The 113661-nt window shown below is 56.7% G+C and carries 110 protein-coding genes, 1 tRNA gene, 1 pseudogene and 1 riboswitch (1 of these 113 only partly in view); of the genes and pseudogenes, 72 read left to right on the top strand and 40 right to left on the bottom strand.

The genetic code is table 11. The annotated features are described in order from the left end of the window. From murB to AAC060_RS14255, 13 genes are all read left to right on the top strand, one after another. Positions 1-872, top strand: partial view of a UDP-N-acetylmuramate dehydrogenase gene (gene murB, locus AAC060_RS14315; RefSeq protein ID WP_339827375.1) — the 3' portion only. It extends 25 nt beyond the left edge of the window; 872 of the gene's 897 nt are visible here — the last part of the coding sequence; its start codon lies beyond the left edge, outside the window; it ends in the stop codon at positions 870-872. Next, on the top strand, positions 869-1801 hold the full coding sequence (locus AAC060_RS14310; protein ID WP_339827373.1) for a D-alanine--D-alanine ligase: 933 nt from the start codon (positions 869-871) through the stop codon (positions 1799-1801). Before murB ends, AAC060_RS14310 begins: the two co-directional genes overlap by 4 nt. After that, positions 1798-2679, top strand: a complete 882-nt coding sequence (locus AAC060_RS14305) for an FtsQ-type POTRA domain-containing protein (protein WP_339827370.1) — start codon at positions 1798-1800, stop codon at positions 2677-2679. The genes AAC060_RS14310 and AAC060_RS14305 overlap by 4 nt, the downstream gene beginning before the upstream one ends. 57 nt (positions 2680-2736) lie before the next feature. Continuing rightward, on the top strand, positions 2737-3996 hold the full coding sequence (gene ftsA, locus AAC060_RS14300) for a cell division protein FtsA (protein WP_339827367.1): 1260 nt from the start codon (positions 2737-2739) through the stop codon (positions 3994-3996). Between the two features lie 105 nt (positions 3997-4101). Next, on the top strand, positions 4102-5649 hold the full coding sequence (ftsZ, locus tag AAC060_RS14295; protein ID WP_339827365.1) for a cell division protein FtsZ: 1548 nt from the start codon (positions 4102-4104) through the stop codon (positions 5647-5649). A gap of 134 nt (positions 5650-5783) precedes the next feature. Continuing rightward, positions 5784-7598 carry an SPOR domain-containing protein gene (locus tag AAC060_RS14290; protein ID WP_339827363.1) on the top strand — a complete coding sequence of 605 codons (1815 nt, stop codon included), beginning with the start codon at positions 5784-5786 and terminating at the stop codon, positions 7596-7598. Then, on the top strand, positions 7595-8755 hold the full coding sequence (locus AAC060_RS14285) for a deoxyguanosinetriphosphate triphosphohydrolase (RefSeq protein ID WP_339827361.1): 1161 nt from the start codon (positions 7595-7597) through the stop codon (positions 8753-8755). Before AAC060_RS14290 ends, AAC060_RS14285 begins: the two co-directional genes overlap by 4 nt. Positions 8756-8878: 123 nt before the next feature. Beyond that, positions 8879-9538: an NAD(P)H-binding protein gene (locus tag AAC060_RS14280; RefSeq protein ID WP_339827359.1), complete on the top strand. Its 660-nt coding sequence runs from the start codon at positions 8879-8881 to the stop codon at positions 9536-9538. Positions 9539-9765: 227 nt separating this feature from the next. After that, positions 9766-9867, top strand: a riboswitch (glycine riboswitch). 161 nt (positions 9868-10028) lie between these two features. Then, on the top strand, positions 10029-11171 hold the full coding sequence (gcvT, locus tag AAC060_RS14275) for a glycine cleavage system aminomethyltransferase GcvT (protein WP_339827357.1): 1143 nt from the start codon (positions 10029-10031) through the stop codon (positions 11169-11171). A gap of 23 nt (positions 11172-11194) precedes the next feature. Continuing rightward, complete coding sequence (gcvH, locus tag AAC060_RS14270) at positions 11195-11566, top strand: glycine cleavage system protein GcvH (RefSeq protein ID WP_339694272.1); 372 nt, start codon at positions 11195-11197, stop codon at positions 11564-11566. 146 nt (positions 11567-11712) lie between these two features. After that, positions 11713-13071: an aminomethyl-transferring glycine dehydrogenase subunit GcvPA gene (gene gcvPA, locus AAC060_RS14265; protein ID WP_339827355.1), complete on the top strand. Its 1359-nt coding sequence runs from the start codon at positions 11713-11715 to the stop codon at positions 13069-13071. Beyond that, positions 13068-14651: an aminomethyl-transferring glycine dehydrogenase subunit GcvPB gene (gene gcvPB, locus AAC060_RS14260; protein ID WP_339827354.1), complete on the top strand. Its 1584-nt coding sequence runs from the start codon at positions 13068-13070 to the stop codon at positions 14649-14651. The genes gcvPA and gcvPB overlap by 4 nt, the downstream gene beginning before the upstream one ends. Positions 14652-14776: 125 nt before the next feature. After that, on the top strand, positions 14777-15754 hold the full coding sequence (locus AAC060_RS14255) for a bile acid:sodium symporter family protein (protein WP_339827352.1): 978 nt from the start codon (positions 14777-14779) through the stop codon (positions 15752-15754). Here AAC060_RS14255 and AAC060_RS14250 read toward each other — a convergent pair. Beyond that, a complete protein-coding gene (locus AAC060_RS14250) occupies positions 15751-16239 on the bottom strand; it encodes an isoprenylcysteine carboxylmethyltransferase family protein (RefSeq protein WP_339827350.1) in 489 nt (162 codons plus the stop codon). The two genes, AAC060_RS14255 and AAC060_RS14250, sit on opposite strands and share 4 nt — an antisense overlap. A gap of 209 nt (positions 16240-16448) precedes the next feature. Here AAC060_RS14250 and AAC060_RS14245 point away from each other — a divergent pair, with 209 nt between their 5' ends. The 4 genes from AAC060_RS14245 to AAC060_RS14230 all read left to right on the top strand — a co-directional run bounded on the left by AAC060_RS14245 (position 16449) and on the right by AAC060_RS14230 (position 20152). Then, on the top strand, positions 16449-17264 hold the full coding sequence (locus AAC060_RS14245; RefSeq protein ID WP_339827348.1) for an SDR family NAD(P)-dependent oxidoreductase: 816 nt from the start codon (positions 16449-16451) through the stop codon (positions 17262-17264). 22 nt (positions 17265-17286) lie between these two features. Then, positions 17287-17928 (top strand): DUF938 domain-containing protein, encoded by a 642-nt coding sequence (locus AAC060_RS14240; protein ID WP_339827346.1) that lies wholly within the window; start codon positions 17287-17289, stop codon positions 17926-17928. Positions 17929-18021: 93 nt separating this feature from the next. Continuing rightward, the gene (locus tag AAC060_RS14235; protein WP_339827344.1) at positions 18022-19596 is read left to right on the top strand and encodes a long-chain-fatty-acid--CoA ligase; all 1575 of its coding nucleotides are present in this window, start codon (positions 18022-18024) and stop codon (positions 19594-19596) included. A gap of 130 nt (positions 19597-19726) precedes the next feature. Then, a complete protein-coding gene (locus AAC060_RS14230) occupies positions 19727-20152 on the top strand; it encodes a PaaI family thioesterase (RefSeq protein ID WP_339827341.1) in 426 nt (141 codons plus the stop codon). Between the two features lie 102 nt (positions 20153-20254). Here AAC060_RS14230 and AAC060_RS14225 read toward each other — a convergent pair whose 3' ends face one another. Both AAC060_RS14225 and AAC060_RS14220 read right to left on the bottom strand, forming a co-directional pair. Next, positions 20255-21595: an alkyl sulfatase dimerization domain-containing protein gene (locus AAC060_RS14225; RefSeq protein ID WP_339827338.1), complete on the bottom strand. Its 1341-nt coding sequence runs from the start codon at positions 21593-21595 to the stop codon at positions 20255-20257. A 171-nt stretch (positions 21596-21766) separates the two neighbouring features. Continuing rightward, positions 21767-22678, bottom strand: coding sequence for a LysR family transcriptional regulator (locus AAC060_RS14220; protein ID WP_339827336.1), 912 nt, complete (start codon positions 22676-22678; stop codon positions 21767-21769). Between the two features lie 655 nt (positions 22679-23333). On the opposite strand from AAC060_RS14220, the gene AAC060_RS14215 reads away from it, so the two are divergent. Then, complete coding sequence (locus tag AAC060_RS14215; RefSeq protein ID WP_339827333.1) at positions 23334-23696, top strand: teicoplanin resistance protein VanZ; 363 nt, start codon at positions 23334-23336, stop codon at positions 23694-23696. 33 nt (positions 23697-23729) lie between these two features. Here AAC060_RS14215 and AAC060_RS14210 read toward each other — a convergent pair whose 3' ends face one another. From AAC060_RS14210 to AAC060_RS14200, 3 genes are all read right to left on the bottom strand, one after another. Next, positions 23730-25088 (bottom strand): MBL fold metallo-hydrolase, encoded by a 1359-nt coding sequence (locus AAC060_RS14210; protein WP_339827331.1) that lies wholly within the window; start codon positions 25086-25088, stop codon positions 23730-23732. A gap of 108 nt (positions 25089-25196) precedes the next feature. Beyond that, positions 25197-26117 (bottom strand): copper resistance protein B, encoded by a 921-nt coding sequence (locus AAC060_RS14205; protein ID WP_339827329.1) that lies wholly within the window; start codon positions 26115-26117, stop codon positions 25197-25199. Then, positions 26114-27925 (bottom strand): copper resistance system multicopper oxidase, encoded by a 1812-nt coding sequence (locus AAC060_RS14200; protein ID WP_339827326.1) that lies wholly within the window; start codon positions 27923-27925, stop codon positions 26114-26116. Before AAC060_RS14200 ends, AAC060_RS14205 begins: the two co-directional genes overlap by 4 nt. A 60-nt stretch (positions 27926-27985) precedes the next feature. Between AAC060_RS14200 and AAC060_RS14195 the strand changes: the two genes are divergently transcribed. The 4 genes from AAC060_RS14195 to AAC060_RS14180 all read left to right on the top strand — a co-directional run bounded on the left by AAC060_RS14195 (position 27986) and on the right by AAC060_RS14180 (position 31863). Continuing rightward, complete coding sequence (locus AAC060_RS14195; RefSeq protein WP_339827324.1) at positions 27986-28261, top strand: metal-sensitive transcriptional regulator; 276 nt, start codon at positions 27986-27988, stop codon at positions 28259-28261. Positions 28262-28313: 52 nt separating this feature from the next. Beyond that, positions 28314-28778: a DUF411 domain-containing protein gene (locus tag AAC060_RS14190; protein WP_339827321.1), complete on the top strand. Its 465-nt coding sequence runs from the start codon at positions 28314-28316 to the stop codon at positions 28776-28778. 134 nt (positions 28779-28912) lie between these two features. Next, a complete protein-coding gene (locus AAC060_RS14185; RefSeq protein ID WP_339827319.1) occupies positions 28913-31255 on the top strand; it encodes a heavy metal translocating P-type ATPase in 2343 nt (780 codons plus the stop codon). Positions 31256-31350: 95 nt separating this feature from the next. Next, positions 31351-31863 carry a DUF305 domain-containing protein gene (locus AAC060_RS14180; protein ID WP_339827317.1) on the top strand — a complete coding sequence of 171 codons (513 nt, stop codon included), beginning with the start codon at positions 31351-31353 and terminating at the stop codon, positions 31861-31863. A gap of 242 nt (positions 31864-32105) precedes the next feature. Here AAC060_RS14180 and hmpA read toward each other — a convergent pair whose 3' ends face one another. The 3 genes from hmpA to AAC060_RS14165 all read right to left on the bottom strand — a co-directional run bounded on the left by hmpA (position 32106) and on the right by AAC060_RS14165 (position 36437). Next, a complete protein-coding gene (gene hmpA / locus AAC060_RS14175; RefSeq protein WP_339827315.1) occupies positions 32106-33368 on the bottom strand; it encodes an NO-inducible flavohemoprotein in 1263 nt (420 codons plus the stop codon). Between the two features lie 380 nt (positions 33369-33748). After that, positions 33749-35488 carry an amidohydrolase family protein gene (locus AAC060_RS14170; RefSeq protein WP_339827312.1) on the bottom strand — a complete coding sequence of 580 codons (1740 nt, stop codon included), beginning with the start codon at positions 35486-35488 and terminating at the stop codon, positions 33749-33751. A 25-nt stretch (positions 35489-35513) separates the two neighbouring features. Then, the gene (locus AAC060_RS14165; RefSeq protein WP_339827310.1) at positions 35514-36437 is read right to left on the bottom strand and encodes a DMT family transporter; all 924 of its coding nucleotides are present in this window, start codon (positions 36435-36437) and stop codon (positions 35514-35516) included. A 90-nt stretch (positions 36438-36527) separates the two neighbouring features. On the opposite strand from AAC060_RS14165, the gene AAC060_RS14160 reads away from it, so the two are divergent. The 8 genes from AAC060_RS14160 to AAC060_RS14125 all read left to right on the top strand — a co-directional run bounded on the left by AAC060_RS14160 (position 36528) and on the right by AAC060_RS14125 (position 44517). Next, positions 36528-38030, top strand: a complete 1503-nt coding sequence (locus tag AAC060_RS14160) for a CoA-acylating methylmalonate-semialdehyde dehydrogenase (protein ID WP_339827308.1) — start codon at positions 36528-36530, stop codon at positions 38028-38030. Positions 38031-38180: 150 nt separating this feature from the next. Further along, a complete protein-coding gene (locus AAC060_RS14155) occupies positions 38181-39140 on the top strand; it encodes a polysaccharide deacetylase family protein (protein ID WP_339827306.1) in 960 nt (319 codons plus the stop codon). 10 nt (positions 39141-39150) lie between these two features. Further along, complete coding sequence (locus tag AAC060_RS14150) at positions 39151-40392, top strand: dipeptidase (protein WP_339827304.1); 1242 nt, start codon at positions 39151-39153, stop codon at positions 40390-40392. Between the two features lie 2 nt (positions 40393-40394). Continuing rightward, positions 40395-41537 (top strand): acyl-CoA dehydrogenase family protein, encoded by a 1143-nt coding sequence (locus AAC060_RS14145; protein WP_339827302.1) that lies wholly within the window; start codon positions 40395-40397, stop codon positions 41535-41537. A gap of 7 nt (positions 41538-41544) precedes the next feature. After that, entirely contained in the window at positions 41545-42588 is a 1044-nt protein-coding gene (locus AAC060_RS14140; RefSeq protein WP_339827300.1) for an enoyl-CoA hydratase/isomerase family protein, read from the top strand. Further along, on the top strand, positions 42585-43367 hold the full coding sequence (locus AAC060_RS14135) for an enoyl-CoA hydratase-related protein (protein ID WP_339827298.1): 783 nt from the start codon (positions 42585-42587) through the stop codon (positions 43365-43367). The genes AAC060_RS14140 and AAC060_RS14135 overlap by 4 nt, the downstream gene beginning before the upstream one ends. Positions 43368-43428: 61 nt before the next feature. After that, entirely contained in the window at positions 43429-44313 is an 885-nt protein-coding gene (gene mmsB, locus AAC060_RS14130) for a 3-hydroxyisobutyrate dehydrogenase (RefSeq protein ID WP_339827427.1), read from the top strand. A gap of 54 nt (positions 44314-44367) precedes the next feature. Next, entirely contained in the window at positions 44368-44517 is a 150-nt protein-coding gene (locus tag AAC060_RS14125) for a hypothetical protein (protein WP_339827296.1), read from the top strand. Positions 44518-44525: 8 nt separating this feature from the next. Here AAC060_RS14125 and AAC060_RS14120 read toward each other — a convergent pair whose 3' ends face one another. Continuing rightward, on the bottom strand, positions 44526-46058 hold the full coding sequence (locus tag AAC060_RS14120) for a CpaF family protein (protein ID WP_339827293.1): 1533 nt from the start codon (positions 46056-46058) through the stop codon (positions 44526-44528). 117 nt (positions 46059-46175) lie between these two features. On the opposite strand from AAC060_RS14120, the gene AAC060_RS14115 reads away from it, so the two are divergent. Next, a complete protein-coding gene (locus tag AAC060_RS14115) occupies positions 46176-46349 on the top strand; it encodes a hypothetical protein (RefSeq protein ID WP_339827291.1) in 174 nt (57 codons plus the stop codon). Positions 46350-46524: 175 nt separating this feature from the next. Here the strand turns inward: AAC060_RS14115 and AAC060_RS14110 are convergent, their stop codons facing one another. From AAC060_RS14110 to AAC060_RS14090, 5 genes are all read right to left on the bottom strand, one after another. Beyond that, positions 46525-46782 carry an ATP synthase F1 subunit epsilon gene (locus AAC060_RS14110; protein ID WP_339827289.1) on the bottom strand — a complete coding sequence of 86 codons (258 nt, stop codon included), beginning with the start codon at positions 46780-46782 and terminating at the stop codon, positions 46525-46527. Positions 46783-46874: 92 nt separating this feature from the next. Then, positions 46875-48320 carry a F0F1 ATP synthase subunit beta gene (gene atpD / locus AAC060_RS14105; protein WP_339827287.1) on the bottom strand — a complete coding sequence of 482 codons (1446 nt, stop codon included), beginning with the start codon at positions 48318-48320 and terminating at the stop codon, positions 46875-46877. A 25-nt stretch (positions 48321-48345) separates the two neighbouring features. Continuing rightward, positions 48346-49221 carry a F0F1 ATP synthase subunit gamma gene (locus tag AAC060_RS14100; protein WP_339827284.1) on the bottom strand — a complete coding sequence of 292 codons (876 nt, stop codon included), beginning with the start codon at positions 49219-49221 and terminating at the stop codon, positions 48346-48348. 115 nt (positions 49222-49336) lie between these two features. Further along, entirely contained in the window at positions 49337-50866 is a 1530-nt protein-coding gene (atpA, locus tag AAC060_RS14095; protein WP_339827282.1) for a F0F1 ATP synthase subunit alpha, read from the bottom strand. Positions 50867-50878: 12 nt separating this feature from the next. Then, positions 50879-51433 (bottom strand): F0F1 ATP synthase subunit delta, encoded by a 555-nt coding sequence (locus tag AAC060_RS14090; protein ID WP_339827280.1) that lies wholly within the window; start codon positions 51431-51433, stop codon positions 50879-50881. A gap of 289 nt (positions 51434-51722) precedes the next feature. Here AAC060_RS14090 and AAC060_RS14085 point away from each other — a divergent pair, with 289 nt between their 5' ends. Genes AAC060_RS14085 through AAC060_RS14075 form a run of 3 tightly spaced genes read left to right on the top strand, consistent with a single transcriptional unit; the run spans position 51723 to position 53985 of the window. Further along, positions 51723-52196: a DUF1203 domain-containing protein gene (locus AAC060_RS14085; RefSeq protein ID WP_339827278.1), complete on the top strand. Its 474-nt coding sequence runs from the start codon at positions 51723-51725 to the stop codon at positions 52194-52196. After that, positions 52193-53230: a bifunctional DNA-binding transcriptional regulator/O6-methylguanine-DNA methyltransferase Ada gene (gene ada / locus AAC060_RS14080; RefSeq protein WP_339827276.1), complete on the top strand. Its 1038-nt coding sequence runs from the start codon at positions 52193-52195 to the stop codon at positions 53228-53230. The genes AAC060_RS14085 and ada overlap by 4 nt, the downstream gene beginning before the upstream one ends. After that, positions 53227-53985, top strand: a complete 759-nt coding sequence (locus AAC060_RS14075) for an isocitrate lyase/phosphoenolpyruvate mutase family protein (protein ID WP_339827274.1) — start codon at positions 53227-53229, stop codon at positions 53983-53985. Before ada ends, AAC060_RS14075 begins: the two co-directional genes overlap by 4 nt. On the opposite strand, the gene AAC060_RS14070 is transcribed toward AAC060_RS14075, so the two are convergent. Further along, entirely contained in the window at positions 53979-55523 is a 1545-nt protein-coding gene (locus tag AAC060_RS14070) for a trypsin-like peptidase domain-containing protein (RefSeq protein ID WP_339827272.1), read from the bottom strand. The two genes, AAC060_RS14075 and AAC060_RS14070, sit on opposite strands and share 7 nt — an antisense overlap. 185 nt (positions 55524-55708) lie before the next feature. Then, positions 55709-57874 (bottom strand): primosomal protein N', encoded by a 2166-nt coding sequence (locus AAC060_RS14065; protein WP_339827426.1) that lies wholly within the window; start codon positions 57872-57874, stop codon positions 55709-55711. A 64-nt stretch (positions 57875-57938) separates the two neighbouring features. Here AAC060_RS14065 and AAC060_RS14060 point away from each other — a divergent pair, with 64 nt between their 5' ends. Together AAC060_RS14060 and fsa are read left to right on the top strand one after the other, a co-directional pair. Then, complete coding sequence (locus AAC060_RS14060) at positions 57939-58619, top strand: DUF4197 domain-containing protein (RefSeq protein ID WP_339827270.1); 681 nt, start codon at positions 57939-57941, stop codon at positions 58617-58619. 139 nt (positions 58620-58758) lie between these two features. Beyond that, a complete protein-coding gene (fsa, locus tag AAC060_RS14055) occupies positions 58759-59412 on the top strand; it encodes a fructose-6-phosphate aldolase (protein WP_339693087.1) in 654 nt (217 codons plus the stop codon). Between the two features lie 156 nt (positions 59413-59568). On the opposite strand, the gene AAC060_RS14050 is transcribed toward fsa, so the two are convergent. After that, positions 59569-60702 (bottom strand): penicillin-binding protein activator, encoded by a 1134-nt coding sequence (locus tag AAC060_RS14050; RefSeq protein WP_339827268.1) that lies wholly within the window; start codon positions 60700-60702, stop codon positions 59569-59571. Positions 60703-60762: 60 nt separating this feature from the next. Here AAC060_RS14050 and rsmI point away from each other — a divergent pair, with 60 nt between their 5' ends. From rsmI to AAC060_RS14030, 4 genes are all read left to right on the top strand, one after another. After that, a complete protein-coding gene (gene rsmI, locus AAC060_RS14045) occupies positions 60763-61602 on the top strand; it encodes a 16S rRNA (cytidine(1402)-2'-O)-methyltransferase (RefSeq protein ID WP_339827265.1) in 840 nt (279 codons plus the stop codon). A 136-nt stretch (positions 61603-61738) separates the two neighbouring features. Then, positions 61739-62092: a YraN family protein gene (locus AAC060_RS14040; RefSeq protein ID WP_339827263.1), complete on the top strand. Its 354-nt coding sequence runs from the start codon at positions 61739-61741 to the stop codon at positions 62090-62092. 136 nt (positions 62093-62228) lie between these two features. Further along, positions 62229-63185, top strand: a complete 957-nt coding sequence (gshB, locus tag AAC060_RS14035; RefSeq protein WP_339827424.1) for a glutathione synthase — start codon at positions 62229-62231, stop codon at positions 63183-63185. Between the two features lie 21 nt (positions 63186-63206). After that, on the top strand, positions 63207-63809 hold the full coding sequence (locus AAC060_RS14030; RefSeq protein WP_339827261.1) for a DedA family protein: 603 nt from the start codon (positions 63207-63209) through the stop codon (positions 63807-63809). A gap of 90 nt (positions 63810-63899) precedes the next feature. Here AAC060_RS14030 and AAC060_RS14025 read toward each other — a convergent pair whose 3' ends face one another. Both AAC060_RS14025 and AAC060_RS14020 read right to left on the bottom strand, forming a co-directional pair. Next, a complete protein-coding gene (locus tag AAC060_RS14025) occupies positions 63900-65099 on the bottom strand; it encodes a GGDEF domain-containing protein (protein WP_339827259.1) in 1200 nt (399 codons plus the stop codon). Between the two features lie 347 nt (positions 65100-65446). Further along, positions 65447-65845 carry a helix-turn-helix domain-containing protein gene (locus AAC060_RS14020; RefSeq protein ID WP_339827256.1) on the bottom strand — a complete coding sequence of 133 codons (399 nt, stop codon included), beginning with the start codon at positions 65843-65845 and terminating at the stop codon, positions 65447-65449. Between the two features lie 79 nt (positions 65846-65924). Here AAC060_RS14020 and AAC060_RS14015 point away from each other — a divergent pair, with 79 nt between their 5' ends. From AAC060_RS14015 to AAC060_RS14005, 3 genes are read left to right on the top strand one after another with little or no spacing between them, the layout of a single operon-like run. Continuing rightward, positions 65925-66308 carry a mercuric transporter MerT family protein gene (locus AAC060_RS14015; protein ID WP_339827254.1) on the top strand — a complete coding sequence of 128 codons (384 nt, stop codon included), beginning with the start codon at positions 65925-65927 and terminating at the stop codon, positions 66306-66308. Positions 66309-66318: 10 nt separating this feature from the next. Then, entirely contained in the window at positions 66319-66672 is a 354-nt protein-coding gene (locus tag AAC060_RS14010; RefSeq protein WP_339827252.1) for a cation transporter, read from the top strand. Continuing rightward, the gene (locus tag AAC060_RS14005; RefSeq protein ID WP_339827250.1) at positions 66672-66890 is read left to right on the top strand and encodes a GDCCVxC domain-containing (seleno)protein; all 219 of its coding nucleotides are present in this window, start codon (positions 66672-66674) and stop codon (positions 66888-66890) included. Before AAC060_RS14010 ends, AAC060_RS14005 begins: the two co-directional genes overlap by 1 nt. Positions 66891-67095: 205 nt before the next feature. Here AAC060_RS14005 and AAC060_RS14000 read toward each other — a convergent pair whose 3' ends face one another. Further along, positions 67096-67998, bottom strand: a complete 903-nt coding sequence (locus AAC060_RS14000) for a tyrosine recombinase XerC (RefSeq protein WP_339827248.1) — start codon at positions 67996-67998, stop codon at positions 67096-67098. A gap of 265 nt (positions 67999-68263) precedes the next feature. Beyond that, positions 68264-69403, bottom strand: a complete 1140-nt coding sequence (gene hemW / locus AAC060_RS13995; protein WP_339827246.1) for a radical SAM family heme chaperone HemW — start codon at positions 69401-69403, stop codon at positions 68264-68266. A gap of 39 nt (positions 69404-69442) precedes the next feature. Between hemW and AAC060_RS13990 the strand changes: the two genes are divergently transcribed. Next, positions 69443-70030 carry a CAP domain-containing protein gene (locus AAC060_RS13990; protein ID WP_339827244.1) on the top strand — a complete coding sequence of 196 codons (588 nt, stop codon included), beginning with the start codon at positions 69443-69445 and terminating at the stop codon, positions 70028-70030. Positions 70031-70120: 90 nt separating this feature from the next. Here the strand turns inward: AAC060_RS13990 and rdgB are convergent, their stop codons facing one another. Both rdgB and rph read right to left on the bottom strand, forming a co-directional pair. Then, positions 70121-70759 (bottom strand): RdgB/HAM1 family non-canonical purine NTP pyrophosphatase, encoded by a 639-nt coding sequence (gene rdgB, locus AAC060_RS13985; RefSeq protein WP_339827242.1) that lies wholly within the window; start codon positions 70757-70759, stop codon positions 70121-70123. Positions 70760-70882: 123 nt separating this feature from the next. Further along, a complete protein-coding gene (gene rph / locus AAC060_RS13980) occupies positions 70883-71596 on the bottom strand; it encodes a ribonuclease PH (RefSeq protein ID WP_339693106.1) in 714 nt (237 codons plus the stop codon). Between the two features lie 126 nt (positions 71597-71722). Here rph and hrcA point away from each other — a divergent pair, with 126 nt between their 5' ends. Both hrcA and grpE read left to right on the top strand, forming a co-directional pair. After that, entirely contained in the window at positions 71723-72772 is a 1050-nt protein-coding gene (hrcA, locus tag AAC060_RS13975; RefSeq protein WP_339827240.1) for a heat-inducible transcriptional repressor HrcA, read from the top strand. Positions 72773-72794: 22 nt separating this feature from the next. After that, complete coding sequence (gene grpE / locus AAC060_RS13970; RefSeq protein WP_339827238.1) at positions 72795-73391, top strand: nucleotide exchange factor GrpE; 597 nt, start codon at positions 72795-72797, stop codon at positions 73389-73391. A 143-nt stretch (positions 73392-73534) separates the two neighbouring features. Here the strand turns inward: grpE and AAC060_RS13965 are convergent, their stop codons facing one another. Continuing rightward, complete coding sequence (locus tag AAC060_RS13965) at positions 73535-74077, bottom strand: hypothetical protein (RefSeq protein ID WP_339827236.1); 543 nt, start codon at positions 74075-74077, stop codon at positions 73535-73537. A gap of 201 nt (positions 74078-74278) precedes the next feature. Beyond that, on the bottom strand, positions 74279-75409 hold the full coding sequence (locus AAC060_RS13960; RefSeq protein WP_339827234.1) for a serine hydrolase domain-containing protein: 1131 nt from the start codon (positions 75407-75409) through the stop codon (positions 74279-74281). 226 nt (positions 75410-75635) lie between these two features. On the opposite strand from AAC060_RS13960, the gene AAC060_RS13955 reads away from it, so the two are divergent. Further along, positions 75636-76247 carry a PadR family transcriptional regulator gene (locus AAC060_RS13955; RefSeq protein WP_339827232.1) on the top strand — a complete coding sequence of 204 codons (612 nt, stop codon included), beginning with the start codon at positions 75636-75638 and terminating at the stop codon, positions 76245-76247. A gap of 177 nt (positions 76248-76424) precedes the next feature. Here the strand turns inward: AAC060_RS13955 and AAC060_RS13950 are convergent, their stop codons facing one another. Then, the gene (locus tag AAC060_RS13950; protein WP_339827230.1) at positions 76425-77783 is read right to left on the bottom strand and encodes a GntP family permease; all 1359 of its coding nucleotides are present in this window, start codon (positions 77781-77783) and stop codon (positions 76425-76427) included. Between the two features lie 98 nt (positions 77784-77881). Further along, the gene (locus tag AAC060_RS13945; RefSeq protein ID WP_339827228.1) at positions 77882-79042 is read right to left on the bottom strand and encodes an indoleamine 2,3-dioxygenase; all 1161 of its coding nucleotides are present in this window, start codon (positions 79040-79042) and stop codon (positions 77882-77884) included. 212 nt (positions 79043-79254) lie between these two features. On the opposite strand from AAC060_RS13945, the gene AAC060_RS13940 reads away from it, so the two are divergent. The 3 genes from AAC060_RS13940 (at position 79255) to AAC060_RS13930 (ending at position 81824) form a co-directional block, all read left to right on the top strand. Continuing rightward, a complete protein-coding gene (locus tag AAC060_RS13940) occupies positions 79255-79548 on the top strand; it encodes a YMGG-like glycine zipper-containing protein (RefSeq protein WP_339827225.1) in 294 nt (97 codons plus the stop codon). 69 nt (positions 79549-79617) lie between these two features. Beyond that, the gene (locus tag AAC060_RS13935; RefSeq protein ID WP_339827223.1) at positions 79618-81006 is read left to right on the top strand and encodes an MATE family efflux transporter; all 1389 of its coding nucleotides are present in this window, start codon (positions 79618-79620) and stop codon (positions 81004-81006) included. 143 nt (positions 81007-81149) lie between these two features. Beyond that, on the top strand, positions 81150-81824 hold the full coding sequence (locus AAC060_RS13930; RefSeq protein WP_339827221.1) for an OmpW family outer membrane protein: 675 nt from the start codon (positions 81150-81152) through the stop codon (positions 81822-81824). Positions 81825-81903: 79 nt separating this feature from the next. Here the strand turns inward: AAC060_RS13930 and AAC060_RS13925 are convergent, their stop codons facing one another. After that, a complete protein-coding gene (locus tag AAC060_RS13925) occupies positions 81904-82353 on the bottom strand; it encodes a vgr related protein (RefSeq protein WP_339827220.1) in 450 nt (149 codons plus the stop codon). 12 nt (positions 82354-82365) lie between these two features. Continuing rightward, positions 82366-82815 (bottom strand): copper chaperone PCu(A)C, encoded by a 450-nt coding sequence (locus AAC060_RS13920; protein ID WP_339827218.1) that lies wholly within the window; start codon positions 82813-82815, stop codon positions 82366-82368. 191 nt (positions 82816-83006) lie between these two features. On the opposite strand from AAC060_RS13920, the gene dnaK reads away from it, so the two are divergent. Beyond that, complete coding sequence (gene dnaK, locus AAC060_RS13915) at positions 83007-84956, top strand: molecular chaperone DnaK (RefSeq protein WP_339827215.1); 1950 nt, start codon at positions 83007-83009, stop codon at positions 84954-84956. Positions 84957-85061: 105 nt separating this feature from the next. Next, positions 85062-86216: a molecular chaperone DnaJ gene (dnaJ, locus tag AAC060_RS13910; RefSeq protein WP_339827422.1), complete on the top strand. Its 1155-nt coding sequence runs from the start codon at positions 85062-85064 to the stop codon at positions 86214-86216. Between the two features lie 43 nt (positions 86217-86259). Here the strand turns inward: dnaJ and AAC060_RS13905 are convergent, their stop codons facing one another. Then, the gene (locus tag AAC060_RS13905; protein WP_339827213.1) at positions 86260-86679 is read right to left on the bottom strand and encodes a hypothetical protein; all 420 of its coding nucleotides are present in this window, start codon (positions 86677-86679) and stop codon (positions 86260-86262) included. 378 nt (positions 86680-87057) lie between these two features. Here AAC060_RS13905 and AAC060_RS13900 point away from each other — a divergent pair, with 378 nt between their 5' ends. Then, positions 87058-87699, top strand: a complete 642-nt coding sequence (locus AAC060_RS13900; protein WP_339827210.1) for a LuxR C-terminal-related transcriptional regulator — start codon at positions 87058-87060, stop codon at positions 87697-87699. A gap of 434 nt (positions 87700-88133) precedes the next feature. On the opposite strand, the gene AAC060_RS13895 is transcribed toward AAC060_RS13900, so the two are convergent. From AAC060_RS13895 to AAC060_RS13885, 3 genes are read right to left on the bottom strand one after another with little or no spacing between them, the layout of a single operon-like run. After that, entirely contained in the window at positions 88134-88529 is a 396-nt protein-coding gene (locus AAC060_RS13895) for a nuclear transport factor 2 family protein (RefSeq protein WP_339827208.1), read from the bottom strand. Between the two features lie 34 nt (positions 88530-88563). Then, positions 88564-90975 (bottom strand): TonB-dependent receptor, encoded by a 2412-nt coding sequence (locus AAC060_RS13890; protein ID WP_339827205.1) that lies wholly within the window; start codon positions 90973-90975, stop codon positions 88564-88566. 57 nt (positions 90976-91032) lie between these two features. After that, positions 91033-92262, bottom strand: coding sequence for a cytochrome P450 (locus tag AAC060_RS13885; RefSeq protein ID WP_339827203.1), 1230 nt, complete (start codon positions 92260-92262; stop codon positions 91033-91035). A gap of 315 nt (positions 92263-92577) precedes the next feature. Here AAC060_RS13885 and AAC060_RS13880 point away from each other — a divergent pair, with 315 nt between their 5' ends. The 3 genes from AAC060_RS13880 to AAC060_RS13870 all read left to right on the top strand — a co-directional run bounded on the left by AAC060_RS13880 (position 92578) and on the right by AAC060_RS13870 (position 95102). Further along, complete coding sequence (locus tag AAC060_RS13880) at positions 92578-93096, top strand: winged helix DNA-binding protein (protein WP_339827201.1); 519 nt, start codon at positions 92578-92580, stop codon at positions 93094-93096. 314 nt (positions 93097-93410) lie between these two features. Further along, complete coding sequence (locus AAC060_RS13875) at positions 93411-94016, top strand: DUF6445 family protein (RefSeq protein ID WP_339827199.1); 606 nt, start codon at positions 93411-93413, stop codon at positions 94014-94016. Between the two features lie 138 nt (positions 94017-94154). Continuing rightward, positions 94155-95102 carry an MBL fold metallo-hydrolase gene (locus tag AAC060_RS13870; RefSeq protein ID WP_339827197.1) on the top strand — a complete coding sequence of 316 codons (948 nt, stop codon included), beginning with the start codon at positions 94155-94157 and terminating at the stop codon, positions 95100-95102. Here the strand turns inward: AAC060_RS13870 and AAC060_RS13865 are convergent, their stop codons facing one another. Then, a complete protein-coding gene (locus tag AAC060_RS13865; RefSeq protein WP_339827195.1) occupies positions 95103-97454 on the bottom strand; it encodes a patatin-like protein in 2352 nt (783 codons plus the stop codon). 302 nt (positions 97455-97756) lie between these two features. On the opposite strand from AAC060_RS13865, the gene radA reads away from it, so the two are divergent. From radA to AAC060_RS13845, 4 genes are read left to right on the top strand one after another with little or no spacing between them, the layout of a single operon-like run. Continuing rightward, a complete protein-coding gene (gene radA, locus AAC060_RS13860) occupies positions 97757-99121 on the top strand; it encodes a DNA repair protein RadA (RefSeq protein ID WP_339827193.1) in 1365 nt (454 codons plus the stop codon). A gap of 9 nt (positions 99122-99130) precedes the next feature. Next, on the top strand, positions 99131-99655 hold the full coding sequence (locus AAC060_RS13855; RefSeq protein ID WP_339827191.1) for a CvpA family protein: 525 nt from the start codon (positions 99131-99133) through the stop codon (positions 99653-99655). Then, positions 99652-100089: an iron-sulfur cluster assembly scaffold protein gene (locus tag AAC060_RS13850; protein WP_339827189.1), complete on the top strand. Its 438-nt coding sequence runs from the start codon at positions 99652-99654 to the stop codon at positions 100087-100089. The genes AAC060_RS13855 and AAC060_RS13850 overlap by 4 nt, the downstream gene beginning before the upstream one ends. Before the next feature lie 3 nt (positions 100090-100092). Beyond that, entirely contained in the window at positions 100093-101859 is a 1767-nt protein-coding gene (locus AAC060_RS13845) for a monovalent cation:proton antiporter-2 (CPA2) family protein (protein ID WP_339827187.1), read from the top strand. Between the two features lie 21 nt (positions 101860-101880). On the opposite strand, the gene aroB is transcribed toward AAC060_RS13845, so the two are convergent. Then, on the bottom strand, positions 101881-102981 hold the full coding sequence (gene aroB, locus AAC060_RS13840; RefSeq protein WP_339827185.1) for a 3-dehydroquinate synthase: 1101 nt from the start codon (positions 102979-102981) through the stop codon (positions 101881-101883). Continuing rightward, the gene (locus AAC060_RS13835) at positions 102978-103598 is read right to left on the bottom strand and encodes a shikimate kinase (protein ID WP_339827183.1); all 621 of its coding nucleotides are present in this window, start codon (positions 103596-103598) and stop codon (positions 102978-102980) included. The genes aroB and AAC060_RS13835 overlap by 4 nt, the downstream gene beginning before the upstream one ends. A 48-nt stretch (positions 103599-103646) precedes the next feature. On the opposite strand from AAC060_RS13835, the gene AAC060_RS13830 reads away from it, so the two are divergent. The 5 genes from AAC060_RS13830 (at position 103647) to AAC060_RS13810 (ending at position 109172) form a co-directional block, all read left to right on the top strand. Beyond that, positions 103647-103781: a hypothetical protein gene (locus tag AAC060_RS13830; RefSeq protein WP_339827181.1), complete on the top strand. Its 135-nt coding sequence runs from the start codon at positions 103647-103649 to the stop codon at positions 103779-103781. Positions 103782-104085: 304 nt separating this feature from the next. After that, positions 104086-105633: a hypothetical protein gene (locus AAC060_RS13825; protein ID WP_339827179.1), complete on the top strand. Its 1548-nt coding sequence runs from the start codon at positions 104086-104088 to the stop codon at positions 105631-105633. Between the two features lie 39 nt (positions 105634-105672). After that, positions 105673-106569 (top strand): tyrosine recombinase, encoded by an 897-nt coding sequence (locus AAC060_RS13820; RefSeq protein WP_339827177.1) that lies wholly within the window; start codon positions 105673-105675, stop codon positions 106567-106569. Between the two features lie 31 nt (positions 106570-106600). Next, positions 106601-107548, top strand: a complete 948-nt coding sequence (locus tag AAC060_RS13815; protein WP_339827174.1) for an acetyl-CoA carboxylase carboxyltransferase subunit alpha — start codon at positions 106601-106603, stop codon at positions 107546-107548. Positions 107549-107660: 112 nt separating this feature from the next. After that, positions 107661-109172: a M48 family metalloprotease gene (locus AAC060_RS13810; protein ID WP_339827173.1), complete on the top strand. Its 1512-nt coding sequence runs from the start codon at positions 107661-107663 to the stop codon at positions 109170-109172. 80 nt (positions 109173-109252) lie between these two features. Here AAC060_RS13810 and AAC060_RS13805 read toward each other — a convergent pair whose 3' ends face one another. Next, positions 109253-109420, bottom strand: coding sequence for a Flp family type IVb pilin (locus tag AAC060_RS13805; protein ID WP_339827172.1), 168 nt, complete (start codon positions 109418-109420; stop codon positions 109253-109255). Positions 109421-109531: 111 nt separating this feature from the next. Next, the gene (locus AAC060_RS13800; RefSeq protein ID WP_339827171.1) at positions 109532-109705 is read right to left on the bottom strand and encodes a Flp family type IVb pilin; all 174 of its coding nucleotides are present in this window, start codon (positions 109703-109705) and stop codon (positions 109532-109534) included. A gap of 92 nt (positions 109706-109797) precedes the next feature. Here AAC060_RS13800 and AAC060_RS13795 point away from each other — a divergent pair, with 92 nt between their 5' ends. Beyond that, the gene (locus tag AAC060_RS13795; RefSeq protein WP_339827169.1) at positions 109798-110220 is read left to right on the top strand and encodes a (deoxy)nucleoside triphosphate pyrophosphohydrolase; all 423 of its coding nucleotides are present in this window, start codon (positions 109798-109800) and stop codon (positions 110218-110220) included. Positions 110221-110228: 8 nt separating this feature from the next. Here AAC060_RS13795 and AAC060_RS13790 read toward each other — a convergent pair whose 3' ends face one another. Next, positions 110229-111095 carry a methyltransferase domain-containing protein gene (locus AAC060_RS13790; RefSeq protein WP_339827167.1) on the bottom strand — a complete coding sequence of 289 codons (867 nt, stop codon included), beginning with the start codon at positions 111093-111095 and terminating at the stop codon, positions 110229-110231. A gap of 40 nt (positions 111096-111135) precedes the next feature. Between AAC060_RS13790 and AAC060_RS13785 the strand changes: the two are divergent. The 6 genes and pseudogenes from AAC060_RS13785 to AAC060_RS13760 form a co-directional block, all read left to right on the top strand. Next, a pseudogene (locus AAC060_RS13785) lies at positions 111136-111330 on the top strand (double zinc ribbon domain-containing protein); the annotation flags it as partial. A gap of 24 nt (positions 111331-111354) precedes the next feature. Beyond that, complete coding sequence (locus AAC060_RS13780) at positions 111355-111873, top strand: ComF family protein (RefSeq protein ID WP_339827419.1); 519 nt, start codon at positions 111355-111357, stop codon at positions 111871-111873. Positions 111874-111951: 78 nt separating this feature from the next. Further along, the gene (grxC, locus tag AAC060_RS13775; protein WP_339827165.1) at positions 111952-112209 is read left to right on the top strand and encodes a glutaredoxin 3; all 258 of its coding nucleotides are present in this window, start codon (positions 111952-111954) and stop codon (positions 112207-112209) included. A 6-nt stretch (positions 112210-112215) separates the two neighbouring features. Then, entirely contained in the window at positions 112216-113049 is an 834-nt protein-coding gene (locus AAC060_RS13770; RefSeq protein WP_339827162.1) for a carbon-nitrogen hydrolase family protein, read from the top strand. Next, a complete protein-coding gene (locus AAC060_RS13765) occupies positions 113046-113540 on the top strand; it encodes a DUF1178 family protein (RefSeq protein ID WP_339827160.1) in 495 nt (164 codons plus the stop codon). Before AAC060_RS13770 ends, AAC060_RS13765 begins: the two co-directional genes overlap by 4 nt. Before the next feature lie 44 nt (positions 113541-113584). Next, positions 113585-113661: transfer RNA gene (locus tag AAC060_RS13760), tRNA-Arg, on the top strand.

The raw sequence follows: 113661 nt of genomic DNA, 5'->3' as shown, positions 1-113661 counted from the left end.
TTACCCGCGGCAAGCTGACCGAAGGCGCTGCTCTGGCCCCGCTTGTCTGGTTCAAGAGCGGTGGCGCGGCAGAATGGCTGTTCGAGCCGAAAGATATTGACGATCTGCAACAGTTCCTCCGCGACCTTGATCCGGCGATAACGGTCTGGCCGCTCGGGCTGGGATCCAACCTGATCATCCGCGACGGCGGCATTGACGGCGTCGTGATCCGGCTGGGCAAGGCTTTCGCTGGCATCGAAGCGGACGGGATGACCTTGCGCTGCGGCGCAGGCGCGCCCGGCATTTCGGCAGCGAGCAAGGCCCGTGACACTGGCATCGCCGGGATGGAATTTCTGCGCGGGATACCGGGCACAATTGGCGGCGCGGTGCGGATGAACGCCGGCGCTTATGGCCGCGAAGTCTGTGACATATTGGTGAGCGCGGATGTGATCCTGCGCAACGGCGATCTGGTCACGCTCCCTCTGGCCGATATGGGCTATACCTATCGCCATTCCGCTTTGCCGGAGGGAGCGATCGTTGTGAGCGCGACCTTCCAGGGTGAAAGCGGTGACCCCGAAATTATCGGCGCTGAAATGAAGCGTATAGCCGAAGAGCGCGAAGCCTCGCAGCCGCTGCGCTCAAAGACCGGCGGCTCGACGTTTAAAAATCCCGAGGGGCACAAGGCCTGGCAGCTGGTCGATGAAGCCGGTTGCCGTGGCTTGCAAATCGGGCAGGCGCAGGTTTCGGAAAAACACTGCAACTTTTTGATAAACCTCGGCGGCGCAACTTCTGCCGATATCGAAGCGCTCGGCGATGAAGTCCGCAAGCGTGTCAAAGCCCATTCGGGCGTAGAATTACAATGGGAAATCCAGCGCGTGGGGGATGAAGCATGAGCGGCAATGACAAAAAGAACCTCCACGTAGCCGTTCTGATGGGTGGCTGGTCCGCCGAACGCGAGGTGTCGCTGAGCAGCGGTAATGGTGTCGCGGACGCGCTGGAGAAAAACGGCCATCAGGTAACCCGCGTCGATATGGACCGCAATGTTGCGCAGGTGTTGGCTGCCATCCGGCCCGATGTTGTGTTCAACGCTTTGCACGGCGTGCCGGGGGAAGACGGCAGCGTTCAGGGGATGCTCGATCTGATGCAGATTCCCTATACCCATAGCGGGCTAGCGACCTCGGTCATCGCGATCGACAAGGAATTGACCAAGCAGCAGCTGGTCCCCGCCGGCATCCCGATGCCCGCCGGTACCGTCGTTTCCAGTGCCAGCCTTTACGAAGCCGACCCGCTGCCTCGCCCCTATGTTCTGAAACCGGTCAACGAAGGCTCCTCCGTCGGCGTAGCGATCGTCACCGATGACAGCAATTACGGCAATCCGATCGGCCGCGATGTCTCCGGTCCGTGGCAGGAATTTGACGAGCTGCTGGCCGAGCCTTTCATCAAGGGCCGCGAACTGACCACGGCGGTGGTTGGTGGCAAGGCGCTTTGCGTGACCGAGTTGAAAACCGCGCAGGGCTTCTACGATTATGCCGCGAAATATACAGAGGGGCTGACCCAGCACGTCTGTCCCGCCGAAATTCCGGCAGATATCGAGAAATTGTGCCTCGACTATGCCCTGCGCGCCCATCAGGTCCTGGGCTGCAAGGGAACCTCGCGCACCGATTTTCGCTGGGATGACGAGCAGGGCGCGGCCGGCCTGTTCGTGCTGGAAACCAACACCCAGCCCGGCATGACCCCGCTCAGCCTCGTCCCCGAGCAGGCAAAGCAGATGGGGATCAGCTATGAGCAACTGGTCGAATTGATTGTGAGAGAAGCGTTATGACAGCAACCCGGAAACGCACCAATCGGCAGGTCAAGGGCAAGCCGCGCAAACAGGCGAAACGCAAGGTCCGGCAGGTCTCGATCTTCGACAAGATTTTGCGTGCGATGCCGGTGACCGAAGAACAGGTACAAAAGGGTCTGACCTGGGGGCTGGTGGCGGTGTTCATTCTCGGCGCCTATAGCGTTGCCCATTATTCCGGCATCAACGAACGGATCAAGACCGAGGTCGCCGCTGCGGTCGGCAACGCCGGCTTTGAAGTGAAGCGGGTCGAAGTCAGCGGCGTCAACCGGATCGACGAACTGAAAGTCTATGAAATCACCCTGGCGCAGAAAGACCGGTCGATGATGCTGGTCGATATCGACGCGGTGCGCGAAGACCTGTTATCCAATGGCTGGATCAAGGACGCCCGGATTTCCCGCCGACTGCCCGATACTTTGGTTGTGGATATAGTCGAACGCGAACCGGTTGCGGTCTGGCAAAATCAGGGCCAGCTCTCGCTGATCGACAATACCGGCTATCCGCTGGCAGAGATCAGCAAGGAAGAAATCCCCAACCTGCCGGTGATTGTCGGCAAGAAAGCCAATCTGAAATTTACCCAGCTGGACTCGCTGCTCGATGTAGCGCCTGCGCTGCGCCCGATGGTGACGGGCGCGACCTGGATCGGGAATCGGCGCTGGGATCTGGAATTTGACAGCGGCGAGACGCTGGCTCTGCCGGAAGGCGAAGAAACTGCCTCGGCCGCGTTGTTGAATTTTGCGCGGATGGACGGCGTCAATCGGTTGCTTGGGCGCGGGGTCGTACATTTTGACTTGCGCGATGCCGAACGCGCCTATTTGCGGATGCCGCCGAAATTGGCTGCGGCTGATCCGGACAGTTGATCGGTTGCATTATTGATGGCGTGGTGACGATATTAATCGGGGTGAAGGATTAGACAAATGGCAGCACGGGTAGAGAAAATCTTCACAGCACTGGATATCGGTTCGTCCAAGATATCCGCGATGATTGCCGGGCGGATGGACAATGGCGAACTGACGGTTCTTGGCACTGGCCAGCGCGCCAGCAAGGGCGTGAAGCGTGGCTATATCGCCGATACCGAGACGACCGAACTGGATGTCCGGGACGCCGTCGAACAGGCAGAGCGTATCGCCGGGACCAATATTGACGACGTCTGGGTCAGCTTCTCCGCCGGCGGCCTGCAGAGCATGCTGACCTCGGTCGAAACCGAACTGGGCGGTCACCGGATCGAGCAGGAAGATATCGATCTGCTGCTCGACGCCGGGCGCGCCAGCATCGATCCCAAGGGCAAGATGGTGCTGCACGCTCAGCCGGCTCTCTACACGCTCGATGGCCTGAACGGTGTCAAGAAACCGAAAGGCCTGCACGCCGATCGTCTTGGCGTGGATATCCATGTCATTCTCGCGGAAGGTTCACCGGTCCGCAATATCGATATGAGCGTCCGCGGCGCGCATCTGAACGTGAAATCGATCGTCGCTTCGCCGATCGCCGCCGGAACCGCCTGTCTTTCGAAGGAAGAGCGCGAGCTTGGCGTTGCGCTGGTCGAACTGGGCGCGGAGGTGACCAATGTCTCGCTGTTCGCTGGCGGGATGCTGGTCGGTTTGATGACGCTACCCTATGGCGCCGCCGATATCACCGACGATATTGCTTCCTCCTTTGGTTTGCGGCGTGCGCAGGCCGAGCGGATCAAATGTTTCTATGGTTCGGCAACCACCAGTCCTCGGGACAATCACGATGTTATCAATCTTGATCTGGAGAAAGGCGCTGAACATAGCGACGAGGACGGACGGATCACCCGCGCGCAGCTGATTTCGGTCATCCGGCAGCGGCTGGATCATCTGATCGGAGAAATCGGGCGGTCGCTGAAGGAACTCGGCTTTACCGGTCCGGTTGGCCGGCAGGTTGTGCTGACGGGTGGCGGGGCTGAACTCAAGGGCATCGCCGATTATGCCCAGTCCGCTTTGGGTCGCACTGTGCGCATCGGCCGACCGACCGGATTGAGCGCTCTTCCCGAAGCACATAGCGGGCCTGCTTTCGCCGGACTCGCGGGGCTGGCGCTCTATGCATCGCAGGACCCGGTTGATCTGCGCTCCATGTCGGGAAGCCATCAAAAAGTTTACAAATATGGCGGATCGGCGGTGATCGGGCGTTTGATGTCGGCGATCCGTGGAAATTTTTAGTAAACCGACAAAATAAATTAAGTTTTCGGGTGATTCTCACAGAAAATTTGTGCAAAGCGTTAACGAAATGTGACAGCATGACAATATGTCGCGGGAGACAATAAGATGAGTATCAATATTGGCCCACCGGAAGTCGAAGAACTGAAACCGAAAATTGCGGTTATCGGAGTCGGCGGAGCCGGGGGCAACGCCATTGCCAACATGATTGCGGCGCAGGTCGAGGGTGTCGATTTCATCGTCACCAACACCGACGCGCAATCGCTAAACAGTTCGACTGCCGAACGGCGTATCCAGCTTGGCCCTGATATCACACAGGGCCTGGGTGCGGGATCGCGCCCCGAGGTTGGCCGTGCAGCTGCCGAAGAAACCATCGATCTGGTCGAACAGGCGCTGGAAGGCACGCATATGTGCTTCATCGCAGCTGGCATGGGCGGCGGTACCGGTACCGGTGCTGCTCCGGTGATTGCCAAAGCGGCACGCGACCGCGGCATATTGACCGTCGGCGTGGTGACCAAGCCGTTTACGTTTGAAGGCACACGCCGGATGAAGTCGGCTGAAGCCGGCATCGAGGAATTGCAGAAGAACGTCGATACATTGATCGTCATTCCGAACCAGAACCTGTTTCTGGTCGCAAACCCGAACACGACCTTCAAGGAAGCGTTTCTGCTTGCTGACGAAGTCCTGCAACAGGGTGTTCGCGGTATCACCGATTTGATGGTCATGCCTGGCCTGATCAACCTCGACTTTGCCGACGTGCGCAGCGTGATGCACGAAATGGGCAAGGCGATGATGGGGACTGGCGAAGCCGAAGGCGACGGACGTGCGCTCGAAGCAGCCGAAAAAGCCATCGCCAACCCTCTGCTTGACGGCGTCTCGATGCAGGGTGCCAAGGGCGTTATTGTTTCGATCACTGGTGGCGAAGATATGCGTCTGATGGAAGTCGACGAGGCAGCCAATCATATTCGCGAACTGGTCGACCCGGATGCGAATATCATCTGGGGCAGTGCATTTAACCCGAATCTGGACGGACGTATCCGTGTTTCGGTTGTCGCCACCGGAATCGATAGTGAGGGCAGCAGGTCTTCCTCCGCGCCGGTTGCGTCCTTCGCTATGGGCAATCCAGCGCCCAAATCGGAAGATATTCCAGTGTCGCCCAGCTTCGCTTCGTCGATTGCTAGCGCCGATGACGCAGAAGAGGCCGCTCAGGAAGCCGAAATCGCCTCCATGCCGGTGCCCGACTCAGATGCCGAGCCGGAAATTGAACAGGAAGTCGAGCCAGCAACATCCCATCGCCCTGTCGCGACATATGGCGATGATGACGAGGAAGAATTTGCAGAAGACACGGGCGCAACGCCATCTTTTGCTTCGCTCACACCAGGTATGGCTGCCGCAAAGCAGGTACCGGATGACGAGGATGAACTGGTGCTCGGTGATGACGCCATCCAGGTCTACGATGATGAAGAAGTCAGTTCGTCCACCCCTCCACCGCCGCCGGCACCACGGGTTGCTTCGGGTGGCGGTACGTTGTTCGAACGGATGTCCAATCTGACAAGAGGTGGATCAAAGGCGGATGAAGACGACGGTGGCGACGATGATAAAGCTTCCGATCCACTCGACATTCCGCGGTTTTTGAACCGGCAGAATAACCAATAAATTCGCGTTCGGTTGACGCCGATTTATATGCTGATGGGGTGGCATGAGGGAGTTTGTCTTTCGCGTGCCACCATTGGTCTTGCTAGGCTTCGGGAGCGATTGATTTCATGCACAATCGTTCCTTTATGCGTCCTGTGAAACATAAATTTAAAATCTTGCTGGCGATGTCGGCTGCGCTGGTCGCAACGAGCGTTCCACTGCTGCCGGCGGTCGCGCAATATAGCAACCAGGCCGATTCCGATGACCTTCAGGACGCGTTGCGCCGTATCGCGAGTGATTCCAACGATTCCTCTGCTCTGGCAGACGCCGGGCTGGCGGCGCTCAAGCTGGGCGACATGCGCGCGGCGATCGGTTTCCTCGCCAAAGCGGATCAGATCTATTCCTCAAGCGGCAGGGTTAAGGCCGGTCTCGGCAGAGCGTTGCTGGCCGAGGAAAATCCACTGGGTGCGATCCGTTATTTCAACCAGGCAGTGGACAATGGTATTCCGGCGCGCGAAATCGCTGCCGATCGTGGCCTCGCCTATGATCTTGTTGGCCGGAACCGCGATGCCCAGAAAGACTATGAACTGGCGATGCGCTATGGAGCCACCGAAGAGCTGACCGAGCGCTATGCCGTATCGCTGGGGATCAGCGGTGATGTTGAAGGGGCGGACGCGCAGCTCAGCCCTCTGCTTCAGAAAAGCGACCGTGAAGCATGGCGCAACCGGGCGTTTATCTATGCCATGAACGGCAAGAAAAAAGACGCGGAAAATATAATCGAGCAAACCATGGAAAAGCGGATGGCGAAAGCCATCAAGCCGTTTTTTGACCGGATGCCCAAGCTGACAGCGGCGCAGAAGGCCGCAGCCGTCCATTTCGGCCATTTCCCAGCCAGTGAAAATATCGGGGTTGATGTGGCCGCGGTTCAAATGGCGTCCAATTTGGCAGCCAAGGGCGGTGACGGCGCGGATGCCGGACTGATCCCAGTCGGACCGGCACTTGGCGCAGATGTGGATCGTCCCCGTGTGCTTGCCATGCCTGACAAGTCACCGCGCCGTCGTCCCGGGACGACAGACCGGAAAATAACCGACAAGAAGGCAAGTAAACGCTCGAAAAAGAACGAAGTGGTTGTCTTGTCCCGCACAGATTTACCAGCCCCGGCAGGGACCGCCTCCGGTCGGGCGGCCACATTTTCAAGCGCGGCACCGACGCCTGTGAAGAGTGAGTCGATACCCGCGAAAAGCCCTCCAGAACCGGTAAATATTGCCGAAAGCCAAGCGGCGGTGAAAACACCTGCCCCCGGTTTTCAAACCACTCTTGGCGTTAGTCAGTCCCCAGCGCTGGTGTCGCAGACTGTCGAACGCAAGGTCGAGATTGCCGGTCGTGCTCCGGTTTCCCGGTCACCGGTCCAGCCGGTTGCGGCCGGCCCGTCCCGGAACGAAACGGGCGTGTCAACGCCGGAGAATCTGATCAATTTCGATCTCGCCCAAACGCCGTCTGCACCCGTGGAATTGGCCGCTGCCGAACCGGCGAGGAGGCCGCTTTCCGACATCATCAATGGCATTGCTATTCCGGAGCAGGAAAAAAAGGCCGGTGTGGTGCCGGTTGATCTCGACGAGATCGAACCCGCCAAGCCACAGCCCAAGATTGTCGCCAAACCGGTCGAGAAAGCTCCGGTCAAGCCGAAGGAAGCAGCGCATCCGAAACGCTACTGGGTGCAGATTGCCACGGGTTCCAATCTCGATGCGCTGAAATTTGACTATCGCCGTATGACCAAGAAGCAGCCGGAACTGTTCAAGAGCCAGAAGGCCTGGACCTCGCCCTGGGGCCAGACCCGACGGCTGGTGGTCGGACCGTTTGACGATTTCAAGGCGGCAAAGGCCTTCGAAGCGGATTTGCGCAAAGACGGCGGCGACGGTTTTGCCTGGGCCAGTGCCGATGGTGTCGAGGTCAACGAGCTGACCAAATGAGCCAGTTGAAAATTTATGCCAGTGACCCGGCCAATAGCCGGGGCCGGTTGCACGATGAAAAGCGCGATGTCACCCGCGGACCGCGCGATGATTTCCAGCGCGACCGCGACCGGATCATCCACAGCATCTCCTTCCGCCGCTTGCGCCACAAGACCCAGGTTTTTGTTGCGCCCGATGGCGACCATTACAGGGTCCGGCTAACCCATAGTCTGGAAGTCGCGCAGATCGGCCGGACGATGGCGCGGGCACTCGGCCTGAACGAGGACCTGACCGAAGCGCTCTGTCTCGCCCATGATATCGGGCATCCACCTTTCGGTCACGCCGGGGAAGATGCGCTGCAGGAAGCTCTGGCCGAATATGGCGGGTTCGATCATAACGCGCAGACGATCCGGACGCTGACCAGGCTCGAAACGCCTTATCCGCGGTGGAACGGGCTTAACCTGACATGGGAAATGCTGGAAGGTCTCGCCAAGCATAACGGACCAGTGGGCAAACCGACATGGGCGCTGGCTGAAGTCAATGACGCGATGGACCTCGACCTGCATAGCTGGCCATCGCTGGAGGCGCAGATCGCGGCGATTGCCGATGATATCGCCTATGACAATCATGATATTGATGACGGAATGCGGGCGGGCCTGCTGACGCTCGATCAATTGCTCGAACTGCCGTTCATTGCCGAGCGGTGGCAGATGATTTGCGACCGCTTTTCCGACGTGCCGCAGGACCGGTTATTACCGGAACTGATCCGGGACCAGATCGGATTGATGGCTAATGACGTATTGGAAACCACACAGGCGCGTATTGACGAGCTGGGTGTGAAAACTCCCGATGACGTGCGCCAGGCAGGCCAGATGATCGGGGGATTTTCCAGCGCTATGGCCGAGAAGGAGCGGGTGCTCAAAAAGTTCATGTACAAGAATCTTTACCATCACCCCAAGCAGACGGGCGCGGCGGAAGAAGGCAAGATGATGGTTGGTGATCTGGTGAAAGCCTATCGCGAGCAGCCGAATCTGATGCCGGAAAGCTGGGCCTCGGCCTTGCCCCTGGAAGAACCGGACCGAATCCGCCATATCGCCGATTTTCTCGCGGGGATGACGGATCGTTATGCACGCAACCGGCACCGGGAGATATTCGGCGAGCGGGCAGTTCAAAGCTGATTCCGTCACCCCAGTGAAGGCTGGGGCCCAACCCGATCAAACGATTCCCGCAAACTTTGTTTTGGATAGCAGCCTTCGCTGCTATGACGGCTTATCGATAGCAAGCTTTTGGGGATAATAGACATGGCCGATAAAGTCCTGATCGTCGGAGCTACCGGCCTGATCGGTGGTCTGTTGACCCGCAAGCTGGTCGCACAGGGGCTGGGAAACAAGCTCCACCTGCTGCTCCGGCGGCCGTATCGCGAGGACGTCGGCAAGGCAAAAGTCCACGTCCAGCTGCAGGAAAACTGGCCAGCCACGATTGCCAAGATCAAGCCGAATGTCGTGATATCCTGCCTCGGATCGACGATGAAGAAGGCGGGGTCGAAGGAAGAATTTGCCGCGGTGGACCGCGATCTCGTCGGCGCGGTGGCAGCGGCGGCCAAGGCGGCGGGCGCGAAACAGTTTATTGCAGTCTCGTCAACCATGGCGGACAGCAGCGCTTCCAGCTTCTATCTGAAGACCAAGGGTGAGGCTGAGGACTTGATGCGCGCCCAGAAATTCGACCGTCTCAATATCATCCGTCCCGGCCTGCTGCGCGGAGAACGGACCAATGAAAGTCGCATCGGTGAAAGCCTCGCCATCGCCGCCAGCCCGATTATGGATCTTTTATTGCACGGAAAATTCCGTCGCTACCGTTCGATCCTCGCCAGCGACGTTGCGGATGCGATTGTTGCGCTGATGGCGGAAAGTGCTGCCGGGCAATTTGTGCACGAGAATGACGCGATCTGGGAGCTGGTTTGAGGGCAGGGCTGGCACTCAAAGCACCAAATCCAGACCAGTCTGTCGCCCCAGCGAAGGCTGGGGCCTGATCCGCTTGTGGTTTAACTCCCGGATTCTGTCTGGATCCCAGCCTACGCTGGGATGACGTTGTGATTTATTCCGCACCGCACAACAGAATCGTTGACTCCTTCCGCGCGCTGTTCCACTCATAAAACTGCTTTTTGATCGGCGCTCTCGGGCAAGGATCATGAGATGTTGCGGGAGAGCGTTTTTCTGTCCCACAAGACCGAGAAGCCGCCGAAGGAGCAACCGCCCCGGAAACTCTCAGGCGAACGGACCGCAACCGTCTCACAAGCACTCTGGAAAGAGTCCGTCATGGCTTTAGCAATGGTGGGCCACCGAAGGGGTAAGTGACGGGCTGGTCCCGGCATGAAACTCTCAGGTTCCGTGACAGAGGGGGCAGTTTTGCAGGGCTTTGCTGCGAGCTGTCTTTTGTCTGAGCGGAATAGATATGAGTGAAAATAACGAAAATCTGAAACAATTGCCACTGGGCGACTGGCATCGCGGCCTCGGCGCGCGGATGGTGCCGTTTGCGGGCTATGAAATGCCGGTGCAATATGAAGGCGTGATGGCCGAACATATCTGGACCCGGACCGAAGCGGGTCTGTTCGATGTGTCTCACATGGGTCAGCTGCAACTGATCGGCGAGGGCGCCGCTGATGCGCTGGAGCGGATTACGCCAGGCAATCTGTCGGCATTGGCTGCGGGCAAGATCCGTTATACTTTGCTGCTCGCACAGGATGGCGGGATATTGGACGACCTGATGGTCACCAACACCGGCCATAATCTCTATCTGGTGGTCAATGGCGCGACCAAGCATGATGATATCGTCTATATGTGTGAGCAGCTGCCGGACAGCGTGACGCTCAACCATCTCGAAGATGCGGCGCTCCTGGCGCTGCAGGGCCCCAAGGCTGCAACCGCTCTGGCGAAGCTTGGTATCGATCCGTTCGAACCCGACTGGCCAAAGCCGACCGATCTCTATTTCATGGAAGCGGGTCCGTTTCTGTGGCGCGGTATCCCGCTCGGGATCAGTCGTTCCGGCTATACCGGCGAAGACGGGTTTGAAATCAGCGTGCCGTCCGAACATGCCGAGACGCTCGCTTCGGCATTGATGGAGCTGGAAGAAGTGCGGCCGATTGGTCTGGGCGCGCGCGACAGTTTGCGGCTGGAGGCGGGATTGCCGCTCTATGGCCATGACATGGGCCCTGACTTGTTGCCGGTCGAAGCGAATCTCAGTTTTGCGTTGTCCAAGCTACGGCGCGAAGAGGGTAATTTCGCCGGAGCGGAACGCGTGCTCGCGCAATATCCGGACAAGGCCGCAAAAAAACGGGTCGGACTTTTCGTCGACGGTCGGCAGCCCGTTCGCGAAGGCGCAACGATTGTTGATGATGCCGGTGTGGCCATCGGTACGGTGACCAGCGGCGGTTTTTCGCCGACGTTACAGCGCCCCATTGCGATGGCTTATGTCCCGATGGACCTGTCTGAAACCGGAACTGCCATTACTGTCGAACAGCGCGGTAAAAAAATTGCTTGCACCGTAGCGGATATGCCTTTTGTAAAGCATCACTATCACCGCAAACCCAAGCAATAGATTGACAGGAAGAGGAAACGAGCATGAGCCGATATTATACCGATGAACATGAATGGGTCGATGTCGAAGGCGACACCGCGACCGTCGGGATTACCGACTATGCACAGGAACAGCTGGGCGACATTGTATTTGTCGAAGTGCCGGATGTCGGCACGGAACTGGGCCAGGGGGACGATGCCGCAGTGGTGGAATCGGTCAAGGCCGCGTCCGACGTCTATGCGGCGGTCTCCGGCGAAGTGATCGAAGTGAATGAAATGCTGGAAGACGAGCCCGGTCTGGTCAATTCATCGGCCGAAGAAGACGGCTGGTTCTTCCGCCTGACCCTGTCGGACAAGGACGAGCTTGACGATCTGATGGACGAGAAAGCCTATAAGGCGTTCGTCGACGGCTTGTGATTATTTTCCCCTCCTCTTCAGAGGAGGGGATCAACGGGTGGGGCTTGTCCTCACCCGCAAATTTGGAAACTGGCATCGATCCAGCCTCCTCATAACCGACCTCTTTCCCCTCCCTAAAAAGGGAGGGGTGTTAGTAAGGAAAGAAAATGCGTTATCTCCCGCTGACTCCCGACGACCGGCAATCCATGCTGGCCACTATCGGCGCGCAATCGGTCGATGATCTGTTTGTCGATGTGCCAGAGGAAGCACGGCTGACCGGACCGATCGACGGACTGCCGATGCACGCGGGCGAGATGGCGGTGGAAGCGCATATGAAGGGACTGGCGCGCAAGAATCACGCCGCTGGCGATATGCCCTTCTTCCTCGGGGCAGGGGCCTATCGCCACCATGTCCCGGCCAGCGTCGACCATATCATCCAGCGCGGCGAATTTCTTACCGCTTATACGCCTTATCAGCCCGAGATCGCGCAAGGCACGTTGCAGACATTGTTCGAATTCCAGACCCAGGTCGCGCGTCTGTTCGGCGTTGATGTCGCCAATGCCTCGATGTATGACGGCTCGACCGCATGCTGGGAAGCCATCACCATGGCGCGCCGGATCACCAAGCGCGGCAAGGCCATACTCTCGTCGGGCCTGCATCCGCATTATGTTTCGGTCGCCAAGACCATGGCGCGCTTCACCAAAGATGATTTGGCTTATCAGGCCCCGAGTCTTGAAGCCGCGACCGATGGCCAGAGCCTGCTCGACCAGATCGATGACGAAACCAGCTGCGTAGTCGTTCAATATCCCGATATATTGGGCCGTATCGACGACCTTTCCGCGCTCGCGGAAAAAGCGCACCAGCATAAAGCGTTGCTGGTTGCTGTTGTGACGGAACCTGTCGCTCTTGGCGCGATCAAATCGCCGGGTGAAATGGACGCGGATATTGTCGTAGGCGAAGGCCAGTCATTGGGCGTCGGTCTGCAATTTGGCGGCCCCTATGTTGGACTGTTCGGCTGCAAGCAGAAATATGTCCGGCAGATGCCTGGCCGGCTCTGCGGGGAGACCGTCGACGCCGAAGGCAAGCGCGGTTTTGTGCTGACGCTTTCCACCCGTGAGCAGCATATCCGTCGCGAGAAAGCGACGTCGAATATCTGCACCAACAGCGGACTTTGCGCGCTCGCGTTCACCGCGCATATGACCTTGCTCGGTGAAAAAGGTCTGCGCGAACTGGCGATGCTCAATCACAAGAAAGCGGTGCAAGCGGCGGACCGGCTGTCGAAAATTCCGGGCGTGAAACTATTGAATGACAGTTTTTTCAACGAGTTCACGCTGGTTCTTGATGCAGATTCCCGACCTATTGTCCGGCAGCTTGCCGATCAGAGAATATTGGCCGGTGTCTCGCTCGGTCGCCTGTATCCGGAAGAGAAAAATCTCGCTCACGGCTTGCTTGTCGCAGTGACGGAAACATCAACCGATGGAGAAATCGAAGCGCTGGCGACGGCTCTTGAAGGAGCCCTGTCATGAACATGCTCGCCGAAGGACGCCCGACCAAACAGGAAGCCGATTTGATCATGCCCGACCAGAATAGCGTCACCACCCACACCGGCAACCGCGCCTTGATGGTGGACGAACCGCTGATTTTTGAAATCGGGTCTTCGGACCGCAGCGGCGTTGATCTGCCCGAAGCACCGGCTGTCGAAAGCCGTCTCGGTGGTCTCGAACGCGAAGCGCCGATCGCCATTCCCGGCTTGTCCGAAGGCGAAATGATGCGTCATTATACACGGCTTAGCCGCCAGAATTATGCCATCGACGTTGGCCTGTTCCCGCTTGGTAGCTGCACAATGAAGCACAATCCGCGGCTCAACGAGAAAATGGCGCGGCTCAAGGGTTTTGCCGATATCCATCCGTTGCAGCCGGTGGAAAGCGTGCAGGGTGCCCTGGAATTGATTCACGAACTGGCAGAATGGCTGAAGCTGCTGACCGGTATGCCAGCGGTCGCAATGTCGCCAAAAGCAGGCGCGCATGGCGAGCTGTGCGGCATATTGGCGATCCGCTCAGCGCTGGAAGCGCGCGGCGATGCCCGTGAAGTGATATTGGTGCCGGAAAGCGCCCACGGCACCAATCCTGCGACGGCGGCCTTTGCCGGTTACAAAGTGGAGAATATTCCCGCCAATAAAGATGGCCGGGTCGATCTGGAAGCGCTCAAGGCGCGGCTTGGTCCCGATGTTGCCGGTGTCATGATCACCAATCCCAATACTTGCGGCCTGTTCGAACCGGACATGAAGGCGATTTCCGACGCGGTGCACGCCGCCGGTGGTCTGGTCTATTGCGACGGAGCCAATTTCAACGCGATTGTCGGCCGAGTCCGGCCCGGCGATCTCGGTGTGGACGCCATGCATATCAACCTGCACAAGACCTTCTCGACGCCGCATGGCGGCGGCGGTCCCGGTTCCGGTCCGGTGGTCTTTTCCGAAGCGCTGGCGCCTTATGCGCCGCTACCGATTGTCGAGAAAACGGACAATGGCCATTTCCGTCTGGTCGAGGAAGAAACGGCCGACGAGCATCACAGCAACAGCTTTGGCCGGATGGTCGCCTTCCACGGCCAGATGGGCATGTTCACCCGTGCGCTGGCCTATATGCTCAGCCACGGTGCCGATGGCCTGAAGCAGGTGTCCGAAGACGCCGTGCTCAACGCCAATTATATCCTGCGCAGCCTTGAAGGCGTGCTCGATGCGCCGTTCGCGAAGAGCGGGCCCTGCATGCATGAAGCCCTGTTCTCGGACAAAGGCTTTACCAACGATTTGTCGACGCTCGATCTCGCCAAGGGCATGATCGACGAGGGCTATCATCCGATGACCATGTATTTCCCCTTGGTGGTACACGGTGCGATGCTGGTCGAGCCGACCGAGACCGAGAGCAAGGCCGCGATCGACCAGTTTATCGGTGCATTCCGCTCGGTGGCCGAGCGTGCCAAGGCAGGCGACGAACTGCTGAAATCCGCGCCCTATTTCGCCCCCCGTCGCCGGCTGGATGAAACGCAAGCCGCTCGCAAACCGATATTGGTGTGGACGGAACCGGAGGAATTTGCTCAAGCTGCGGAATAAAGGGCAAAAATTGCTGTAATTTACCGTTGCTCTGTTCGTCCTGAGCCTGTCGAAGGACAGTTTCCGGTCGATGGAGGCACTTCGACAAGCTCAGTGCAAACGGTAAAACCGGGGGGGAGAGAGCTTTGATCCATCGTCTGACCAACCTGTTTGCCTTGTGGACAGTTTTGGGGACAGTCTGGGCATGGTTTGTACCCGATCATTTTCTATGGGTCGTTGATGGCCGCTTCCGTCCGTTTGGCCAGCCTCTGGTCAGCGTGTTGCTGGGACTGGTGATGCTCGGCATGGGTCTGACCCTGTCGTTCGAAGATTTCAAGCGGATCACCAAAATCCCGAGATGCGTGGCAACCGGTGTCATATTGCAATTCACCGTGATGCCTTTTGCCGGTATTTTCCTCGCTACGATATTCGGGCTGGAAACCGGTCTCGCGGTTGGCCTGATCCTGGTTTCCTGTTGCCCGGGTGGTACGGCGTCCAATGTCGTGGCCTATCTCGCCAATGCCAATCTGGCGCTGTCGGTGACGATGACCATGGCCTCGACCCTGATCGCGGTTATCGCAACGCCGCTGCTCACCGGTTTGCTGGCCGGGAAATATGTCGAGATCGACCAGTGGAGCCTGTTCATCAACATGGTCTCGATCGTATTACTGCCGGTGATCGCGGGCGTCCTGATCAACCGCTATCTGCCCAGGACGACGGAGAAGCTCGCCGTTATTTCCCCGCTCGTATCGGTGATCGTCGTCGTGCTGATCATCGGCGGGATTATCGCCAACAGCAAGGCGCTGATCGAAGCGCATTTCGGCGTGCTGATGCTGGCGATATTCTTGCTCCATGTCTTCGGCTTCGGTCTCGGCTATCTGATCACCAGGGCCATGGGTCTCGGGGTGGCAGAACGCCGGACGATCAGTATTGAAGTCGGTATGCAGAACAGCGGTCTCGGTTCCAGCCTAGCATCCACGCCCACTTTCGCCGCGCAATTTGCCACCCCGATGCAGGCAGCCCTCGCGCCGGTCCCCGCCGCAATCTCCGCTGTCTATCATGTGGTTATCGGCAGTTTTCTGGCTGCCATCTGGCGGCGCCAGCCGATCGGCGACGCGGACTAGACCCAGCGGCGAACCCTGGCCTTATAATCGAGATATTCGTCGCCAAATTTTGCTGTCAGATAGCGTTCTTCGCGCGCGATCACCTGTGTGCGGATGACCAGGATTGCCACCGGCAACAGGATCATGGCCCAGCTGCTACGAAACCATAAGACAAGGCCGAGGTATAGCAGCGCCATGCCCAGATACATCGGATTGCGGGTAAAGCGGTAGATGCCGGTGCTGACGATCTGGTTGCTGTGCTTCCATGGCTCGAGATTATTGCCCAGTTTTCTAAAACGGCTGGTTCCGGCCAGCATTACAAAGATACCGGATAAGAGGGCAATCCCCCCGGCCGCCATGATCAAGGGAGACACCGGAATGAAGTCCGGTAGCCGGTCGCTCAGATGGTCGAGCAACATTCCGGTCAGCAGAAAACCGACAAAGACCAGCGGTGGCGGAAATCTGACCTGCGCGCTGTCTTCTTCGGGGCGGAAAAATTTCATCATCAGCCAAGATGATATCGCAAAACCGTCGGACAGGCAAACTCTTGAACGTAGCGATTGTGCCCTCAAAACTACCGGCGCAAAAACTGTGAAGAAGAAACCCCGAACCATATAATCTCGGCAATCCGGACCATAAGACTGGCATTACCGCTCCATGGTCGGCAATAAGCCTTCAAATTCCTTCCGCCAATATCCTTTCGAAAGCATATATTATGAAAATCGACAGCAGCAGCGTAGCCTTCATCACCGGCGGAGCTGCGGGTATCGGGCTTGGCATCGCCAAAGCCTTTGCCAAGCGCGGCGCGAAATTGATGCTCGCCGATATCGATCAGTCCACGCTCGATGCTGCTGCAGAAACGTTGCGAGCCGATGGGGCTGATGTGGCAACCGTGGTTTGCGATGTGGCAGACGAAGCGCAAATGCGCGCGGCTGCGCAGGCGACCATCGACCGTTTCGGTAAAGTCCATATCGTGGTCAATAATGCCGGCGTTGCGCTGGGCGGCACGACCGGCGACATCGATCTGAAAGACTGGCGCTGGATCGTCGATATCAATCTGATGGGTGTGGTGCACGGCGTGGAAATATTCACGCCGCTGATGAAAAGCCACGGGGAGGGCGGTCATTTCATCAACACCGCATCGCTGGCGGGCCACATCGCTGGTCCGGGCATGGCGCCCTATCACGCGACAAAATTCGCGGTCGTCGGCTATTCCGAAGCCATGCAACAGGAACTGGCTCCCGCCGATATCGGGGTCAGCGTATTGTGTCCCGCATGGGTTAAAACCAACATCCACCGTAGCGGCTTTAACAAGCCGACCGGCGGTGGGAATGAAGAAGATCCGAAGTTCAAGGAAATGAGCAAGGTGATCGATGGCGGTCTCGATCCTGCCGATCTGGGCGAGTGGACGGCGACTTGCGTCGAGGACAATCGCCTGTATATTTTCTCCCATCCGGAGTTCGCTGTGGGCATCGATATGCGCTATGCGGCAGTGAAGGCCGACTATGACGCAGTTCCGTTCGGCAAATGACAAAGAATAGCAGGTTCTAGCAATGGCTGATTCCAAACCCTGGACGATCGACGACGCTGCCCTTGGCGAACAGCGGCATGCCCCGGCAACGCTCCGCAACCGCGATGCTATTGTGGCGGTATTACGCGACATCCTGCCCGATCAGGGAATCGTGCTGGAAATCGCCAGCGGCACCGGCGAACATGCTGTCTATTTTGGTCGGACTTTTCCCAATCTGACCTTCCAGCCCAGCGACCCCGATCCGGCATGCTGCGAATCTATCGCCGCGTGGACCAAGCGCGAAGCGGTGTCGAATATCCTGCCGCCGAAACAGCTCGATGCGCAGGCCGCAGAATGGGACGTGGAGAACGCGGCGGCGATCCTGTGCATCAACATGGTCCATATCAGCCCGTGGGAATCCAGCATCGGTCTGATGGAAAAGGCGGGAAGACTCCTCAATCCGGGCGCGCCTTTCTACCTCTATGGTCCCTATCTGCGCGATGGCGTCGAAACCGCACCGGGCAATCTCGCCTTCGAACGCAGCCTCAAGAGCCGCAATCTCCGCTGGGGTCTGCGCGATGTTGCCGATATGGACGCGCTGGCGGCGCGCAACGGCTTTGCCCGTGAGAGCCTGGTCGAGATGCCGGCTAATAATATATCACTGGTCTATCGGAAAACAACCTAGCCCTTCCTCTTTAGAGGAGGGGCAAACACCGTTCCTCTTGCCATGCCTTAATCGCCCGATTAACAAGGGCGCAAAATAGCAAGGAGCGGGCAAATGACAGAGACACGACGTTGCATGGGGTCTTCCATCGCCCATTGGGCTGCGAATACCCCCGATAATATCGCGATTGATGATCCCGACGGTCTCGTCAGCTATGCCGAACTCGACAAACGGGTCACCGCTTATGCGCAGGCCTTTGCCGGCGCGGGACTGGCCAAGGGCGACCGCATATGCTGGCTGGGCAAGAACAGCGGGCTCTATTTCACCCTGTTCGCCGCGGCCAGTCGTGCCGGCATGGTCATCGCGCCGATCGGCTGGCGTCTCGCTACGCCGGAAGTCGCCTATGTTCTGAAAGACACAAAGGCGCCGTTGCTGATCTGCGAATCGGAATTTGCCGAGATCGCAAAAAATGCGGCGCAACAGTCGCCCGCTGCCAAGGTGATAATCTGCACAGAGTCTGGCACCGATCTGCCAAATCTGGCCGATTTTGTCGCCAACACCACGCCCGGTGATCTTACCCAATGCGACCCGGTGGAAGGCGTGCTGCAACTCTACACCTCTGGTACCACCGGCAATCCCAAGGGCGCGGTGCTGTCCAGCGACAATCTGTTCAAGCTGCGGCCGTTGATCGAGGATCATCCGGATCATGCCTGGATTGATCTGAAATCGGGCGACAGCACGCTTGCGGTCATGCCCTGCGCGCATATTGCTGGTTCCGGCATCGGCCCGATCGCCTTTTACAACGGCGCGACGATGATGGTCATTCCCGAATTTCACCCCGACAGCGTGCTCGATTGCATCGACAAGGGGCTCAACCAGTTCTTCCTCGTGCCGACCGCGCTGCAGATGCTGGTCAACTGGCCGCGCGCCAAGGATACCGATTTTTCCAGTGTCCGTTCCATCACATATGGCGCTGCGCCGATCCCGCTGGAACTGCTGCGCCAGTGTATGCAGACCATGCCGAAGGCGCTGTTCTGTCAGCAATATGGCATGACCGAGACGACGGGTACCATCTGCATCCTGCCGCCCGAGGATCATGATCCCGACGGCAACGAACGGATGCGCGGTATCGGTATCGCACTGCCCAGCGTCGAATTGAAAATCGTCGACGAAAATCGTCAGGAAGTTCCGCCCGGCACGATCGGAGAAATCGCCACACGATCCGGCCTCAACATGTTGCATTATTACGATAATCCGGAGAAGACCGCCGAGACGGTCGACGCCGACGGCTGGCTCTACACCGGCGACGCGGCTGTGATGGATGAAGACGGCTATTTCTATATCAAGGACCGGGTCAAGGACATGATTATCTCCGGCGGCGAGAATGTCTATCCGGCGGAAGTCGAGAACGCGATCTTCGGTCACCCGCAGGTCAATGAAGTCGCGGTCATCGGCATCCCCGACGCCAAATGGGGCGAAGCGGTCAAAGCGGTCGTCTCACCAAAACCGGACGCCGGTGAGATCGACACCGACAGTGTCATCGCCTGGGCTCGCGAACGGATCGCCGGTTTCAAGGTGCCGAAAACGGTCGACGTGATTGCGGAACTGCCAAGAAACGCCAGCGGCAAGATCCTGCGCCGCGAACTGCGCGCGCCTTATTGGGAAGGCAATGATCGCGGCGTGAACTGAGGGGCGCTTGCAGACGGGGGGGGCAGTCAATGCTTCCTTTGGGCAAACGCTCTCAATCAATCGACTCCATAACTTAACCTTGTTCGGGACAATGGAGCGTCGTCATCAACGGTCGACGCGGAATATATTTATGAAAAACAAAGAAAAAATAATCGAAGAGAGCAATCGAAACGGCCCCAAGTTTATCCGGTTGCTGGGCGGAAAGCTGGTTGATATCGATGCCGACAAATGCGCCTGCACATTCGAATTTGATATCGGCAAAGATTATTGCCATTCGATCGATATCGTCCAGGGCGGCTTTGTCACCGCTATGCTGGATGCTGCCATGAGCCACGCCCTGTTCCTGCACGATCCGGATATTGTCGGCCTGTCATCGCTGGAAATAAAGACCACATATCTGGAACCGACCCGGGCTGGAAAGTTACGGGTTGAGGGCTGGGCGATCAAGCAAGGCTATAAAATCGTCTTCATGGAAGGCCATGTTTACAACGAAGATAATGTGTTGACGGCGACAGCCAGTACGGTCAGCAAAATATCAAGAGCGCCCAAGGGCTGAACGAGCTGTCTTGGCCTGAACGTTGACGAACATTGCCCTACAAAACCCGCACCATTGAATGAGCGCAGATTGACCCTCCTATGCGGGGTCAATTACGCCCGCTTATTCCTCGAGCGCTTTTCGTGATTGCCGAATGCCATATCCCAACCAGCCCGCTTCGTTAAAATTGGCGGAGTTCTTGTGCAGCTTCTCCAATATTTTTAACCGGACGGCCCAGGCGGGTTTGTACTTGGGGTCAACCGACAACACGCTTTCCGCCAGTGACAAGGCGGACAGATCCTCGCCCTTGCCGAACAGCGCTTCTGCCTGTGCGACAACAGCATCGGGACCGCCCGCCATCTTGACCAGACTGACATTGGATGCATTGGGCTTGATCGACAATATCGAAGAGGGGTTGCCGTCGAACCAGCCGGCATAGCCGTCATATATGCCGCGGACCGTCCATTTCACCGTGCCATATTGTTCGGGCAGGGCGAGCTCTTCTGGAAGCTTTATTTCCTCCATCAGGCTGTAAACATCTTTGCCCGCGTTCATTCCGGCGACGGTCGCATCATGGACATAAAGAATCGCATCGCGATATCTGGTCAGCGCGGCGCGAACCGCGTCGGCGCCCTTGATCGCTTCGCCGTGGCTCGGGATCATGATCTCGGCGTCGAGCTGCAGAACGTCTTCGATCGACCGGACATAGTCGAGCGCCCAACGCGGTTTGGTGCCGCGCAGCGTGTAGATATTGGGAAAGGATTCATAAATCAGGTCGCCAATGAACACGGTGCTTTTTTCCGGAATCCAGACGGTCAGCGCATCCAGAGTCTCCGCCGGGGCGCTCTCGACGACGAAAGTCAGTCCGCCGAGACGAAACTCATATTTGTCATCGAACAGGATGGTCGCGGGAATGTCTGCCTCGAAATTGCCCGGATAGGTATCGCCGACGTCTGGCTTGGCGATGTCGAGCCCGAATTGGGCCGAGTTGCGGAGGGCGAAAAAACCCGAAAGGCGCTTTTGATAATGGAGAAACTCGACCGAGTTTTCTTGCGCGATTACCTGCGTGTTTTTGCCGCGCCAGAGCGGGATGCCGCCAACATGATCACCATGAGCGTGGGTCGCAATAATATATGTCGGAACCTTGTTGCTGACTGCGTCGAGCAGCGTCTTGTGACCCGCAGCATTTTGCGGCAATGATGTGTCGATGACCACATTGCCTTCGTCTGTCACGACGAGGAAGCTGTTCCCGAAACCGGTGGCCTGAAATATACCGTCGGTAATTTGCAGGGCTTCGGTCTGGGTCGATTTCTGTTGCAGCGATAAAGTGTCGCCGCTCGCGCTTTTGATCGAGACCGTGTCGAGATCATTGGAGCCCGGTGCCGGATCATCCTGTGCTGCTGATTGCGTGGAACTCAGGCCTAGCGCGGATAATGCCAATATAGCTGCCAGCGTAATTTTCACAATATGATCTCCCATGACCGGTCGTCGGATTTTTTATGGCTTGCCACTGCAAGTCCATTGCATTTTGTGCATATCCGTTCCTGTCTACGTATATTGCTGAGCAGGGCCTAGTCCAGCCTTATCAGGATTTAGCCGTTCATCTTGTATCTCATTGAAACCGGCGGACTGTGTTCAGGCCGCCCGTACCACCGACAGACGGGAAGAGCTGCGGGCAAGCGAGAGCTGGATTTGCTCGACAACAAAATCGATGAGCGCGCGAATATGCGGCTGCCGGCGTGCCTCGTCCGTCGTCACGATCCAGCCCGGCATGGTCAGCTCGGCAATCGGTGGCAGCAGCCTGACCAGACCTCTCGTGTCGTCTCCTATCAGGCAGGGAAGGATCGAAGCGCCAACACCAGAGCGTACGCTCGCAATGATACTTGAAAGTGTATTGGCCCGATGCGCGATTTCCGCGTCCGGAAAACTTTCCGTCATCCAGCGACCGATCTTCCCTTCCTGATCCATCGACATGATTAGCGGATATCTGGTCACGGCTGCCAGATTGTCGGGCATGCCCAGTTTCATCACCAATTTCTCATGCGCGTAGAATGTCTCCTGCATATCGATCAGATGCCGCACGATCAGCATCTCCTCTGTCGGCTTTGCGCCAAATCGAAGCGCGACGTCACATTCTCCGCGCGTGATGTCCAGGTTCTGATCCGATGTCAGTATCTCCAGTCTCAAGTCAGGATAACGGGCGCGGAGCAGGCCCAGCGTCGGGATAATCCAGGCGTTGGCAGCAGATTCGACCGTCGTCAGTCGTACCGTGCCAGCGACGCGGCGAGCCTCTGCGGCTATGCTGTGCGAGAAGGACAGGATAGCTGCCTCGACCGATTCCGCTGCGGGCAAAACCGATTCTCCGCGCGGGGTGAGGGTATAACCGGAAGGCTTGCGCACAAACAGTTTGACCCCGATCATGGCTTCGAGCGCAGTAACGCGGCGGGATATCGTTGACTGACTGACAGCGAGATGTTTCGCTGCCGCAAGCGTGCTGCCGGTTCGGGCGACAGCCAGGAAATAACGCAAGTCGTTCCAGTCCAACATGGCCAATTCTCTTCAAGAACCCGAGGCTATGCGTTCCTGCATAACATATTTGCAGGACTGGTGTTAGCACCTCGATCCGGACCGGTGTAATTGGAGCTCAGGACGGCGGGTTGATCCACCGTTCGAATCGAAACCCCAAATCCTGGAGACGTGAAATGACCAAGTTCAACACCGTCGCTCTGATCGGCGCATTTTTCGCTACGGTAACGAGTTTTTCCCTGGCCCTCGCATCGTTCCCGATGACGGTTCTGACCGTATAACCGGGACACGCAGAATGGCGCGGCGAGCATGAGCCATCCCCCGATTTAGGCCCGTCGCACCAGATAATATTATTGGAAAGGAAAATGTCATGTCTAACGATCGCGCAACCTATATCTCTGCATTGCTAGGATTTGTCACGACCAGCGTGCTGATCATTGTGACGCATAATCTGATCAATGTGTAATCTGATCAATGTGCAGAATTTTGTGTGATAAAAACGAGTGGATCGGTGAACCGGCCATAAGGCTATGGGCGCCGATCCTATATATATAATCTGGCGGATAATATCCTGCCTCCCACAGCGATCAGGCACAGGGTGCGGCGCTGGTCACAGGTCATATTTTGATCTAGCGGTTAACGGATCGGTCATGTCCGGCCAGCTAGGTAATCCCCGATGAAGACCCAGAAAATATTTCGTATCCTGTTTTGGCTGCTGCTCGGCATCATCCTCGCGATATCGATCATGCCTGCGGCAGAAGCGCCGACGGTTTTTGCCTATGACAAGCTCAACCACGGGCTTGCATTTTTCACCCTGTCGCTGATGGCGCGGCTTCTGTGGGCGCGTACAAATGCCGCGCTCCTGTTCGTTCTGCTGATGGTCTTCGGCGGCGGCATAGAGCTTCTGCAATGGTCCATGGGATTAGGACGCGATGCCGACTGGATGGATTTCGCCGCGGACATTGTTGCCATTCTGCTTGGCATATTGGCTGGAAAACTGTTCTGGAGCATCAGAGGCAAGAATTCGGTGACGGAATAAAATCCGGGAATTATCTGCCGTAAACACAGTCTCCTATTTCTCCTCTTGGGACGCTTTCCAGGCGCCCATCGAGCCCAGATAGATGTCGAGTTTTCCAAATCCCCGACTGGCCAGCCAACCCGCTGCTATGGTCGCACGCATTCCGCTGGCGCACATCAGGGTATAATGACGCGACTTGTCGAGCTCTTTCCACCGTTCATTCAATTCGCCGACATAGATATGCTGGGACCCGTCGATTGAGGCTTCGCTGCGTTCATCCGCATCACGCACGTCGAGCAAAGTCCAGTTGCTGCGATCTTCTTCCAGACGCCTTCTCGCCTCGTCTGTCTTGATCATCGGGATTTGCGCGAGGCTTTTTCCTGCGGCCGCGGCCGGAACGAGGCCGGTATATCCGCCAACGATATTGTCGATCGCGATACGAACCAGATGTTCCGTTGCGCTGGCAAGCTGGCTTTCGTCCGAACCGATCAGCAATATGCTGTCTTCCTCGCCGATGAACCATCCGGCAAATGCCGGTATCATGTCGACCGGCAAACTCATCGATCCCGGAAAATGACCGGAAGCATATGCCATGGGATCACGGATATCTACCAAACGGGTAACTGAACATTCGTCCAGTTCCGACAGGCTGAGGTTTTTCGGCCGTCGCACCCGCGGTGCAGGATCGCCACCTTCCAGATTAAGGCGTTCCATCAACCGGAAATAAGGGGGCTGATAATGGTTCTCGTTGATCTTCGCGTCGATAAATTCATCCCGACTTTTGATTTGCAGCCGCGGATTGTTTCTCCGTTCGTGCCCGACCGTCGAAAATTCCCGTTCGGCCATTCCCGACCCGCAAACCGATCCCGCACCATGGGCAGGATAGATCATCGCCTGATCGCCGAGCGCCAGAATTTTCTGCAGAGAATCAAACAATAGTCCGGCCACTTCCCGTTTGCGATCCGGGTAGAAATCGGTGCGGCCGACATCTCCCACGAACAGCGCGTCTCCGGTGAATACGCCGACAGCACCGTCAGGATATTCGCGGTCATAAAGCGCAAAGGCGATATGATCGTCCGTATGGCCGGGGGTTTCGATGATCTCGATCACCAGCTGCCCGATGTCGAAACGGTCGCCTTCACGGGCGGTCTTCGCATAAAGAACGTCACCCGCCGGATTGGGACCATGATATACCGTGGCGCCTGTCATGCTTGCCAATATCGGCGCGCCGGAAACCAGATCTTCGTTGCGATGGGTCTCGAAGATATGGGTGATCTCGAGTCCTTCGGCGCGCGCCGTCTCGAGATAAATATCGCAGTCTCGTCTGGGATCGATGACGGCTGCCTTGCCGCCGGAACCGACCAGATAGGAAAGATGGGACAGCCCGGGTGTCTTGATTTTTTCTAGCAGCATGATTTTTCCTCGCTTCCATTTAACTACACGGAAACGTGTCGGGAGTTCCGTGGCTATGCGGTCGGCGGCGACAAACAGTCTATCGAATCAGCCGCCAAGCCGTATTGATCAAAACCAGAAACGCACCCCCACCACATAGTTGGTGACGCTTGCGTCCTCGCCCGCTGCTCGCGCAAAATCACGGCTGCCGCCGAACTTCCATTCCTGTTCGATGCCAATATAGGGCGCAAACTCCCGCGCCATTTCGTAGCGCAGGCGCAGGCCGAGTTCGAGATTGTCGATCCCGGAGCCGATGCCCAGTTCGGGAATATCCTGAGCTGACAGGTTAACCTCTGCGCGCGGTTGCAGGATTAGGCGCTGGGTGAGGCGCTGGTCATATTCCGCTTCGATCCGCGCGGTCAGGTCGCCCTCGGTGGAGAGGAATGCAGCGGCATCGACTTCGAACATATAAGGCATCAGGCCCTGTACGCCGATCACCGCATGGGTGCGGTCGGGGCCGGCCAGGTCCTGCCGGACGCCGGCTTGCAGGTCGAAGAAGGGCGCGATGGCACGGCTGTATAGTGCCTGTATTTCGGCGCTTTCCACCGGCTCGCCGAAACTGCCTTCGCCTTCGCTCTTGAACCAGAATTTGTCGATGTCGCCGCCATAATAGCCCTGTACGTCCCACAGATAGCCATCCTCACCTGCGCGTGCGCGATATTCCAGCCGGTCGCCCTGGAACCAGAACATCTGCATATTGCCGTGTTCCTGATAGAGCGCTACGCGGGCCGGACGCATGGCATCCGCACCCCAGATCGCATCCGCCGCATTGGGCGGGCCGGTCAGGCTGTTCGGGGACCGTGTTTGCATGGCGGCTGGCGGACCGTGACCCAAAGCACCATGGTCCATTTGCGAATGATCTACCTCGGGCTCGGCTTCCGCAGCTGCTGGCATCTGATGCGCGCTGTGATCCATCTGGCTATGGTCCTGCGCCAGTGCGGGTGTTGTCGCGATCATCGCCATCAGGCTTGTTGCCAATAGCCGCATCATGCCGCTCCTTCCGGAAAGGCGACGCTGACTGTCTGCATCATCCCGGCGTGCATATGGTAGAGCAAATGGCAGTGGAACGCCCAGTCGCCCGGCTCGTCGGTGGTCACGTCAAAAGTAGCGCTGCTGCCCGGCTGGACGATCACCGTATGTTTCTTCGGCTGGTGATGGCCCTGACCATTGACCAGCTCGAAAAACATGCCGTGCAGGTGGATCGGGTGGGCCATCATCGTGTCATTGACCAGCTTGACCCGCACCCGCTCGTTAAAGCCAAAGCGGATCGGCGCATCACCGACCGCGCTCATTTTCTTGCCGTCAAAGCTCCACATATAGCGTTCCATATTGCCGGTCAGATGCAATTCCATCTCGCGGTCGGGCGCGCGCTTCCCATGATCCATCTCGAGCGACTTGAGCAGGCGATAGTTCAGGACCCGGTGCGGCACATCCTCCAGACCCAGCCCCGGATAGCCAGTGCGATCCTGGGGGCTCATCGCCACCATATCAATGCCGGGGCCGACCTTGACTGTATCGGGCAGCAGCGACGTGTCGCGCATATTCATGCCGCTGCTCATATCCATTGCGCTCATGTCGTGCCCGCTGTGCGCGTCAGCAGGCGGCGATTCCGGCATGGCATGCCCCATGGCCGCATGGTCCATCTTGCTATGATCCATCGGCTCGACCGGTCCTGCATCACCACCACCATGGTTCATTCCCATATCCACCATCGTCAGCAACGGCGGATCGCGCAGGGCAGGGAAGGCGGCCTTTCGCCCCGGTTGCGAGGTGAGCGATGCCTGCGCCATGCCGCTCCGGTCCATGCTCTCCGCCGCAACCGCGAAAGCACCCGCTTCGGTCGGCGTGACAATCACATCATAGGTTTCGGCGACCCCGATCTGCAGTTCATCGACCTCTACCGGCTGCACGTTGACGCCATCGGCCTGTACCAATGTCATCGGCAGGCCGGGCAGGCGGATGTTGAAGAAGGTCATCGCGCTGCCGTTGATGATCCGCAGGCGGACCCGCTCGCCCGGGCTATAGGGAAGCTCCAGCCCGTCATCCGGCCCGTGGCCGTTGATCAGATAGCTATAAGTCGGCGCAGAGACATCGGCGATATCGGTCGGCATCATCCGCATCTTTCCCCACATCCGCCGTTCTTCACCGCTCAAATCATAATCGTCCGTGGCGCTGGTCTTCTGCATGCTGAAATAGCCCTCTGCCACTTTCAGCTTCTTCATGATGGCATGCGGGTGCATCGGGGTGAATTCGCTGAGCAATATGATATGCTCGCGGTCATATTGCACCGGATCGGGGCCAGCGGGATCGATGATGATCGGGCCATAATGGCCGCTCTGTTCTTGCAGCCCGCTATGGCTGTGCCACCAGTAAGTGCCGGACTGGCGCGGCGTGAGCGGCACGTCGAAACGCTGGCCGGGCTTGATCCCCGGAAAACTGATCCCCGGCACACCGTCAAACTGGAACGGCAAGAGCAGGCCATGCCAGTGGACCGAGCTGTCGACATCGAGCATATTGTGCACGGAGAGTATCGTCTGCTCACCCTCCTTCATCCGGATCAGCGGTCCCGGAATCGTACCGTTTACGGCAATCGCATGGCCCGACCGACCACCGGTGGCGAAGCTGCCATCGGCAATATGCAGATCGATATTCGCGCCGGAAAGCTCGTTGATGCCCTTGCGCACCAGACCGCCTCCATGACCGCCCATCTTGCCGGTGGCCCAGGCGGGCATCGGCAGGGCGGCGAGGCCGCTCAATGCAGCGAGAGAGCGGATCATCGAGCGGCGGGAATATTTCATGTTGGTTTTTTGCATAAGTTGACATATACCCCCATGGGGTACCAATACAAGAGGGATATCATGGCCAAAGGTGCAGTGGATCAGAAAATCAACCGGCTTCGCCGCATCGAGGGACAGGTGCGCGGTATCGCCCAGATGGTGACCGACGACCGCTATTGTATCGACATATTGCATCAGGTGCAGGCGGTGAAATCCGCGCTGGCAAAGGTCGAAAGCCAGATATTGAAAGACCATGCCGCCTGCTGCGTCAGCGAAGCGATCGCGACCGGTAGTCCGGCCGAGCAAAAAGAGAAATTTGAAGAATTGATCGACCTGTTTGAAAAAGTGAAACGGTGATCCGCCGGTCTTGCTGCTTCGGCAGCGGGCGGCAATTTGAAAGGAAAGTTTGATGATCGGAGCTATTGCCAAATCGATGAAGGAGACCAGCGCGGCCGGACTGTTGCTAGTATCGCTGGCAGCTTGTTCGACAGCAGCGCAGGCGGCAAGCTACACCATGTACCGGGATGCCGGCTGCGGTTGCTGTCTGGAATGGGCGGATCATGCTTCTACCGGTCTTGATGCCGAGGTAATCGCTGAAAATGCCGACATGCAGATGGTCAAGGATCTGCACGGTGTGCCAAACGAGCTTCGCGCCTGCCACACGATGATCGTTGAAGGCTATGTTATCGAAGGCCATGTCCCGGCCGAAGCGATCCGGAAATTGCTCAGCGAAAAACCCGAAGATGTAATCGGCCTGGCGGTTCCCGGCATGCCAGTGGGATCGCCCGGCATGGAATATCAGGATATGACGGAGCCTTATCAGGTGGTTGCCTTCGGTCCCAAGGGACAGCGGATATTCGCCAGCTATAACTGATCACCGGCCCCATGTCGCAGCGCTGGTGACGTGGGGTTTCTGACAGACCCAGTCGTGGTGACGTTGACATTTTCGCATTGAGTTCATACATACCCCCATAGGGTATATGGTTCGAGATCAAAAAGGATGCTGAGATGACCGACGCCGCTTCCCCCCATCATGGCCATGAAGATTGTGCCCACTCGGTCAAGGACCCGGTCTGCGGCATGACCGTCGATCCCGGCACAACCGAGCATCACGCCAGTCATGCCGGTCGGGACTATCATTTCTGTTCCGCCGGTTGCCGGACCAAATTTGTCGCCGATCCGGATCGCTATCTTTCGCCAAATCCTTCTGCCGCGCAGGAGGACGTGCCCGAAGGCACGATCTACACTTGCCCGATGCATCCCGAAATCCGGCAAGAGGGACCCGGCTCCTGTCCGATCTGCGGCATGGCGCTGGAACCGGAAACATTCTCGCTCGATAGCGGCCCCGATCCCGAATATATCGACATGCGCCGCCGCTTCTGGATCAGCGCGGCCTTTTCGCTGCCATTGTTCCTCTATGCCATGGGCGACATGATCCCCGGCCAGCCGTTCCAGTCCTGGTTCGATCCCGGCACAGCGACCTGGGTGCAGCTGTTGCTCGCAACCCCGGTCGTTCTCTGGGGCGCCTGGCCGTTTTTTGTCCGCGCCGTGCAATCGATCAGAACCATGAACCCCAATATGTTCACTCTGATCGGACTGGGCGTCGTCGTGGCTTATGGTTTCAGTCTGGTCGCGACTTTCTTTCCCGGTCTGTTTCCTGCGGCCTTCCGCGGTCATGACGGCACCGTCGCTGTCTATTATGAAGCCGCTGCCGTCATCACGACATTGGTGTTATTGGGGCAGGTCCTGGAGCTGAAAGCGCGCGGCCAGACCTCCAGCGCTTTGCGCGCTCTGCTGGAACTGGCTCCGCCGGTTGCCACGCGAATCAACAAGGACGGCTCGGAAGAAGAAGTCGCCCTCGACGAAGTGCAGTCGGGTGACGAGCTGCGCGTCCGGCCCGGCGAGAAAGTCCCGGTCGACGGCACCATCGCCAAAGGCGCGAGCACGATCGATCAGGCGATGATCACCGGCGAACCCATTCCGGTGCAAAAATCCGAAGGCGATGCTGTCACCGGCGGCACGGTCAACCAGACCGGCAGCTTTGTGATGACCGCCGAGCGCGTCGGCAAGGACACGCTGCTGGCAAAAATCGTCCAGATGGTCGCCGACGCCCAGCGCAGCCGCGCCCCGATCCAGAAGCTCGCCGATACGGTGGCAGGCTATTTCGTCCCGACTGTGGTTCTGGTCGCGCTGATAACCTTCGTGGTCTGGGCTATATGGGGACCGGAGCCGGCACTGGCTTATGGTCTGGTCAACGCCGTCGCCGTGCTGATCATTGCCTGTCCCTGCGCGCTCGGTCTCGCCACGCCGATGGCAATCATGGTCGGCACCGGCAAGGGCGCGCAGAACGGTATCTTGATCAAGAACGCCGAAGCGCTCGAGACGTTTGAAAAGATCGACACGATCGTTGTCGACAAGACCGGCACGCTGACCGAAGGAAAACCGAAGCTGGTATCGGTCGAACCGGAAAGTGGCTTTGACGCGGACGAACTGCTCGCATTGGTCGCCGCTATTGAAGTTGCGAGCGAGCATCCCCTGGCCGCCGCGATTGTCGAAGGCGCGAGAGACAGAGGACTAACGTTCGAGTCAGCGAGCGATTTCCAGTCGGTCACCGGCGAAGGCGTCGAAGCGACGGTCCGGAATAAACGGGTCGCGATCGGCAATGAAAAGATGATGGAACGGCTCGGTGCGACCAGCGCTGATCTGGTGGCAAAAGCCGATGATGGTCGCTCGCAGGGCCAGACGGTGATGTTCGTCGCGGTGGATGGGCAGCCAGCCGGCCTGATCGGTGTCGCGGATCCGGTCAAGGCAACCACGGTCGACGCGATCAGGGCGCTGCACAAGGCGGGTCTCCACGTCGTCATGCTCACCGGGGACGCCGAAGCAACCGCGCAGGCGGTTGGCAAGATGATCGGGATTGACGAAATCCATGCCAATGTTTCGCCCGAAGACAAGCATCGCGTGATCAGCGAGTTGCAGGCTGCCGGCAAACGGGTGGCTATGGCTGGCGACGGCATCAATGACGCGCCGGCGCTTGCCAAGGCGGACGTCGGGATCGCGATGGGCACGGGCACCGATGTCGCGATGGAGAGCGCCGGCATTACGCTCGTCAAAGGTGATCTCGGCGGCATCGCCAAGGCGCGGCATCTCAGCCAGTTGACCATGGGCAATATCCGGCAAAATCTGTTCTTTGCGTTTTTCTATAACGCGCTCGGCGTGCCGGTTGCTGCGGGCATATTATATCCCTGGTTCGGGATTCTGCTCAGCCCGATGATTGCCGCGGCCGCGATGAGTCTCTCCTCGGTATCGGTGATCGGCAACGCGCTCAGGCTCAGGGGCAAGCAGCTTTAGCGGGGGAGTGCCGCCCCCAACAGGAACTTTTCCACTGCCAGGACGTAAATTACCCCGCAAAACTATGAATTCAGTCAATCTGAAGGGGAAAGCAAATGTCGAAATATACCCGATTCATTGTCATGATTGCCACGTCTACGCTGGTCATGTTTGGTCTGATGTATCTCAACACTTACGCGCTCGATCATGTCCATTTCAGCGAAACGAGAACTTGGATGGCGCTTTATATGGGCGGTGCGATGGCCATCATCATGCTGCTGTTCATGCTCAGCATGTATGACGACAAAAGGAAGAACGCGATGATCTTCGTGGGCGCTGCCGCCCTGTTTGCAGGTTCGCTCTATCTGGTCCGTTCGCAAGACACTATCTCCGACCAAGCCTGGCAGAATGCGATGATCCCCCATCACAGTATTGCAATCCTGACCAGCGAGCGCGCCAATATCGAGGACCGACGCGTAAGGGAACTGGCCGATGGCATAATCAAGGCGCAACGCCGAGAGATCAAGGAGATGCAATGGCTTATCGAGGATATTCGCACAAACGGCAAAGCAGTCACAGAATCTGAAGCGAAAGCGCGTCCCGTTCCGGAATTTCAAGGCGCATTATAAGAGCTAGACCATGCAACAGAATGTGGCTCTCGCCCTTGCATTCTCGCAATCAACACATTGACAATATCCGAGAGTGAAACGCAACCAATGCACCGGCGTTTGATGATCGCTTGTGCAATAAATTCCAAGGTGGTTTCTCGGTCTTTTGCCTATCTGATTGCGTTTCCGGCGAACGACAGGGATGTCCTGCCGGATATGCTCTGATCGGGCTGTCCCCGATCAGAGCGCTATATGTATTATTCTTATTCAGCCGGTGCTTGAACCAATTCCTCGCGCGGGCCGAAAAATTCAAAATGGACCTGCGATGCCGGAATGCCCCAGACCAGCAAGTCCTGATAAATATTGATCATGAACGGTTTCGGGCCGCAGAAATAATAATCGGCATGGCGGCTTGGTATCAGCGTTTCGATCAAATCCGCGTCGACAAATCCGGATGAACAATTTTCATCCGGCGAGACGTCATCCGGTGCCAGATCGCTATAGCGATAATGGGCTTTCAAATTGGGATGCGTGGCCGCCAGTTGATCAATGAACGGTTTGAACGGCTGGACATCGTCGTTCAGGCATCCGTGGACGAGGATGATTTCCCGGTCCGGCATCGCGTTCAGCGTCGTTTTCAATATGCTCATGATCGGCGTTATGCCGATGCCGGCTGCCAGCAGTACCAGCGGGCGTTCGTGCTTGTCTTTGACATTCAGGAAAAACTCGCCGTTAGGCGGTCCGACTTCCAGCACATCTCCCGCCGCAACATTGTCGTGCAACATGCTCGACACATAGCCGTGGGGCGCGCCGTCAGCCGGAGCGACTTCGCGCTTCACACTGATCCGGAAATAGTCACGACCCGGCTGGTTGGACAGGCTGTAATTGCGCATGGTGGTGGATCCATCCGGCGTGGGAACCCGGATGGTGATATATTGGCCTGGCAGAAACTCCGGCAGAGCGCCGCCGTCTTCGGGCTTGAGATAGAAAGAGACGATATTCTGGCTTTCCTGATCCTTCTTGTCGATTTTGAATTTTCTGAAGCCTTCCCAGCCGCCGTCTTTGGTCGCGCTGTCGCTGTATAATTGTTCTTCGCGGCCGACCAGAATGTCGGTCAGGAAACCATAAGCCTCGGCCCAGGCATTGATGACATCATCGGTTGCGCCATCACCCAGGACTTCCCTGATCGACGCGAGCAGATTTTCTCCGACTATCGGATAATGTTCCGGCTTCACCATCAGGGACGCGTGCTTGTTGGCAATGAGTTCGACCGCACCGCCCAATACTTCAAGATTGTCGATATTGGCGGCATAGGCACAAATTGCTCCCGCCAGAGCGCGTTGCTGTGTGCCTTCCGCCTGATTCGCCGGATTGAAAAACGGACCCACTTCAGGATTGTGCGAGAACATGCGCTGATAAAAATGCCGGGTCAGCGTTTCGCCATGCTGTTGAAGAATGGGGGCGGTGGATTTGACGATATCAATGGTATTCTGGTTCAGCAATTTCTTGTCCTTTAATACATGCATATAAGATACATGTTATCTATTAGAAGGATGGCAAGGGATTGGCAAGCCTGTTCCGTGCAAAACATTCAGGGGTTAAACCGTTGGGCTGAACACGGGGTTTTATTGCGGGTGCAGTCAAGGGGTGCCGCTGTGGTCACCGGTCGTTACCTTCGCTGGCCTGCGGCTCGACCGGCTCAGAGCGGACGGGAAAATTGGCATAGCGCTTGCCGTTTGTCTCGAGCTTAGTGGAAAAGTCGCGCATAATGTGTCTCGACTACGCTCGACACGAACGGATCAGGAGGCACCCGTCATCCTGAAACAAGTTCAGGATGACGATGCTGTCCAGCTTGCTCGCGCCAAGCACTTCGACAAGCTCAGTGCGAACGGTGTTTGCAGACGCGCTATTCTGCCGGGAACCAGCGCCCCTCGAAAATCACGCCCTTGATCCCGACCTCCTGCAGTTTCGCCGCGCCGTCGACATAGGGGTCGCGATCCAGCACGGTGAAGTCGGCTTTCTTGCCGGTGGCGATACTGCCGACCATATCATCCAGGCCGATAACCTGCGCCGCCTCGACGGTGATCGCGCGCAGCGCCTTGTCGAGTGAAAGCCGCTCTTTCGGCGCTTTGACATTGCCGTCGAGAGTGATCCGGTTGCTCGCCACCCAGGCGAGGTAGAGCGGATCGATCGGGGCCATGTTGAAATCGCTGTGCAGGCCAAGCGGGACGCCCTTGCGCTCGAGCGAACCGAGCCGGCTCATCTGCGCGGCGCGGTCGGGGCCCATACCGGTCTTCGCATAGGCATCGCCGAGGATGCGGATATAATTGGGCTGGGCGGAAACATAGAGGCCCATCTTGCCGATCCGCCGATTCTGCGCCTCGGTCGAATAGCCGAGATGCTCCATGATGATATGCTGGCCGTTCTTGACCGGCAGCTTCTCGCTGATATCGAGTACGACATCGAGGCCACGATCGCCGTTGACATGGGTGTGCAGGTTCCAACCGGCGTCCCAGAAACGTTCGGTCTGCTTGAGCAATTCCTCCGGTTCGGTCAGCCATTTTCCTTCGTGACCGTCGCTGTAGCCGGGCGGGTTCATCTGCATATATTGGGCAAAGAAAGCGCCGTCGGCGAACAGCTTAACCCGGTTGGAGAAGAAGAATTTGCTGCTGTCATATTTGGCTTTCATGTCCTTGAGCCAGACATTGGGATCGCCGGTCACCAGCGGCGCAACTGGGATCGCAAGAATCCGCGATGGCGTCGTCGGCTGGTCGTAGAGGCTCTTGAACAAAGCCGACTCCATCTCCGGTCCGCCAAAGCCGCCAAAGGCAAGATCGGCGCTGGTGGTGACGCCATTTTCGAGCATCATCTGGCGCATGTCGGTCAGCCCTTGCTGCACCTTGGCCGGCGAGAAGAGATAGGGGCGGAGCATTTCGATGCCGTTGAACAAAGCGGTTTCGTGGATGATGCCGCTGGCGAAATCGGCATGTCCGGGATCGACGTTCGGCTTGTTGAACGCAGCGGTGAAGGTCGCTTCATCGCCGATGCCGAGCAGGGTCAGCGCCTTGCTGTTGGCGATGATCTCGTGGAAGCTGCGCTGCCAGATGACGACTGGCCGGTCGGGTGCGATCCGGTCGAGTTCGGTTCGGTCCATGTCGCCGTGGAACAGCTTGTGATGGCCCCAGGTGATGAACAGGGCGTCTTCACTCTTGGCCATTTCCTCGCGCAGCCGCTGCTCATATTGCGCCTTGCCGCGCGCTGCCGGATAGGTCTTGCCGGGCAGTTGCCACTCCTCAGGACTGATGAAGGGCATCGGCAGCATCATGATCGTCTGCATCGGATGGACATGCGGCTCGATAAAGCCGGGCATCATGATCTGACGCGCAAACTGCCGGTCGACGGTGACGTTGCGATCCCGCGTCCATGCTTCCAAATCTTCCAATGTCTGGCCAAGCCCAAGGATGATGCCGTCGGACGTGGCGACATAGCGAGCCTCGGGATAGCCCGGCTCCATGGTGATGATTTTTGCGGCTTCGAAGATCGTCACTTCGGGATAGGGGAGGGTAGCGGGCCCCTCTTCGGCCTGCGCGCCGCTAGCCAATAGCAGCGTCAGCGCTGCCCCGATGGACGATATGAATTTCAGCATGTCTCTCTCCCTATTGCGGGAGTGATTATGCGCTCGGCTCGGCCTTGGCAACTGTCAGCTTGTTCGCCTTCACATGTTCGCGCCACGCAATGAACAGGCCCGAGCCGATGATGACCGGCGCGCCGAGCCAGATCGACAGGCCGGGATATTGACCGAACAGGACTATGCCGAAAATCGTTGCCCAGATCAGCGCGCTATAGTCCATCGGTACGATCGTCGACACCGGCGCGAAGCGTAGCGACTGGGTGATGCATAGCTGACCGATCGCGCCGAAAATGCCGATGCCAAGCAGATAGCCCCAGGTCTTCGCGTCATGCCCGCCGCCGTAGATGAAGGCACAGACGGTCAACGCGGGCAGGGTGTAGACCGAGAACCAGAATATCGTGACGACACTGGTTTCGGTGCGACCCAGCATGCGGATGACCATGGTGACCGCAGCGGTGACCAGAGCGCCGCCGAGAGCAACGGCTGCGCCGAAGGCGGGGATCATCGATCCGCCCGGCTGGACCACTATCAGCACGCCGACAAAGCCGATCAGGATCGCGGTCCAGCGCCGGATGCCGACCTTTTCCCGCAGGACGAGCGCGGCGAACAGGGTGGCAAAAATGGGAACGGTGAAGCTGATTGTCGTGGCGTCGGCAAGCGGCAGCAGGGTCATTGCCCAGAAATTGAGTCCCATGGCAAAAATGCCTAGAGCGGAACGCAACATGTGCAGACCGTGCTTGTTCGAGATAATCGAGGGCCATCCGTCCTGACTGCGCCAGATCAGGAAGCAGATCAGCGGCATCGCGAGCAACTGGCGGTAGAACAGGCTTTCGGTGACATGTACGCCTTGCTCACCTGCCAGTTTGACGAAGGCGAACATGAATGCGAGCGAGAGCATCGCCGCCAGACGCGTGACGATCCCGGCCATAGGCCGGTTCTGACTGACGGCATTGTCATTATTCATGCAATCTTGCCAATAAAGATAGCGCTGCGGGTGTTGTGCATTGACGCGGTTAATAGCATATAGCCCGCAAATGCAATCAGGAGTCTTTCAATGCGCACAGTAACCCATGTCTTGGCCTCCGGAGGAAACGCAGCAGCGTCCCGCCAGAGCGATATTTTCGACCCGAATAACGGCGGCATCCAAGGCAAGGTGGATCTCGGTGATGCAGCGGTGCTCGACAAGGCCGTAGACGCGGCGCTGGCGGCGCAACCGGCATGGGCAGCAACCAACCCGCAGCGACGCGCACGGGTGATGTTCAAGTTCAAGGAACTGGTCGAAGCGCATATGGACGAGCTGGCCAATCTTTTGTCGATCGAACATGGCAAGGTGATTGCCGACTCCAAGGGCGACATCCAGCGCGGGCTGGAAGTGATCGAATTCTGTTGCGGTATTCCACATATCCTCAAGGGCGAATATACGCAGGGCGCAGGGCCTGGCATCGATGTTTACTCCATGCGTCAGCCAATCGGCATTGGCGCCGGCATCACCCCGTTCAACTTCCCGGCGATGATTCCGATGTGGATGTTTGGTCCGGCGATCGCGACCGGCAATGCCTTCATTCTGAAGCCGTCCGAGCGTGATCCTTCGGTTCCCGTTCGGCTCGTCGAACTGATGCACGAAGCTGGCCTGCCAGCGGGTATCCTGCAATGTCTGCAAGGTGACAAGGAAATGGTTGATGCCATTCTTGATCATCCGGCCATTGGCGGGATCAGCTTTGTCGGTTCCTCCGATATCGCCCATTATGTCTATCAGCGCGGCGTTGCAGCCGGCAAACGGGTCCAGGCGATGGGTGGCGCGAAAAACCACGGTATCGTTCTGCCGGACGCGGATCTCGACCAGGTTGTGAATGATCTGTCCGGCGCTGCTTTCGGTTCGGCTGGCGAACGCTGCATGGCGCTGCCGGTGGTTGTTCCAGTGGGAGAAGAAACCGCAGACCGGCTGCGCGAAAAAATGATCCCGGCAATGGCGGCTTTGCGCGTCGGTATTTCTACCGATGAAGAAGCGCATTACGGACCGATGGTCAATCCGGCGCAAAAGGCGCGGGTCGAAGGCTGGATCCAGAAGGGCGTTGATGAAGGGGCCGAACTGGTCGTTGATGGCCGCGGCTTCTCGTTGCAGGGCCATGAAGAAGGCTGTTTCATCGGACCATCTTTGTTCGACCGTGTCACCACCGATATGGAAAGCTACAAGGAAGAGATTTTCGGCCCGGTTCTGCAGATCGTCCGCGCCAAGAATTTTGAAGAAGCGGTCGCGCTGCCCAGCCAGCATCAATATGGCAATGGCGTCGCGATCTTCACTCGCAACGGCCACGCAGCCCGTGAATTTGCCAGCCGCGTCAATGTCGGCATGGTCGGCATCAACGTGCCGATTCCGGTGCCGGTCGCCTATCACAGCTTTGGCGGCTGGAAACGCTCGGCATTCGGCGACACCAACCAGCACGGCATGGAAGGCGTGAAATTCTGGACCAAGGTCAAGACCATCACCCAGCGCTGGCCTGACGGCACCGCCGATGGCGGCAATAATGACGCGTTTGTCATCCCGACCATGGGGTAAATGCCCGGTAAGGCTGGACCGCAACAGAGTTCCAAATCAGGACAAGTCTCCCGAAATGCTGGAAATTCCGGCATTTCGGGCGGACATGTTCATCATGACTGTCCAGCCAACCTCATTCCCGGTGCCGCATTGCTAGCGCTGTCACCACGGGTGTTCTTGCCATCATTGTTGCTGGCAATCATTTTGTTCGCTTTCTGGCCTACGGAAAATGCAACAAGCGAGACGGTGCCTCTGCCGCCACCCGTTACGATGTCCGACAAACGCATCGCCTTCAGCTTTGACGACGCCCCGCGCGGCGCCGGCGCTTTTCTGGAGCCGGATGAACGGCCAAAATTGCTGATCGAGGCACTGCAAACCGCAGGCATTGAACAAGCGGTTTTCTTCATCAATCCGGGACGGATTACCGCTTATGACCATGACGCCGCCGATATCGCGGCCTATGCCAAGGCCGGACATGTGCTGGCCAACCATACGGCCAAACACAGCAAACTTTCTTCCGTAACGGTCGCGACATTTCTCGCGGATGTCGACGCGGCAGAGGTCTGGCTGAAGGACAAGCCCAATTACCGTCCCTGGTTCCGCTTTCCGTTTCTCGATGAGGGCAGGACAAACAGGACCAAGCGCGATGCAGTGCGTGCGGGTCTCAAGCAACGCGGACTGATGAACGGCTATGTGACGGTTGACGCATCCGACTGGTATCTGGAGGATATGGCGATCTCGGCGGCCAAGGCGGGAAAGCTCATGGACTGGAACGCGTTGCGCGACCTGTTTGTTGAATCCTATGTCGAGTCGGCTGAATTCTCCGATGATCTGGCGCGGCGGACGCTCGATAGAGCGCCGGTGCAGATGATATTGCTGCACGAGACCGATCTTGCCGCAATGTTCGTTGATGATCTGGCCGCGGCGCTGAAACGGCAAGGCTGGACCATCGTTCCTGCCGACGAAGCCTATCGCGATCCGATTGCCAATATGGAGCCGGATGTCGATTTCGCCGATGGCACCCGCACGCAGATGCTCGCCGCAGAGCGCAATATCGGCAATCGCTGGTATAAGCGCAATGATCAAAAAGTAGCAAAAAAGCTATTTGCCGCGAGGGTGCTGCGCGACTAGACCTTGTTGCATGAAAGCCATCAACATCGTTCGCAGCCTCACCCTTGCTGTCGCCTTGCTCGGCGCGTCCTCGGTGCAGGCGCAATCACCCGAGCAAATCGCGCAAGACGTGCTCGCCAAAAACCCGGTGATCGACGGGCATAATGACGCGCCCGAACAGATTGCCGAACGGTTCGCCAGCGATTTCTCGCAATTCGACTTCCGCAACACATTGCCCACCACCGGGACCGGTTCGAAAGTGATGCACACTGATATTAACCGGCTCCGGCAAGGCAGAGTCGGGGGGCAGTTCTGGTCGGTCTGGATCGACCCGGAACTACCGGAATTTGAGGCCGTTCAGCGGGTGATCGAGCAAATTGATATCGTCCACCGGCTGGTCGATACATATCCGGATGATCTGCAACTCGCCCTGACCGCTGACGACGTGGAGGCCGCCCGGGAAAACGGCCGTATCGCTTCGCTGATCGGCATGGAAGGCGGCCATTCGATTGGCAATTCGCTCGCCGTGCTTCGGCAGGCCTATGCGCTTGGCGCGCGCTATATGACGCTGACTCACTGGAAGACGCTCGACTGGGCCGACAGCGCGACCGATACGCCCAAAAGCAACGGTCTCTCCGAATTCGGTGTTTCCGTGGTGCAGGAAATGAACCGGCTCGGCATGATCGTCGATATCAGCCATGTATCCGAAGCGACAATGAATGACGCTCTGGACGCGACCAAGGCACCGGTGATATTCAGTCATAGTTCTGCTGACGGCGTAACCAGCCATCCCCGCAATGTCCCCGATTCGGTTCTGAAACGCCTACCGGCCAATGGCGGGGTGGTGATGGTCACCTTTGTGCCATCTTACATCAATGCCAAGAACCGGGACTGGGCCGCTGCGGAAAAGGCTGAAGAAGCCCGTGCGGCTGCTTTATATCCCGGAGATGCGGCCGCGCGAACAGCCGATCTTGCGAACTGGAATGGCGCAAACCCGATGCCGCCAGTAACGGTGAAAGATGTCGCCGACCATATCGACCATATCCGCGCTGTCGCTGGCATAGACCATATCGGCCTTGGCGGTGACTTTGACGGAATTCCCTTTACGCCCGACGACATGACCGATGTATCGACCTATCCGCTGCTATTTGCCGAACTGGCAAGGCGCGGATATAGCGCAGCCGACCTTGCAAAAATCGCCCGCAGCAACATATTGCGGGTACTGCAGGACGTTGAAACCACAGCCGCGCAAATAGCGAAGAAACAGAAATAGATATGACCCAATTTTCTTTGACCGAAGACCAGCTCGCCATTCAGGAAATGGCGCAGAAATTCACTGCCGATGCGATCACGCCCTTTGCGGCCGAGTGGGATGAAAAGCATATATTCCCGCGCGACACGATCAAACAGGCAGCAGACCTCGGCTTCGGCGGTATTTACGTGTCCGAGGAATCGGGCGGCATTGGTCTCGGGCGGCTCGAATCGGCGATCATCATGGAAGCCATGGCTTATGGCTGTCCCTCGACCAGCGCCTTTGTCTCGATCCACAATATGGCCAGCTGGATGATCGATACATATGGTTCGCAGGCGGTGAAGGACAAATATCTCCCCGATCTCGTACCGATGGAGAAAATCGCCAGCTATTGCCTGACCGAAGCCGGAGCGGGATCCGATGCGGCCTCGCTGAAAACAAAGGCCGTGCGCGACGGCGACGACTATATCGTCAACGGATCGAAACAGTTTATTTCCGGCGGCGGCGAAAATGAGATTTACGTCACGATGACGCGCACCTCCGATGATGGTGCCAAGGGTGTGACCTGCCTTGTCATCGAAAAGGACATGGAAGGCGTCAGCTTTGGCGCGCAGGAAAAGAAACTGGGCTGGCATTCGCAGCCGACCGCACAGGTCAATTTCGACAATGTCCGGGTGCCGGTTGAAAACCGCGTTGGTGGCGAGGGTGAAGGCTTTCGCATCGCCATGGCCGGTCTGGACGGCGGACGATTGAATATCGGCGCCTGTTCGCTCGGCGGTGCACAGCGTTGTCTCGATGAAGCCGTGAACTATACAAAAGAACGCAAGCAATTTGGCAAGGCGATCAGCGACTTCCAGAACACCCAGTTCATGCTCGCCGACATGGCAACCGATCTTGAAGCGTCTCGCGCGTTGCTGTATCTTGCCGCTGCAAAAGTGACAGAAGGCGCACCGGATAAAACAAAATTCGCCGCAATGGCGAAGCGGTTGGCGACCGACAATGGCAGCAAGATTGTCAATGACGCGCTGCAACTCTTTGGCGGCTATGGCTATTTGCAGGACTATCCGATCGAGCGCTTCTGGCGCGATTTGCGCGTGCATAGTATATTAGAGGGTACCAACCAGGTCATGCGTATGATCGTTTCGCGCGAATTGCTGCGCCAATAGGAAATTTATGACAGAAGATCTCATTATCAGAAAAACCGGTCGGGTTGGCCATATCAGCCTGAACCGGCCCAAAGTGATCCATTCGCTAAACCTCGACATGTGCCTTGCGATGACCGAGGCACTGCTCGCATGGCGCGACGATGACAGTGTGGAAGCGGTTATCCTCGACCACAGCGAGGGCAGGGGCTTCTGCGCAGGTGGCGATATTGCCATGCTGCGCGAATCCGGAATGACCGATGGCAAAAAAGGCCGGGAGTTTTTCTATCACGAATATCAGCTCAACCATCTGTTGTTCGAATATCCCAAACCCGTGGTCGCTTTCATGGACGGCATCACCATGGGCGGGGGCGTCGGAATTTCCCAACCCGCCAAATATCGCGTGGCAACCGAGCACACCCGGTTTGCCATGCCCGAGACGGGTATCGGACTATTCCCCGATGTTGGCGGCGGTTGGTTCCTGTCCCGGCTCGAAGGCCGGTTGGGCCAGTTTCTCGCGCTCACGGGCGCGCGGCTGGATGGCGCCGAATGCAAGGAAGTGGGTATCGCCACCCATTATCTGCCATCGGAAGCCCTGGAAGAAGCCAAGCAGCGCATTGCAGAGAAGCCCGATCGTATAGAAGGCATATTGGGGCAGCTTTCGGGTCACGCCCCCGAAGCACGGATCACCAAGAATCTCGACAAGATCGACAAGTTTTTTGCCTCCGACCGTTTCGAAGATATCCTCGCTGCGCTGGAAGCCGACGACAGCGACTGGGCGCTCAAGGAGCGTGATACGCTGGGTACCAAAAGCCCGCAGACCTGCAAGGTGGCGCTGCGCCAGCTCAAGGAAGGCGCGGCGATGGACAGCTTCGCCGACGAGATGCGCAACGAATATCGGATCGGCTACCATGTGCTGGTGATGCACGATTTCCTCGAAGGCGTGCGGGCACTGATAATCGACAAGGACAATGACCCGAAATGGAATCCGGCGACGCCCGAAGACGCGACCGACGAATGGATTGATGCGATTTTCGCACCCCTGCCAGCTAAAGAAGAATGGAAGCCCCTATGACTTACGAAACAATCCTCACCGAGAAAAAGGGTGCGGTTACCCTGATTACCCTCAACCGGCCAAAATCCCTGAATGCATTGAACAGCCAGGTGCTCGAAGAATTGATCGACGCCTTTGCTGCTTTTCAGGCTGATGACACGCAAAATTGCGCGGTTCTGACCGGTTCCGGTGACAAGGCTTTTGCTGCCGGTGCCGATATCAAGGAAATGTACGACAAGTCTGCCGCCGATTTCTATCTCGAGGATTTTTTCGCGAAATGGACCAGTCATATCGTCAAGGCGACCCGCAAGCCGTGGATCGCTGCGGTAAATGGCTTTTCGCTGGGTGGCGGCTGCGAGCTCGCCATGATGGCGGATTATATCATTGCCAGCGACAAGGCGAAATTCGGCCAGCCGGAAATCAAGCTGGGTGTTGCACCGGGCATGGGCGGCTCGCAACGGCTGACCCGCGCGATCGGCAAGGCAAAATCGATGGAAATGTGCCTGACTGGCCGGATGATGGATGCTGAAGAAGCCGAACGCTCGGGTCTGGTTGCCCGCGTGGTTCCGCATGATGATCTGCTCGATGAAGCGCTAAAGTCTGCCGCGCTTGTCGCATCGATGCCGCCGATGGCCGCTCAGGTGAACAAGGAAATGGTCAATGCGGCGTTCGAGAATAATCTCGAGCAGGGCTTGGTCCACGAACGGCGCCTGTTCCAGATCCTGACCGCCACCGAAGACAAGAAAGAGGGCATGGCTGCCTTCATCGAAAAACGCGAAGGCCAATGGAAGGGACGCTAGGAATAGCTGCTTCCACCTTGCAAGGCCGCCGGCTTTGTTCCGCTGACAATCACTGGAGACTATAATGAAAATCGGATTTATCGGCCTTGGCAATATGGGCGGCGGCATGGCCGCCAATCTCGCAAAAGTGGGGCACGAGGTTTTTGCCTTTGACCTGTCCGGCAACGCGCTCGCGAAAGCTGGCGAAGCCGGCTGTCATCCGGTTAGCGACGCCGCACAGGCGGTCCAGAATATGGAAGCCGTCGTGACCATGCTCCCGGCGGGTACCCATGTCCGCAAGGTCTATGAATATGAGATCATCATCAATGCCAATCCCGGTACCTTGGTGATCGATTGTTCGACCATCGACGTCGATAGCGCTCGCGATGTTGCCACGATGGCGGAAGCCAAGGGCCTCGTCCCAGTGGATGCCCCTGTATCCGGCGGTATCGCGGCAGCCAATGGCGGCACATTGACCTTCATGGTTGGTGGCAGCGACGAGGGCTTCAAACGGGCTGAACCGATCCTGTCCGACATGGGCAAAGCGGTTATCCACGCCGGTGGCAATGGCGCAGGGCAGGCTGCGAAAATCTGCAACAACATGCTGCTTGGCGCATCGATGATCGCGACCTGCGAGACGTTCAAGATGGCGGAGAAGCTCGGGCTCGACCTGCAGACATTCTACGATATCTCCTCCAAGGCATCAGGACAGAACTGGTCAATGACCAGCTATTGCCCGGTCCCCGGCGTCGGCCCGCAAAGCGCGGCGGACAATGATTATGAAGGCGGATTTGCCGCTGCCTTGATGCTTAAAGATCTCCGGCTGGCGATGGAAGCCGCACAGAGTGCTGGAGCGGATGTGCCAATGGGCGCTGAAGCTGCGAAACTCTACGAGCAATATGCCGAAACAGAGGGGCAGGGCGGCAAGGATTTCTCCGGCATCATCAATATGCTGGCCAAGGGCTGACCTTCAATGCCGCCGGTGTGGATGGTAATGTGCGGTCTGTCAGGGACAATCGCGGTGATTGCAGAGATCGGTAACCGGCGGCGCAACAATCGCCGCGATATTGAAGATGTCGGCTTCATGCCATGGTCAACAATCACCGCTCTGGCATTGCTGACCTTCGGCATATCCATAGCCTTCGGTCTCGGATTTATCTCGACCGAATAAGCCGCTGATTACAGGCAGGCTTCCAGCAGTGGCTGGTTGAATCCATATTGACGCGCCTTGTCGAGCGTATAGGGGCGCAGGCCGGCGGATTGATATTCACCGATGATCTTGCCGTCGGCATCCTCGTCAATATATTGATATTTGAACAATTCCTGGGTCACGATCACGTCGCCTTCCATCCCGATCACTTCGGTGATGTTGGTCGTGCGACGCGAACCGTCGCGGAGACGTTTGACCTGAACGATCAGATCGACCGATTCCGCAATCTGGCGGGAAATGGCTTCTTTCGGAATCTTGATGTCGCCCATCAAAATCATATTCTCCATACGGCCGAGACATTCGCGCGGGCTGTTGGCGTGAAGCGTACACATGGAGCCGTCATGGCCGGTGTTCATGGCGGCGAGAAGGTCGAAACATTCCGCGCCACGAATTTCGCCGAGGATGATACGGTCAGGACGCATACGCAGGGCGTTCTTGACCAGATCGCCGATGGTAATCGCTCCCTTTCCTTCAAGGTTCGGGGGACGGGTTTCGAGGGGAAGCCAATGCGGCTGTTGCAAGCGAAGTTCGGCAGCATCCTCGATAGTCAGCACGCGTTCGCCCGGATCGATCATCTTGGACATGGCGTTGAGCATGGTCGTTTTACCCGAACCGGTACCGCCCGAGATAACGACATTGAACCGGCAGGCACCAGCAATCTTGAGCACAGTGCACATTTCTTCGGACATCGAACCGAAGTTCTTCATCATGTCGAGAGTGATCGGTTTTTCGGAAAACTTACGAATCGAGATCGCTGTGCCCTTGAGGCTCAGCGGCGGCACGATAACGTTGACACGCGAACCGTCCTTGAGACGGGCATCGGCCAGCGGTGTGGTCTGGTCGACGCGGCGGCCGACCTGGTTGACGATCCGTTGGGCGATCTGGAACAGATGTTCCTCGTCGCGGAACTGGATCGGTGCGATTTCAAGCTTACCCTTGATTTCGATATAGGTCTGTTCCGGACCATTGACCATGATATCCGAAATATCCGGGTTGCTGAGCAGTTCCTCAAGCGGTCCAAAGCCGAGCAGTTCGTCGACCAGCACCTTTTCCAGTGCAAATTGTTCACGCCGGTTGAGTGTCAGTTTCAGCTCGGTCAGCACTTCCATGATGATCGGGCGGAATTCTTCGGTCAGCTCTTCCTTGTTCAAGGTTGCAGCAGCTTCCGGATCGACGCGCTCGAGCAGGCGAGGGAGCACCTGTTCCTTGATTTTGTGGACGGAGGCCCCGAAGCCTTCCTCCTTGTCGCCACCGTCAGTCATCGGTTGCGAGCGTTCGGAAAGCCGCGCCATCGCGTCATTGGGATCGGTAACGGCCGCTGGTGGCGGGGCGGATTCACCTGGCAGAGGTATGGATTCGATCGGAGGGAATTGATTGCCGCCGAGATTATCTTCGGGGTTGTCAGATCTGGCAGTCTTCTTGCCGCCGCCATTCATAGGCTTCGCGACACCAAAGGACGATTTTCCCCCGCCCAGTCCATTTCTCTTGCCAAATGCGCTCATGCTGTTCTGTCCGATTTAACTGATATCACAAGATACATGCCCTCTTTCCCCGAAATTGGTTAATAAACCGGAAAATTTGTTTGATTGGATCAGGATGTTTGCAAATATGCTTTTTATTTGAAGCTTATATGGCGGCTGGCGACCATCACGCTGGCACTGGTCGCATTTGCCGGTTTCCCGCCGCGAAATACGGTGATCAAGTCCAAGGCCGGTGGCTGGCCTGCTGCGATCATCTGTCTCCAGCTACTGATCGTCACTGCGATCAGTATTTTCTATCTGGCGACCCGATAGACGGACCCGCTATGATGGTTGGATTGCTGATAATTTTCAGCGGGTTGCTGCTTTAGCGCAGCGAGCGCAGGGCAACCACCGGGCTGGAGGCATAACTTCAGTCAGGACGCTGAACGCCTGCCACGGCACCAATGACGAAAAAAATGGTTCGACTAGCCGACCACAAACGGCTCAGTCAGGAAATAGCTTCGGCGAGAACCGTCAGGCCCTTGTCATTCACTTCGGCAAAGCCGCCCTGAACCGAAATCGTTTCCGGGACTCCGCCTTCGGTGGCGTAGATGACCAGATCGGCGTCGCGGATCGTCGACATGACCGGCGCATGATTGGCGAGCACGCCAAAATCACCCTCGGTACCGGGCACTACCACCATGAAAACATCATCCGAGCGGACGAGCTTTTCAGGGGTTACGAGTTCGAAATGTAGGTTTGCCATGATAGTACCTTTATACCGTTGGTCCTGAGCTCGCCGGAGCGCGTATGTCGAGCATTCGTGCCGTTCGGCGGCTCAGTGCCAATGGATGTAGCTTAGGCCGCTTCAGCAGCCATTTTTTTGCCTTTTTCGATCGCTTCTTCGATGCCGCCGACCATGTAGAAGGCATTTTCGGGAAGGTAATCATATTCGCCTTCGACAACAGCCTTGAACGATTTGATCGTGTCTTCGAGATCAACGAACTTGCCCTTGATGCCGGTGAAGACTTCCGCAACGTGGAACGGCTGCGACAGGAACTTCTGGATCTTCCGGGCGCGTTGAACGACCAGCTTATCTTCTTCAGAAAGCTCGTCCATGCCGAGAATGGCGATGATGTCCTGCAAAGACTTATATTTTTGCAGGGTTTCCTGAACAGCACGGGCCGTATCATAATGTTCCTGGCCAACAACGCGCGGTTCGAGAACACGCGAGGTGGAATCGAGCGGATCAACAGCAGGGTAGATGCCCAGCTCCGAAATCGCACGGTTCAAAACGGTGGTTGCATCGAGGTGGGCAAAGGATGTTGCCGGTGCAGGATCAGTCAAATCGTCGGCAGGAACATAAATTGCCTGCACCGATGTAATCGAGCCCTTGTTGGTCGAAGTAATACGTTCCTGCAGCGCACCCATGTCGGTCGACAGGGTAGGCTGATAGCCCACAGCCGAAGGAATACGGCCAAGAAGTGCGGACACTTCCGAACCTGCCTGGGTGAAGCGGAAGATGTTGTCGATGAAGAACAGAACATCCTGGCCTTCGACGTCCCGGAAATATTCCGCCTGGGTCAGACCGGAGAGAGCCACACGAGCACGCGCTCCTGGAGGTTCGTTCATCTGGCCGAATACGAGAGCCACTTTCGAACCTTCCGACTTCGGATTGCCGTCGGCATCCTTGGCGATAACGCCAGCGTCGAGAAATTCGTGATAGAGATCGTTACCTTCACGGGTACGCTCACCAACACCGGCGAAAACGGATGTACCGCCGTGGCCTTTTGCGATGTTGTTGATCAGTTCCTGAATAAGAACGGTCTTGCCCACGCCGGCGCCGCCGAACAGGCCAATTTTACCGCCCTTTGCATAAGGTGCGAGCAGATCGACAACCTTAATACCGGTTACGAGAATTTCATTCTCGGTTGACTGGTCAACAAAAGCAGGAGCTTCCGCGTGAATAGGAGAGGTCAATTTGTTGCCGATCGGGCCGCGTTCGTCGATTGGCTCACCGATCACGTTCATGATCCGGCCAAGCGTTTCAGGGCCGACAGGCATCATGATCTGCGAACCGGTATCGGTTACTTCCTGACCGCGGGTAAGACCTTCGGTCGCATCCATTGCGATGGTACGAACTGTGTTCTCGCCGAGATGCTGTGCAACCTCCAACACCAGCCGGTTGCCGTTGTTGCTGGTTTCCAGAGCCGAGAGAATTGCCGGGACTTCGCCGTCAAAGGTTACGTCGACGACAGCGCCGATAACCTGAGAAATGCGGCCTACATTTTTGGTTTTTGCCATTTTTACGTTTCCTTGCGTACGTGCTTTAGAGCGCTTCAGCGCCAGCGATAATTTCAATCAATTCGGTGGTAATCGCGGCCTGACGGCTGCGGTTATAGACGATGGTAAGGTTGTCGATCAGATCGCCGGCATTGCGGGTCGCATTGTCCATGGCGGTCATCGATGCACCTTGTTCCGACGCGTTATTTTCCAGCAACGCACCGAAAATCTGGGTGGTCAGATTGCGCGGGAGCAGCGCTGCGAGGATTTCTTCCTCGTCCGGCTCATATTCCACTGCGCCTGTGGATTCGGCGATAGTGCCTTCCTCCATCGCAATCGGAATGATTTGCTGAACCGTCGGTTCTTGAACCAGAGCAGACCTGAACTTGCCGTAGAACAGATGGGCGACGTCAAATTTGCCTTCTTCAACCATCGCAGTCAGATCTTCGGCTACCGCTTTGGCTTCTTCGTAACCAGGCGCCTTGACGTTCGAAGTGTCGAAATGCTTCAGAATTAACCCGGGATAGAAACGCTTGATGATCGGAATGCCCTTGCGCCCAACCATATAGAAAAAGACCTTCTTGCCTTCACCGAGCAGCTTGTCGGCCTTGGCGCGGGCTTCTTTGACGATATTGGCATTAAACGCGCCGCAGAGACCGCGGTCCGATGTAGCGACGACCAGCAGATGGGTTTCGTTCTTGCCAGTGCCAGCCAATAGTTTCGACGAATTTTCGTCAATCGAAACTTTGGAGGCGAGGCTCGACATCACCTTTTCCATCTGCGCGGCATAGGGACGCGCAGCTTCCGCAGCCATTTGGGCCCGACGTAGCTTCGCCGCTGCGACCATCTTCTTGGCCTTGGTGATCTTCTGGGTCGATTTAACCGACGCGATCCGATCTTTCAGTTCTTTAAGACTAGCCATTTCGTTCCTTCAATTGTCATTCCCGCAAAGACGGGAACCCAGTTCCATAAAAATGTCGCTCTGCGGCTTTTCTATTCACTGGACCCCGGATCAAGTCCGGGACAACATTTTCTCCTTATGCAAACGTCTTGCCGAAGGCCGCCAGAGCCGCTTCGAGAGCTGCTTTGGTGTCATCTGCCAAGTCACCGCTTTCACGGATTGTTTTCAAAATGTCGCCATGTTCGCTGCGCAAATGGGCCAGCATGGCTTCTTCGTAGCGCACAACGTCAGTAACCGCGACGGGATCTAGATGCCCGTTGGTACCGGCGTAGATCGAGGCCGTCTGCTCTTCGAATGGAAGAGGTGAAAACTGCGCCTGTTTCAGAAGCTGGGTCAAGCGCTCACCACGTGCCAGCAATTTCTGCGTCGATGCATCGAGATCGGAACCGAACTGGGCAAAAGCAGCCATTTCGCGATATTGTGCCAGATCGAGCTTAATCGAACCCGAAACCTTCTTCATTGCCTTTGTCTGAGCGGCAGAACCAACACGAGACACGGACAGACCCACGTTAATCGCAGGACGGATGCCCTGGTTGAAGAGGTCGGTTTCGAGGAAGATCTGCCCGTCGGTGATCGAAATCACGTTGGTTGGAATATAGGCCGAAACGTCACCAGCCTGGGTTTCGATGATCGGCAGAGCGGTCAAAGAACCGGAGCCATTGGCTTCGTTCATCTTCGCGGCACGTTCGAGCAAACGACTGTGGAGATAGAAAACGTCACCAGGATAAGCTTCACGTCCTGGAGGACGACGCAACAGCAGGGACATCTGGCGATAAGCCACAGCCTGCTTGGAGAGATCGTCATAAACGATACAGGCGTGCATGCCGTTGTCGCGGAAATATTCACCCATCGTCACACCGGTATAAGGTGCGAGATACTGGAGAGGCGCAGGCTCGGAAGCGGTTGCAGCAACCACGATCGAATATTCCATGGCGCCATTTTCTTCGAGGCTCTTGACGATCTGTGCAACCGTCGAGCGCTTCTGGCCGATGGCAACATAGATGCAGTAGAGCTTCTTGCTTTCGTCGTCGCCGGCGTTGACTGTCTTCTGGTTGATGAACGTGTCGATTGCGACAGCGGTCTTGCCGGTTTGACGGTCACCAATGATCAATTCGCGCTGGCCACGGCCAACAGGAACGAGAGCGTCGAGCGCTTTCAGGCCGGTCTGGACGGGTTCGTGAACCGATTTACGCGGGATAATGCCCGGCGCCTTGACTTCAACACGGCTACGCTGCGTGGTTTTGATCGGGCCCTTGCCGTCAATCGGGTTGCCGAGACCGTCAACCACACGACCGAGCAATTCCTTGCCGATCGGAACGTCCACAATCGTGCCGGTCCGCTTGACCACGTCACCTTCTTTGATTTCGGCGTCAGAGCCGAAGATCACGACGCCGACATTGTCAGCCTCGAGGTTCAGCGCCATGCCCTGAATACCGTTGGAGAATTCAACCATCTCGCCGGCTTGCACCTGATCGAGACCGTGGATACGGGCGATACCGTCACCGACGGCGAGCACGGTTCCGACTTCGGAGACCTGGGCTTCATTGCCAAAATTGGCGATCTGGTCCTTGATGACCTTTGAAATTTCTGCGGCGCGAATATCCATGTGTATCTTCCTTTAGCCCTTCATGGCCTGCGATAGGGTGTTCAAACGGGTTTTAATCGAGCTGTCGATCATCTGGCTGCCGATTTTCACGACGAGCCCGCCCAATATGGACGGATCAACGGCGGTGGAAACGCTAACATCGCTTCCCACACGTTTCTTGAGCTGCGCCTTGAGCGCATCAATCTGTTTTTTATCCAATGGGTGAGCCGAGGTAACTTCTGCGGTGATCTCGCCACGATGGTCAGATGCCAATGTGGAAAAGGCACGAATGACAGCAGGAATCTGGTCGAGCCGACGATTCGCCGCGAGCACGCCGAGCGTGTTGGTAGACAGCTTGTCGAGGCCAAGGGCCTTGGCCGTGGCTGCAATAGCTCTGCCTGCATCATCGCGGGAGACAACCGGGCTGCTGGTCAGCGCCCTGAGGTCACTCGATTCGGCCATGGCTGCGCTCAATGTCGCGAGACTGGCCTGCACCGCGTCGATGCTCTTCTTTTCTTTTGCGAGCGCGAACAAAGCCGTGGCGTAACGCCCCGCTAAACTCGCTCTAATGCCGCTGGAATGATCCACGCGTTTGCTTCTCCCTGACCGTAAGCACGGTCTGAAAACCGTTGATGAAATGGTCCGCTTAATGGCCGGAAATTCTGCGATTCCGCCCACGGATGCGCGGCGTCTAGCAACCATTTTGCTGCGATGCAAGATGGCTTGGGGAACCAATTTCCCGAAAGGCCAAACCAGCAGCTTTTAGCCGCTTTGAATTGTTCAGCGCATGATTATTAGCTTTGAACGCAAGATACGGGAAGCCGGGTGGGGTGCGTTGATTTAAATCTACAGGAACATCCAGCATCGGAGACGTTCTATGACCTATCAAATAACCGGATTGAGCCCGGATCTTGCCAAACCTTTTGAGGGCGCGTCGGCCGAAGAACTCTCGGCGATGGGCGCGGTAACAATGATTGCGACCAGCAAACCCGGCTTTCCCTGTCGGGTATCGCTGGAGGACGCCGAAGTGGGGGAAGAGCTGATTCTGTTCCACTACATCTCCCACGATGTCGATTCTCCCTATCGGAACTCAAATGCGATATTTGCGAGAACCGGGCTGACGACAGCGGCGCAATATACGGATGTCATTCCGCCGGTATTCCATGGCCGAACTCTGGGCATGCGGGGGTTCGGTTCGGACGCGATGTTGAAAACGGCGAAACTGTCCTTCCCCGGGGATGCAGACCGGTCGATCCGTGCGCTATTTGAACTGGACGAGGTTGCCTATATAGATGTGCATAACGCAGCCCATGGATGTTTCGTCGCGCGGGTGGAGAGGTTTGAGCCGTGAACCAGCAAATAGTGGATAATGTTCGAGCATGGACGGCGGTGCAGGCCCGCGACCGCAGCTTCGACGGAAAATTCGTCACGGGTGTCCTGAGCACCGGCATCTATTGCCGCCCCTCCTGCGCCGCCCGCCATCCCAAACGCGAAAATGTCCGGTTTTTTGCAACAGCTGAGCAGGCAGAGGCAGCAGGTCTGCGCGCCTGCTTGCGCTGTCTCCCCAATGATGTGGCGCGTGATGAAGCCGCGGTGAAGACGATCATTGATGCGATCCGTATGGCCGAGAGCGCACCGAGTCTTGCCGAGCTTGGCGAACGGACCAGCTACTCGCCGACTCACCTTCAAAGAATTTTCAAACGCGAAACCGGATTGTCGCCCGCCGCCTATGCGCGGGCCGTGCGACGGGAGCGGGTCAAGGATGCGCTGGACGGTGGCGCATCGGTCACCGAAGCGATTTATGACGCGGGCTACGGATCGGCGTCGCGTTTTTACGAGGAACAGAAAAAGGGCCGGAAGATGGGCATGAAACCGGGCGTCTGGAAAAACGGCGGGGCAGGGGTGACGGTGCACTGGGCCATTGTCGAAACCTCGCTCGGCGCGATGATGGTCGCCGCGACCGACAAAGGTATTTGCTGCCTGTCGTTCAACGAAGGCGAGGAAGAATTGCGTGACCGCTTCCCGAAAGCGGACTTGCGGGCCGGCGGCGATGCTTTCGCCAAATTGCTCGCGCAAGTGGTTGCTCAGGTGGAAACGCCGGGCCGCCCGCATAATATCCCGATCGATGTGCAGGGCACCGCCTTTCAGGAAGCGGTCTGGCAGGAATTGCGTAAGATCCCCGAAGGCGAAACCCGAAGCTACGCCGATATCGCGATAGCTATTGGCAAGCCGAAAGCGGTTCGCGCTGTGGGGAGTGCCAATGGCGCCAACCATGTCGCCGTCCTGATTCCCTGCCACCGCGTGGTGCGCAGCGACGGCACCATGGGCGGCTATGCCTACGGGCTGGAGATAAAGACGCGTTTGCTGGAAAAGGAAGCGAAATGAACCAGAAAATAAAGGAATTTGGCGATCTTCACGTACCGGGCGATCCCTTGATATTGGTCAATATCTGGGATGCCGGCAGTGCCAAAGCGGTTGCAGCCGCCGGTGCAAAGGCTTTGGCAACGGGAAGCTATGGCGTAGCCGGTGCCCAAGGAATCGCCGACGGCGAGGCCTTTCCCCTCGATGACGCGATTATCAATCTTGAACATATCGTTGCGGCGTCGGATCTGCCGATAAGCATTGATATGGAAGCCGGATATGGCGCGGATGCCGCGGAAGTTCGCCAGTCGGTGCAACGCGCTGTTGATGCCGGCGCGAGCGGCATCAACATGGAAGATCGCATGCCCGGAGAGAATAAGCTGATTGCACCCGAGGTTTTTGCAGAGCGTGTGGCCGCCGCCGCTTCAACCGGACTTTGGGTTAATGCCCGATGCGACGTTTTTCGTGGCCAATCGGCAGAGACCGATGGCGATGCGCTGGTGCAGCAGGTTCTACAGCGAGCAAAAATATATGCCGATGCCGGGGCAGGGAGCCTGTTTGTTCCGTTTCTGAGCGACAGAAAATGCATAAGCGCGATTTGCGATGCGTCGCCTTTGCCGGTCAATATATTGCGCTCGTCCGACGGTCCGGGTGCCGCAGAACTGGCCAGCCTGGGCGTTGCGAGAATCAGCCACGGGCATCAGCCGTGGGCCGCAGCGATGAGCTGGCTGACGAGGCAGGCGGAAAAGATATTCAACGGCAAGGAGCCTGATTACTGAGCGACTTTCTTGCACTCGTAAACCAGACTCTCGTTCGCCTGAGAGGGTAGTTCCGCTCTGATCGCTTTCACCATATCCTCGATATCGGCTAGTGCTTCGTTATCCTTGGTACAGGCCCTGTTGCCATATTTTGCGCGGATTTCCCGGGCCTTGGTCATCTGGTCCAGGCCCATCAGGTAGCGTTCCTCGGTAAACTCGCTGCGATCCGGCTGGAAGCTGCTGATGGTGATTGTCTGTTCCTGATTGGGCACGAATATCCGCGACCATTTGGCGCCGTCGCGGCCATATTGGGTGCGGCCATTGACGCAGCCGCCGTCAGCCCATTCAAGCGGCATCTCATTCTGCTGCGATACGGTGATCCGGCTCCGGTTTGGGTTGATCGTGCATTGATATTTGCCCGATGTAACGATGGTTGCTTGCTGGGGAGCAGCCTTGTCACCTTTTTCCTGCAACGCAACAGCCACACGATCGTCTATTTCGGTGAAGTCCGGGCGGGACAGGAAGATGAAGACCGCGCCAAGCAGCAATACGGCTGCGGCACCTGCGGCTGCGATGGCCGGGTTGCGCTTACCCTGAACCATCATCATGCCTGCGCCGCCCGCAGCGAGCAGGGCCAGTACCAGCATCAGCGCCGCTATGGCCATCCGGTTTTCGCGCTCGGCGATGATGTCCTGCGATATGCCGGTGCGCAATTCGGCCTCCGCGCGCTGGCGCTTTTCCGCTTCCGCATCCTTAGCCGCGTCCACTTGCGCGCGGGCAGCGGCTTCGCGTAGCTGTTCTTCCTGGCTGATCTCCGCAGCGGACCGGCACGGCGTTGCCGTCGATCCCACCTTCACGCCAGCCTTGCGCAGGAAGCTCAAAATCTCGCGCGCGGACACGGCAAAGCCGAATTCCGCATCATTGCCGTCACTGATGGACCCGAAGCTGTTCGCGCCCAGCACCCGGCCGCAATTGTCGATCAGCGGCCCGCCGCTATTGCCCGATGCAATCGGCGCAGTGTGGAGGATCGTATCGAATTGTTTTGTGGTGCGACCGCCGGAAACCGTGCCCGTGGTCTTGACTGGCGACATCGGGTTGATCAGGTCATCCAGATCAAGTCCCTGCGCCCGGTCGACAGAACCGGGATAGCCGACCGCCACCACATCGGCGCCATCGGCAACCTGGCCGCCAAAAATCGTCAATGGCGGCAATCGTCCGCCGTCCAATACCTGAATGAGCGCCAGATCGTTGCTGGGTGAATAAGCGATGATCTTTCCGCCATAGCTGGTGCCGCCCTGCGACGGGATGATGCCGATGACCACGGAGCTTTCCTGCCGCGCGATCTCTACGACATGGGCGTTGGTGACAATCTTGTCCGGAGCAACCACGAAACCGCTGCCATGCCCGACAAAGGCAACCTTGTCTCCATCCTTGGCGGCAAGCACCACGCGGACAACCGAGCGGCTGGCGGCGCTGATATCGGCCGGGTCGGCCTGGGCGGGGCCGGTGAGCAGGGTTGCGGTGGTGATTGCGACGAACAGGAATAGCTTTTTGATCATGGTTCGGCTCATGCTTCAAATATGTGCAATATTCAAAGGACTTTTGAACTTCCTTTAGCCCCTCCTTTTCAAAGGAGGGGTTGGGGTAGTTGCGAGCGCAAGCGAGCCCGCGCGATATCTAAGCAAAAACCGGCATCGAACCGGTTGATACCTCGCCCACCCAATCCCCTTAGCGGTACAGGGAATCAGACAAAACTATAGGGGTCGACGTCCACCCCGACCCGTACCGCGCGAGGCCATTCCAGCTGTTCCAGCCATTCGCGCATGATATTCTGCAAGTCGACCGACCGCAGCGCGTGGACCAGCAACCGATGGCGGTGCCGTCCGCGTAGCATCGCCAGCGGGGCAGGGGCAGGGCCGTAAACCGAAAATCCGTCGAGCTTGGGAGCGGTCTGTCCGATCAGGCGCGCCGTTTCCATCGCTTCCTTATTATCCTCGGACGACACGATGATCGCGGCCCAGCGGGCGAATGGCGGAGCGAGAGCCTGTCGCCGTGATTCAATCTCGGCGGCATAGAAACCTTCCCGGTCATTCTTGATCAGCGCCTGGATCACCGGCGCGTTCGGCATCCGGGTCTGGACATAGACACGGCCAGGCTTTTCGGCGCGACCGGCCCGCCCGGCAACCTGCGCGATCTGCTGGAAACTGCGTTCGGCGGCGCGCAGGTCGCCGCCTTCCAGCCCGATATCCGCGTCGACCACGCCGACCAAAGTCAGATTGGGGAAATGATAGCCCTTGGTCACCAGCTGGGTGCCGACGACGATATCGATCGCTCCCGCTTCCATCTGGTGGACGAAATCGGCGGCTTTCTGCGGTGACCAAATCGTGTCCGAAGTGACGATCGCGGTCCGGGCCTGCGGGAACAGCATCTTGACCTCGTCGCAAATCCTTTCAACTCCGGGACCGCAGGCCACCAGACTGTCTTCGTCACCGCATTCCGGGCATTTTTCCGGGATCGGCATGACATGGCCGCAATGGTGGCAGGCGAGGCGGCGGGTCAGGCGATGCTCGACCATCCAGGCCGTGCAATTGGGGCAGTCGATCCGGTGGCCGCAAGTCCGGCAGAGGGTCAGCGGCGCAAAACCGCGCCGGTTCAGGAACAACAGCGACTGCTCGCCGCGCTCCAGATTTTCCTCCAGTGCGTTCACCAGCGTCGGTGCCAGCCAGCTTCCGCGCGGCGGCACATCCTCGGTCAGGTCCAGCGCCTCGATATCGGGCATCGTCGCCCCGCCAAAACGCGCTGGCAGTTCGAGCAGCTCATAATTGCCCTGCTCGACCTGATGGCGGCTCTCGATCGCCGGCGTGGCGGAGGCCAATATGACCGGAATCTTCTCGTAAAGCCCGCGCATCACCGCGACATCGCGGGCGTGGTAGCGGACTCCGTCTTCCTGCTTGAAGCTGGTCTCGTGGGCTTCGTCGACGATGATCAGTCCCAGTTTGGCGTAGGGCAGGAACAGGGCGGAACGCGCACCGACGATCACCTTGGCGTTGCCCTCGGCCAGCGCCCGCCAGTTTTTCTTGCGTTCCGACTGTTTCATTCCGCTGTGCCAGGCGAGAGGCTCAGCCCCGAACCGCGCATGGAACCGGTCGAGAAATGGCTCGGTCAGCGCGATTTCGGGCAACAGCACCAGCACCTGCTTGTCCTGACGCAAGGCTTCGGCGACCGCTTCAAAATAGACCTCGGTCTTGCCCGAGCCGGTTACACCGTCGAGCAAAAAGGGTTTGAACTCAGATGCTCGGACCGCCTCGATCAATATATTGCTGACCCTCTGCTGATCCTCGCTGAGATCAACCGTGTCGAAATCGGGCAAGGGCTTGGCACTGGTGGCAAACGGGGAAACGTCTTCCCGGTCAAACACGCCCAGCTTTTCCAGCCCCCGGATCACTGCGATCGATACACCGGCCTTATTGGCCAGTTCGCTGATCGTCCCTTGCACGCCGATCAATTTTTCGAGCGCCTGTTTGCGTTGCGGCGTTAACCGGTCCGGTACCGAGCCGTTCAGGCGATATTCGCTGATCGGGCGATTGTCGGCAAAGGCGGCTCCGCTGGAAAGGACCATGCGCAATACCGATGCGGGAGAGGCGAAATAATAAGCCGCCGTCCATTCGATCAGCCGCCGCAATGGCGCACGCAACGGCGGTACATCGCGAACCTCCAGCAAGGGGCGCAGCTTCTTCGGGTCAATCTCCTCGACCGGAAAACTCTCGGCCTCCCACACGACTCCGGGCAGTTTGCGCGGGCCAAGCGGTGCCATCACGATCGAACCGGGCTCGACCTGCATGCCGTCGGGGACACGGTAATCGAGCGGGCCCAGAGCGGCATTAAGGAGGAGTACACGAACGCGATTCATATTCATGCTATAGGCAGCTTATCATCATCCGTCATTCTTGCTTTGACGAAAACAGGAGAGAGTAATGATCTATCATCGCAGATCGATTTTGGGCTTTGGCGTTGTCGCCGGATTGCTGGTGCTTCCCGGCTGTTCAAGCCTGCCGGGTCTCAGCCTGACCGAGGCCATAAAACGGCTTCTCACCCTGTCTTCACAAAACGCCTTTGCCGAACTGCTCCAGCCGAATGGTTTCTTCGATAGTGAGGTAGCCCGAATTTCCGTGCCGGATTCTCTGGGTGGGTCGCGGGTGACCAGCGTCGCAACGGCCCTGTTGCGCTCCAAGCCGATTCAGGACCGCCTGCTGAAACAGGTTAACCGGGCAGCAGAAACCGGTGCCGAACTCGCCGCTCCGATCGTCGCGGAAACCATCCGCAATATGAGCATCGCCGACGCAGCCGCGATCATTAACGGCGGACCGCGCGCCGCCACCAGCCTGCTGCAGGGCCAGCTGGGCAATACACTGGTCGACCGGATGCTGCCCGGCGTCGGCAATGGGCTGAGATTGTTCGACAATGAAATTATCAATCTCGTGCTCTCGCAAGCTACCAATGTCGATTTTTCCAGCGTCAGCCGCGATGTGACCAACAAGGTCAGCGACGCCATCTATCGCTCGATCGGCGCACAGGAAGAATCGATTCGCGCCAATCCGCGTGCCACCAATGATCCCTTGCTCATTGCCGTGCTGGGCGTTGGAAAGGCATTTTAAGGGCATTTTATCCCGCAATTTTCCCCCAATCTATCCACAGCTTTCTGGCTGCAAAGGCGGGGCGGCAGTTTCACGCCTCGCGGAAAGCGGATAGGCAAATCGTAACAGCCGCTTTTTTCCTATTTCTGGAGCCAGACCGATGAAATTCTTTGTAGATACAGCCGATACCGCAGAAATCGCTGACCTTGCTGCGACCGGCATGGTCGACGGCGTCACCACCAACCCGTCGCTGATCAAGAAATCCGGTCGCGATATCATGGAAGTTACCAAGGAAATCTGCGGCCTGACCGACGGACCGGTTTCCGCCGAAGTCATCGCGCTCGATCACGAGACGATGATGAAAGAGGCCGAAGTGCTGCGCAAGATCGCAGACAATGTCTGCATCAAGGTGCCATTGACGATCGACGGGCTGAAAACCTGCAAGGCGCTGACCAGCGAAGGCACGATGGTCAATGTCACATTATGCTTCTCTGCCAATCAGGCACTGCTCGCGGCCAAGGCCGGCGCCAGCTTCATCTCGCCGTTCGTTGGACGCCATGATGACAATGGTCTAGATGGCATGACGCTGATCGAAGACATCCGGCTGATCTACGACAACTACGCCTTTGACACGGAAATCCTGGTCGCTTCGATCCGCCACCCTATTCACGTGCTCGAATCAGCCCGCATCGGCGCCGATGTCGGAACCATGCCGCCCAACGTCATCCGCAACCTGTTCAAACATGTGCTGACCGACAAGGGCCTCGAAGGCTTTCTGAAGGATTGGGAATCGACCGGTCAGAATATCGGTTGATCTGACAATCACCATCCGGAATTGATCGTCATCCAGAATTAAACCGTCATCCTGAACTTGTTTCAGGACCTCCAACGGCAGCGCGCTAAATCAAGGGGTCCTGAAACAAGTTCAGGATGAGGAGATTTCATTACCAGTCGGTAAGGAAGCGGTTGATCAAAAACCTTTGGGTGCCGGATCAACCACGACAAAGCTTCCGCTGCGGATTTCCTGAACTTCCAGCGCGCGCTCCGAAACGCCATCGGCCTTGAACCGGAAGACGCCGTCGAGGCCGATGAATCCGCCCTTGTCGGTCAGCTTGTTGATCGGGAAGGGCGATCCCACTTTCCAGTCGCGCGCGACCTTGACCGTCAACAGCACCGAATCATAGCCGAGGCTCGATAGCCGGAATGGCGCCGTGCCATAGCGAGCGCGATATTTGTCGGCATATTGCTTGTACAGGCTATCCGAAACGCTGGCGAACCAGGCCCCTCTTATCGAGGGTGCGCCGGCCAGGTTGCTGCTGGTATTCCACAGGTCTGTGCCGAGGATTTTCGCTGTTTCGCTGGCATTCTTGCGAATATAGGGAGCGGCCTTGATCGCCATGTCGCCATTGTCGGCTATCAGCACTGCTTCGAAATCGCCATTTTGGGCAAGTTTCCTGGAAGCGGCTTCCAGCGACTTGGCATCACGATTGAACGTCTGGATCGAAACCACCGTGCCGCCGGCATCCTTGACGCTGCGCAGCAGGGTAGAGGAAGCGCGTTGTCCGTAAACGCCATTGGGAACCAGCGCCGCGAAGCGCGACATGCCTTTTGATTTTGCATATCCCACGACCCGGTCGATCGACTGCGACGGGACATGGCCTAGAATGAAGACATTGTTACCGGCAACCCCGCTGTCATTGGAAAAACTCAATATCGGTACGCCGGCGGGACGAGCAATATTCGCCGTCGCGACAACATTGTCGCTGAGCAGGGGGCCGATGATCAGCTTGTTGCCGTCGCGGATCGCGCTTTGCGCCGCTGCGGTCACGCCTTTGGCCGTGTCATAGCTGGTCATGCGGATATTCTCCGCCTTGGTATCAAGCAGCGCCATGGTCGTCGCATTGGCTAGCGACTGGCCGATGCCGGCATTTTTACCGGACAATGGCACCAGCAGGGCAATACGGTGATGTTTCTGGTCGTCGGGCAGTCCCGCGGTCACCGGTGACGGTGTCGGGGTGGCTGTTGGCGGCGCTTCTGCTCCCCGCGGAACGACCGTTGCGCAGCCTGCGAGAAAAACAAAAGCCGAAACGCCGGTCCACTTCAAAAAGCTGCGCCTTCTGCTTTGATCTTGTCCTTGATACACCTTGTCTGCCATGACCGTCATATGTCTGCTCCTACCCAACCCGGTCTCTATATCGTTGCCACCCCAATCGGCAACCTTGGAGATTTGTCACGCCGCGCCGAGGAAACCCTCGCTTGCGCCGATATCATCCTGGTCGAAGATACAAGAGTTACTGCCAAGCTCTTGAATCATATTGGTAAAAAGACCAGAATGATGGTCTATAACGACCATAAGTCGGCGGTCGACCGAGAGGCTATTTTGGACGCGGTGCGATGTAAAATTGTCGCACTGGTCAGTGATGCGGGGACGCCTTTGATCTCCGACCCCGGCTACAAGCTGGTCCGCGATGCCCAGGTGGCAGGCCTCTATGTAACGACGATTCCCGGTCCGAGCGCTGCGATTGCGGCTTTGATCCTGTCCGGACTGCCCAGCGACCGGTTTCTTTTCGAAGGCTTTCTGCCGAGCAAGACAAAGGCGCGAAGCGAATCTCTTGCCGCGCTGAAGACGCTCAACGCGAGTCTGATCTTTTACGAGAACGGCTCCCGGCTCGGCGCGATGCTGGCCGACTCGCTGGCTGTGCTCGGCGACCGCAAGGCGGCGGTTGTGCGTGAAATCACCAAAAGATTCGAGGAAGCCGTGGCCGGTTCGCTGAGCGAGCTGGCCGCCCGCTATGGCGCGGAAAAGCCAAAGGGCGAGATCGTCGTGATCATCGGCCCGCCGGGCGCGCCGGAAGCGGCCAGCGAAGCGGATATCGAGGCAGCGCTGCGCGAAGCATTGGTGCGGCTACCGGCATCGAAAGCGGCGGGCGAGGTAGCAAAGGCGTTCAACACCGACCGCAAGGCGCTGTACGAACTGACCAATCGCTGGAAGTCGGAAAAATGAACGCTCGTCGATCCCGCACCATTCGCCCTGGGCCTCTCGAAGGGGCTCTGGCGGACTTGCGGTGTATCGAGGGTCGAAGTGCTTCGACAAGCTCAGCACGAACGGTGGTGCTAGAATCACAAACGGTATTTGAAAAATGAAACGGGAGGCCGCCGAGAAGCGCGGCCGTCAGGCCGAAAAGACCGCGGCCCGTTTTCTTCGCCTGAAAGGCTGGCGGATATTGGCCGAACGGGTGCGCACCCCGCGCGGCGAGGTCGATCTGGTCGCCAAGCGCGGCGGGCTCGTCGCCTTTGTCGAGGTGAAAGCGCGGACCAAGCTGGAAGATCTGGCGCTGGCAGTCGACGAACGCCGTCTCAAACGCGTCGCGGCGGCGGTTGAAATTCTCTATTCCGAATATTGTACCAAAGGCGAAGACGCGCGGATCGACGTTATATTGGTCACCCCGCGCCGCCTGCCGATCCATCTCACCAACGTCTGGCACGGGTTTTGACGAGCCACGTTATGTGAAAGACGGGGCCGAGCGCGAATTTTTCCTTTGTGACGGTAAACCAAAAGGTCCTTCGACAAGCTCAGGATGAACGGTTATGGTTCGTCAAAAGCAGCATAATGTGAATGAAAGCAAGCAAATGACCCTGAAAATCGCCGTACAGATGGACCCGATGGAGACCGTGAACATTGCAGGAGACAGCAGCTTCGCGCTGATGCTCTCCGCCCAGAAACGCGGGCATCAGATTTTCCATTATGACGTGAAGGGCCTGACTCTGCAGGCCAATGGCCGCCTGACCACGCCCGCTCATCCGGTGACGGTGCAGCCGGTCAAGGGTGACCATTTCACCTTTGGCGAGTCCGTAAAACTCGACCTCGGCAGCGATGTCGATGTCGTGCTGATGCGTCAGGACCCGCCCTTTCACGTCGGTTATATCACCGCGACGCATTTACTGGAACGCATAGAGGGCGAGACTCTGGTGGTCAACAATCCGGTCTCCGTCCGCAACGCGCCGGAGAAAGTCTATGTGCTTGATTACGCGCAGTTCATGCCGCCAACCCTGATCACCCGCGACCTCGACGAAGTGCGCGCCTTCCAGAAGGAACATGGCGGCATTGTCGTCAAGCCGCTGCACGGCAATGGTGGCAAGGCGATCTTCCTGGTGCCGGAAGACGGCAGCAATCTCAGCGCTCTGTTCGAGGTGTTTAACCAGACCTGGCCGGAACCGCATATGGTCCAGCCTTTCCTCCCCGAAGTGCATCAGGGTGACAAGCGCATCGTGCTGATCGACGGCGAATATGCCGGCGCGATCAACCGCAAGCCCGGCGAAGGCGAATTCCGCAGCAATCTGGCACAGGGAGGTTACGCCGAAGCGGCGGAGCTGACCGAGCGCGAGAAGGAAATCTGCGCGGCAATGGGTCCCGATCTGAAGCGTCTTGGCCTGATCTTTGTCGGCATCGACGTGATCGGCGGCAAATGGCTGACCGAAATCAACGTGACCTCGCCGACCGGTATTGTCGCGATCGACAATTTCAACGGTACCGATACTTCGGGTATGATCTGGGATGCGATCGAGCGGCGGCTTGCCGAACAATAATCGCGCGGTGGACCATGGGCGATGAGCAACTGGGTCACAGACCTGATCGAACAGGGCGGCTATTGGGCCATTGCGCTGCTCATGGCTCTGGAAAATATCTTCCCGCCGATCCCGTCCGAACTGATCATGGGGCTCGGCGGCGTCGGCGTCGGGCAGGGGACGTTTCACCCTGTTGCGCTGGTGCTGGTCGGCACGATCGGTTCGCTGGCCGGCAATTATTTCTGGTTCATGGTCGGCCGCCACTGGAACGAGGATGACGTCCGCGCATTCGTCCGCAAATATGGGCGCTGGTTGACGCTCGACGTCAAGGCGGTGAACAAGATCGACCGCATATTTGACGACCATGGCCAATGGGTGGTGTTTTTCGCGCGCTTCATTCCCAATATCCGGACGATGATTTCCGTTCCGGCCGGCCTGTTCGGGATGTCGCACAAACGCTTCATCCTCGCGACCAGCGCAGGCGCAGCCGTCTGGAATAGCGCCTTGGTCTATGCCGGCTATATGCTGCAGCAGAATGTCGAGGATATCGGGCAATATCTCGGGCCGGTGTCACTGGGTGTGATCGGGTTGCTGGTGGTCGTCTATGTCTGGCGGATTATCTTCTGGCGACCGGAAGAGGATTGACGCGGAATATGGTCTGCTCCCGGCAAATGGCTGGCTGAGACCAGCGCGAGCCGACAGAACAGCATTCTGCTTCAATATCGTCCTGATTATCTATCGAGGCGCCAGTTCAACCTGGTTGCGGCCGGAGATCTTCGCACGATACATCGCCTTGTCCGCTTGCGCGATGCCGACGGCCAGATCCTCTTGATGATCCCATAACGAAACGCCGAAAGAACCCGTCACGCTCAGCCCCTCTGGCCATTGCGGATCGGCCTGGCCGGCAATCCGGACGCGCAGGCGTTCCGATACCGAGGCAGCAGCCTCTAGCGGACATCCGACCAGAGCGATGATAAACTCCTCGCCGCCCCAACGCGCAGTCGCTTCGTCGCAGCGTGCGGACAAGTCATCCGGTCTGGTGACGCTATCGATAATATCTGCGGTGGAAACCAGCACAGCATCACCCGTCTCGTGCCCAAAATTGTCGTTTATTTTTTTGAAATGATCGAGATCAATCAGGATGAGAGAAATCGCCGCTTCCGGTTGTTCGTGGCGAAGCGTCTGCAATTTCGACTGAAATGCGCGGCGGTTGAGCAGGCCGGTCAGGCTGTCATGTTTTGCGAGATAATCAGACTGTTGCAGGGCATCTTCGAGGTGGAGCGCAAGCCGTTCATTTTGCAGCTCGTTGACAAGCGCAGATCTGACTTGTTTGGATTGCTCTCTCGTTATCCAGATCAATGTCGGAGACAGAACCAGAGCGACAACCAACGGAACCGGTCCGAGGACATCATAGAAATACACGGTCTGTGGAAATAAGGTCAGGAAAAAGCCTGTGATGGCGGCAACGCTGATGCTCCAGACGGCTGTCGTCAGCATTGCGGAAATTGTGATGGTAACGATCAATGTCACGCATATGAGTAGCGGTCCAGGCCCGCTTCCCAGATGGGCCACAACCGGCAGCATCATGAGCCCCCAGACGGCCCCCGTCAGTCCTTTCAGGAAGACAAATAGTGCAAAGGGGAAACGGTCAGGCTGATGGGCATCCAGCTTGCGTTGCAACATCCTGTTGACCGCCGCGACGACCCGCTGGAGCACAGCTTGAACCGCGATCAGGATCCACATCAGTTTTTCATTGCCAATACCGATGACCCCAAAACCGATCAGCGCCGCTGCAATCAACATGGCTATCTGACTGGAGTTGCCGATCGAAAGCACGCGACCCAGCATGATGCTGTGGATTTGGCTTGGGGCAATTTCAGGCAAATTCAGCGGCGTGGCATTGGTCCTATATTCTGCTGGCGCGGTCATTTTCATAATTTGACTCTGGTTGGGAAAATCCCGTCAAGATATTTAACGGCAGAAAACCGACAGTCTTAACAGGATAAGGCAAACATCCCGTTAACATGGAGGGGCAATATCTGGAGCCTGTGTCACTGGGCGTGATCGGGTTGCTGGTCGTGGTTCATGTCTGGCGGATTATTTTCTGGCGGTCGGGGGAGGGGCGAGGCGGGCTTGGTGAATTGAGGGTGTCCGTTCATTCCCGAAAACGGACGCCAACTCCGGTTGTTTTTAATGGCAACTACTGGGTGACAAGCGGTCATTAAACACTCCTACGGGAATGACAGCTTTACCCCGAAAGCCGACCTCAGCCCCCGCGATCCCTATTGAAACATCGTATCGACTATGGCGCAGTCTGGGACTTCGCCACCATCGCATTCTTGCGCCATGTCTAACAAGGTTTTTTCCAAGCGTTTCAAGTCGGATATTTTCTGTTGAATATTGGTAATATGATCGTTGGTTACTGCCAGCACTTCACCACACGTATATTCGTGGGAATCGACCAAACTGAGAAGTTCTCTCAGTTCAGCAATTGAAAATCCAAGTTCCCGCGCTCGCAGAATAAAACGGAGCCTAGCCTGATCTTCGAACGAATAGACTCTGTGACCACTGCTTGTGCGATCCACTGCTCTGAGCAGCTCGATATTCTCGTAATACCGTATTGTCTCGATGTTGCACCCGGCGATTTTCGCCAGTTTTCCGCGCTTGACAGATGGCTGCATAAAAAGTTCTTGTTCCTGTAGTTACTACAGGGATTATAGTTATCTCCATCGAAGATCAATCGCAACGAAAGATTACATATTGTCCGAGACTGTTCAGAGAGAAATGCCCGCTCAATCACCGGACAAACGTAGCTGGTGGGCTGTTGGTGGCATCTCCGGAGCCATAATGGCATCGTCCTGCTGCATCGCACCGCTCATCCTTGTAACACTTGGAGTTAGCGGAGCGTGGATCGGCAATCTAACCGCGCTCGAACCCTATAAATGGTATTTTGTGGCAGTGACCCTCGGATTTCTGACCGCCGGTTTCTGGCATGTCTATTTCCGCGTAAAGCCTGTCTGTGAAGACGGCTCCTATTGTGCTCGCCCGCAATCAGCGATCATCACGAAAATGGCCCTCTGGGTGGGAACACTATTAATCGCTCTATCGATCTCAATCGATTGGTGGGCACCATTTTTCTACTAGGAGAAAGCTTATGAAACGCGCTTATTTGATATGTTCAGTCGTTGTTGCCCTTGGAGCAGGCGGGCTAGGTGCATTGAATTTGTTGCCAACTTCCGACGCACACGCCGTTACAGAAGCGGCATCACAAAATGCCCTCAAAACCCAAACATTCAATATCGAGAAAATGACCTGCACCGCCTGTCCGATTACGGTCAATAAGGCAATGAGCAAAGTTAGCGGCGTATCTTCTGTCGATGTCGATTTTCAAGCAAAAACCGCAAGAGTGAAATTTGATCCCAAACGCACCGATGCATACGCAATTGCTTCTGCATCGGCTAATGCTGGCTATCCGGCCAGCCCACAGACTCGCCGGCCGGATCTGTGATGCAGCCTCAATCCAGATTGACATGTCCCGATTGCGGGCATCAGGAAACCGAAACCATGCCGACTGATGCCTGTCAGTTCTTCTATGATTGCAAGGGGTGCGACACTGTTTTACGACCCAATAAGGGTGATTGCTGCGTTTACTGCTCCTTTGGTTCCGTTCCTTGTCCGCCTATTCAAGAAGCGCAGGATACCGGCGCAATCGCGTCCTGTCGCTGAGAATAACGGGCATTTGTGGACTCATATAAATTGGATCTCGTTGTTCTGGGCATCGGTATGGCGGTTGTGAGTGGGGGTAGACGTCCGCAATTGGGAAATGCTAGTTTGCACCTGAACGACAACAATTGGGGCGCTAGCGGACCGGCAGCTAGCGTGTTTCCAATGCCCGATTTTCCTCCCAGCGGACTCTAGACCGACAATATTCCTACCCCGCCCGGGGATGCGCATTCTGATACACATCCAGCAAATGCGCCGTATCGACCGCCGTATAGACCTGCGTGCTGCTCAAACTAGCGTGCCCCAGTAATTCCTGCAGGCTCCGCAAATCTGCACCGCCCGCCAGCAAATGCGTGGCAAAACTATGCCGTAGGGCATGAGGCGTGGTGCTTTCGGACAGGCCGAGCTTGGTCCGTGCTTGCTGGACCACGCGGCGGATCAGATTGGGGGAGAGCGGGCCACCGCGCTTGCCGCGGAAAATCGGTTCGCCCGGCTCCATCACATGCGGGCACAGGTCGATATAATGTTCGATTGCCTCGCGCACCTTGGGCAGCAGCGGTACGATCCGGACCTTGCTGCGCTTGCCGGTGACCCGCAATGTGTCGGACAGGGGCAGGGCATCGGCGGTGAGGTCGAGCGCCTCGCTGATCCGCAGGCCGGAACCATAGAGCAATAGCAGCACCGCCCAGTCCCGCGCGCCGACCCAATCCTCGCTGGCGCTGTCCTGCGCGTCGCCGGCCAGCGCCAATATATCATCGGGCGCGACCGGTCGCGGGACGCCGCGCTTGACCTTGGGGCCCTTGATCTTCGGAATTTGTGCCTCATCGCCCCCGACATGTTTCAGAAACGCCCGCAACGCCGACAATTCCCGCGCCGCGCTATTGTTGGTCAGCCCGTCGCCGCGTCTATAGGCTAGATAGGAGCGGATATCCGCTTGTTGCAGCGCCCTGATCTCGTCCGCGCCGACACCGCCGCCGATATGGTCCGTCAGAAACGCACAAAAACGTTCGGCCGTGATGACATAAGCACGCACCGTATGCTGGGACCGCCGCCGGTCGTCGCGGAGGTGACGGGCGAAGTCGTTGATGAGTGTTTGACTGCTATCGGCCATAAAACCCGTTCGTGCTGAGCCTGTCGAAGCATGGCGTCTATCCACCCTTCGACAGGCTCAGGGCGAACGGAGATTATCTAGCAGACCCGCAATTGAAGTCCAACTTTCCTCTCCCAAAGGGAGAGGCAAGTGAAGCTTGCGAGCTTGCTCGCTAGCGCAACTCGGTGAGGGGTTGGAACAGTCGAGTTGGTTAAAACCCCTCACCGACTGCGCCTAAGGCAATGAATTGCCAAGGCTTGTTGCCTCGCCCCGTGGGAGAGGGCAATTACAGCGCGATAATCTTTGGCAGCAACGCATCAAGCAAAGGCATGCCCTTGGGGAGGATCGTCAGGCGACCATCGCGCTGCTCGACAAATCCAAGCCCGCGAAGCTTCTCCACTTCCGCGCCATCCACCATCGCCGCAACCGCCAGCCCGGTCTTCGCTTCGAGATCGGCCAAATCGATGCCCTCGGCCAGCCGCAGCCCCATCATCAGCGCTTCCATCGCCCGCGTTTCCGGCGAAAGCGCCTGCTCGACCTTCAGGCCATTGCCGTTGCGTTCCACCGCCGACAGGAAATTCTCGGGTTTCTTGTGCCGCTCGGTCGCGCTGTTCAAACGCCGACCGTGCGCGCCGGGGCCGATGCCGACATAATCCTGATAGCGCCAGTAAGTCAGATTATGGCGGCTTTCCTGACCGGGCTTCGCGTGGTTGCTGATTTCATAAGCGGGCAGACCGGCTGCGGTCATGATGCTGCGGTTGAGTTCGAACAGATCGGCGCAATGGTCATCGTCTGCCGGGATCAGCTTGCCGGTGCGCACCAATGTCTCGAACCGCGTGCCCGGTTCGATGGTCAGTTGATAGAGCGACAGGTGGCCGGTGCCAAAGCTCAGCGCGCGGTCGAGTTCGGCCTGCCAGTCTTTGAGCGACTGCCCGGGGCGGGCGTAGATCAGGTCAAAGCTGACCCGGTCGAACGCCTGCTGCGCGGTGTCGAGTGCGGCGAGGCCTTCCTCGACATCATGAGCGCGGCCGAGAAATTCCAGCGTCTGGTCGTCGAGCGATTGCAGGCCGAGCGATACCCGGTTTACCCCGGCCCTGGCGAGATCGTGAAAATTCGCCGCCTCGACCGATGACGGATTGGCCTCCAGCGTGATCTCGATATTATCGGCAAAGCCCCAATGGCGCTCCGCTGCCTTGATCAGCGTCTCGACCAGCGTTGGCGGCATCAGCGAGGGCGTGCCGCCACCGAAGAAGATGCTCGACAGCTTGCGTCCCGAAGTCAGCTTCGCCTCATGCGCCATGTCGGCGAGCAGGGCGCTCTGCCAAGCCGCCACATCGACCTGATCGCGGACATGGCTGTTGAAATCGCAATAGGGACATTTGGAGACGCAGAACGGCCAGTGGATATAGAGGGCGAGAGGCCCCATATCACTCCTGTTCAGATTTTCCGTTGTAGAGGCTAGTTCATGCATATATTTCGCGCCCTTAGCCCGATCCTTCTGATCACGCCAGCCTTTGCCGCCTGTTCGGCCGGGACGTCGCATAGTCCGGCACCGACCACGGTGGTGGAAGAACGGACCAGCATGACGCCGGAGCCGCGCGGCGACACTCGTCTGCAAAGCGCGATGATGCGGGCGCATAATGACGCGCGGGCCAAGGTCGGCGCGCCGAAACTGGTCTGGAACGCGGAACTGGCGAAGGACGCTGCCGTCTATGCTGCTACTCTGGCTCGCACTGGAAAATTTGCCCATGACCCGCAGACCGGCCGCAACCCGCGGCAGGGCGAGAATCTCTGGATGGGCACCCGCGATGCCTATAGTTATGGCGAAATGATCGGGGCCTGGGTTGACGAGGACCGCTATTTCAAGCGCGGGCTATTTCCCGACAGCAGCAATACCGGAACCTGGGGCGATGTCGCCCATTATACCCAGATCATCTGGCCAACCAGCCTGCGCGTAGGCTGCGCGGTGGCGAGCAATGCGCGCGATGATTTTCTGGTCTGTCGTTATGGTCCGGCGGGGAATATTGTTGGGCGCGATCCGTTGAAGGGTTGAGGCGTCATGCCAGCGAAGGCTGGCATCCAACCCGCCTATGCGAGTCTCACCGCCCTTGGTATAGGCCCCAGCCTTCGCTGGGGTGACAGTTCAAAAACAAGCCCCAACCAGTTTCCGGAACGCATCCGCCCGGTGGCTCATCGCCTGTTTCTGCGCCGGATCGAGCTCGGCAAAAGTCTCTTTAAAACCATTCGGCTGGAACACCGGATCATAGCCGAAACCCAAGGTCCCGCGCGGGGGCCAAACGAGATTGCCCTCGACACGACCCTCGAAAACCTCCGAATGCCCATCCGGCCAGGCCAGCGCCAGCGTGCAGGCAAAATAAGCGCTGCGGTCGACATCAAGCCCTTGCTCGGCCAGCTTTCCCTCGACCTTGCCCATCGCCATATACCAGTCGCGGCCCGGCTCGCCCTCGAACCATTGCCGTTTGGCCCAGTCAGCGGTGTAAACCCCCGGCTTGCCGCCCAGCGCAGCCACGCACAGCCCGCTGTCATCCGCCAGCGCCACGCAATTCGTGCCCTTGGCACTGGCCCGCGCCTTGAGCAGCGCGTTCTCGGCAAAGGTGGTTCCGGTCTCTTCCGGTTCGGGCAGATCGAGGTCACCCGCCGATACCGGTTCGATGCCATAAGGTTCCAACAACGCCCGGATTTCCCGCACCTTGCCCTGATTATGGCTGGCGATGATCAGGCGTCCGGGGGCGAGTTTGCGGTTTGGATTATTGGTGGTCATTCCATTCCCTCATTCGTCACCCCAGCGAAGGCTGGGGCCCAAACCAATGATTGTGAGTCTCGCAATATTGGCTTGGATGCCAGCCTTCGCTGGCATGACGCTGTTCTTCTTTTCTTCTAAACTCTAACCGACAGCCTTGTCCTGCGCCTCGAAAATCTGGCCGCAACCAATTTTCGCCAGCCGCATCAGGCGCATCAGGCCTTCGTCGTCAAAGGTCTGGCCCTCGGCAGTCGCTTGCGCTTCGGCGATATTGCCATCGCCGGTCAGCACGAAATTGGCGTCGGCACCGGCGTTGCTGTCTTCGTCATAATCGAGGTCGAGCACCGGCGTGCCGTCAAAGATACCGCAACTGATCGCCGCGATCTTCTGCTGGATCGGATCTTCCTTGAGCACTTTCTGGTCGAGCAGTCCGTTGACCGCCAGCCGCAGCGCAACCCATGCACCGCTGATCGAAGCCGTCCGGGTGCCGCCATCGGCCTGGATCACATCGCAATCGAGCGTGATCTGCCGCTCGCCGAGCTTCTTGAGATCGACGACCGAGCGCAAAGAACGGCCGATAAGCCGCTGGATTTCCTGCGTTCTGCCAGACTGCTTGCCGCGAGCCGCTTCGCGCGAACCACGGGTATGGGTGGCGCGGGGCAGCATCGAATATTCGCCGGTGACCCAGCCGGTACCCTTGCCGCGCATCCATGGTGGCAGGCTCGTTTCGACGCTGGCGGTGCACAATACCCGCGTATCGCCAAAGCTGATCAGGCAGCTTCCCTCGGCATGTTTGGTAAATCCGGTTTCGATAGAAATGGCGCGCATTTCGTCCGGCGCACGGCCCGATGGTCGCATGTGATGTTCCTTTTTTGAGTTGGCGAGTCCTTAACGGCTCGCATGAGGAGAGGCAATCCCTCCTCCTCTTCCAATCCAAGATGACTAATGCTGGAAACCTCCCGGCAATTAACCTATCTAACACCCATGACCAACACGCCCATCACCGAAATGACCACCCGCGCACGGGACATCTTCCGGGTGGTGGTGGAATCCTATCTCGACAATGGCGCGCCGGTCGGTTCGCGGACCATCTCCAAGGCACCGGGCCTCGAACTCTCGCCCGCCTCGATCCGCAATGTCATGCAGGATCTCGAGGAACTGGGCCTGCTCGCCGCGCCGCATACCAGCGCCGGACGGATGCCGACCGAACTCGGGCTGCGATTGTTTGTCGACGGTATGATGCAGGCGGCGGTCCCGACGCAGCAGGAGCGGGACGCGATCGAGAGCCAGATTACCGAACAGGGCCCGGTCGAGGATGCCCTGCGCGCTACGACCTCGATCCTGTCCGGTCTGTCCTCCTGCGCCGGCCTCGTGCTGGTGCCCAAGCGCGAGCCGTTGCTCAAGCAATTCAGTTTCGTCAAATTGTCCGAAGGGCAGGGGCTGGCGATCCTCGTCTCCCAGGACGGCGGCGTCGAGAACCGCGTGCTCGACCTGCCGCCCGGAACCTCGGAATCGGCGTTGGTCGAGGCCGGCAATTATCTGACAGCCCGCTATGGCGGCATGACCCTCGTCCAGGCCTTGTCAACCGTAGGCCGGGAAATAAGCGCCGGCGAACTGGCGATCGACAAGGCATCGGAAGAGCTGGTCAAGGCCGGCATGGTTACGTGGAGCCGCGATCCGTCGGACCGGCCGGTCCTGATCGTCCGTGGACAGGCGAATCTGCTGCAGGACAATAGCGCGCTCGAGGATCTCGATCGTGTCCGCCGCTTGCTCGACGAGCTTGAAGGCAAGCAGGAAATTGCCCGCTTGCTCGACAATGCCCGCGACGCCGAGGCAGCAAAAATATTTATCGGCGCGGAAAATAAATTATTCTCCCTTTCCGGCTCATCTGTGATAGCGGCGCCCTACAAAGACGGCGACGGACAGGTGGTTGGTGTGGTCGGCGTAATTGGTCCGACAAGGTTGAATTATGCCCGCGTGGTACCCATGGTAGACTTTACCGCGCAAACCCTGTCGCGTTTGTTGACGAAATGATAGAAATTAGAGTGATTAGAACATGAGCGATACCAAGCAGAATCCCGGACAAGAAAATAACGACGCAGCGGCAGCAGCCGAGCTGGACGGCGTACCGGAGTCGATGAAAGACGGCGGAGAAGGCCAGTCCTCCCGGCCGGAAAATTCCGACAATCGTGTTGAAGCTCTGGAAACCGAGCTGGCCGAAGCCCAGCAGGCGGTGCTTTACGCCCAGGCCGAAACCCAGAATGTCCGCCGCCGCCTTGAAAAGGACGCGCAGGACGCCCGCGCTTATGCCGCAACCGGCTTTGCCCGCGACATGCTCTCGGTGATGGACAATATGCAACGCGCCCTCGAATCCATCCCCGCCGAGGTCAAGGACGAGGAAAAGTGGAAGGGCCTGATCAACGGCATCGAAGCCACCGGCCGCGAGCTGCAATCGGTGTTCGAGAAAAACGGCATCAAGCGCGTCGCTTCCGTCGGCCTGCCGCTCGATCCCAACCAGCATCAGGCGATGATCGAAATTCCCACTGCTGATAAAGAACCCGGCACGATCGTTCAGGAAATGCAGGCTGGCTATATGATCAAGGACCGGCTGTTGCGTCCGGCATTTGTCGGAGTGGCGAAGAAGCCGGAATAGTCTTCCGGCTTCGCGCGTCTCGCTAGCCTGTTTGCCTGTCCTTCGCGGGTGAGGGCCAAATCGCCAACAGTTTCATATCAGGCGCCGTCATGCCAGCGAAGGCTGGCACCCAACCCGCCTATGCGATTCTCGCTACCCTTGGTTTAGGCCCCAGCCTTCGCTGGGGTGACGGATTCTGGCCGGGAGGATATGGAATTGCTGCTATCAAGCGCTTTCAGTTGATCGCAAATCTGGTCAGTCCTTTTGAGATAGTGCTTCATCTGGCCTGATGTAAGACGACCGGACTTATGGACGATCGAATGAGCAGCATCGTTGGCATTCTGATAACGTACAACATTTCGCTGCTGCCCGGTGGTAAGTATCGTGAGGGTCGAATGCGCTAATTCTGCCCGCAAATCGGCATAGGGCTGCAAGTGATTTAACAGTTTCAGAATTTTACCAGGGTGCTTTAGTTTTGGTTCGGCCTGTTCAGCCAGTTTACGGACTATAGCAAGCTTATGTCCGAGCGGTTTCTTCCCGATGATATCTGGATCGAGCTTCGCAAACTTCCGCGTCATCCAAGTTTCAATTTCCGCTAATTTATCAATTAGTTTGCTGCGAAAAATATGGGCATCATCGATTGTGAGTGATGTCGGATTACCGGTTACTTCTTGCGTAGTTACAAAAGAGGAAGCCATATCATTCATTGCGCATCGCTAGCGCAAATCATTGAACATATTCTAAACGCCACGGTCTGTGCACGAGGCGGCGTAGGTGCGACGCACGGAATAAAACACCCGTCATGCCAGCGCAGGCTGGCATCCAACCCGCCTGTGTGAGTCTCGCTGCCCTTGGCTTAGGCCCCAGCCTTCGCTGGGGTGACATTTGCGGGGATTACCGCCCTAAACCTATCCCGCCATTGACATATACATGGCCGCGGCCAGTCCAAATCCCCTCGGATCACCCAACAGCCCGGTTTCCATCTTGTTCATGACATAGGAAAAGCACAGCCGTGCGTCCTGATCGATGATCACCGATGATCCGCCATAACCGCCCCAGAAAGCGGTGTTGGCATTGGGGCTGATCGGGGTGGACGTGCTGTTCAGGCCATAGCCCATGCCAAAGGTCACCGGTATGCCCAATACCAGATCAACGCCTTCGCTCTGTTTCTCGAATATCCGCTTGGTGCCGGCTTCCGACATGATCGTCTTGCCGAACGCCTGGCCGCCGTTGGCCATTGCGGTCTGGGCGCGGACGATGCTGCGGGCGTTGCCCTGACCGTTGGCTGCGGGGATTTCGGCCCCGCGCCACGCCCGTTTTCTGGGTTCGGTGGCATCGACGCCAGGATTGGCAAAGGTGCGGCTGGCGATCGAGTCGGGAGCGGGCGAAGGACCGCTTGCCGGTGGAACGAGATTGCCAATCCGCGCATCGAGACTTTCATCCGCGCCGATATGGAAGTCGGCGCCGGTCGGTTCGGCAATTTCCTTACGGAAGAAATTGCCGATCGTCTCGCCGGTCACCCGGCGGACGATTTCGCCGATTAAATGCCCCTGGGTGATGGCATGGTAGCCCGACTGGGTTCCCGGTTCCCACCACGGTTCCTGTTTTGCGAGAGCAGTGGTCATCCATTCCCAGTCATAGAGCGCGTCGCCCTCGACCTGCTTGTCCATGCCGGACAGACCGGCCGTGTGGCTGAGAAAATGCCTGACTTCGACCGCCTTCTTGCCACTTTGGCCAAATTCCGGCCAATATTTGCTGGCTGGCGCATCAAGATCGACCTCTCCGCGATCGGCGAGCAGCAGCAAGGACATAGCCGCCATCGTCTTGGTACTCGACCAGACGTTGACCAGACTGTCCTCCTGCCACGGCTGGGTGCGTTCCTCGTCGAGATGGCCGCCCCACAGGTCGACGACAAATTCGCCATCGAGCGTGATCGCAACCGAAGCGCCGAGATCGCCATGCTCGCTGAAATTATTCTCGAATGCCGCTTTGACCGCTGCAAAGCGGGGGTCGCACGTGCCGTGTATCGGGGTTGTCATTATTCTCTCCATCCAGACTTTAACTGTTTGATTAACAGCTTGTGGTCGTGAGTCCAATGTCTTTAACGCGCGTCCCGATCGTTGCCGGACCAATGTTCTGCAAATTATTTGGACGAATTTTCAATCACTTCCGGGTCTTCAGCAATTCCCCTATTGTAAAGACTATTATAAGATATATCTTAAGAACATCTTAGATATAAAGAAAGAGTAGAAAATGAGACATGGAATGAAATTTGGACCCGGAGGCTCTGACGGGTCCGGACGTGGACTTGGTCGTGGCCGAGGCCGAGGCCGCGGAAGAGGCGGGCCGCCTGGCGAGAAATTCGCACGGGCGTTCGCACAGGCGGCTTTTGAAGGCGGCAAGGGCAAAAGGCGCGCACGGATGTTCCGGCGCGGCGAACTGAAGCTCCTGACGTTGCACCTGATCGCCGAAGAACCGCGGCACGGCTATGATCTGATCCGTCAGATCGAGGAGCTGACCGGCGGCCATTATGCGCCCAGTCCGGGGATCGTCTATCCGACGCTGACCCTGATGGCGGAAATGGACCTGATCAGTGAGGCGGTCGATGGTGACGGCAAGAAAATCTATTCGATCACCGAAGCGGGTTCCGCCCGGCTGGCCGAGGACGAGGCGGATATCGCCGAGATTCTCGCACGGCTGGAAGGCGTATCGAAAATGGGAGAGGCCAGCGATGGTGCATCCGTCCGCCGCGCCATGCACAATCTGAAGAGCGCGATTGCCATCCGGCTCGGCGACGAGGAAAAGGGATCGGACAAGATCCTCGAAGTCACCGCGATCATCGACGAGGCCGCGAGCAAGATCGAGCGGTTGAAATAGCAATTATCCATCGATTTTGCAGGCGATTTAAACTTCTAAAAATCACTAACTACAGATAAATATGGCCATTACTTAAGGAAATTTCTTAGGTAATGGCCTTGTCCGTCCAGATCGCAAAAGATGCTTCCAAATCTTCCAATCGTCGCGAAGGAAATTCCCCCGGAGACCCGCATGGGATCAGCCAAATATTTCGAACAGCACCACCGCCATGATCGTCCCGATCACCGGTATAACAACCGTCAACGCACCCACTGCGCCATAAGCGTCTTTGTGGGTTTCGCCGCATACGGCGCGGATCGTGGTCACGACATAACCATTGTGCGGCAGGCTATCGAGCGCGCCGGAGGAGATGGCGACAACGCGGTGCAACTCGTCGGGCTGCGCGCCGCTATCGATATAATGGGGTGCGATCAGGGGCAGGGCGATCGACTGGCCGCCGGACGCCGAGCCGGTGAGACCGGCGATCACGGTGACCGCTACGGCCGCGCCAATCAGCGGGCTGCCCGGGATATTCTGTACCATGACCAATGCCTCCTGAAAAGCCGGTGACAGCTTGGCTACGGACCCGAAACCGACAACCGCGCAGGTGTTGGTAATCGCGACAACCGCACTCGTGGCGCCGCGCGAAAAAGCCTCCGGCATCGATTTCAGCTTCTGGTAACCGACGATCAGGGCCACAACCGCGCCGGTTCCTAGCGCTGCCACCAACGCCCATTTATCAAGCGATTCCTGCGGCAGGATCGCCGAGAGCGGGCCCATCTCCTGCGGATATTGAAAGATCAGAAAGACCAGCAGCACCGCGACCAGGGGCAGGATGCAGAGCAGCGGCGCAGGTAAATTGCCATAATCTATATCATGGTCATCGGTTTCGCGGCCGACAAAATGCTCGCCCTTGGCGACCGCGCGCCTGACCATATGGTTGATCCAATATTGGCCGGTCACCGCCATGAACAGCGCGATGACCAGGCTGACCTGCCAGCCGGCATAAGCGTTGGTGCCGAGAAATTCCATCGGGATCAGATTCTGGATTTCCGGGCTGCCGGCGCTGGTCATGGTGAAAGTCACCGACCCGAAGGCAAGCGCTGCAGGAATGAACCGTCTCGGCAGGTCCGCCTCGCGAAACAGATGGACGGCGAGCGAATAGACGCTGAACGAGACGATGAACACGCTGACCCCGCCATAGGTCAGGATCGCGCAGGCGGCGACGACCGCGAGTACCGCATGTTTGATCCCGATCTTTTCGATGACCCAGTGGGCGACGCTGGCCGCTGCGCCGCTGGCACCCATGATCTCGCCGAATATCGCGCCAAGCAGGAACATGAAAAACCAGCTTTGGAAGAAGCCGACAAAACCGTCCATATAAGCGGTGGCGAAATCAGGCGCACCTGCTGCGGCGAGCGGCGGCAGCCAGGCAATGCCGCTGCTGAACGCGACAATCGCGGCGGCGACCGGACCGGCGATCAGAATATTGACCCCGCGCACCGTCATCCAGATGAGCAGTCCCAGTCCGCCGATTAGTCCGATTGCCGATAGCATGAATGTCCCCCCAAACTTGACCGCTGCCTAATGGCAGAGGTCAAGTCGGAGGTGCAACTGCTAAAACCGTCATTCGGGCTTGTATTGCTACGTTCCCTTCAGATCAACTGCGCGCGGTTTTCATCGCGGTGCTTTTTCAGATATTTCATGAACGGGGTGCCGCCGGTGCCGACCTCGGTATCATTGCCTTTGCCGCTGATCGCCTGCTTGTTGATATAGCTGGCAGCATATTCTAGATGCCGCGTCCGGAACCGGGCGACCTGCTCGACGCTGGCGTTGAAAGCCTGTCTGAGCGCTGCATCCCCACTGGCAATCGCATATTCGCGCAATGTGCTCTGCTCGCGCAAATCCTCGATGAAGCGGCGATGCTTGACCGGACGATAAGCGTGCAGCTCGTCGAGAAAGCTGCGCAACGGGTCATTGCCATGCTGGACCTGGAACAGGGCATCCATGCTCGGAACGATCGAACTTTGCGAACCGGTCTGGCCACAGAATATCTGGCCCTTGCCCTGATATTTCTCGACGCCTTCGTAGATCAGTCCGTCGGGGAGGGCCGGATTATTCGCCCAGCCGTGGATATAGGGGCGCACCCGCTGATAATATATATAGGGATCGCAACGGTCCGGCATCCGGTCGAATATCGCGTTTACCGCGTCCCAATGCTCATCCATTTCTTGCAATAATGCGGTCGCGCTGCCGGTATCTTCCGCCCGGGCGGCTTCGACAAGATGGCAGGCCAGATCGAGAAGCGGGGCTGCCGCAGCCTCGATCGCGACATGGATCAGGACAAACCAGTTCTCGTCCGCTCCGCCGTAAAAATTCTGCACCATATAGACATTGTCGAGGGTGATCGGGCCGTCACGGTCAAGCTGCGCCCAGTTGTCGAGCACATAGCCGCTATAGGGCAGCAACGGCGCCTGATCGAGACGCTCGGCGAGCGCGACCATTGGCCGGGCGAGATTGGCGGGCAGGGTGGTCGGCGCTTCGCTTTCGCCCCAGACATAGGCCTGAACGAGAAAGGAATAGCGGACCATCGCCACGCGGACCTGTTCCTCCGGTGCGTTGGCCGCCCAGTCAGCAAGGTCAAGCACCGGCAATTGCTCAAGCCAGTGCCGCACCCGGCCGGTGGTCATCAGCCCGGAGAGATTCTCTGCTGTCCCGACGATTGGAGCAAAAAAATCGGGAAGGTCAATATCGACAATCTGGAAATGCGAAAGAAATCCGCGGGAAGCGGACATATCATAATCTGACAATTTCATAAGGTCACCACTTGGGCAAGCGCGGGTTGGGCCGCTTGCACAACAGAGGGATGGTATCAAATGAAAGCAGATCGGGCAAATCGTAATTCCTTTGTGGTCTTCGGAACAGCTGGTCGCGCGCATGACGCGCTCCGGCCCGCAATCGCTATCCATTCAGGAACCTTCGTCGTGCGGGAGTGTTCTTGTGTCATTGGACAATTTTGAGGAGTAGGATGATGATCAAACTAGCAAGCAAACTGGCATTGGCCGGAACCGCTGCAATCAGTCTTTCGGCTTGTGCCGGAAATTATGCGGCCGAAGGTGCTGGCGCGGGCGCTGCAGCCGGTGCCGCTATCGGCGCGATTACGGGTGGTGACGTATTGCAAGGCGCCGCCATCGGTGCTGCAGCAGGCGCAGCCGGTGGTTATTTCATCGACAAAAATGACGGCTGTGACGGCTATGACCGCAACGGACGGCTCGACGATGATTGCTATGGAACGCGTGGCTATCCCAAAGACCCCAGATAAGTGGACTGACCGCTGAGCCAGCACTGAGTTTCACTGGCTTAGCAAGACGGCTTGGGCTAACGCGCGGCGATGAACCGCGCGTCCCCTAGCCTGCAAGAGCAACATCCCTGGCGGCACGAGTTGCGCGCCACGATCGCTCTTGCGTGGCCCTTGATCCTGTCGAACCTGACGATGGCGCTGATCGGCGCTACCGATGTTCTGATGCTCGGCTGGCTGGGTGCGCGCGAACTGGCCGCAGCAACGCTCGGCTTCAATCTGGCTATGACCGCTGCGATCTTCTGCATGGGGCTGATCACCGCCTCGGCGCCGATGATGGCAACTGAAATTGGCCGGATGCAGCATAGTGTCCGCGACGTGCGCCGCACGTTCAGGCAGGCCATGTGGACTGCGGTGGCAGTGATCTTGCCGTTCTGGATCATCCTCTGGAACACGGAAACCCTGCTGTTGCTCTTCGGCCAGCAACTGGATCTCGCTGCCATAGCGGGAACCTATATCAGCGCCTATATGTGGTCGATCCTGCCGTTCCTCTTCTTCATCATTTTGCGCAATTTCATTTCCGCGCTGGAACAGCCGGTCTGGGCGCTGATCATCAGCGTCATTGCTGTGTTGTCCAATGCCCTGTTCAACTATGCGCTTATTTTCGGCAAGTTCGGGGTCCCGGAATTTGGCGTGATCGGCGCCGGTATCGGCAGCGTGATGACCAATGTCCTGATGTTCGCGGGCATGGCGATCGTCGTGATGCGTCACAAGCGCTTTCGGCGCTATCATCTGTTCGGCCGCTTTTGGCGCAGCGACTGGCAGCGGTTTCGGATGATGTGGAAACTTGGTCTGCCGATTGCCGTGACCATGGGTCTTGAAGGCTCGGTATTCGGTTTCGCCGCACTGCTTATGGGGTTGATCAGCACGGCATCGGTTGCGGCCCATGCGATAGCCTTGCAGCTCGCCGCATTGACCTTCATGGTGCCAATGGGACTGGGACAGGCGGCGACCGTTCGCGTCGGCCTTCAATATGGCCGCAAAAATAAGGCGGGCATCATGCGCGCTGGCTGGGTCAGTTTCATTCTCGGCACCTCCTTCATGGCGGCCATGGCGCTGGTGTTTGTCCTCGCTCCCGACTTCCTGATTTCGATGTTCATCGATGCCAGCGCACCAGGCAATGCCGAGGTTGCCGCACTGGCCGTCAGTTTCCTGGCGATTGCTGCCATTTTCCAGATCGTCGACGGCGCTCAGGTTGTCGGCGCAGGCATGTTGCGCGGCCTGCACGACACGACCATGCCGATGCTGTTCGCATTGATGGGCTATTGGTTCATCGGCCTCGGTCTCGGTGCCAGTCTGGCTTTCTGGCAGGGCTGGGAAGGTGTCGGTATCTGGACCGGACTGGCCGGAGGACTGGGTGTGGTCTCGGTGCTGATGCTGGCCCGCTGGATGATGCGGGAGAAGCTGGGCCTGCTGCCGTAAATAGCTACATAAGACACCAGCGGTTTTTCATCCCGATTCAATGATATCGCTCTTTCCGGCTCCCTTCAGGGGAATTGCGTATGTCAGTCACTTTTTCCTCCCGCTAATGGCCTCGGTCACAAACCGGACAGGGAACGAATGACATGAAAAATACACTGAAATGGGCCGCAGCAACGGCGGCATTGGCCATGAGCGGAACGGCAATCGCCGGCTCCGGCGATGGCAAGATTCAGATCAAGGCGTTGGCTACGCTGGTTGCGCCCGATGGTAAAATTACATCAATTGAACTGGACAATATCGGATTGCCTGCCGGAACCCAAACCAAAGCCGATGATAATTTTGTTCCGACCATCGCTGCCGAATATTTTTTCACGCCGAATATTTCCTTGGAAACCATCTGCTGCGTAACCCAGCATGATGTCACCGGCACTGGAACTCTGGACGGTGCCGGACTGGTGTCGAACGCCAATATCATTCCCGCGACCCTAACCGCGAAATATCATTTCGGAGATGGCAACGGATTCAAGCCTTATGTCGGAGCCGGGCCGACCTATTTCATTTTCATCGATGAAAAAGCCGGCGCAACGGCTCAGACACTTGGTGCCACGCGGCAAAAAATGAACGACAAGGTCGGTTTCGCTCTGCAGGCGGGCTTTGATTTGCCGATCAATGACAAGGGGCTGGGCCTGAGCGTTGATGCCAAGCGCTATTTCGTCAACACTACGGCCCGCTGGTTTGCCGGCGATACCGAAGTATTGAGGACCCGTCACAGGATTGACCCGTGGGTTGTCAGCGCAGGACTGGCCTATCGTTTCTAGGAAACGGGCATAGCGAGCAAAGCAATGGTGGTCGGGTGGAGCGCTTCCCGACCATCTTCATTTCTGCCGGTATCATGGTTTAAAAAGGGAGGAAATTATCATAATCTGCGATACGGTAACCGTTCTTCAATTGCGCCCCCCGCCTCAGCAGAAAATAATGGCTCACAATCTCGGCCTGCTGTTCAATGCCATATTCCGTAAAAGCCTTCCCCGGAAGCAGTTCATAATCGTAGCGGCAGAACGGATGGCGTGCGAGGGGTAGGAAGATGCCTTGCTGATGCTGCCACACATGGACCATTTCGTGGATGAAAAGCGCCTGGACATTCTGCGACGATCCACAAAAATCGTCGCAGAACAGATTGCTTTTGGGATGAAACCAGAGATTGCCATCGGGCGCCATGGTGACGCGTGGATTCTGGAACAGCCACCATTTGCGGTTGAAGACCGTCACCTTGTCATAATCGATTGCTTGCCCGAAAACGGACAGGCAAAGCGAGGTTTCAGATGGAGTTAGCGCGCGGCCGGTCACCGGAGTGCCCGATTATTCAGCAACCGGCGCTGGGTCGCCGGCATTTTTTACCACGGCGTTAATCTCGATGCGATCGTCGTTCGAATAGATTAATGTCATGGTCAGCAGTCCGCGTTTCTTGGAACCTTCACCCACGCCCCAGATCATCAAATGCTTCCCGCCGGGCTCCAGCTTTACGGTTTTGCCCGCTGGAACCGGAATAGACTTGAGTTGGGCCATGCTCATCATGCCGTCTTTCTCGGTTGTTTCGTGCATTTCCATGCGCAAGACATCATCGGATATGACGCTCACCAGTTCGACATCCACGCGGCCACCGTGCAGATCCATATAACCGGCCGACGGATTTCCTTCCACCGGAGACAGGTTTACTACCGCTTTGTCGGCGTAGAGTATGTCTCCCTGACCGCAGGAGGCCAGTAAAAGTGATGTCGATGCGGCAAGCATGATAGAGATCTTGTTCATTATATACCTCGTTAAATCGTTGCAAATCTGTCCCGATATGGTTGTTTTGCGTTGATTTTTCAAATGTAGGAGGACTCACGTCTTGTGCCAAGAAAAATGCCACCTATATCGCTTGACGAAGCCGTAACGGTGCCACTTGACTAGGGCCGGGCGGCAATTTTGCTAATGTTAGAAAATTGATTGAGGGATTTATGGGTAAAGTTATTGGAATCGATCTGGGCACCACCAACAGCTGTGTTGCCGTTATGGATGGCGGAAAGCCAAAGGTTATTGAAAATTCAGAAGGCGCACGGACCACACCGTCCGTCGTCGCATTCACCAAGGATGGCGAGCGCCTGATTGGTCAGCCGGCCAAGCGCCAGGCAGTGACCAATCCGGAAAGCACGATTTTCGCCGTGAAGCGTCTGATCGGTCGCCGGTTCGATGATCCGATGACGAAGAAGGACATGGAACTTGTTCCTTATGAAATCGTCAAGGGCAGCAACGGTGACGCCTGGGTGAAAGCCGGTGGCGAAGATTACAGCCCGTCACAGATTTCTGCTTATACTTTGCAGAAGATGAAAGAAACGGCAGAAGCCTATCTTGGCGAAACCGTGACCCAGGCCGTGATTACCACGCCTGCCTATTTTAACGACGCCCAGCGTCAGGCAACCAAGGATGCGGGCAAGATTGCCGGTCTCGAAGTATTGCGTATCATCAACGAGCCAACCGCTGCGGCGCTGGCTTATGGTCTCGACAAGAATGACGGCAAAACCATTGCTGTTTATGACCTTGGCGGCGGTACGTTCGATATTTCGATCCTGGAAATCGGCGATGGCGTTTTCGAAGTGAAATCGACCAACGGTGACACGTTCCTCGGCGGTGAAGATTTTGATGCCAAGCTGGTCGAGTTTCTCGCCGCTGACTTCAAGAAAGCCGAAAGCATCGACCTTACCAAGGACAAGCTTGCTCTGCAGCGTCTCAAGGAAGCTGCTGAAAAAGCAAAGATCGAACTGTCCAGCGCGCAGACGACCGAGATCAACCTGCCGTTCATTACCGCAGATCAAAACGGACCGAAGCATCTGGTCAAGGCGATCAGCCGCTCCGATCTGGAAAAGCTGGTGGGCGATCTCGTCAAACGGACGCTTGAACCTTGCAAAAAAGCTCTCAAGGACGCTGGCGTCGAAGCCAAGGACATTGACGATGTCGTGATGGTTGGCGGTATGACCCGTATGCCCCTGGTTCGCGAAACCGTAGAGAAATTCTTCGGCCGGGAACCACATGTTGGCGTGAACCCTGACGAAGTTGTTGCCATGGGCGCGGCTATTCAGGCCGGCGTTTTGCAAGGCGACGTCAAGGACGTATTGCTGCTCGACGTGACACCATTGTCGCTGGGCATCGAAACTCTCGGCGGCGTGTTTACCCGCATGATCGATCGCAACACAACGATCCCGACGAAGAAGTCGCAAGTCTACTCGACCGCTGATGACAATCAGGGCGCTGTGACGATCCGTGTCTTCCAGGGCGAACGCGAAATGGCGGCGGACAACAAGATGCTCGGCCAGTTCGATCTGGTTGGTATCCCTCCCGCACCACGCGGCGTGCCGCAGATCGATGTGACTTTTGACATCGACGCCAACGGCATCGTCAACGTGTCGGCGAAAGACAAGGGCACCGGCAAGGAACAGCAGATCAAGATCCAGGCTTCTGGCGGTCTGAGCGATAGCGATATCGACCAGATGGTTCAGGACGCCGAGAAATTTGCGGAAGAAGACAAGCAACGGCGTGCCGAGGCGGAAGCCAAGAACAACGCGGAAAGCCTTGTCCACACCACAGAGAAACAGCTTGAAGAGCATGGCGACAAGATTGACGCCGACTTGAAGGGCCAGATCGAAGCAGCAGTCAAGGATACCAAGGAAGCCATCGAAGGCGGCGATCCCGAAGCGATGAAGACCAAGTCTGAAGCGCTGGCACAGGTTTCCATGCAAATGGGTCAGAAGATCTATGAAGCCGAGCAGGCTGCTGGCGGCGACGCCGGTGATGCCGCTGCCGCCGATGCGGCAGCCAAGGCTGCAGACGATGATGTTGTCGATGCCGAGTTCTCCGAAGTGGATGACTCTGACGACAGTGACAAGAAAGATGACGCCAAGGCGGCTGAGTAAATATTGGGACGTCGTTCCCGAGCAAGCGGGATTCGCTGGATTTAACGCCAGCGTCTCCCGCTATTGCCGGGGCGACGATCCTCTCGCTTTGGGGGAAGCATGAGTATGGCATCCGAAATCGATTATTATGAGCAACTGAATGTGTCGCGCGATTGTGATGGCGCGACCCTGAAATCTTCGTATCGCAAGCTTGCAATGCAGTGGCACCCGGACAAGAATCCCGGCGATGACGCAGCGGAAGCCAAGTTCAAGACGATCAGCGAAGCCTATGATGTATTGAAGGACCCTCAGAAACGAGCGGCCTATGATCGCTATGGCCACGCTGCATTCACCAATGGCGGCGGCAACAACGCTGGCGGCGGTGGCGGTTTTGGCGGCGCAGCTTTCAATGACATTGGCGATATCTTCGAAACTATTTTTGGCGGCGGCAATGGTGGTGGCTTTGGTGGTCAGCAGCAGCAGCGCGGCCCGGTTCGAGGCGCAGACCTGCGCTATGACATGGAAATCACGCTCGAAGATGCGTTTCATGGCAAGCATACTGAAATAGAAATCGATGTATCGGTGGGCTGCGATGAATGCGACGGTTCCGGAGCAGAGCCGGGTACTGGCGTTCGACGTTGCGATACCTGTCAGGGACACGGAAAAGTCCGTGCACAGCAGGGCTTTTTCGTGGTCGAGCGGACCTGCACCAGTTGTCAGGGGCGTGGCGAAGTCATCGAAACCCCGTGCCACGCCTGTCAAGGCGAAGGCAGGGTAGACAAACCGCAGACTCTGGAAGTTGATATCCCTGCGGGTGTTGATTCCGGCACGCGTATACGTCTGTCCGGAAAGGGCGAAGCGGGCGCACGTGGAGCCCCGGCTGGCGATCTCTATATTTTCATTCACCTGTTCCGGCATGATATTTTTGAACGTGAAGGAACCACCTTGTTCACTCGCGCGCCGATCAGCTTCACTCTGGCTGCTTTGGGTGGTGAAATCACCATTCCCGGTCTCGATGGTGAAAGACATGCCATCCGTATTCCGGCGGGAATCCAGAGCGGTAAGCAAATCCATCAGCGCGGTGCCGGCATGCCGGTTCTGCGCGGACGCGGCAATGGCGATATGGTGATCCAGATCGAGGTCGAAACGCCAACTAAGCTGTCAAAACAGCAGCGGCAAATTCTGCGTGATTTTCAGGCAACCGAAACCGGTGACGAAACACCCAATTCGACCGGTTTTTTCGGAAAATTGAAAGATGCCTGGGAAGATTTGACCGAGTAAATTCGCGTCGTCTGCGGCAGTAGCGGTGCGGTTTCGAGATTATCTAGTCGGAAGCCGCGCTATATCTGTCGTTTTCCTGTTTCTGCGGGGCGATGAAATGCTTTGCTGCTTCGTGATTCGAGGCAGCAATGTTGCGTGTTTGTTGCATTATAGTTTCGACATTCCCGAAACCGGTCTTGGTCAGTGAGATATTGTCACAGGCAACGTTCAAGCATCCCTCGACCGTCTGTTCAAAGCCGCAAATGATACCGTCGGCCAAAAGGACCTTCAAATATCGCACGACCTGACGATGGTTAAGATCGAGGCTTCTGGAAATTCCATTAGCATCCGCCGGAAGGCCATTTGTTCCATGGCTATATAACAACAATATTATGTCCCAGAATTTACTGGCGAAATATTGTTCGTTAAATAATTCACTTCTGTTTTTCCGGATGGTAACTATTTGATCAATATAAATTTTCATATTGATAAAAATAGATGGAATATTAATTCGAATTCATAAGTCATAATATTCAGTTCATCTTTTTTAGGAGATTCGTTTCGCGGCTGCTTTATGGGGCATGCCGTTTGAACACACGTCACGCTATTGCGTGACATATTTTTCGGATCAATGGCCGGCTTTTGAGCATTTATGGCACTTCTATCCTATCCTGCAATTTCACTTCGGCTATAGACGTCTCGTCGTAATGTTATGTTCGAGGGCTAGTGATCAGGATTTTTGGCCGTATTTGAATGGACATTCCGGCTAGAAATGTGTGGCTAGAGTGTGATATTTCAATGGGATCCGGTAAAAGACGGGAGTTCGGTCTATTCGGAGCTGAATGATCTGTCTGATCTATTGATGGCCAACGGTGTGGCAGCCATATCATATCACATCACCCCACCATTTTATTCTCAGGTATCAAAACGTTCGTCGGTGTTTCATTCCGGATACCCGCAAGACATAGTGGCCGCTTACCTGGATCCGGATTTCATGGAATCCGATCCCATTCCCGATCATGTCATGTCTGTTGGCCATGTGATGACGTGGCAGGAGGCCGTTGCCGATCAAAAATTGACAGGAAAACAAAGGCATTTTTTGAAGGTTGCGATCGAGAAGGGCTTTATAGATGGCGTGGCAGTCCCGCTTTTCGGTCCGAAGAGCAGAAACTCCTATCTATCGATGAATTTCGGTAAAACCATCGATTCAAGCGATGCGGAAATTGTCAGGCCGTTGGTAAGCATTGCCCAGTCCTGCCACAGAAGAATTTGTTCGATTATCAATGAAACTGGCGACGGTGCAGCGACACTTTCTGAACGGGAAAGCGAGGTCTTATACTGGATTTCTCGCGGCAAATCGAATGGAGATATGGCAACCATATTGGCCATTTCCGAAGCGACGGTAGACACCTATATCCGGCGTCTGTTCAAGAAGCTTGATGTCCACGATCGCATATCTGCCGTAATCGTCGGGCTCAGCAGTTCTCTGATAAAATTGCGGTGAATGCTGCTTTTCCGGCAATGAGAGATCGGGCTGCAGTCTCAACCAGAAGGACGTCACTCCACCGATCGTAACTTGATCCGCTATATAATTTGCGGTGGCTCCAGGCTTGAACGGGATAGTAAGCGGGTCAGGAAGGGACCAGCCAACCCGACCCGCTTGATTGATGTTCAGAAGCTTGTTTCTTAGCTGCATCGAACTGGACATGTGTGGGGATACCGCCAATCCGAATTGGAATGTTTCCGCCAAATCATCAATCAAAATTAGGAACGGTCAGAATCGGGGCCGATTAACTGGTGGTGCTGTAATTATTTCACCCTGTCTCCCGGTTTCGAACATGAAGATCGGGACGGCCACAAATCAAGGCCTCCTGGTAAAAGCCGGATCAACGCATCAACCCTGGAAAAACTGCGGTGATTGATGGCCGAGGGTTTGATTTACGCAGCAAAAGCGTTGGCGGCTTCGACGGTGTTCATGAAATCGCGAAACAGGAGCCATTTTTCGTCCGCCACGGTGATGACATGGACGAAGTCTGACTCGATCTGTCGTCCGGTAGAGCGGGCGGTGAGGCGGAGGTGACCGGTGACGACGACCTTGTCGCCCTCGCAGATGTACTCCTCCGGATCAAACTGGTGGATATCGACCGAGGACAATACCGTTTCGAAGAAGCTGCGCGCCTGCTCGAGGCCCTGGTAGGTTCCGGCATAGGGAATGACCTCAGGACCATAAAACTCGATCCGGACATCGCGGTGCAGCCATTGGACGATCGTGTCGACGTCCGCGGCACCAAAGGCGGTGAAGATATTCTTGGTCACGTCAATCGGGGCGATCATGGATATTCTTCCTTATATTTTTGAACAATTGGCATCAGAAATTGAACCGCAGGTCGACGCCATAGGTCGCCGGTGTGCCGAGCGGCCCGACAAATTCCGCGCCGTAGACGGTGCCGGTCAGTATCTGGTTGGTGAAATAGGTCTCGCCGGTCAGATTGTCGCCGAACAGGCGGACGCTCCACTTGTCATCGGCGCTGGTGAAGCCGAGGCTGGCGCGGAGCAGGCCATAGCTTTCCTGTGACGCGGCATCGATGTTGAAGACAGTGAAGTAGGTCTTGCTCTGCCAGTGATATTCGGCGCGTGCCGTTACATGACCCGCATCACCCACTGGCTGCTCCACCTGACCGGCAAGGCTGAACTTCCAGCGCGGCGCGCGCGGCAGACGCAGGCCGTCGAGATTGCGGACCAGCGAGCCGGGAGCGTCAGTCAGCGGAGCGGGACGCAATGGTTCTGTCAGCTGGCCCTCGGTAAATTGCGCATCAACATAGGTCAGCGCGCCTTCCAGCCGGAAGAAGTCGGTCGGGCGGGCGACGGTTTCGACTTCAAAACCGCGTACTCTTGCCTTGCCGACATTGCGGATGATCGGCTGATTGCCAACGCTGTCCTGCGCCTGCAGGTTGGTATAGTCATACCAGAATGCCGAGCCGTTGAGCATCAGGGCGCGGTCGAGCAATTCGGTGCGGGCACCAATTTCATAGGACCAGATTTTTTCCGGCTCGAACGGGTCGCGCTGGCTGCTGCCGATATTATAGCCGCCGCTTTTGAAGCCGCGCTGGATAGAGGCGTAGAGCATCACGTCGTCGCTCGGTTTGAAATCTATACCGAGCTTGGGCGTGAATGCCCTGAAGGTCGTCGGGCCGTTGACGGGAGCGATGATGAAGCCGAACGGATCGGGCTGCGCCGCATCGCGGTCTTCACTGATCGCATCGGGAAAGAAGATCGTGTTCGGCGCGATTCGGATATCGGGAAGCATCACGAGATCAAAATTCTGCCGACCGTCTCGCCGCTCTTCGCTATAGCGACCGCCCAGCCGGACGGTGATCTGGTCCGAGACTTCCCATTGCGTATCGAGATAGGCGGCCCAGGCCTTGGTCTCCTGTTCGCCGCTCAGATGCAATTCGCAACACAGGTCGCTGTCGGGAAAGACAACTGGGAAGGGCGGCAGAACACCGGCTGCTTGCAAATCCGTGAAACCCTGAATGAGAATGGGTTCCCAGAAATTGCCGAAAATATCATTGTCGATGATATTGCGCTCTTCGAAATAATAAGCGCCGGCAATCCACGAGAAGGGTTTGTCGGTGGGCGAGCTCAGCTGCACTTCGCCGCTCCACTGCCAATGATCTTCCTCGCGCCCGACATAATTGACATAGGCATCCGACAGATCGAATTCATTTTGTGAAACCGGGTTGGTATCGCGATAGCTGCCGATGACTTTCAGATTATATTCGGCGATATCCCAGTCGAGCGTGGCTCCGAGGCCCCAATTTTCGACCTTGTTGAAATAGGCGGCATCGGAATAAATGCCGCGGGAAGCGGCTTCGGAAACACGGCCCGCATTTTTCATCCCGAAATAAGGCAGGGTTTGCGACCCTTCGCGCGTCCCGTACCAGCCCGGAATTTCGTCGGCATAGCCTGCGCTGGCGTAGAAATAGGCATTAGCCTTGTCGTCGGCGCGGTAATAGTCGCCGTTGAGGGTCAGGGTAGCGTCGGGAGAGAGATCGGCCTCCACTGTGAGCCGGATAGAATAATCCTCTTTGTCTTCCACCCGCTCGGTACTGTTGTCGGGTCTGGTCACCGTCGCATAGCCGTCGCGATCTTCCCATTGAAAGGCGAGGCGTGCGCGGATCGCGTCATTGATTGGTCCACTCAAGGCACCGGTGACCCGAAATCGATCATAGTTGCCGACCGTCAGCTGGAGATTGCCTTCGAGAATATCGGACGGGCGATTGGTCACGATATTGACCGCACCCGCAGTCGCATTGCGGCCATAGAGCGTGCCCTGTGGTCCGCGGAGCACTTCGATACGTTCGATATCAAAAAATTGCGGACCGATTGCCGCGGGGCGGCTGATATAGACGCCGTTGATATAGGTCGCGGTCGAGCTGTCGGTGCCGGCGATGATCGTTGGTGTGCCGATGCCGCGGATGAAGATTGATGTGTCGCCCTGATAGGTGGAAATCTGGACACCGGGCGCGATGGCACCGACTTGTTCTATCGAGGTGATCGACCGGTTGGCGAGTTCATCGCCACCGAATGCGGTGATCGACAAAGGTGCATCCTGAATCGATTCTGCGCGGCGATTGGCGGTCACGATGATGACATCACCTGTGCTTTCTTGCGCTTCCTCGCTGGCGTCCTGCTGGGCGTAAAGCGGAGCTGGTTCTGCCATGATGGCGAGCAGGCTGGCCGTCGCGAGCACAGCTTTCTTGTTGTTCCGAATGTTCATCTCGTCCTCCCTCTTTCGGTGATTTTGCTCACCGTTGTTTTTGAATATTTTCTGTTTCTAATCCCGAGCGCGAAAAATTACCGGGTTGCTGTGCAGCCCGTGGTTGAGCAGGCTGACATCCTGCCAGACCGCTTCGCCTGCGCGTTCAATCTGCTTATATCGGTCCCGCAGCATGCGTGCGGTGGACTCCGCTTCCAGCTGCGCCAGCGGAGCGCCGAGACAGCGATGGATGCCATAGCCGAAGCTCATATGGCGATTGGCATTCTTGCGGTTCAGTTGGAACTCATACGGCTCTGGAAAAGTCTCCGGATCATAATTGGCCGCGCCGAAGAAACAGGCGACCCAATCGCCGCGCTTGATATCGGCATTGCCTATCGTGATGTCGCGGGTTGCCACCCGGAATAGCCGCTGCGGCGGGCCGTGAAAGCGGAGGGTTTCCTTATATATTGCGTCGAACAACGTCGGGTCCTCGACGAATCCCTGCCAGATGTCGTTGAAGTCGGCGAACACGGCGATCAGATTGCCGAGATAGAAAGAAGTTGTCTCCGCCCCGGCGACGGTGGCGGTCATGCAGAAGCGGACTATTTCTTCGAAAGACAGGCTGTCGCCGTCGACTTCGGTGCGGATGAAGGCGTTGAGCAATGGGCCGGGCGTGTTTTGGCCTTTGGCAATCCGGTCGATATGCTCTCTGACATGCTCTGCAAAGAAGCCCATTGCTTCTTCATTATAAGCTTGCCGTTCCTCCGGATATATGTCGGCGGACAGCATGAAGGCGGATGCCCAGTTGCGTACGTCGTGGTCCATATTTTCCGGCATGCCGAAAAGATAGGCCATCACTCTGCTGGGCAGCATCGCACAATATTCGGCCATGACATCGATGGTTTGGTCGGTTGTGAAAAAATCGTCCATGGTCTTGGTGACCAGCGCATCTACTGCCGGCGCCAGAGATTTGATCGATGCAGGTTGAAAAACCTTGGTTGCAATTTTTCGCAGGCGGGTATGTTCCGGCCGATCGTGATTGACCAGCATTAGCGAAGGCGCGGAGGATTCTTCCTGCAAGCTGTCCCTCGAAGAGAAGCTGTCATGATCCCAGGCGACTGCGGCGACATCATCGAAGTTGAGCACCACCCAGGATGGTTTAGGTTCGTCTACCCCCGGCATCGTGCCGGGAGGAAAATCGCGATAACCGAAAACCGGCGACTGATCGCGCAGCAGATCATAATAGGGATAGGGATTCCGGATCACTTCCGGACGGCTCAACTGGTCGGCGCTAAACGCGGTTTTCATGTATCCTCAACCTCATATATTTATATGTCGTAACGACATTGTTTCTTATCGACACAATAGAGATTGGGTAATAAATTTGTCAACTGAGCTCGCTGGATTGAAAGGAAATTTTATTTAACTGCTTGATTATAATTGATTTAATTATAAAGCTGATCAATGATGATAGATATCCAAAGGGCTAAAATCGCGAATCTTGCGCACAAAAGTTTTTGATTTTTAAGTAGGAGGAATAGACTTTTTCATGATATTCGTTCATCGAGCATGGCGATCCGTGGATGACGACAGCGGGCGGACATTCCAACAATGGAGTATAGAGTGAAGCAGCAGTCTGATTTCGGCATAGACTATCCCATAAAACGGGAAACTGCCCCGCAAAACTTCCTCAAGCTATTCTATCCGTTCCATTATTCGGTGGGCATGGCGGTCGAAAAACATCTGAGCGGGTCCAATCTGACCCGGCACCAGACGGTGATCCTGTGGATCATCCATTCCAAGGGCACGGATCGCAATACGATCCATCGCAAGACGATCGAACGGTTGATCGGCGAATGGTATGAATTGGGCAGCCCGGCGATTTCGAAAGTCTTGCGCGCCATGGCGGAAAAAGATCTCAATCTGATATCGATCAAGGAAAGCAAGGCGTCGGCGCGGGAGAAGGTCATTCGTCTGACGAAAAAGGGTCAGGCAACGGTGAATGAAATGATGGAGCGGACAGAGGCTTTCATCGCATTGATCTCTGACCAGTTGACCGATGAAGAGATTGCAAATGGTATGGAATTCATGAGCAGGGTTGGCGCGATTGTCGAAGGTGGCTTTGCCGGTCGCAAAGAATAGGTTTGAGACTGGCGAACCCAAGGCCCCAAACAAATGGCTGGAGGTTAGGGTGAGAAAATAATGTCCTACAGCAGGCCATTCATGATAGGGATGCAAAATGTCTAATCTGCCATCTCTTCAATATTTATATTATCTTACCAGTAGGTTAAGGGGTATTTCTGACGTCGATGCTAGGGCAGGATTCTTTTTCTTTAACACTGTAAAGTTTGTAAAGTTCATCAGACTACTCGCTCGTAATATGAACGGCTGGGTGCGGATATCCTCCATGAGTGCGCCGCGATGATTGTTTTGCCGTCTCGTCGGAGAGTTTTTTGATGCTGCCGTCGCTGCTTATTCTGGACGATTTTATCTCCGATCCATTGGCGGCGCGCAACGCCGCTCTGGCGCTCGATTATGATCCGCAAAACAAGCATGGCAATTATCCTGGCCATATCTCGACCAGACCGCTGGATATTCAGGGACTCGACGAGCGGATCTCCGGGATCATCAACGCACCGGTGAAAGCCGCGCCGAATACTAGCCATTTGCATTGCCGGATCACCCTGAAAGGCGACAAGGGGCGAAGCGGCGTGCATATTGATCCGGCCTTCTATTCCGGCATTCTCTATCTCTCGCTCCCCGAACATTGCAAAGGCGGCACCGAATTTTTCCGCCACAAACGCACCGGTCTGGAACGTGTTCCGACAGATATGCCGGGGATCATCAAAGCCGGCTATTCCGACATAAATGCGTTAATCGAGGATGTGGTCAACAAGGACACCAACCATCCGGCAAAATGGGCGAAGGTGATGACGGTGCCGATGCGCTTCAACCGGCTGATCCTGTTCAGTCCTTGGATGTTCCACAATAGCGGGATGGCATTTGGCAAGACGCCGCAGGATGGACGGCTGGTAAATTTGATGTTTTTTGCCAAGGGATAGCGGTTGCTGCGTATCGATGTTAAGTCGCTAGAATAATTGTCACCCCGGCGAAGGCTCGGGTCTAAACCGATGGAGCTGGGGTAACCGATAGCCAACCAAAACCACCGGATCGACGAGAAAAAACAGGAGACCCTTCATATGTCAAAACCGATATCCAGAACCCTAGCCGTACTGTTGCTCGCAGTCTCTCCATTGGCCCTCTCTGCCTACAGCGAAAGCAATGCGCAGGAAGCGGACCGCTTCGCCGGGGTCGAGATCAAGGTCGTGCCGTTGGCCGAAGGCGTCGCTGTATTATTTGGTGCCGGTGGCAATATCGGTGTCTCCTACGGACCCGACGGAACGGTGTTGATCGACGACCAGTTCGCTCCTCTGACGCCGAAAATTCAGGCTGCCATCGCTGGTCTGGGCGCGGAGCCGGTCACATATCTGATCAACACCCACTGGCACGGCGATCATAGCGGCGGGAATGAAAATTTCGGCAAGGCTGGTGCGCTGATCATGGCGCATGACCATGTTCGGGAACGGATGCTGGGTATCCAGAAGTCGGGGCGCGGCAATGACCCGGCATCTGCGGTCGAGGCCTTGCCCACCGTGACCTATCATGACGGGCTAAAGCTTCATCTCAATGGTGACGAGGTGCAGATAAAACATATGAAACATGGTCACACCGATGGCGATAGTATCATATTCTGGAAAAAGGCGAATGTGCTCCACATGGGGGATCTGTTTTTCAACAAGATGAGTCTGCCCTTCATTGATCTGGACAGCGGCGGCAACGCGCGCGGGATATTGGCCGCTGCGGACAAAGTGCTGACCATGGTGAATGACGACACGAAGATCATTCCCGGTCATGGACCCATGGCGACCAAAACGGACCTGATCGCATATCGCGACATGATGAAGACGGTGATCGGCGCGGTGGTAAAGGCGCAAGGCGAGGGCAAGTCGCTGGAGCAGGTGCAGGCCATGAAGCTTGCGGGGCAATGGGACGTCAATCCCGATGCCTTTATCAAGGGTGATGCTTTTGTCGCGGCGGTATACAAGAGCGTGCAGAAACCGGAACACGTGGACGACCACGCCCACTAGTCAGAGGGTCGCCGCCTCGATTTCTTCGCGCAAGGCGGCGATCAGCGGCTTGACCCTGGTCAGCCGGGGCTCCTCTTCATCTACGATCTTGCGGAAGATGGTTTTCTTGAAACCCAAAATCGTGTCGCCATCGGGGCGCTTGGACTCGGGCAGAGTGGACAGCATGATGTCGATCATCCGGTCGGCACCATGCAGCCGGCCCCAGAGATAGTCATTCTCGCGGTAGCTGCGGCTGAAAAAGGCGCCGAAATTGTTGAATTCAATGCCTTTTAGCGTCGCCGCCACGCCGCCTTTGCGGATCGTCCGGGCGTCTTCGGGAGAGATGCGGTCGACCTTGATCGGGTCGAATTCGTCAAGCCCTTCGCCCTGCAGCAGCGGCAAGGTAGCGATATCGTAAAAGGGAAAGCCGAGGAAGGCGAGCAGCATCGACCGCTTCTCCGCCTTCGGTATCACCGCCAGCGCCGCCGCCAGTCTGGCGTCGACAATGGCATCGGCTGTCGTAAGATCGCGGGCCTTGGCCAGCGCATCCAGCATCGCCCCGGGCTGCACCTCCGCCTGTTCGGCAAGAGCAATGAAATCATCGCCAAGATATTCGATCGTCTCGCGCTCGATATAGAGGGAAAGGCAATCATAGATGATATCATGTATCCCTTCCATGACCTCTGCATCAGCGGGGTCGGCCCGATCGAGATCTTCGGCCAGCTGCCGGGCGAGAAAGCGAAGACGGCGTATCCGGAATCCCAGATCATGCTGGCGGAAGAATTCAGCCGCCAATTTGGTTGGTCCGCCGCTCTTCTGTCCGACATTGTCGAGGCCAAGGCGGCGTATCTCGGTCCAGAGCGCGCTGCGCAATCCCGGATGGTTATGTGCGTTGGGATCAGATTTGGCTCGCCGTACGGTATGCGCAATATCCTCGATAACCGTCGCTAGCTTGAGGTGGCCATAAGCGCTGTAAGAAAATCCCGCGAGCTTGGCCGCCCTGTCGTGCGACTTGCGCCGCCACGCCGCCACGCGCGCGGCGGTTGGCCGGTCGAGGAAAAACGTCCGTCCGAACAGGCCTTCGACATGTTCCTCGACCTCGCCGCGCAAATTCTCGGTGATCAGCCGCATCTGGGTGATCCGGTTGGATCGGAGGGCAATTGCGTTGAGATTGTCGCGGATCGGTTGTTCGCGGGGGATATTGGAAATGGCTCCGAAAATCGTCGAGAAGAAACCGGGCAGCGCTTCATTCTCCTCCTCCTGCGCAGCCTGCAGCCGCTGCATCGCTTTGTCGCTTTTCGCGACGTCGAGATCAGGGCGCGGGTCGATATAAACGAACCGTCGGTCGACTTCGCGCTTGGCCGGTCGGTTCTTCAGCGCTTCGATTGCCTGTGCAAAAGGAGCGTTTGCCAGGACCGAACCGTCGATCAGCACGGTATCTTCGGCCGTGCCGGCACGAAACTGGTTGGGCAATATCCGTTTGAGAAAGGCAGGACGACCTTCCCATACATATTCATGCTCGGCCAACAACTCGTCCAACTCCCGCACTGTGAAAGGTGGAAAAGCGCCGGGGAAGCTTGCAGTGGCGCGACCGGCAAAGGTCAGGGCTGCCGGATCCGCAATCGCATCGTCTCTCTTTCCTCTGGTCGAGAAGCCGATGGTGATGCGATGCTCCATCTCGAGCGCTTCGGGAGGGCTGTGCAGTTGCAACTTCTCGGGATGGCCGACAAAATCGGTCACCGTGACGAATAGGTCAAGCGGCTGGCCCGGTGGGAGCAGACGGGGGCCGCGTTCGGTTGCCTGGACTGCAGCGAGCGCATCCCAGATAAGGCCGCTGAACACCTTGCCGCCAAAGGGAGGCGCAAACCAGCGTGCGCGGACAAAACGCGAGAGCTTCATCTTGACCTCTTCGCGGGCTTCCTTCGACACAGTCTGCTCGACTGCTCCACCCTTGCGGCCCAGCGCCATCCACGCAATCGGCTCGGCCCAGAATTTGGAGAAGCGCGACAGCGGACGTGCATCGGGGTCCAGCAGTTTGTCGACATCGGCGGTGTCGAGCCACAAATCGGTCAGCGGATCGAGCGACTGCCCCGACAATATCGCTTGCGACAGGAATATCCCGTTGATCCCGCCAGCGCTTGCCCCCGAAATAATATCCGGCAGCACACGCAGCCTTGTGCCGGTCTCCTGCTCCAGCCATTCCAATATGTCATAATAAATGCCGCGGCTGCACTGGTCGACCCTTGCGCCATCGTGAAAATCCCGGCTGGCCTGCGCCAGTTTCCAGATCTCCTTGGTGATGCCGTGCATATAGATAGCCAGACTAACGCCGCCATAGCAGATCAAGGCCAGTCTGAGTTCTTTCTGCCGCATGGCTTTTTAACTACAGGATGGCGAGGAGGGTGCAAGCGTGAATCCGGTGGTTGATGACGTTGGGGCGATTTTGCTCAATGATTTCAACTGTACGTTCCTTGACCAGCTTCTCTCTGCTAAACCAGATTCATGAACCGGCCAGCCAATCATGATACGGGCAAAGGCGATTTAACTTGCGTGTCGGCGCGCAGGTTTGCAAATTTAAATCATTATCTCTATCCGAAGGTGTGATCCGTTTACTCCTGATTTTATTTTGCCCCAAAAGCACTGGCGTTCTTTATTTGTTCTGCTAAATAAGCCGCATGGCCAAACCAAAGAAAAAATATGTCTGCCAGAATTGCGGCTCGATCGCGCATCGCTGGGAAGGGCAGTGCGGCGACTGTGGCGAGTGGAATACGCTCGTCGAGGAAGCGGGCGAAACGGTGTTTGCTTCCAAGCATAATCTGCAGTCCGGCGGGCGCGAGGTGCGGCTGGTCGGGTTGGACAGTGAGATCGCACTGCCTGATCGCCGAAAGACCGGCATCGCTGAGTTTGATCGTGCTGTCGGGGGCGGGCTGGTGGCCGGTTCCGCAACACTTATGGGCGGTGATCCGGGGATCGGAAAATCGACTTTGCTCTTGCAGGTTTCTGCGAGATTGGCCGATGCAGGGCTTTCGGTAGCATATATTTCGGGCGAGGAAGCAGCGGACCAGGTGCGGCTGCGGGCGCGGCGGCTTGGACTGGGCAAAGCACCGGTCAAATTGGCCTCTGCAACCTCTGTCCGCGATATTTTGACCACTCTGGGCCGCGACGCTCCGGATTTTGTCGTGATCGATTCGATCCAGACTATGCACAGCGATCTGATCGAGGGCGCGCCGGGGACTGTTAGCCAGGTGCGCGCCTCGGCGCAGGAAATCATCAAATTCGCCAAGGAACATGGCACGATGGTGATGCTCGTTGGCCATGTCACCAAAGACGGCAATATCGCCGGTCCGCGCGTGCTCGAGCATATGGTCGACACGGTGATGAGCTTCGAGGGCGAGCGCAGCCATCAGTATCGCATCCTCCGGGCAATCAAGAACCGCTTTGGCGGCACCGACGAAATCGGCGTTTTCGCGATGGAAGAAGCTGGCCTCACAGAGGTGGCGAATCCGTCAGCGCTGTTCCTGACCGACCGCAGCGAGGAAGTCACCGGAGCAACCGTGTTCCCGGCGATGGAAGGCACAAGGCCGGTGCTGGTCGAGATTCAGGCGCTGACGGTGCGGCTGGCGAGTGGCGCAACCCCGCGGCGGTCGGTCGTGGGATGGGACAGTTCCCGGCTGGCGATGATCCTGGCGGTGCTGGAAGCGCGCTGCGGGCTCAGCTTCTCTGGTGCTGAAGTCTATCTCAATGTCGCGGGGGGCTATCGGCTCACCGATCCTGCTGCCGATCTGGCTGTGGCGGCTGCGCTGATATCCGCCCATGCCGAACGTCCGATGCCCAGCGATGCCGTGATATTCGGGGAAATTGCGCTGTCCGGGGAAATCCGGCCGGTCTCGCGCACGCCTCTCCGCCTGAAGGAAGCATCCAAGCTCGGCTTCGACCGCGCACTGATACCGGCATCGGGCGAAAAAAGCAGCGACAGCATAAAGAAGCTGCAATTCGCCAAACTCGCCAATCTCGTTGACCATATGCTCGAGCGTGACTAGCTAGAGCCGATGACCGGTCTCGATATATTTGTACTGATTTTAATGGGCGGAGCAGCGGTGCTCGGATTCCTCAGAGGATTCGTTCAGGAAGCGCTTTCTTTGATCGCCTGGATATTGATCGTGATTGGCGTGAGAACGCTGCATACGCCGATAACGGACCGGCTGATCGGTCCGGTGGGGAGCGAGAGCGGTTCTTCGGTGCTGGCCTTCGCTTCGATTGCCATCGTGACCTATGCGCTGGGCCGCTGGATCGCCCGCTCCATTGGTGCCAGATCGCGCAAATCGATGCTCGGTCCCATTGATCGGGTACTTGGTTTCGGCTTTGGCATGATCAAGGGATTGATTGGTGCGACTTTGCTCTATCTGCTGGTGGTGCTGGTCAACGACACTATTTATGGCGTTGACGAACCACGGCCGGAATGGCTCGCCGAATCTCGGACCTATCCGCTGCTTAACGCCAGCGGAAATGCTATGGTCGATTTTGTACATGAACAGCGGGCAACGCCGGTCGATCCTGTAGAGCCCGTTGAATGAGCGAGGCTTTATACACCCGTGATATTTTGCGTCTCGCGGTGTCAATTCCGCATCAGGAGCGGCTGGATAGCCCGGACGGTAGCGCTGAAATTCGGTCCCGGACTTGCGGCAGCGTTGTTGCTGCTGATGTTATTTTAGCGGATGATGGTGCGCTGGTAGATTTGGGAATGAGTATAAGCGCCTGTGCGCTTGGTCAGGCGTCCGCTTCCATTCTCGGGACAGAAGCTATTGGCCTCAGCTTGATTGACATCGTGCAGGCCAAGTCCGGGCTGGAAGAGTTTTTCAGCGGAAAGGCGGAAAGTCCCGGAGACTGGCAAAATATGGACAAGCTGGTTGCGGCCCGAGACCACAAGGGGCGTCATGCTGCCATATTGCTTCCCTATGATGCATTGATCGCGGCATTTGCCAACGCCGCCAAACGAAAGACAACCTGAGTCATGGCACCTGAAACTCATATGGCCGATCTGCTTCTGGGCGGTTTTGTCATGCTCGGCGCGGCTTTGGTCATGGTGCTGGTATTTCGACGGTTCGGCATCGGCGCGGTTCTCGGTTATTTGATTGCAGGGGTGTTGATTGGCCCGCATGGATTTCAGTTGATCAGCAACGCCGGTACGATTTTGGAGTTTTCCGAAATCGGGATCATTCTCCTGCTCTTCATTGTCGGGCTGGAACTGGCACCGGCGCGACTCATGCGTTTGCGTCAGGCGATATTCGGACTCGGAATGAGTCAGGTTGTGTTGTGCGGCGTCGCGCTGTTTCTGCTGATCATGGCGACGACCAATTTCACCCTTGCTGCATCCATCGCCATAGGCTTGCCATTGGCGCTCTCCTCGACGGCGCAGGTGCTCCCGATGCTGCAATCTTCCGGCAGACTGAATACGCCGACCGGAGAGAAAGCTTTCTCGATCCTGTTGTTTCAGGACCTGTCGATCATCCCGCTGCTCACTATCATTGCTGCACTATCCCGCGCACCACAGGACGAAGGTGGGCCGTCAGGTTGGCTGACTGCACTTTACGCGGTACTTGCAATCGGCGGGCTCATCTTGGCCGGAAAATATCTGTTGCAGCCCTTGTTGAAGGTGATCGGTAGGATTGCCGAACGTGAATTGTTCATTGTCGCCGGTCTTGTAGCTGTATTCGGCGGCGCCGCACTGATGGAATTTATCGGTCTATCGCCCGCTCTGGGTGCCTTTATCGCTGGGGTCATGCTGGCGAATTCACCCTATCGTCATGAGTTGGAAGCCGACATTGATCCGTTTCGATCTCTATTGCTCGGCTTCTTCTTCCTGGCGGTTGGCATGATGCTGGATATCAATGTAGTAATCGAAAATCCGGGTTTTGTATTGGGCGCGGCCATTGTGCTGGTGGCAGTCAAAATCGCTATTATTTTCGGACTCGGCAAGCTGTTTGGTATGGATACCAACCCTGCTCTTGCGATGGGAATGCTGCTCAGTCAGGGTGGCGAATTTGGCTTTGTTCTATTCTCTGAGGCGGAAAAGGCGCTATTGATTGAACCTGAAGCGAGCAGTCTGTTCGGCGCGATTATCACCATTTCAATGGCGACCACGCCCTTTCTGATGCTGCTCGCGCGGCGATTCAGCAGTGGAGCAAGCAAGTCGTCAGCGGATCTCGAAGACCCTTCCAACGCTGGGCGAGCGTCGGTCATCGTGGTCGGGCAGGGACGGTTTGGTCAGACGGTATCGCAAGTGCTGATGGCTGCAAAAATCCCGCTGACGTTGATCGATATCAAGCCGGAGCAGATTGACGTTCACCAGCAATTTGGCGCCAAGGTCTTCTATGGTGACGGTACTCGCGTCGACCTGTTGCGACGGGCAGGAGCACATGAAGCGGATGCCATTGTCTTCTGTATGGATGATAAGGAATTCGGTCCGGAACAGGTGCGCGCAATCGTTCAGTCTTTCCCGGAAACCAAGATATTCGTCCGGGTCTATGACCGCCGCCAGCTGATCGCGCTCAAGGGGCTCGGCATCGTCGGGATGAAGCGGGAAATGTTTGAATCAGCGATCCATCTCGCGCGCCAGACCATGTTCGCGATTGATTTGGATAGCAGTCTGATCGAAGAGGTCGACGAAGAATTCCGTCAGCGCGATTGCGACCGGCTGGAAGCGCAGATGAAGTCCGGCGGTGACATGCTCGCCGGCGGAGAACTCAGATTCGAAAATAACGCGGCGAAGAAATCCTGATCCCCGATTTTTCGCGGTTGGTTAGTCCGACTCGTCCAGAAATTTAGCAACGTCCTCCAGATCGACATCCTTCGCCAGAAAGGACTGTCCGATACCGTTTGCAAGCAGGAAAGGCAGGGTGCCGCCGCTCATTTTCTTGTCGTGCATCATATGGTCGACCAGTCGTTGGCCGGATGCGCTGACCGAAGCAGTTGCCAAATTATAGGGCAAATTGACCGCCTTAAGATGGGATCGGACGCGTTCCGCTTCGACCGGGTCGCAATGGCCGCGGCTTACCGAATATCCGAATGCCAGTGCCATCCCGGCCGCGACAGCTTCGCCGTGGACCAGCTTGTCCGAAAAGCCGGTTTCCGCCTCCAGCGCATGGCCGAAGGTATGGCCAAGATTGAGTAGAGCACGGCGACCGCTGAGCTCTTTCTCGTCTTCTCCGACGATTAGGGCTTTTGCGCGTACGCTATGGATGATCGCTTTGCTGAGGGCTTTCGGGTCGCGATCCAGAACCTCGCAGCCATTGGCTTCGCACCAAGCGAAAAAGTCTGGGTCGCTGATCAATCCATATTTGATCACTTCGGCGTAGCCGGCGCGCAATTCCCGGTCCGGCAGGCTGTTCAGTACCAGTGGATCAATCAGCACAAAACGGGGCTGGTTAAAGCTACCGATCAAATTCTTTCCGGCTGAACTGTTGATCGCCGTCTTGCCACCGACGCTGCTATCCACCTGGGCAAGTAGGCTGGTGGGTATCTGGACGAACCTGCAGCCGCGCTTGACAATTGCTGCTGCAAATCCGGTGAGATCACCCATCACACCACCGCCAAGCGCCACCAGTGTATCGGAGCGTTCGACGCCTTGGGCCAACAGCCAGTCGGTCACTAGTTCCAGTTGGCGCCAACTCTTGCTCGACTCGCCTGCTGGGAGGCTTTTGATGATGAGATCAATTCCGCTTCCGGCAAAAGATCCCTTCAGCTTAGGAAGCAGATGAAATCCAACATTTTCGTCGGTGAGAACAAAAAGTCGCTGATTATTGGCAAATCCCTGCAGATGCGTCGCGGCCCGCTCAAGTGCGCTTGGTTCAACCAATATGGGATAGCTTTGCTCGCCTAATTCAACAGTGATTTGGGTCAACTTTGCAATGCCTCGATAATCTTTTCTACAGTAATTTCATGGGGCGAATCATTGCCCATGACATGAATATGTGCCGTGGCATAAACCGGATTTCTTTTCGCCGCCAGATCGGCTAAAATCTTTGCCGGGTCACCAGATTTCAGTAATGGTCTGGTATTGCGCCGGCCCACGCGTTTTACCAATGTCTCCAGATCAGCGTCGAGCCAGATTGCGATCGCCTTTTCCAGAATTAATGTCCGCGTTTCGTTGTTCATGAACGCTCCGCCGCCGGTAGCGATGATCTGACGCTTGCCCTCCAGCAGGCGTGTTATCACGCGCCTTTCGCCGTCACGGAAATAGGCTTCACCGAAGCGGCTAAAAATTTCTTCTACGGTAAGACCTGCCGCACGTTCGATCTCCTCGTCGGCGTCCACGAACGCAAGACTCATCCGTTTTGCGAGGCGTCGGCCCACTGTGGTTTTGCCGACTCCCATCAAACCGACCAGGACAATAGGTTTCTCTGAACCGGAAACTGGCTTTTCACCGGAATTTCCTGCTGAATTGTCGAAAGAGGCTTTAATGTTTTTATCCATTGGGGCAAAGGCTATACAGCGGTTGGCTAAGGGTGCAATTTCCAATGCTGATTATGCTAGTTTTTTAACCGTTCGAAAGATTGAGCCACATCTATGCCGCGTAAGTTGGTCTATTTAATTTTGTTTGTTGCTGTCTTGATCGGCACGGCTGTTTATCTAGCCTCGATGGATGTCGAGCAGCCACTGCAACCGGTTGAAAAGCCTGTTATTGGTGATGATCTGCAGTAAAATGCGAGCGCGTATCAAACACATATCGTTGGCTGCCGTGAGTCTTGGTGCTCTATTGGTAGCGATCCCGGTATTGGGGCAGGATTCACCGGAGTCGTTGTTGCCGCCTGGGTTTGGAGATACTGCGCCTTCGCCCAGCCCCGCACCCGTGGCCATACCATCGCCAGCGCCCGGTCCAGTCTCGGCGCGGCCTGCAAACCCTCAGCCAAGCGACCCATCAAGCGGACCTTATGCGGATGGCAATGTTCCAGACCTTGGTTCCGTTTCGCCATCGTTGACTCTCGACGAGAACGGGGATCTCGATTTGAACGCGCTGGATGATGCGTTGCAGCCCCAATATCGTCTTTCCGCAGGCGAAAGGCGGTCGATGGCAGAAATCGGCGTTTTAACGCCTCAGCACAATGGCCTGGCGGCAGATGCCTTCGGCCAAGAGGGTGGGCAATATCTGACCAACTTGATCAGAAACTTGCGTGGCCCGATTATTTCTCGCTGGGGTTCGATCTTGCTGCGACGTACTTTGCTAAGCAAGGTCACCAGCCCTGAGAATGTCAATCCTGCGGATTGGACCGCCGAACGAGCATGGCGTCTGCTGCTCATAGGCGAGGCAGATGCCGCCCGCTCGCTCGTTATGAAGGTTGATGGTGATAATTACACGCCGAGACTTTACGAAGTAGCAATGCAGGCGCATCTGGCGACCGCCGATCCCGCCGGTATTTGCCCTCTTGTTGATGGTGGTGCGCGAGTAAGCAATGCGCCGACATGGACTATGTTCCGTCCGATATGTGCATCTCTTACAGGGGAGCAAAGTCGGGCGACCAGCTTGCTCCAGCAAGCGAGACGGGAGAAGGCTGCCACTGGAATAGACTATTTGCTAGCTGAAAAGACGATCGGTGCCGGTTTCGAAGGCCGTAGAGCGGTCGCCATCCTTTGGGACGATATCGAATTCTTTAACAATTGGCGGTTCGGTCTGGGTGTTGCAACCGGCGTGGAACCTCCGGATCGGCTATACGCCAAGGCCGGCCGTCATGTTCAGGGGTGGCGCGTTCGGGCACCGATGCTTTCAATGGATTCTCGAATGAAAGCGGCGGATATCGCGGCTGCGATCGGTGTGGTCTCAAGTCAGGCGATGGTCGATCTTTACTCTGCGGCATATGATGATCCGGAAGCGAGTGATGATCGTCGGGCGCTGGCGTCGGTTTTGCGTCAGGCCTACACCAACGACACAGCGGAATCCCGTTTGGCAGCAATGCGTGATTTATGGGAGCGGTCTAAAGGGACGCTATCGCGATATTCGGCCAAAATCTTGACCGCTAGAGCCGCTGCAAAAATTCCTCCGGCAGAAGCGCTTGGTGATCAAAGTGCGGATCTGATCGCGTCAATGCTGACCGCCGGCCTCGATCGTAGTGCTATCAGATGGGCAGATATTGTCGATCAGGGCAGTGATGGCTGGGCGTTACTGGCCGTAGCTTCGCCGACCAAAAATATCACGATATCTTATGGTGCGCTTGATGATTTTGGCGATGCTGATGCCAGTGAAGGGCAACTGCGTAGTAAATTTTTGCTGGCCGCCGTCGCTGGTTTGGGACGAGCCGACCGGCAGACAGTCGATGATTTTTCGAGTGATTTGGAGTTAAACTTGGGCCGCTCGACACGGTGGACCAAGGCAATTCAGTTGGCCGCGCAACGTGGGCAACAAGGTACAGTGGCATTGCTCGCGGCAGTCGGTATGCAAGGCCGGAACTGGAAGGCGATGTCGCCATTACATCTTTACCATATAGTGCAGAGTCTGAAACGCGTGGGTCTTGAGCCTGAAGCGCGGATGATAGCGGCGGAAGCTTTGTCGCGGACATAGGCTTTGCTTTGATGGTCTTGAGGCTTATTCGAGCAAGATATGAGTGATGATGCCAATCTGATTGAACGATTTCTCGAGATGCTCGTCGCAGAAGCCGGAGCGTCCCAGCATACTTTGTCGGCTTATCGATCCGATTTGGAGCAAGCATCGGCGATAGTCGGTGGAAGATTGTCGAGCGCTGACAGAGATGAGATCAAGAATTTACCTGCTCGCTGGCGCAATCTGCGAAATAGCACAGTCGCTCGCAAATCTTCGAGTCTGCGGCGATATTTCGGATTTTTAGTGGAAGAGGGCTTTCGCGAGAACGACCCTTCTGACGCACTACCACGACCGGGAGTAGTCCGTTCATTACCCAAGACACTGTCCCACGCAGAAATCGCGAGTCTCTTCCAGTTGATCGCCGAGGGGCTCAATTGCGATCCGGTTAAGCCAGCTACCCTTCGACTTTCTGCCATTATGGAGCTGCTTTATGGCTCCGGATTCAGGGCGAGCGAACTGGTGAGTTTGCAGCGGTCTTCCATCAGAGGGAACAAGCCCTATTTGATTATCAAGGGAAAAGGGGAGAAGGAACGGTTGGTACCAATCTCCCAACAAGCGCGTGCAGCTGTTCATCGATGGGCGGCATGCGTTGATCCGAAAGAAAAATGGCTGTTTCCTTCGCGGAAGGGCCATATCAGTCGCATCAGACTGTACCAGATTATCAAGCAACATGCTGCCAAGGCAGGAATTAACCCCGCTAATATAAGTCCGCACGTCTTGCGCCACGCATTTGCTACTCATTTGCTCGAGGGAGGGGCAGATCTGAGGGCATTGCAGACTCTATTGGGTCACAGCGACATCAGCACCACGCAAATCTACACGCATATAGACAGCGCACGACTGGTCGAACTTGTGAATAATCGTCATCCGTTGAGCGAACGAAATCTCGTGCGTTGACGTTTCGTCTGTCCGGTTCTAACTCAATTTCATGACATCTTATCTCGATTTTGAAAAACCGATCGCGGCGCTCGAAGCCCGTATTCTCGAACTAAGAGACACGGCGGACGAAGGTTCGCTCGACATCGAAGCAGAAATCGAAAAGCTGCAGACCAAGTCCGCTAAAATGCTGGCTGACACCTATTCGAAATTGACGCCCTGGCAAAAAACACAGGTGGCCCGTCATCCGGAGCGCCCGCATTTCAAGGATTTCGTGGCCGGCCTTTTCGACGAGTTTTTGCCGCTTGGCGGCGATCGGAATTTTGGCGATGATCAAGCCATATTGGGTGGTTTTGCCCGATTGGGGGATCGTCGGTTGATTGTGATCGGCCATGAAAAGGGCGATGATACACAAAGCCGCTTGCGGCACAATTTCGGCATGGGAAAACCGGAGGGATATCGAAAGGCAATCCGGCTGATGGATATGGCAGACCGGTTCTCGCTTCCAGTTTTGACCTTGGTCGATACATCAGGAGCATTCCCCGGTGTGTCAGCAGAGGAGCGAGGGCAGGCGGAGGCGATCGCCCGCTCGACTGAAAAATGCCTCTCGCTCGGTGTTCCGATGGTAGCCGTGATCGTCGGCGAAGGCGGATCGGGTGGCGCGGTTGCTTTGGCGGCAGCAGAACGTGTGCTGATGTTCGAACATGCCGTTTATTCGGTGATCTCCCCCGAAGGTTGTGCTTCGATTCTGTGGCGCACCAGTGACAGGGCTGATGTGGCTGCAGATGCAATGCAAATCACTGCCCAGAATCTTAAAAAATTGGGTGTCATCGACCGGATAGTATCGGAACCGGTGGGCGGTGCGCACCGCGACCAAAGCCTAGCTATCGCATATCTAAGTAAAGCGATCGAGGAAGAATTTGAGCAGCTTGAACAGTTCGATCGCGAAGAGCTGAGAAGAATACGCCGGGAAAAATTCCTGCAAATTGGTGCGCTTTAGATCAGAAACTACAGATTCCTCTTCGGTCTGGAGCGGCTGAAACGTCATTTTACACGCGGAACCCTTTACCCGCTGATCCGTTCTTATACAGTGCGACAATGAGGAGCTTGCTATGAGAAAATTTTCGACGCGACTAACGACACGATTGACGAGCGCTGGGGCGGTTATAGCCTTGGTCGCCTGCACGGGCAGTGGCGCCGATGCCGGTGCAGTAGGTTCTGCAGGAAGTCAGTCGGGCGAAGCACGATCAATATCAGCAGCGGAAAAGCAGAAAGGGGCGGAAGCTCACCCCCAATTGCTTGAGGAATTCGGCGGTGCATATACTGGCTCCCAAGTTGCTTATGTCGTTCAGGTGGGGCAAAATATTGCTGTTCAATCGGGGCTTGGAAACGCGCGCAGTGACTTTACCGTAACGCTGCTCAACAGCCCCGTGAACAATGCTTTTGCGATTCCTGGAGGCTATGTCTATCTCACACGCCAGTTGATGGCGCTGATGAACGATGAAGCGGAAATGGCTGGCGTTCTGGGTCATGAAGTCGGCCATGTTGCAGCGAGACACAGCGAAAAACGGCAAAAGGCTGCGACGCGCAACAGTATTCTTGGCATACTGGGCCAGATAGGATCTCAGGTTTTGCTGGGTGATTCTGCTATCGGACGTATCGGACAAGAGGTTTTTGGAACCGGCAGTCAGTTATTGACGCTTAAATATTCGCGGAAACAGGAATATGAAGCTGACGATCTTGGAATCCGTTATCTCGCTTCGGCGGGCTATGATCCTCAGGCGCTTTCGTCGATGCTATATTCCCTCGCCGCACAATCCGCGATCGACGTGCGAGCAGCAGGCCGTGATGCCCGTAGCGCGCCCGAGTGGGCAAGTACACATCCTGATCCAGCGCGCAGAGTATCTCGCGCCGCAACAAACGCTGGCAAGTTGACCAGATCTGGTGGCGTCCGCAACCGAGAACAGTTTCTGCAAAAACTCGATGGAATCCTTTACGGCGACGATCCCAAGCAAGGCGTAATTGAAGGGAATAGTTTTCTTCACCCCGACCTGAAGCTAAAATTCACGATTCCGAGCGGTTTCGCAATGCAAAATGGTGCGCGGGCGGTATCGATTACCGGTTCGAGTGGACAGGGACAATTTACGACTGCTGCCTATAACGGCCACATGGCATCCTATATTGATGCTGCGTTCCAGAGCCTTGCAGGCGAAGGAAAGTCGATTTCTCATGGGGCTATCGAGAGAACAACGGTAAACGGCTTACCTGCATCCTATGCTACGGCTCGGGTCGACAGCGAAAATGGCCAAGTTGATGTAACTGTTTTTGCCTATGAATTTTCGAAAAACAGCGCTTATCATTTCGCGACGATCGTTCCCGCCGGAAGTGCTTCCGTTTTTTCGTCGATGTATCAGAGTATCGCGAGGATGTCTGCAACGGAAGCGGCAGCAATCAAACCACGCAAGGTTGATGTTGTGACGGTAAAAAGCGGTGATACGATTTCGAGCCTTTCTTCAAGAATGGCTTATTCGGACTACCAGCAGGATCGTTTTTTAGTTCTCAACCGGCTCCGTGTGACAGACGGGTTGCGGGCTGGGCAACAGGTAAAAATCGTAACCTATTGATTAGAGCGGATACAAAAAAGGACGGCAGCCATAAGCTGCCGTCCTCTTTTTTGGAATAATCCGAAGATTATGCCTTATCTTTAGTTGCCCTGCATCGAGCTATCGACTTCGCCGAAGGTGTTGCTGAGGGTGTTACCTAGCGAACCCATTGCAACAATAGCTGCGACAGCAATCAAAGCAGCGATCAGGCCATATTCAATAGCCGTTGCGCCTTCTTCATTCTTAAACATTTTACGTACGAGTTTCATGTCTGGTCTCCTAGATTTGACAAATTCACTTACCCAATTGAACAAATTTATGCTCAACATTCATCAACTTATAGTAGAAACCTTATCAAACTATTAAGTGCAGCAGCATATTTATGAAGCTTGGGTTACCTCGTCGGCAACACCGTTCCACATATTTATTGTTGTATTGGCAACACCGGAAATCGCAACCAACACGGTCAGCGCGATGAGAGCCAGTATCAAACCATATTCAACAGCTGTCGCACCCTTGTCAGAGAGATATAATTTTTTGAAAAATCCAATCATGTCTCTCTCTACGCGGATAAAGTTCTGCTAAGTCGTGAACAACATCGTTTTCACAGAAAGGGATTAACAAAATCCTTACATCACATAAAAAAATGGAAAAAAATCCGACATATCTGTTTGTGACCGCCGCGGCGCTGATTGATCGGGATGGCAGAATTCTGGTGCAAAAACGGCCCGAAGGCAAGCCGATGGCAGGGCTATGGGAGTTCCCGGGAGGCAAGGTTGAAGCGGGTGAAACCCCGGAAGCTGCACTGATCCGTGAGTTGCACGAAGAACTGGATATCAGGGTCAAACAAGCGGATATTAAGCCTGTAGCTTTTGCCAGCGAGGCGCTGGAGGAACGGCACTTGGTCCTCCTTCTATATATATGTCGTAAATGGACGGGACATGTCCAGAGCCCGGATTCCTTAGATTTGCGATGGTTGTCGCTGGAGGAAATCCGGGGCCTTTCGATGCCGCCGGCAGATGGTCCGTTGGTTCAAATGCTGTCTAGCGTCCTTCGCGATCCCAGCTAGGCGTGCGATCAGTTTTCGCTAGGTCGGGAAAGTGTTGTTTTGAGAGATACCTGCCCACTACCGCGACGCGCCGGTTTCGGTTGGTCCGGGTGAGGTGCCCATGCACAAAGATATAATATAGTGACGCTTTCGGAGAATTTCCCGCCCGCTTTGGCGTGAGACGCGAACAACGAACATATGCGCCTATAGACGTCCCGGCCGATCATGAAGAGGCTGCCGGTCATGATATTGCTACCGCCCACATCTCTTATATCGGAAATCAAACGATGGAGGCTTGAATAATTCAGGCGCAAGTGGTCGCTGTCCGCCACCGGCAAGGTCAACCCTGCGCGCGCCATTAGATCGCCAGCCGTTCGGACATCAATTTGTGGATGAATATGGGCTGAAACACGGTCGCCCTCTGCCTGCATGATGATAGATTTGAGGGACGGGAAGCTCTCTGCACTCACGAAAGCAGCCAATAACAGTCCATCCGGAACCAATATCCGCCGGCACAAAAGCAGCGCGCCAGGCAGGTCATTGACGGTATCCAGTGACCCCATATTGATAATCAAATCAAAGCTGTGATCGGCGAATGGCAAGCGATCATCATCACATATTACACCGCCGAGTGCTTCTACAGCCCGTGCACTGGAGTCCGCGAACACCACTTTCATGCCACGCGTCTGCAGCTCTTTTTCAAGCCCTTCCGCAGGCAACCCGATAATCAAGGCTCGTTGAAATGTGCGTTTGACCACATCCAACCGTTCCATAATTTCTTCGACCATGATCTGCGAGAGAAAATCTTTGCCCTTTGCTCGTGCATAAGCACGATCGCGGACGATACGCCTGCGTTTGCGGTTAAAAACTTCGGGAACATTGACTGTATCGGTCATAGGGTCTTGTCGCTTTAGGAGCGCTGGACGAAAAGATCAAATGCTGTCGCTACCCATCTTTCGTTCGTTGATCGATTTTGCGTTGCCGCCAAGATGTCCTATATGCGGCGTCACGGTAGAAACAGATAACCGGTTCTGCTTGTCGTGCTGGCGACAACTGGATTTTTTGGCAAAGCCCTGGTGCGTCGCCTGCGGGCTGCCTTTCGCCTTTGATGGTCCAGACAACAGCCTTTGCGGAAAATGTCTCACGGAACCGCCGATGCACGATGGAGTCAGGGCTGTGGTGCGTTATGATGATCAGAGTTCGTTGATCGCGATGCGCTTGAAATATGGTACCCGGTTGGGGCTAGCAAGATTGATCGCTGAACATCTGCATAAATTTGTCGGGGAATGTTCGGACAAAGCCATCATCATTCCGGTGCCGCTGCACCGGTCACGGCTATGGCGTCGCGGTTTTAACCAGTCGGTGCTGATTGGCAGGGAGCTTGCGCGATGTACAAGCATCAAAATGGACTGCAATGTCATTGTCCGCCGGAAGGCTACTCCTCCTTTGAGAGGCATGAGCGGAAAAGAGCGACGTAGAACGGTCGACGCGGCTTTTGCGCTTCACAGCGATGCGCGATCAACCGTCAGCGGTAAGTCGGTCATGCTCGTCGACGACGTTTACACGAGCGGATCGACCAGCAATGCCTGTGCCCGGCTGCTAAAAAGAGCGGGCGCCGAACAAGTGCTCGTTTTCTGCTGGGCTAGGGTTATAAGCAACTTCGAAAATGGTTGAATTCTTGAACAGAAAGCGTTTGCTTGAAATCGTTCCGTCCACAACCCATTTTCACAGTGATGGTAGAAAGATCGAAACATGTCGAAAGTTGAAATATATACAAAATTTACCTGCGGTTTCTGCTTCCGGGCCAAGGCCTTGCTCGAAAAAAAGAATGTAAGTTTCGAAGAGACTGACATCACGATGGGCGGAGAGAAACGCAAGGAAATGATCCAGCGCGCCGGTGGCAGGACAACCGTGCCGCAGATATTTATAGACGACCGCCATATTGGTGGATCGGACGATTTGTCCGCCCTTGACCGTTCCGGCGAACTTGATGCGCTTCTGGCAGGTTGACCTGATTTGAGAATCGCGCTTGCCCAATTGAGCAGCGGCATTGATCCAGCTGAAAATGCCAGGCTCCTCACTTCGCACATAGCGGAAGCTGCCGCTGGCGGTGCCACAATGGTTTTTACACCCGAGATGAGCGGATTGCTGGACCGGGATCGATCGCGGGCGGCAAAAGTGATACGCAATGAAGCGGATGATGTCGTGCTGTCGACAATTCAAGCCGAAGCCAGAAATGCCGGGATCTGGGTACAGCTCGGTTCTCTGGCGGTGAAAACCTCCGATAATCTGGACGAGAAATGGATCAATCGGTCCTACCTGATTAATCCTGATGGCGAAATTACCGCGCGCTACGACAAGATTCACTTGTTTGATGTCGATCTCGGTCCCGATGAATCGCTGCGGGAATCTTCCGCATATGCTGGCGGTCACAATGCGATTGTGGCGGCAATACCCGGTGCGACGCTTGGATTGTCCATATGCTATGATCTTCGGTTCCCTGGCTTATATGAAGCACTGACCGATGCGGGTGCGGACATATTGTCCATTCCCGCCGCGTTTACGGTTCCGACTGGAAGAGCGCATTGGGAAATATTGTTGCGAGCGCGCGCGATCGAGGCCGGTGCCTTTGTTATAGCGGCTGCGCAATATGGCTTGCATGAGGACGGGCGCTCTACCTACGGTCACTCGATGGTGGTTGATCCCTGGGGTGAAATATTGCTCGATATGGGTGAGGGAATCGGGCTAGGTTTTTGCGACCTTGATTTGGGGAAAGTGGTGGAGGTGCGGTCGCGTGTCCCCGCTGTTGCCAATCGCAAACGGTTCAAACCACCGGTGAAAATCACATGATAATTTTCGATTTGATATGCGCCGATGGCGCGCATCGCTTCGAGGGCTGGTTTGGATCCTCGCAGGATTATGCGGAACAACAGGAACGCGGATTGCTGGACTGTCCGGTCTGCGGCAGTAAAAATATTGCAAAGGCCGCCATGGCACCCAATGTGGGCAGGAAAGGCAATCAGGAGCCGAGTGCGGCTAAACCTGAGGATAATCGGTCCGGAACCCAGGCGTCAAAACCGGTGGCGAACACGGTTGCGGTACCTGCAGAATATAAGGAAATGATCGGCAAGCTGGTCAAGGCGCAGGAAAAGTTGCTCGCCAATTCCGAATGGGTAGGCGATAAATTTGCCGCGCGTGCCCGCGATATCCATTACGGCGATGCGGAAGAAAAACCCATTCACGGCACGGCGTCAAAAGAAGACGTTGCCGATCTGGCGGAAGAAGGTATCGCAGCACTGCCTCTGCCCATCCCGATGTTACCACCTGAATCGAAAAATTGATTCTGGCATGCGCCCGCTTATGTGGCTAAACGCGCAAATATAATGCGCCCGTAGCTCAGTCGGATAGAGCATCAGATTCCTAATCTGGGGGCCACAGGTTCGAATCCTGTCGGGCGCACCA

It is taken from the genome of uncultured Parasphingorhabdus sp. (assembly GCF_963975555.1).
Classification (GTDB): Bacteria; Pseudomonadota; Alphaproteobacteria; order Sphingomonadales; family Sphingomonadaceae; genus Parasphingorhabdus.
Note: the sequence above shows the minus strand (reverse complement) of the source record. Positions and strands in the feature narration are given on the sequence as shown.

What these genes read in the sequence shown, in the direction of transcription:
- AAC060_RS14310 (WP_339827373.1), top strand. Translation starts at nt 869, where the DNA reads ATGAGCGGCAATGACAAAAAGAACCTCCACGTAGCCGTTCTGATGGGT.
- AAC060_RS14305 (WP_339827370.1), top strand. Translation starts at nt 1,798, where the DNA reads ATGACAGCAACCCGGAAACGCACCAATCGGCAGGTCAAGGGCAAGCCG.
- ftsA (WP_339827367.1), top strand. Translation starts at nt 2,737, where the DNA reads ATGGCAGCACGGGTAGAGAAAATCTTCACAGCACTGGATATCGGTTCG.
- ftsZ (WP_339827365.1), top strand. Translation starts at nt 4,102, where the DNA reads ATGAGTATCAATATTGGCCCACCGGAAGTCGAAGAACTGAAACCGAAA.
- AAC060_RS14285 (WP_339827361.1), top strand. Translation starts at nt 7,595, where the DNA reads ATGAGCCAGTTGAAAATTTATGCCAGTGACCCGGCCAATAGCCGGGGC.
- AAC060_RS14280 (WP_339827359.1), top strand. Translation starts at nt 8,879, where the DNA reads ATGGCCGATAAAGTCCTGATCGTCGGAGCTACCGGCCTGATCGGTGGT.
- gcvT (WP_339827357.1), top strand. Translation starts at nt 10,029, where the DNA reads ATGAGTGAAAATAACGAAAATCTGAAACAATTGCCACTGGGCGACTGG.
- gcvH (WP_339694272.1), top strand. Translation starts at nt 11,195, where the DNA reads ATGAGCCGATATTATACCGATGAACATGAATGGGTCGATGTCGAAGGC.
- gcvPA (WP_339827355.1), top strand. Translation starts at nt 11,713, where the DNA reads ATGCGTTATCTCCCGCTGACTCCCGACGACCGGCAATCCATGCTGGCC.
- gcvPB (WP_339827354.1), top strand. Translation starts at nt 13,068, where the DNA reads ATGAACATGCTCGCCGAAGGACGCCCGACCAAACAGGAAGCCGATTTG.
- AAC060_RS14250 (WP_339827350.1), bottom strand. Translation starts at nt 16,239, where the DNA reads ATGATGAAATTTTTCCGCCCCGAAGAAGACAGCGCGCAGGTCAGATTT.
- AAC060_RS14245 (WP_339827348.1), top strand. Translation starts at nt 16,449, where the DNA reads ATGAAAATCGACAGCAGCAGCGTAGCCTTCATCACCGGCGGAGCTGCG.
- AAC060_RS14240 (WP_339827346.1), top strand. Translation starts at nt 17,287, where the DNA reads ATGGCTGATTCCAAACCCTGGACGATCGACGACGCTGCCCTTGGCGAA.
- AAC060_RS14235 (WP_339827344.1), top strand. Translation starts at nt 18,022, where the DNA reads ATGACAGAGACACGACGTTGCATGGGGTCTTCCATCGCCCATTGGGCT.
- AAC060_RS14230 (WP_339827341.1), top strand. Translation starts at nt 19,727, where the DNA reads ATGAAAAACAAAGAAAAAATAATCGAAGAGAGCAATCGAAACGGCCCC.
- AAC060_RS14220 (WP_339827336.1), bottom strand. Translation starts at nt 22,678, where the DNA reads ATGTTGGACTGGAACGACTTGCGTTATTTCCTGGCTGTCGCCCGAACC.
- AAC060_RS14215 (WP_339827333.1), top strand. Translation starts at nt 23,334, where the DNA reads ATGAAGACCCAGAAAATATTTCGTATCCTGTTTTGGCTGCTGCTCGGC.
- AAC060_RS14210 (WP_339827331.1), bottom strand. Translation starts at nt 25,088, where the DNA reads ATGCTGCTAGAAAAAATCAAGACACCCGGGCTGTCCCATCTTTCCTAT.
- AAC060_RS14205 (WP_339827329.1), bottom strand. Translation starts at nt 26,117, where the DNA reads ATGATGCGGCTATTGGCAACAAGCCTGATGGCGATGATCGCGACAACA.
- AAC060_RS14200 (WP_339827326.1), bottom strand. Translation starts at nt 27,925, where the DNA reads ATGAAATATTCCCGCCGCTCGATGATCCGCTCTCTCGCTGCATTGAGC.
- AAC060_RS14195 (WP_339827324.1), top strand. Translation starts at nt 27,986, where the DNA reads ATGGCCAAAGGTGCAGTGGATCAGAAAATCAACCGGCTTCGCCGCATC.
- AAC060_RS14190 (WP_339827321.1), top strand. Translation starts at nt 28,314, where the DNA reads ATGATCGGAGCTATTGCCAAATCGATGAAGGAGACCAGCGCGGCCGGA.
- AAC060_RS14185 (WP_339827319.1), top strand. Translation starts at nt 28,913, where the DNA reads ATGACCGACGCCGCTTCCCCCCATCATGGCCATGAAGATTGTGCCCAC.
- AAC060_RS14180 (WP_339827317.1), top strand. Translation starts at nt 31,351, where the DNA reads ATGTCGAAATATACCCGATTCATTGTCATGATTGCCACGTCTACGCTG.
- hmpA (WP_339827315.1), bottom strand. Translation starts at nt 33,368, where the DNA reads ATGCATGTATTAAAGGACAAGAAATTGCTGAACCAGAATACCATTGAT.
- AAC060_RS14170 (WP_339827312.1), bottom strand. Translation starts at nt 35,488, where the DNA reads ATGCTGAAATTCATATCGTCCATCGGGGCAGCGCTGACGCTGCTATTG.
- AAC060_RS14165 (WP_339827310.1), bottom strand. Translation starts at nt 36,437, where the DNA reads ATGAATAATGACAATGCCGTCAGTCAGAACCGGCCTATGGCCGGGATC.
- AAC060_RS14160 (WP_339827308.1), top strand. Translation starts at nt 36,528, where the DNA reads ATGCGCACAGTAACCCATGTCTTGGCCTCCGGAGGAAACGCAGCAGCG.
- AAC060_RS14150 (WP_339827304.1), top strand. Translation starts at nt 39,151, where the DNA reads ATGAAAGCCATCAACATCGTTCGCAGCCTCACCCTTGCTGTCGCCTTG.
- AAC060_RS14145 (WP_339827302.1), top strand. Translation starts at nt 40,395, where the DNA reads ATGACCCAATTTTCTTTGACCGAAGACCAGCTCGCCATTCAGGAAATG.
- AAC060_RS14140 (WP_339827300.1), top strand. Translation starts at nt 41,545, where the DNA reads ATGACAGAAGATCTCATTATCAGAAAAACCGGTCGGGTTGGCCATATC.
- AAC060_RS14135 (WP_339827298.1), top strand. Translation starts at nt 42,585, where the DNA reads ATGACTTACGAAACAATCCTCACCGAGAAAAAGGGTGCGGTTACCCTG.
- AAC060_RS14120 (WP_339827293.1), bottom strand. Translation starts at nt 46,058, where the DNA reads ATGAGCGCATTTGGCAAGAGAAATGGACTGGGCGGGGGAAAATCGTCC.
- AAC060_RS14110 (WP_339827289.1), bottom strand. Translation starts at nt 46,782, where the DNA reads ATGGCAAACCTACATTTCGAACTCGTAACCCCTGAAAAGCTCGTCCGC.
- atpD (WP_339827287.1), bottom strand. Translation starts at nt 48,320, where the DNA reads ATGGCAAAAACCAAAAATGTAGGCCGCATTTCTCAGGTTATCGGCGCT.
- AAC060_RS14100 (WP_339827284.1), bottom strand. Translation starts at nt 49,221, where the DNA reads ATGGCTAGTCTTAAAGAACTGAAAGATCGGATCGCGTCGGTTAAATCG.
- atpA (WP_339827282.1), bottom strand. Translation starts at nt 50,866, where the DNA reads ATGGATATTCGCGCCGCAGAAATTTCAAAGGTCATCAAGGACCAGATC.
- AAC060_RS14085 (WP_339827278.1), top strand. Translation starts at nt 51,723, where the DNA reads ATGACCTATCAAATAACCGGATTGAGCCCGGATCTTGCCAAACCTTTT.
- AAC060_RS14075 (WP_339827274.1), top strand. Translation starts at nt 53,227, where the DNA reads ATGAACCAGAAAATAAAGGAATTTGGCGATCTTCACGTACCGGGCGAT.
- AAC060_RS14070 (WP_339827272.1), bottom strand. Translation starts at nt 55,523, where the DNA reads ATGATCAAAAAGCTATTCCTGTTCGTCGCAATCACCACCGCAACCCTG.
- AAC060_RS14065 (WP_339827426.1), bottom strand. Translation starts at nt 57,874, where the DNA reads ATGAATCGCGTTCGTGTACTCCTCCTTAATGCCGCTCTGGGCCCGCTC.
- AAC060_RS14060 (WP_339827270.1), top strand. Translation starts at nt 57,939, where the DNA reads ATGATCTATCATCGCAGATCGATTTTGGGCTTTGGCGTTGTCGCCGGA.
- fsa (WP_339693087.1), top strand. Translation starts at nt 58,759, where the DNA reads ATGAAATTCTTTGTAGATACAGCCGATACCGCAGAAATCGCTGACCTT.
- rsmI (WP_339827265.1), top strand. Translation starts at nt 60,763, where the DNA reads ATGTCTGCTCCTACCCAACCCGGTCTCTATATCGTTGCCACCCCAATC.
- AAC060_RS14040 (WP_339827263.1), top strand. Translation starts at nt 61,739, where the DNA reads ATGAAACGGGAGGCCGCCGAGAAGCGCGGCCGTCAGGCCGAAAAGACC.
- gshB (WP_339827424.1), top strand. Translation starts at nt 62,229, where the DNA reads ATGACCCTGAAAATCGCCGTACAGATGGACCCGATGGAGACCGTGAAC.
- AAC060_RS14030 (WP_339827261.1), top strand. Translation starts at nt 63,207, where the DNA reads ATGAGCAACTGGGTCACAGACCTGATCGAACAGGGCGGCTATTGGGCC.
- AAC060_RS14025 (WP_339827259.1), bottom strand. Translation starts at nt 65,099, where the DNA reads ATGAAAATGACCGCGCCAGCAGAATATAGGACCAATGCCACGCCGCTG.
- AAC060_RS14020 (WP_339827256.1), bottom strand. Translation starts at nt 65,845, where the DNA reads ATGCAGCCATCTGTCAAGCGCGGAAAACTGGCGAAAATCGCCGGGTGC.
- AAC060_RS14010 (WP_339827252.1), top strand. Translation starts at nt 66,319, where the DNA reads ATGAAACGCGCTTATTTGATATGTTCAGTCGTTGTTGCCCTTGGAGCA.
- AAC060_RS14005 (WP_339827250.1), top strand. Translation starts at nt 66,672, where the DNA reads ATGCAGCCTCAATCCAGATTGACATGTCCCGATTGCGGGCATCAGGAA.
- AAC060_RS14000 (WP_339827248.1), bottom strand. Translation starts at nt 67,998, where the DNA reads ATGGCCGATAGCAGTCAAACACTCATCAACGACTTCGCCCGTCACCTC.
- hemW (WP_339827246.1), bottom strand. Translation starts at nt 69,403, where the DNA reads ATGGGGCCTCTCGCCCTCTATATCCACTGGCCGTTCTGCGTCTCCAAA.
- AAC060_RS13990 (WP_339827244.1), top strand. Translation starts at nt 69,443, where the DNA reads ATGCATATATTTCGCGCCCTTAGCCCGATCCTTCTGATCACGCCAGCC.
- rdgB (WP_339827242.1), bottom strand. Translation starts at nt 70,759, where the DNA reads ATGACCACCAATAATCCAAACCGCAAACTCGCCCCCGGACGCCTGATC.
- rph (WP_339693106.1), bottom strand. Translation starts at nt 71,596, where the DNA reads ATGCGACCATCGGGCCGTGCGCCGGACGAAATGCGCGCCATTTCTATC.
- hrcA (WP_339827240.1), top strand. Translation starts at nt 71,723, where the DNA reads ATGACCAACACGCCCATCACCGAAATGACCACCCGCGCACGGGACATC.
- grpE (WP_339827238.1), top strand. Translation starts at nt 72,795, where the DNA reads ATGAGCGATACCAAGCAGAATCCCGGACAAGAAAATAACGACGCAGCG.
- AAC060_RS13965 (WP_339827236.1), bottom strand. Translation starts at nt 74,077, where the DNA reads ATGAATGATATGGCTTCCTCTTTTGTAACTACGCAAGAAGTAACCGGT.
- AAC060_RS13960 (WP_339827234.1), bottom strand. Translation starts at nt 75,409, where the DNA reads ATGACAACCCCGATACACGGCACGTGCGACCCCCGCTTTGCAGCGGTC.
- AAC060_RS13955 (WP_339827232.1), top strand. Translation starts at nt 75,636, where the DNA reads ATGAAATTTGGACCCGGAGGCTCTGACGGGTCCGGACGTGGACTTGGT.
- AAC060_RS13950 (WP_339827230.1), bottom strand. Translation starts at nt 77,783, where the DNA reads ATGCTATCGGCAATCGGACTAATCGGCGGACTGGGACTGCTCATCTGG.
- AAC060_RS13945 (WP_339827228.1), bottom strand. Translation starts at nt 79,042, where the DNA reads ATGAAATTGTCAGATTATGATATGTCCGCTTCCCGCGGATTTCTTTCG.
- AAC060_RS13940 (WP_339827225.1), top strand. Translation starts at nt 79,255, where the DNA reads ATGATGATCAAACTAGCAAGCAAACTGGCATTGGCCGGAACCGCTGCA.
- AAC060_RS13935 (WP_339827223.1), top strand. Translation starts at nt 79,618, where the DNA reads ATGAACCGCGCGTCCCCTAGCCTGCAAGAGCAACATCCCTGGCGGCAC.
- AAC060_RS13930 (WP_339827221.1), top strand. Translation starts at nt 81,150, where the DNA reads ATGAAAAATACACTGAAATGGGCCGCAGCAACGGCGGCATTGGCCATG.
- AAC060_RS13920 (WP_339827218.1), bottom strand. Translation starts at nt 82,815, where the DNA reads ATGAACAAGATCTCTATCATGCTTGCCGCATCGACATCACTTTTACTG.
- dnaK (WP_339827215.1), top strand. Translation starts at nt 83,007, where the DNA reads ATGGGTAAAGTTATTGGAATCGATCTGGGCACCACCAACAGCTGTGTT.
- dnaJ (WP_339827422.1), top strand. Translation starts at nt 85,062, where the DNA reads ATGGCATCCGAAATCGATTATTATGAGCAACTGAATGTGTCGCGCGAT.
- AAC060_RS13905 (WP_339827213.1), bottom strand. Translation starts at nt 86,679, where the DNA reads ATGAAAATTTATATTGATCAAATAGTTACCATCCGGAAAAACAGAAGT.
- AAC060_RS13900 (WP_339827210.1), top strand. Translation starts at nt 87,058, where the DNA reads ATGGCCAACGGTGTGGCAGCCATATCATATCACATCACCCCACCATTT.
- AAC060_RS13895 (WP_339827208.1), bottom strand. Translation starts at nt 88,529, where the DNA reads ATGATCGCCCCGATTGACGTGACCAAGAATATCTTCACCGCCTTTGGT.
- AAC060_RS13890 (WP_339827205.1), bottom strand. Translation starts at nt 90,975, where the DNA reads ATGAACATTCGGAACAACAAGAAAGCTGTGCTCGCGACGGCCAGCCTG.
- AAC060_RS13885 (WP_339827203.1), bottom strand. Translation starts at nt 92,262, where the DNA reads ATGAAAACCGCGTTTAGCGCCGACCAGTTGAGCCGTCCGGAAGTGATC.
- AAC060_RS13875 (WP_339827199.1), top strand. Translation starts at nt 93,411, where the DNA reads ATGCTGCCGTCGCTGCTTATTCTGGACGATTTTATCTCCGATCCATTG.
- AAC060_RS13870 (WP_339827197.1), top strand. Translation starts at nt 94,155, where the DNA reads ATGTCAAAACCGATATCCAGAACCCTAGCCGTACTGTTGCTCGCAGTC.
- AAC060_RS13865 (WP_339827195.1), bottom strand. Translation starts at nt 97,454, where the DNA reads ATGCGGCAGAAAGAACTCAGACTGGCCTTGATCTGCTATGGCGGCGTT.
- radA (WP_339827193.1), top strand. Translation starts at nt 97,757, where the DNA reads ATGGCCAAACCAAAGAAAAAATATGTCTGCCAGAATTGCGGCTCGATC.
- AAC060_RS13855 (WP_339827191.1), top strand. Translation starts at nt 99,131, where the DNA reads ATGACCGGTCTCGATATATTTGTACTGATTTTAATGGGCGGAGCAGCG.
- AAC060_RS13850 (WP_339827189.1), top strand. Translation starts at nt 99,652, where the DNA reads ATGAGCGAGGCTTTATACACCCGTGATATTTTGCGTCTCGCGGTGTCA.
- AAC060_RS13845 (WP_339827187.1), top strand. Translation starts at nt 100,093, where the DNA reads ATGGCACCTGAAACTCATATGGCCGATCTGCTTCTGGGCGGTTTTGTC.
- AAC060_RS13830 (WP_339827181.1), top strand. Translation starts at nt 103,647, where the DNA reads ATGCCGCGTAAGTTGGTCTATTTAATTTTGTTTGTTGCTGTCTTGATC.
- AAC060_RS13820 (WP_339827177.1), top strand. Translation starts at nt 105,673, where the DNA reads ATGAGTGATGATGCCAATCTGATTGAACGATTTCTCGAGATGCTCGTC.
- AAC060_RS13815 (WP_339827174.1), top strand. Translation starts at nt 106,601, where the DNA reads ATGACATCTTATCTCGATTTTGAAAAACCGATCGCGGCGCTCGAAGCC.
- AAC060_RS13810 (WP_339827173.1), top strand. Translation starts at nt 107,661, where the DNA reads ATGAGAAAATTTTCGACGCGACTAACGACACGATTGACGAGCGCTGGG.
- AAC060_RS13805 (WP_339827172.1), bottom strand. Translation starts at nt 109,420, where the DNA reads ATGAAACTCGTACGTAAAATGTTTAAGAATGAAGAAGGCGCAACGGCT.
- AAC060_RS13800 (WP_339827171.1), bottom strand. Translation starts at nt 109,705, where the DNA reads ATGATTGGATTTTTCAAAAAATTATATCTCTCTGACAAGGGTGCGACA.
- AAC060_RS13795 (WP_339827169.1), top strand. Translation starts at nt 109,798, where the DNA reads ATGGAAAAAAATCCGACATATCTGTTTGTGACCGCCGCGGCGCTGATT.
- AAC060_RS13790 (WP_339827167.1), bottom strand. Translation starts at nt 111,095, where the DNA reads ATGACCGATACAGTCAATGTTCCCGAAGTTTTTAACCGCAAACGCAGG.
- AAC060_RS13780 (WP_339827419.1), top strand. Translation starts at nt 111,355, where the DNA reads ATGCACGATGGAGTCAGGGCTGTGGTGCGTTATGATGATCAGAGTTCG.
- grxC (WP_339827165.1), top strand. Translation starts at nt 111,952, where the DNA reads ATGTCGAAAGTTGAAATATATACAAAATTTACCTGCGGTTTCTGCTTC.
- AAC060_RS13765 (WP_339827160.1), top strand. Translation starts at nt 113,046, where the DNA reads ATGATAATTTTCGATTTGATATGCGCCGATGGCGCGCATCGCTTCGAG.